Source organism: Haloplanus natans DSM 17983 (assembly GCF_000427685.1).
Classification (GTDB): domain Archaea; phylum Halobacteriota; class Halobacteria; order Halobacteriales; family Haloferacaceae; genus Haloplanus; species Haloplanus natans.
On the sequence record NZ_KE386573.1, the window covers coordinates 1,001,987 to 1,100,837 of the forward strand.

At 68.2% G+C, this 98,851-nt stretch carries 112 protein-coding genes, 1 tRNA gene and 1 pseudogene (1 of these 114 only partly in view); 53 read left to right on the plus strand and 61 right to left on the minus strand.

Annotation, left to right across the window (positions count from 1 at the left end; all coding sequences use genetic code 11):
- On the minus strand, positions 1-201 hold the beginning of the coding sequence (locus HALNA_RS07305; protein WP_049935735.1) for a ribonuclease H family protein. The gene continues 462 nt to the left of window position 1, outside the view; only the first 201 of its 663 coding nucleotides appear in the window; the start codon lies at positions 199-201; its stop codon lies off the left edge, out of view.
- Between the two features lie 73 nt (positions 202-274).
- Here HALNA_RS07305 and HALNA_RS07310 point away from each other — a divergent pair, with 73 nt between their 5' ends.
- Complete coding sequence (locus HALNA_RS07310; protein WP_049935736.1) at positions 275-868, plus strand: CBS domain-containing protein; 594 nt, start codon at positions 275-277, stop codon at positions 866-868.
- A gap of 25 nt (positions 869-893) precedes the next feature.
- Positions 894-1,820 carry a DMT family transporter gene (locus HALNA_RS07315; protein ID WP_049935737.1) on the plus strand — a complete coding sequence of 309 codons (927 nt, stop codon included), beginning with the start codon at positions 894-896 and terminating at the stop codon, positions 1,818-1,820.
- Here HALNA_RS07315 and cmk read toward each other — a convergent pair.
- Positions 1,817-2,500, minus strand: a complete 684-nt coding sequence (gene cmk, locus HALNA_RS07320) for a (d)CMP kinase (protein ID WP_049935738.1) — start codon at positions 2,498-2,500, stop codon at positions 1,817-1,819. The two genes, HALNA_RS07315 and cmk, sit on opposite strands and share 4 nt — an antisense overlap.
- A gap of 266 nt (positions 2,501-2,766) precedes the next feature.
- Here cmk and HALNA_RS07325 point away from each other — a divergent pair, with 266 nt between their 5' ends.
- Together HALNA_RS07325 and HALNA_RS07330 are read left to right on the plus strand one after the other, a co-directional pair.
- On the plus strand, positions 2,767-3,027 hold the full coding sequence (locus HALNA_RS07325) for a hypothetical protein (RefSeq protein ID WP_049938000.1): 261 nt from the start codon (positions 2,767-2,769) through the stop codon (positions 3,025-3,027).
- Positions 3,028-3,138: 111 nt separating this feature from the next.
- Entirely contained in the window at positions 3,139-3,324 is a 186-nt protein-coding gene (locus HALNA_RS07330; RefSeq protein ID WP_049935739.1) for a hypothetical protein, read from the plus strand.
- A gap of 7 nt (positions 3,325-3,331) precedes the next feature.
- Here the strand turns inward: HALNA_RS07330 and HALNA_RS07335 are convergent, their stop codons facing one another.
- The 4 genes from HALNA_RS07335 to HALNA_RS07350 form a co-directional block, all read right to left on the minus strand.
- Positions 3,332-3,667 carry a 2Fe-2S iron-sulfur cluster-binding protein gene (locus tag HALNA_RS07335; protein WP_049935740.1) on the minus strand — a complete coding sequence of 112 codons (336 nt, stop codon included), beginning with the start codon at positions 3,665-3,667 and terminating at the stop codon, positions 3,332-3,334.
- Positions 3,664-5,094 (minus strand): DASH family cryptochrome, encoded by a 1,431-nt coding sequence (locus tag HALNA_RS07340; protein ID WP_049935741.1) that lies wholly within the window; start codon positions 5,092-5,094, stop codon positions 3,664-3,666. The genes HALNA_RS07335 and HALNA_RS07340 overlap by 4 nt, the downstream gene beginning before the upstream one ends.
- 78 nt (positions 5,095-5,172) lie before the next feature.
- The gene (locus HALNA_RS07345; RefSeq protein WP_049935742.1) at positions 5,173-5,790 is read right to left on the minus strand and encodes a metal-dependent hydrolase; all 618 of its coding nucleotides are present in this window, start codon (positions 5,788-5,790) and stop codon (positions 5,173-5,175) included.
- A 43-nt stretch (positions 5,791-5,833) separates the two neighbouring features.
- On the minus strand, positions 5,834-6,616 hold the full coding sequence (locus HALNA_RS07350) for a 2-keto-4-pentenoate hydratase (protein WP_049935743.1): 783 nt from the start codon (positions 6,614-6,616) through the stop codon (positions 5,834-5,836).
- Positions 6,617-6,738: 122 nt separating this feature from the next.
- On the opposite strand from HALNA_RS07350, the gene HALNA_RS07355 reads away from it, so the two are divergent.
- A complete protein-coding gene (locus tag HALNA_RS07355) occupies positions 6,739-7,446 on the plus strand; it encodes a helix-turn-helix domain-containing protein (RefSeq protein ID WP_049935744.1) in 708 nt (235 codons plus the stop codon).
- On the opposite strand, the gene hmgB is transcribed toward HALNA_RS07355, so the two are convergent.
- Together hmgB and HALNA_RS07365 are read right to left on the minus strand one after the other, a co-directional pair.
- Entirely contained in the window at positions 7,443-8,780 is a 1,338-nt protein-coding gene (gene hmgB, locus HALNA_RS07360; RefSeq protein WP_049935745.1) for a hydroxymethylglutaryl-CoA synthase, read from the minus strand. The two genes, HALNA_RS07355 and hmgB, sit on opposite strands and share 4 nt — an antisense overlap.
- Before the next feature lie 49 nt (positions 8,781-8,829).
- Positions 8,830-9,309, minus strand: coding sequence for a type IV pilin (locus tag HALNA_RS07365; protein WP_049935746.1), 480 nt, complete (start codon positions 9,307-9,309; stop codon positions 8,830-8,832).
- Between the two features lie 101 nt (positions 9,310-9,410).
- Here HALNA_RS07365 and HALNA_RS07370 point away from each other — a divergent pair, with 101 nt between their 5' ends.
- The gene (locus HALNA_RS07370; RefSeq protein WP_049935747.1) at positions 9,411-11,102 is read left to right on the plus strand and encodes an Ig-like domain-containing protein; all 1,692 of its coding nucleotides are present in this window, start codon (positions 9,411-9,413) and stop codon (positions 11,100-11,102) included.
- A gap of 326 nt (positions 11,103-11,428) precedes the next feature.
- On the opposite strand, the gene HALNA_RS07375 is transcribed toward HALNA_RS07370, so the two are convergent.
- From HALNA_RS07375 to HALNA_RS07400, 6 genes are all read right to left on the minus strand, one after another.
- A complete protein-coding gene (locus tag HALNA_RS07375; protein WP_049935748.1) occupies positions 11,429-12,163 on the minus strand; it encodes an amino acid ABC transporter ATP-binding protein in 735 nt (244 codons plus the stop codon).
- On the minus strand, positions 12,160-12,987 hold the full coding sequence (locus tag HALNA_RS07380) for an amino acid ABC transporter permease (RefSeq protein ID WP_049935749.1): 828 nt from the start codon (positions 12,985-12,987) through the stop codon (positions 12,160-12,162). Before HALNA_RS07380 ends, HALNA_RS07375 begins: the two co-directional genes overlap by 4 nt.
- 54 nt (positions 12,988-13,041) lie before the next feature.
- On the minus strand, positions 13,042-13,938 hold the full coding sequence (locus tag HALNA_RS07385; protein ID WP_049935750.1) for a basic amino acid ABC transporter substrate-binding protein: 897 nt from the start codon (positions 13,936-13,938) through the stop codon (positions 13,042-13,044).
- A 291-nt stretch (positions 13,939-14,229) separates the two neighbouring features.
- A complete protein-coding gene (locus HALNA_RS07390) occupies positions 14,230-14,811 on the minus strand; it encodes a DUF2150 family protein (RefSeq protein WP_049935751.1) in 582 nt (193 codons plus the stop codon).
- A 36-nt stretch (positions 14,812-14,847) separates the two neighbouring features.
- Positions 14,848-15,723 (minus strand): TatD family hydrolase, encoded by an 876-nt coding sequence (locus HALNA_RS07395; protein ID WP_049935752.1) that lies wholly within the window; start codon positions 15,721-15,723, stop codon positions 14,848-14,850.
- A gap of 30 nt (positions 15,724-15,753) precedes the next feature.
- Positions 15,754-16,218: an NYN domain-containing protein gene (locus tag HALNA_RS07400; protein ID WP_049935753.1), complete on the minus strand. Its 465-nt coding sequence runs from the start codon at positions 16,216-16,218 to the stop codon at positions 15,754-15,756.
- A 111-nt stretch (positions 16,219-16,329) separates the two neighbouring features.
- On the opposite strand from HALNA_RS07400, the gene HALNA_RS07405 reads away from it, so the two are divergent.
- Positions 16,330-16,686 carry a hypothetical protein gene (locus tag HALNA_RS07405; RefSeq protein ID WP_049935754.1) on the plus strand — a complete coding sequence of 119 codons (357 nt, stop codon included), beginning with the start codon at positions 16,330-16,332 and terminating at the stop codon, positions 16,684-16,686.
- A gap of 139 nt (positions 16,687-16,825) precedes the next feature.
- On the opposite strand, the gene HALNA_RS21615 is transcribed toward HALNA_RS07405, so the two are convergent.
- The 3 genes from HALNA_RS21615 to HALNA_RS07420 all read right to left on the minus strand — a co-directional run bounded on the left by HALNA_RS21615 (position 16,826) and on the right by HALNA_RS07420 (position 17,912).
- Entirely contained in the window at positions 16,826-17,119 is a 294-nt protein-coding gene (locus tag HALNA_RS21615; protein WP_157573476.1) for a hypothetical protein, read from the minus strand.
- 65 nt (positions 17,120-17,184) lie between these two features.
- Entirely contained in the window at positions 17,185-17,430 is a 246-nt protein-coding gene (locus tag HALNA_RS21620) for a VOC family protein (RefSeq protein ID WP_049935756.1), read from the minus strand.
- Positions 17,431-17,486: 56 nt separating this feature from the next.
- A complete protein-coding gene (locus HALNA_RS07420) occupies positions 17,487-17,912 on the minus strand; it encodes a Tfx family DNA-binding protein (protein ID WP_049935757.1) in 426 nt (141 codons plus the stop codon).
- Positions 17,913-17,971: 59 nt separating this feature from the next.
- Between HALNA_RS07420 and HALNA_RS07425 the strand changes: the two genes are divergently transcribed.
- The 5 genes from HALNA_RS07425 to gcvH all read left to right on the plus strand — a co-directional run bounded on the left by HALNA_RS07425 (position 17,972) and on the right by gcvH (position 22,471).
- On the plus strand, positions 17,972-18,979 hold the full coding sequence (locus HALNA_RS07425) for an extracellular solute-binding protein (protein WP_049935758.1): 1,008 nt from the start codon (positions 17,972-17,974) through the stop codon (positions 18,977-18,979).
- Positions 18,979-19,785 (plus strand): ABC transporter permease subunit, encoded by an 807-nt coding sequence (locus HALNA_RS07430; RefSeq protein WP_049935759.1) that lies wholly within the window; start codon positions 18,979-18,981, stop codon positions 19,783-19,785. The genes HALNA_RS07425 and HALNA_RS07430 overlap by 1 nt, the downstream gene beginning before the upstream one ends.
- Positions 19,782-20,798: an ABC transporter ATP-binding protein gene (locus HALNA_RS07435; RefSeq protein WP_049938001.1), complete on the plus strand. Its 1,017-nt coding sequence runs from the start codon at positions 19,782-19,784 to the stop codon at positions 20,796-20,798. The genes HALNA_RS07430 and HALNA_RS07435 overlap by 4 nt, the downstream gene beginning before the upstream one ends.
- Positions 20,799-20,999: 201 nt before the next feature.
- A complete protein-coding gene (gene gcvT, locus HALNA_RS07440) occupies positions 21,000-22,091 on the plus strand; it encodes a glycine cleavage system aminomethyltransferase GcvT (protein ID WP_049935761.1) in 1,092 nt (363 codons plus the stop codon).
- Positions 22,088-22,471, plus strand: a complete 384-nt coding sequence (gene gcvH, locus HALNA_RS07445) for a glycine cleavage system protein GcvH (protein ID WP_049935762.1) — start codon at positions 22,088-22,090, stop codon at positions 22,469-22,471. Before gcvT ends, gcvH begins: the two co-directional genes overlap by 4 nt.
- 13 nt (positions 22,472-22,484) lie before the next feature.
- Here gcvH and HALNA_RS20560 read toward each other — a convergent pair whose 3' ends face one another.
- A complete protein-coding gene (locus HALNA_RS20560; protein ID WP_169719023.1) occupies positions 22,485-22,655 on the minus strand; it encodes a DUF7838 family putative zinc beta-ribbon protein in 171 nt (56 codons plus the stop codon).
- Positions 22,656-22,791: 136 nt separating this feature from the next.
- Here HALNA_RS20560 and HALNA_RS07450 point away from each other — a divergent pair, with 136 nt between their 5' ends.
- The 5 genes from HALNA_RS07450 to HALNA_RS07470 all read left to right on the plus strand — a co-directional run bounded on the left by HALNA_RS07450 (position 22,792) and on the right by HALNA_RS07470 (position 25,008).
- A complete protein-coding gene (locus HALNA_RS07450; protein WP_049935763.1) occupies positions 22,792-23,031 on the plus strand; it encodes a glutaredoxin family protein in 240 nt (79 codons plus the stop codon).
- A complete protein-coding gene (locus tag HALNA_RS07455) occupies positions 23,028-23,561 on the plus strand; it encodes a cob(I)yrinic acid a,c-diamide adenosyltransferase (RefSeq protein ID WP_049935764.1) in 534 nt (177 codons plus the stop codon). Before HALNA_RS07450 ends, HALNA_RS07455 begins: the two co-directional genes overlap by 4 nt.
- 8 nt (positions 23,562-23,569) lie before the next feature.
- Positions 23,570-24,496, plus strand: a complete 927-nt coding sequence (locus HALNA_RS07460; RefSeq protein WP_049935766.1) for a DUF7282 domain-containing protein — start codon at positions 23,570-23,572, stop codon at positions 24,494-24,496.
- 49 nt (positions 24,497-24,545) lie between these two features.
- Positions 24,546-24,812 (plus strand): DUF7553 family protein, encoded by a 267-nt coding sequence (locus HALNA_RS07465; protein WP_049935768.1) that lies wholly within the window; start codon positions 24,546-24,548, stop codon positions 24,810-24,812.
- Positions 24,813-24,933: 121 nt separating this feature from the next.
- Positions 24,934-25,008 (plus strand) — tRNA-Val (locus HALNA_RS07470).
- 661 nt (positions 25,009-25,669) lie between these two features.
- On the opposite strand, the gene HALNA_RS07475 is transcribed toward HALNA_RS07470, so the two are convergent.
- The 5 genes from HALNA_RS07475 to HALNA_RS07495 form a co-directional block, all read right to left on the minus strand.
- Positions 25,670-25,888, minus strand: coding sequence for a hypothetical protein (locus tag HALNA_RS07475; protein WP_049935769.1), 219 nt, complete (start codon positions 25,886-25,888; stop codon positions 25,670-25,672).
- A gap of 265 nt (positions 25,889-26,153) precedes the next feature.
- Positions 26,154-26,585, minus strand: coding sequence for an SRPBCC family protein (locus HALNA_RS07480; RefSeq protein WP_049938002.1), 432 nt, complete (start codon positions 26,583-26,585; stop codon positions 26,154-26,156).
- A gap of 431 nt (positions 26,586-27,016) precedes the next feature.
- Positions 27,017-27,628 (minus strand): hypothetical protein, encoded by a 612-nt coding sequence (locus tag HALNA_RS07485; protein ID WP_157573477.1) that lies wholly within the window; start codon positions 27,626-27,628, stop codon positions 27,017-27,019.
- Between the two features lie 34 nt (positions 27,629-27,662).
- Positions 27,663-28,892, minus strand: coding sequence for an outer membrane protein assembly factor BamB family protein (locus HALNA_RS07490; protein ID WP_049935771.1), 1,230 nt, complete (start codon positions 28,890-28,892; stop codon positions 27,663-27,665).
- Positions 28,893-28,946: 54 nt separating this feature from the next.
- Entirely contained in the window at positions 28,947-29,294 is a 348-nt protein-coding gene (locus tag HALNA_RS07495) for a hypothetical protein (protein WP_049935772.1), read from the minus strand.
- 173 nt (positions 29,295-29,467) lie between these two features.
- Here HALNA_RS07495 and HALNA_RS07500 point away from each other — a divergent pair, with 173 nt between their 5' ends.
- From HALNA_RS07500 to HALNA_RS07510, 3 genes are all read left to right on the plus strand, one after another.
- Positions 29,468-29,872, plus strand: a complete 405-nt coding sequence (locus tag HALNA_RS07500; protein ID WP_049935773.1) for a CBS domain-containing protein — start codon at positions 29,468-29,470, stop codon at positions 29,870-29,872.
- A 63-nt stretch (positions 29,873-29,935) separates the two neighbouring features.
- Positions 29,936-30,649: a DUF4013 domain-containing protein gene (locus HALNA_RS07505; RefSeq protein WP_049935774.1), complete on the plus strand. Its 714-nt coding sequence runs from the start codon at positions 29,936-29,938 to the stop codon at positions 30,647-30,649.
- A 70-nt stretch (positions 30,650-30,719) separates the two neighbouring features.
- The gene (locus tag HALNA_RS07510; RefSeq protein WP_049935775.1) at positions 30,720-31,853 is read left to right on the plus strand and encodes a DUF63 family protein; all 1,134 of its coding nucleotides are present in this window, start codon (positions 30,720-30,722) and stop codon (positions 31,851-31,853) included.
- Positions 31,854-31,861: 8 nt separating this feature from the next.
- On the opposite strand, the gene HALNA_RS07515 is transcribed toward HALNA_RS07510, so the two are convergent.
- The gene (locus HALNA_RS07515; RefSeq protein ID WP_049935776.1) at positions 31,862-33,559 is read right to left on the minus strand and encodes a YcaO-like family protein; all 1,698 of its coding nucleotides are present in this window, start codon (positions 33,557-33,559) and stop codon (positions 31,862-31,864) included.
- Positions 33,560-33,604: 45 nt separating this feature from the next.
- On the minus strand, positions 33,605-34,417 hold the full coding sequence (tbsP, locus tag HALNA_RS07520) for a transcriptional regulator TbsP (protein WP_049938003.1): 813 nt from the start codon (positions 34,415-34,417) through the stop codon (positions 33,605-33,607).
- A 158-nt stretch (positions 34,418-34,575) separates the two neighbouring features.
- Between tbsP and glyA the strand changes: the two genes are divergently transcribed.
- The 3 genes from glyA to HALNA_RS07535 all read left to right on the plus strand — a co-directional run bounded on the left by glyA (position 34,576) and on the right by HALNA_RS07535 (position 38,293).
- Positions 34,576-35,823, plus strand: coding sequence for a serine hydroxymethyltransferase (glyA, locus tag HALNA_RS07525; protein WP_049935777.1), 1,248 nt, complete (start codon positions 34,576-34,578; stop codon positions 35,821-35,823).
- A gap of 104 nt (positions 35,824-35,927) precedes the next feature.
- Entirely contained in the window at positions 35,928-37,109 is a 1,182-nt protein-coding gene (locus tag HALNA_RS07530) for a tubulin/FtsZ family protein (RefSeq protein WP_049935778.1), read from the plus strand.
- A gap of 44 nt (positions 37,110-37,153) precedes the next feature.
- Complete coding sequence (locus HALNA_RS07535) at positions 37,154-38,293, plus strand: tubulin/FtsZ family protein (RefSeq protein WP_049935779.1); 1,140 nt, start codon at positions 37,154-37,156, stop codon at positions 38,291-38,293.
- A gap of 91 nt (positions 38,294-38,384) precedes the next feature.
- Here HALNA_RS07535 and HALNA_RS07540 read toward each other — a convergent pair whose 3' ends face one another.
- Together HALNA_RS07540 and HALNA_RS07545 are read right to left on the minus strand one after the other, a co-directional pair.
- Positions 38,385-39,131, minus strand: a complete 747-nt coding sequence (locus tag HALNA_RS07540; RefSeq protein ID WP_157573478.1) for a hypothetical protein — start codon at positions 39,129-39,131, stop codon at positions 38,385-38,387.
- Positions 39,132-39,197: 66 nt separating this feature from the next.
- Entirely contained in the window at positions 39,198-39,644 is a 447-nt protein-coding gene (locus HALNA_RS07545) for a universal stress protein (RefSeq protein ID WP_049935780.1), read from the minus strand.
- Between the two features lie 192 nt (positions 39,645-39,836).
- On the opposite strand from HALNA_RS07545, the gene HALNA_RS07550 reads away from it, so the two are divergent.
- Positions 39,837-40,724 (plus strand): tetrahydrofolate dehydrogenase/cyclohydrolase catalytic domain-containing protein, encoded by an 888-nt coding sequence (locus HALNA_RS07550; RefSeq protein ID WP_049935781.1) that lies wholly within the window; start codon positions 39,837-39,839, stop codon positions 40,722-40,724.
- Between the two features lie 65 nt (positions 40,725-40,789).
- On the opposite strand, the gene HALNA_RS07555 is transcribed toward HALNA_RS07550, so the two are convergent.
- Positions 40,790-41,491, minus strand: a complete 702-nt coding sequence (locus tag HALNA_RS07555; RefSeq protein WP_049935782.1) for a DUF7117 family protein — start codon at positions 41,489-41,491, stop codon at positions 40,790-40,792.
- Positions 41,492-41,569: 78 nt separating this feature from the next.
- On the opposite strand from HALNA_RS07555, the gene HALNA_RS20565 reads away from it, so the two are divergent.
- Positions 41,570-41,716, plus strand: coding sequence for a hypothetical protein (locus tag HALNA_RS20565; protein WP_169719024.1), 147 nt, complete (start codon positions 41,570-41,572; stop codon positions 41,714-41,716).
- A 185-nt stretch (positions 41,717-41,901) separates the two neighbouring features.
- On the opposite strand, the gene HALNA_RS07560 is transcribed toward HALNA_RS20565, so the two are convergent.
- The 3 genes from HALNA_RS07560 to HALNA_RS07570 all read right to left on the minus strand — a co-directional run bounded on the left by HALNA_RS07560 (position 41,902) and on the right by HALNA_RS07570 (position 44,730).
- Entirely contained in the window at positions 41,902-43,068 is a 1,167-nt protein-coding gene (locus HALNA_RS07560) for an AI-2E family transporter (protein ID WP_049935783.1), read from the minus strand.
- A 75-nt stretch (positions 43,069-43,143) separates the two neighbouring features.
- Positions 43,144-44,124, minus strand: coding sequence for a flap endonuclease-1 (fen, locus tag HALNA_RS07565; protein WP_049935784.1), 981 nt, complete (start codon positions 44,122-44,124; stop codon positions 43,144-43,146).
- A gap of 27 nt (positions 44,125-44,151) precedes the next feature.
- On the minus strand, positions 44,152-44,730 hold the full coding sequence (locus HALNA_RS07570) for a GNAT family N-acetyltransferase (protein ID WP_049935785.1): 579 nt from the start codon (positions 44,728-44,730) through the stop codon (positions 44,152-44,154).
- A gap of 57 nt (positions 44,731-44,787) precedes the next feature.
- On the opposite strand from HALNA_RS07570, the gene HALNA_RS07575 reads away from it, so the two are divergent.
- Positions 44,788-45,390: a class I SAM-dependent methyltransferase gene (locus tag HALNA_RS07575; RefSeq protein ID WP_049935786.1), complete on the plus strand. Its 603-nt coding sequence runs from the start codon at positions 44,788-44,790 to the stop codon at positions 45,388-45,390.
- A 21-nt stretch (positions 45,391-45,411) separates the two neighbouring features.
- Positions 45,412-45,831, plus strand: coding sequence for a DUF3054 domain-containing protein (locus HALNA_RS07580; RefSeq protein WP_049935787.1), 420 nt, complete (start codon positions 45,412-45,414; stop codon positions 45,829-45,831).
- On the opposite strand, the gene HALNA_RS07585 is transcribed toward HALNA_RS07580, so the two are convergent.
- On the minus strand, positions 45,818-47,125 hold the full coding sequence (locus HALNA_RS07585; RefSeq protein ID WP_049935788.1) for an MFS transporter: 1,308 nt from the start codon (positions 47,123-47,125) through the stop codon (positions 45,818-45,820). The two genes, HALNA_RS07580 and HALNA_RS07585, sit on opposite strands and share 14 nt — an antisense overlap.
- Before the next feature lie 197 nt (positions 47,126-47,322).
- Between HALNA_RS07585 and HALNA_RS07590 the strand changes: the two genes are divergently transcribed.
- The 3 genes from HALNA_RS07590 to HALNA_RS07600 all read left to right on the plus strand — a co-directional run bounded on the left by HALNA_RS07590 (position 47,323) and on the right by HALNA_RS07600 (position 49,166).
- Complete coding sequence (locus tag HALNA_RS07590) at positions 47,323-47,565, plus strand: hypothetical protein (protein WP_049938005.1); 243 nt, start codon at positions 47,323-47,325, stop codon at positions 47,563-47,565.
- A 70-nt stretch (positions 47,566-47,635) separates the two neighbouring features.
- Complete coding sequence (locus HALNA_RS07595) at positions 47,636-48,088, plus strand: ribbon-helix-helix domain-containing protein (protein WP_245576014.1); 453 nt, start codon at positions 47,636-47,638, stop codon at positions 48,086-48,088.
- Positions 48,089-48,164: 76 nt separating this feature from the next.
- On the plus strand, positions 48,165-49,166 hold the full coding sequence (locus HALNA_RS07600; RefSeq protein WP_049935789.1) for an ornithine cyclodeaminase family protein: 1,002 nt from the start codon (positions 48,165-48,167) through the stop codon (positions 49,164-49,166).
- Between the two features lie 4 nt (positions 49,167-49,170).
- Here HALNA_RS07600 and HALNA_RS19885 read toward each other — a convergent pair whose 3' ends face one another.
- The 4 genes from HALNA_RS19885 to rqcH all read right to left on the minus strand — a co-directional run bounded on the left by HALNA_RS19885 (position 49,171) and on the right by rqcH (position 53,591).
- Positions 49,171-49,347, minus strand: coding sequence for a hypothetical protein (locus HALNA_RS19885; protein ID WP_157573479.1), 177 nt, complete (start codon positions 49,345-49,347; stop codon positions 49,171-49,173).
- A 70-nt stretch (positions 49,348-49,417) separates the two neighbouring features.
- Positions 49,418-50,485, minus strand: a complete 1,068-nt coding sequence (locus HALNA_RS07605) for an mRNA surveillance protein pelota (RefSeq protein WP_049935790.1) — start codon at positions 50,483-50,485, stop codon at positions 49,418-49,420.
- A gap of 133 nt (positions 50,486-50,618) precedes the next feature.
- On the minus strand, positions 50,619-51,323 hold the full coding sequence (locus HALNA_RS07610) for a DUF4013 domain-containing protein (protein WP_049935791.1): 705 nt from the start codon (positions 51,321-51,323) through the stop codon (positions 50,619-50,621).
- A gap of 168 nt (positions 51,324-51,491) precedes the next feature.
- Entirely contained in the window at positions 51,492-53,591 is a 2,100-nt protein-coding gene (gene rqcH, locus HALNA_RS07615; protein WP_049935792.1) for a ribosome rescue protein RqcH, read from the minus strand.
- A 121-nt stretch (positions 53,592-53,712) separates the two neighbouring features.
- Between rqcH and HALNA_RS07620 the strand changes: the two genes are divergently transcribed.
- From HALNA_RS07620 to thsA, 3 genes are all read left to right on the plus strand, one after another.
- A complete protein-coding gene (locus HALNA_RS07620; RefSeq protein WP_049935793.1) occupies positions 53,713-54,015 on the plus strand; it encodes a hypothetical protein in 303 nt (100 codons plus the stop codon).
- A gap of 145 nt (positions 54,016-54,160) precedes the next feature.
- Positions 54,161-55,063: a glycosyltransferase family 2 protein gene (locus HALNA_RS07625; RefSeq protein ID WP_049935794.1), complete on the plus strand. Its 903-nt coding sequence runs from the start codon at positions 54,161-54,163 to the stop codon at positions 55,061-55,063.
- Between the two features lie 82 nt (positions 55,064-55,145).
- Positions 55,146-56,699, plus strand: coding sequence for a thermosome subunit alpha (thsA, locus tag HALNA_RS07630; RefSeq protein WP_049938006.1), 1,554 nt, complete (start codon positions 55,146-55,148; stop codon positions 56,697-56,699).
- Positions 56,700-56,783: 84 nt separating this feature from the next.
- Here the strand turns inward: thsA and HALNA_RS07635 are convergent, their stop codons facing one another.
- Together HALNA_RS07635 and HALNA_RS07640 are read right to left on the minus strand one after the other, a co-directional pair.
- Positions 56,784-57,560 carry an SAM hydrolase/SAM-dependent halogenase family protein gene (locus tag HALNA_RS07635; protein WP_049935795.1) on the minus strand — a complete coding sequence of 259 codons (777 nt, stop codon included), beginning with the start codon at positions 57,558-57,560 and terminating at the stop codon, positions 56,784-56,786.
- Complete coding sequence (locus tag HALNA_RS07640; protein WP_049938007.1) at positions 57,557-58,072, minus strand: nicotinamide-nucleotide adenylyltransferase; 516 nt, start codon at positions 58,070-58,072, stop codon at positions 57,557-57,559. Before HALNA_RS07640 ends, HALNA_RS07635 begins: the two co-directional genes overlap by 4 nt.
- Positions 58,073-58,238: 166 nt before the next feature.
- Between HALNA_RS07640 and lonB the strand changes: the two genes are divergently transcribed.
- Both lonB and HALNA_RS07650 read left to right on the plus strand, forming a co-directional pair.
- The gene (gene lonB / locus HALNA_RS07645) at positions 58,239-60,356 is read left to right on the plus strand and encodes an ATP-dependent protease LonB (RefSeq protein ID WP_049935796.1); all 2,118 of its coding nucleotides are present in this window, start codon (positions 58,239-58,241) and stop codon (positions 60,354-60,356) included.
- A gap of 49 nt (positions 60,357-60,405) precedes the next feature.
- Entirely contained in the window at positions 60,406-61,164 is a 759-nt protein-coding gene (locus HALNA_RS07650; protein ID WP_049935797.1) for a CPBP family intramembrane glutamic endopeptidase, read from the plus strand.
- Here the strand turns inward: HALNA_RS07650 and HALNA_RS07655 are convergent.
- The gene (locus HALNA_RS07655) at positions 61,161-61,604 is read right to left on the minus strand and encodes an MGMT family protein (protein WP_049935798.1); all 444 of its coding nucleotides are present in this window, start codon (positions 61,602-61,604) and stop codon (positions 61,161-61,163) included. The genes HALNA_RS07650 and HALNA_RS07655 overlap by 4 nt on opposite strands.
- 75 nt (positions 61,605-61,679) lie before the next feature.
- Between HALNA_RS07655 and trpC the strand changes: the two genes are divergently transcribed.
- From trpC to HALNA_RS07695, 8 genes are all read left to right on the plus strand, one after another.
- Complete coding sequence (gene trpC / locus HALNA_RS07660; RefSeq protein WP_049935799.1) at positions 61,680-62,435, plus strand: indole-3-glycerol phosphate synthase; 756 nt, start codon at positions 61,680-61,682, stop codon at positions 62,433-62,435.
- Positions 62,432-63,679, plus strand: coding sequence for a tryptophan synthase subunit beta (trpB, locus tag HALNA_RS07665; RefSeq protein ID WP_049935801.1), 1,248 nt, complete (start codon positions 62,432-62,434; stop codon positions 63,677-63,679). Before trpC ends, trpB begins: the two co-directional genes overlap by 4 nt.
- Positions 63,679-64,527, plus strand: coding sequence for a tryptophan synthase subunit alpha (gene trpA / locus HALNA_RS07670; protein ID WP_049935802.1), 849 nt, complete (start codon positions 63,679-63,681; stop codon positions 64,525-64,527). The genes trpB and trpA overlap by 1 nt, the downstream gene beginning before the upstream one ends.
- Positions 64,528-64,550: 23 nt before the next feature.
- Positions 64,551-65,342: a 2-amino-3,7-dideoxy-D-threo-hept-6-ulosonate synthase gene (locus HALNA_RS07675; RefSeq protein ID WP_049935803.1), complete on the plus strand. Its 792-nt coding sequence runs from the start codon at positions 64,551-64,553 to the stop codon at positions 65,340-65,342.
- A gap of 50 nt (positions 65,343-65,392) precedes the next feature.
- On the plus strand, positions 65,393-66,568 hold the full coding sequence (locus HALNA_RS07680; protein ID WP_049935804.1) for a 3-dehydroquinate synthase II: 1,176 nt from the start codon (positions 65,393-65,395) through the stop codon (positions 66,566-66,568).
- Positions 66,565-67,356: an MBL fold metallo-hydrolase gene (locus HALNA_RS07685; RefSeq protein WP_049935805.1), complete on the plus strand. Its 792-nt coding sequence runs from the start codon at positions 66,565-66,567 to the stop codon at positions 67,354-67,356. Before HALNA_RS07680 ends, HALNA_RS07685 begins: the two co-directional genes overlap by 4 nt.
- A gap of 42 nt (positions 67,357-67,398) precedes the next feature.
- On the plus strand, positions 67,399-68,088 hold the full coding sequence (locus HALNA_RS07690) for a YkgJ family cysteine cluster protein (protein ID WP_049935806.1): 690 nt from the start codon (positions 67,399-67,401) through the stop codon (positions 68,086-68,088).
- A gap of 132 nt (positions 68,089-68,220) precedes the next feature.
- Positions 68,221-68,619: a TRAM domain-containing protein gene (locus HALNA_RS07695; protein ID WP_049938008.1), complete on the plus strand. Its 399-nt coding sequence runs from the start codon at positions 68,221-68,223 to the stop codon at positions 68,617-68,619.
- A 217-nt stretch (positions 68,620-68,836) separates the two neighbouring features.
- Here the strand turns inward: HALNA_RS07695 and HALNA_RS07700 are convergent, their stop codons facing one another.
- The gene (locus HALNA_RS07700) at positions 68,837-70,558 is read right to left on the minus strand and encodes a radical SAM protein (protein ID WP_049935807.1); all 1,722 of its coding nucleotides are present in this window, start codon (positions 70,556-70,558) and stop codon (positions 68,837-68,839) included.
- Positions 70,559-70,644: 86 nt separating this feature from the next.
- On the opposite strand from HALNA_RS07700, the gene HALNA_RS07705 reads away from it, so the two are divergent.
- From HALNA_RS07705 to HALNA_RS07710, 3 genes are all read left to right on the plus strand, one after another.
- Positions 70,645-71,979, plus strand: coding sequence for a cytochrome P450 (locus HALNA_RS07705; RefSeq protein ID WP_049935808.1), 1,335 nt, complete (start codon positions 70,645-70,647; stop codon positions 71,977-71,979).
- A gap of 152 nt (positions 71,980-72,131) precedes the next feature.
- Positions 72,132-72,290 (plus strand): DUF7559 family protein, encoded by a 159-nt coding sequence (locus HALNA_RS20570; protein WP_169719025.1) that lies wholly within the window; start codon positions 72,132-72,134, stop codon positions 72,288-72,290.
- Entirely contained in the window at positions 72,287-72,745 is a 459-nt protein-coding gene (locus tag HALNA_RS07710) for an Hsp20/alpha crystallin family protein (RefSeq protein WP_049935810.1), read from the plus strand. Before HALNA_RS20570 ends, HALNA_RS07710 begins: the two co-directional genes overlap by 4 nt.
- Positions 72,746-72,838: 93 nt before the next feature.
- Here HALNA_RS07710 and HALNA_RS07715 read toward each other — a convergent pair whose 3' ends face one another.
- The 3 genes from HALNA_RS07715 to HALNA_RS07725 form a co-directional block, all read right to left on the minus strand.
- A complete protein-coding gene (locus HALNA_RS07715; protein ID WP_049935811.1) occupies positions 72,839-73,438 on the minus strand; it encodes an NUDIX hydrolase in 600 nt (199 codons plus the stop codon).
- Positions 73,439-73,514: 76 nt separating this feature from the next.
- Positions 73,515-73,997 carry a DUF7109 family protein gene (locus tag HALNA_RS07720; RefSeq protein ID WP_049935812.1) on the minus strand — a complete coding sequence of 161 codons (483 nt, stop codon included), beginning with the start codon at positions 73,995-73,997 and terminating at the stop codon, positions 73,515-73,517.
- Positions 73,994-75,085, minus strand: a complete 1,092-nt coding sequence (locus tag HALNA_RS07725; RefSeq protein WP_049935813.1) for a glycosyltransferase family protein — start codon at positions 75,083-75,085, stop codon at positions 73,994-73,996. The genes HALNA_RS07720 and HALNA_RS07725 overlap by 4 nt, the downstream gene beginning before the upstream one ends.
- Before the next feature lie 83 nt (positions 75,086-75,168).
- On the opposite strand from HALNA_RS07725, the gene HALNA_RS20575 reads away from it, so the two are divergent.
- Positions 75,169-75,339 carry an HVO_0758 family zinc finger protein gene (locus HALNA_RS20575; RefSeq protein ID WP_169719026.1) on the plus strand — a complete coding sequence of 57 codons (171 nt, stop codon included), beginning with the start codon at positions 75,169-75,171 and terminating at the stop codon, positions 75,337-75,339.
- A 164-nt stretch (positions 75,340-75,503) separates the two neighbouring features.
- Here HALNA_RS20575 and HALNA_RS07730 read toward each other — a convergent pair whose 3' ends face one another.
- The 12 genes and pseudogenes from HALNA_RS07730 to HALNA_RS07785 form a co-directional block, all read right to left on the minus strand.
- Positions 75,504-76,592 (minus strand): aldo/keto reductase, encoded by a 1,089-nt coding sequence (locus HALNA_RS07730; protein ID WP_049935814.1) that lies wholly within the window; start codon positions 76,590-76,592, stop codon positions 75,504-75,506.
- A 30-nt stretch (positions 76,593-76,622) separates the two neighbouring features.
- Entirely contained in the window at positions 76,623-77,780 is a 1,158-nt protein-coding gene (locus tag HALNA_RS07735; RefSeq protein WP_049935815.1) for a DHH family phosphoesterase, read from the minus strand.
- Positions 77,781-77,854: 74 nt separating this feature from the next.
- Positions 77,855-78,724, minus strand: a complete 870-nt coding sequence (locus tag HALNA_RS07740) for an SDR family oxidoreductase (protein ID WP_049935816.1) — start codon at positions 78,722-78,724, stop codon at positions 77,855-77,857.
- A gap of 5 nt (positions 78,725-78,729) precedes the next feature.
- Positions 78,730-79,161: a DUF5791 family protein gene (locus tag HALNA_RS07745; protein WP_049935817.1), complete on the minus strand. Its 432-nt coding sequence runs from the start codon at positions 79,159-79,161 to the stop codon at positions 78,730-78,732.
- Positions 79,162-79,192: 31 nt separating this feature from the next.
- Entirely contained in the window at positions 79,193-82,261 is a 3,069-nt protein-coding gene (locus HALNA_RS07750) for a DUF7286 family protein (protein ID WP_157573480.1), read from the minus strand.
- Positions 82,258-83,124 (minus strand): DUF7284 family protein, encoded by an 867-nt coding sequence (locus HALNA_RS07755; protein ID WP_157573481.1) that lies wholly within the window; start codon positions 83,122-83,124, stop codon positions 82,258-82,260. The genes HALNA_RS07750 and HALNA_RS07755 overlap by 4 nt, the downstream gene beginning before the upstream one ends.
- Positions 83,121-83,516: a DUF7285 family protein gene (locus HALNA_RS07760; RefSeq protein WP_049935820.1), complete on the minus strand. Its 396-nt coding sequence runs from the start codon at positions 83,514-83,516 to the stop codon at positions 83,121-83,123. Before HALNA_RS07760 ends, HALNA_RS07755 begins: the two co-directional genes overlap by 4 nt.
- Entirely contained in the window at positions 83,497-83,964 is a 468-nt protein-coding gene (locus HALNA_RS07765; protein WP_049935821.1) for a DUF7283 family protein, read from the minus strand. Before HALNA_RS07765 ends, HALNA_RS07760 begins: the two co-directional genes overlap by 20 nt.
- Before the next feature lie 38 nt (positions 83,965-84,002).
- Positions 84,003-85,727, minus strand: a complete 1,725-nt coding sequence (locus tag HALNA_RS07770) for a hypothetical protein (RefSeq protein ID WP_049935822.1) — start codon at positions 85,725-85,727, stop codon at positions 84,003-84,005.
- Positions 85,724-87,651, minus strand: a pseudogene (locus tag HALNA_RS21125) (ATPase, T2SS/T4P/T4SS family). Before HALNA_RS21125 ends, HALNA_RS07770 begins: the two are co-directional and overlap by 4 nt.
- 38 nt (positions 87,652-87,689) lie before the next feature.
- Complete coding sequence (locus HALNA_RS07780) at positions 87,690-88,124, minus strand: DUF7311 family protein (protein WP_049935823.1); 435 nt, start codon at positions 88,122-88,124, stop codon at positions 87,690-87,692.
- Positions 88,121-88,798 (minus strand): DUF7310 family coiled-coil domain-containing protein, encoded by a 678-nt coding sequence (locus HALNA_RS07785; RefSeq protein ID WP_049935824.1) that lies wholly within the window; start codon positions 88,796-88,798, stop codon positions 88,121-88,123. The genes HALNA_RS07780 and HALNA_RS07785 overlap by 4 nt, the downstream gene beginning before the upstream one ends.
- 85 nt (positions 88,799-88,883) lie before the next feature.
- On the opposite strand from HALNA_RS07785, the gene HALNA_RS07790 reads away from it, so the two are divergent.
- The gene (locus tag HALNA_RS07790; RefSeq protein WP_049935825.1) at positions 88,884-89,969 is read left to right on the plus strand and encodes a tubulin/FtsZ family protein; all 1,086 of its coding nucleotides are present in this window, start codon (positions 88,884-88,886) and stop codon (positions 89,967-89,969) included.
- Between the two features lie 14 nt (positions 89,970-89,983).
- On the opposite strand, the gene HALNA_RS07795 is transcribed toward HALNA_RS07790, so the two are convergent.
- The gene (locus HALNA_RS07795) at positions 89,984-91,336 is read right to left on the minus strand and encodes an alkaline phosphatase family protein (RefSeq protein WP_049935826.1); all 1,353 of its coding nucleotides are present in this window, start codon (positions 91,334-91,336) and stop codon (positions 89,984-89,986) included.
- A gap of 273 nt (positions 91,337-91,609) precedes the next feature.
- Between HALNA_RS07795 and HALNA_RS07800 the strand changes: the two genes are divergently transcribed.
- Entirely contained in the window at positions 91,610-91,855 is a 246-nt protein-coding gene (locus tag HALNA_RS07800) for a DUF7123 family protein (protein ID WP_049935827.1), read from the plus strand.
- On the opposite strand, the gene HALNA_RS07805 is transcribed toward HALNA_RS07800, so the two are convergent.
- On the minus strand, positions 91,843-92,466 hold the full coding sequence (locus HALNA_RS07805; protein WP_049935828.1) for a winged helix-turn-helix transcriptional regulator: 624 nt from the start codon (positions 92,464-92,466) through the stop codon (positions 91,843-91,845). The genes HALNA_RS07800 and HALNA_RS07805 overlap by 13 nt on opposite strands.
- 46 nt (positions 92,467-92,512) lie before the next feature.
- Positions 92,513-93,655, minus strand: coding sequence for an SPFH domain-containing protein (locus HALNA_RS07810; protein ID WP_049935829.1), 1,143 nt, complete (start codon positions 93,653-93,655; stop codon positions 92,513-92,515).
- Positions 93,656-94,020: 365 nt separating this feature from the next.
- Between HALNA_RS07810 and HALNA_RS07815 the strand changes: the two genes are divergently transcribed.
- Positions 94,021-94,551 (plus strand): DUF7344 domain-containing protein, encoded by a 531-nt coding sequence (locus tag HALNA_RS07815; RefSeq protein WP_049935830.1) that lies wholly within the window; start codon positions 94,021-94,023, stop codon positions 94,549-94,551.
- A 6-nt stretch (positions 94,552-94,557) separates the two neighbouring features.
- Here HALNA_RS07815 and HALNA_RS07820 read toward each other — a convergent pair whose 3' ends face one another.
- Both HALNA_RS07820 and HALNA_RS07825 read right to left on the minus strand, forming a co-directional pair.
- Positions 94,558-95,217, minus strand: a complete 660-nt coding sequence (locus HALNA_RS07820; RefSeq protein WP_049935831.1) for a hypothetical protein — start codon at positions 95,215-95,217, stop codon at positions 94,558-94,560.
- Positions 95,217-95,885 (minus strand): hypothetical protein, encoded by a 669-nt coding sequence (locus HALNA_RS07825; RefSeq protein WP_049935832.1) that lies wholly within the window; start codon positions 95,883-95,885, stop codon positions 95,217-95,219. Before HALNA_RS07825 ends, HALNA_RS07820 begins: the two co-directional genes overlap by 1 nt.
- Positions 95,886-95,972: 87 nt before the next feature.
- Between HALNA_RS07825 and HALNA_RS07830 the strand changes: the two genes are divergently transcribed.
- Together HALNA_RS07830 and HALNA_RS07835 are read left to right on the plus strand one after the other, a co-directional pair.
- Positions 95,973-96,233 (plus strand): hypothetical protein, encoded by a 261-nt coding sequence (locus tag HALNA_RS07830; protein ID WP_049935833.1) that lies wholly within the window; start codon positions 95,973-95,975, stop codon positions 96,231-96,233.
- A gap of 12 nt (positions 96,234-96,245) precedes the next feature.
- A complete protein-coding gene (locus HALNA_RS07835) occupies positions 96,246-96,431 on the plus strand; it encodes a DUF1508 domain-containing protein (RefSeq protein ID WP_049935834.1) in 186 nt (61 codons plus the stop codon).
- Between the two features lie 83 nt (positions 96,432-96,514).
- Here HALNA_RS07835 and HALNA_RS07840 read toward each other — a convergent pair whose 3' ends face one another.
- Positions 96,515-97,246 carry an SDR family oxidoreductase gene (locus tag HALNA_RS07840; RefSeq protein WP_049935835.1) on the minus strand — a complete coding sequence of 244 codons (732 nt, stop codon included), beginning with the start codon at positions 97,244-97,246 and terminating at the stop codon, positions 96,515-96,517.
- A gap of 260 nt (positions 97,247-97,506) precedes the next feature.
- Here HALNA_RS07840 and HALNA_RS07845 point away from each other — a divergent pair, with 260 nt between their 5' ends.
- Entirely contained in the window at positions 97,507-98,652 is a 1,146-nt protein-coding gene (locus tag HALNA_RS07845; protein WP_049935836.1) for a tyrosine-type recombinase/integrase, read from the plus strand.
- Positions 98,653-98,851: the final 199 nt, after the last annotated feature.

Sequence of the window (98,851 nt, forward strand, 5' to 3'; positions counted from 1 at the left end):
TGTGTCGGGGAGCGCGAGTCTGGCGACCCGCGTTCCGTCGCGCGCCTCGATGACCGCCCCGAGCCCTCCGCCGTCGGCTCGATAGGAGCCGTCGGTAGCGACGTAGAAGTGTCGGTGGTGGGTGCGCGGCGGATGCGCGATGTGGGGGGTGGGCGAGTCGTCGAACAGATCCCGGAGCGTCGAACGGCCGTGAACGGCCATACCCCGTCTTTGCAGTCGGATTACTTAAGCCTCACCCGCAAGACCTACCTCGCCGACGAGCGTCCGCTTCCCCATGTCCCTGACCGCCCGTGATCTGATGGAGACGGACGTACAGACCGTCGCCCCCGACGACGAGGTGAGCGAGGTGCTCGGCCGGCTAGCGCGTGCCGACTTCAACGGGTTCCCCGTCGTCGACGGCGTGGAGCACGGCTCCACGGACGACCCGACGGGGGCCGGTGACGACGGCACCGTCGTCGGCATCGTCACCCAACACGATCTGGTCCACCTGTTCCAGACCGAGGATCGCACCCTGTGGCTTCCCATCGGCCTCCCGCCCTTTACCCAGACGCTCACCTACGCCATCGACGTGTCGTGGGACGACCTCGACCTCGGTGTCGACCTCGCGAAGAACGCCAACCGACCCATCAGCGAGGTGATGACGACCGACGTGGTGACGGTGACGCCCGACGCCGACCTCGACACCATTCTCGACTTGCTGGCCGACGACGACCGCGACATCAACCGACTGCCCGTGGTCGAGCGCGAGGAGCGTGGCTCCTCGGAGAGTCGGCCGGAGGCCGACGACGACGGCCGACTCGTCGGCATCGTCGCCCGACAGGACGTGTTGCGGGCGATCCGCGATCGACGGCGCGAATCGAAACGTTGAGTGCCGCGTCGGGCCGATAGTCGCCGTGTCCCGCTACCGCAACCTCGCCCTCTTTCTCGCCCTCGCGACCATCTGGGGCTCGGCGTTCATGGCGATCAAGGCCGGGCTGAACTACTTCCCGCCCGTCCTCTTCGCGGCCATCCGCTACGACGTGGCGGGCGTCCTGATGCTCGCCTACGCCGCGTGGGCCGTCGACGACCCACTCCCCCGAACCCGGGGCCAGTGGGCGCTCGTCGCCGTCGGCTCGACGCTCCTGATCGCCGGCTACCACGTCCTGCTCTTTCTCGGCGAGTCCGACCCTGCGGTGACCAGCGCGGCCGCCGCCGTCATCGTCAGCCTCAGCCCCGTGTTGACGACGGGCTTTGCCCGCGTCCTCCTCCCCGACGAGCGCCTGACCGTCGCCGGCGTCGTCGGCCTCGCGTTCGGCCTGCTCGGCGTCGTCGTCCTCGCTCGGCCCGACCCCGGCGCCGTCCTCACGGGCGGCGTCGTCGCGAAACTGCTCGTCTTCGGCGCCGCGACCGCCTTCGCCCTCGGCTCCGTGCTGACCCGCCGGATCGAGGCGGGCCTCCCCATCGAGACGATGGAGGCGTGGTCGATGCTTGGCGGGGCGCTCCTGATGCACGCCATCTCGCTCGCGCTCGGCGAGTCGTTCGCGGGCGTGACCGTCGCCGTTGAGGGCCTGCTCGCGCTCGCGTACCTCTCGCTCGCGGCCAGCGCTCTCGGCTTTCTCATCTACTTCGACCTGCTGGAGCGACTCGGCGCGGTCGAGATCAACCTCGTCTCCTACGTCGCGCCCGTCTTCGCGGCGCTCGCAGGATGGCTCTTCCTCCAGGAAGGACTCTCCGTCGCCACCGCCGCTGGCTTCTTGTTGATTTTCGTCGGCTTCCTGCTGGTCAAGCGGCGGGCGATCCGCGCCGAACTCCCGCGGCTTCGCCGAGCGATGGGCGATTAAAGAGTCACGTCGCGGGTGGTGAAGGCGCCCTCGTCCGTATCGGGGTCGTAGCCTTCGATGGCCGTGAGCACCATCTCGAGGACGGTGTCGGCGTCCCACCGGCCGGTGTTGATCGAGAGATCGTAGAAGGACTGATCCTCGACGTCGATGCCGTAGTAGCTCTTGTAGCGCCCGGCCTCGCTCACCTCGCGGACGCGCAGCAGCGGGCCGATCTCCTCCTCGTCGTCGAGGTGTTTGAGGCTCACGTCCTCGCGCTCGGCGGGCCGTTCGATCTCGTAGCTCACCTCGTAATCGCTGAGCCGCTCGATTCGGATCTCCTCCGGGGCGTCGAGCCAGACGCGCAGGTCGGCCCGGTTGCCCGCGAGCCAGCCGGCGAGCCGCGATTCGAGAACGAACGCCTTGTTCGCCGCACCCCACTGCTCGGCGATCCGGCGGAGCCGCTGATCGAGCGCCCGGTCGATCGTGTCGTCCTCCTCGGCCTTCGCGATGAGTTGCTGGAGGGAGAGGCCACGCTCCTCCGCGAGGTCCCGGAAGATGTCGCCACCGATGACGTAGCCGCAGTTCAGCGCGTCCGCCAGCCCCTCGGTGAGCGTCGTCGCGCCACATCCCGGTGGCCCGGAGACGGTGATGAACAGGTTGCTGTCGATTTGCCGCTCTGTGGTGGCGCTCGAATTCGACATGAACGTTCGTCATGACGTACGCGACACCGGCGTTAAGAGAACACCGGTTCACGGTCGGTAACGGTCCCGTACCGTCGCCGACATTGATTCTAGGTTAGAAATTTGAATAAAAAAGTGAACGAGCAGTATGAAAGGTTAGCGTCACGCAGCGGACGTCGTGAACTCACTCGCGTCGAACACGGCGTGCATGAAATCCCCCGAAACGACGGGAACGCTCGGCGGGGTATATGATGCCGGCCGTTCATTCCTCGGTCGAGGTGTCCCCGATGTCGAACTCGTCCCCCACCGCCCCCATCGACCGACTGCCCCGCCCACAGGAACTCGTCGACTCCCGGCTCGTCCGCCTGAGTCTCGCCGTCGTCGTCGCTCCCCTCCGCTTTCTGGCGTTCTGGGCCGCCGTCGCGTTGCCCTTCCTCTACTTGCCCCTCCTCGTCGGCGGCCTCGACGGCCAGCAGACCACGGCGTTTCTCGCCCTCCTTCTGGCGAACGTCGTCGCCCTCCTCCTCGGCCACGAGTACGGACAGTGATACTGCCGGCGGTTCGAGGCGCCGTCGTCACCGCGTCTCGCGACGATTCGGTGGCCCGCCACCCCGACCGAAAGCTAATCAATTATGTGACTGGGGCACGAGCGGTGTCGTATGTTCGGCTTTACGCAGCGTGGCATGATCGGTATCGTCCTGATGATCGTGGGAACGGTGGCGTTTTTCCCCGCCGTCTTTCCCGGGACGACCCGGATCGTCGGTATGCTCCCTCTCGTCGCGGCGGCGCTTCTGACCCTCGGCACGTACCTCGTCGGCACGGACATGGAGGGGCGCCCGGTCTGACCCCGCTCTACTCCGGGTCCCGATTCCCCCAGACCACTTTCTCCGCGAGACGCACCCGCACGTCCCCGTCCAGTCGCACCTGACACGAGAGCCGCGGATACCCCCATCGGTCGGCGAGGGCGTCGTGCCAGTGCTCGGGCGCCGGTCCCGCGTCGATCCGGACGCCACACGTCGCGCACAACCCCCGGCCGCCGCAGTTCAGTCGCTCGGTGACGCGGGTGTACGGCGAGAGTCCCGCGTCGAGAAGCACGTCGCGAAGGGTCGCCCCCGCCGGCGCGGTCAACAGGTGCTCCTCGCCGTCGTCGTCGACCCTGACGTACACCACGTCACAGCGGTCGCTCATCCGTCGCCGGACAGCGTCGCCGGATCGATCATCGGCGACGGGTAGTTCACCCGTGCCCGTTCCTCGTCAGGGAGCGTCCACGGCTCGTGGGCCACGTCGGGGGCCAGTCCGTCGAGTTCGGGGAGCCACCGCCGTACGTACGCGGCGTCGGCGTCGTATCGGTGGGCCTGCCACAGTACGTCGAACGCGCGGTTCCGGGAGTCGTTGCCGACGCCCGCGACGTACGCCCAGTTGCCGTAGTTCGACGCGGGGTCGTAGTCGATCAGCCGCGTCTCGAAGTACGCCGCGCCCTTTCGCCAGTCGATCCGCAGGTCGTTCGCCAGGAAGGAGGCGACGTTCTGGCGCGCGCGGTTCGACAGGTAACCCGTCGCGTTCAACTCCCGCATACCCGCGTCCACGAAGGGGATCCCCGTTTCGCCCCGTTTCCAGCGGCCGAACGCCGTCTCGTCGTCCCGCCACGCGATTTCTCGTCGGCGGATGCCTCCCGGCGTGAAGAACGTGCCGCCGTGTTTGGCGAACTGGAACTGGAAGAAGTCGCGCCAGATCAGTTCGAATCGGAGCCAGTACGTCGAGTCGTTTTCGACGCGACGCTCCTCGTACGCGTCTATCTCGGCGCTCACCCGGCGGGGCGAGAGACAGCCCTCGTTCAGCCACGGCGAGAACTTCGAGGAGTAGTCCCGCCCGACCAGTCCGTTCCGGGTCTGCTTGTACTCCCGGAGCGAATCCGTCTCCCAGAGATACGCGTCGAGGCGGTCGAGCGCGGCGGTCTCACCCCCCTCGAACGCCATCGCCGTCCGGTCGTCGACCGGTTCGGAGTCGACGCCGAGATCGGTCGTGGTGGGTATCTCGCCGGGATCGACCGCCGGCCGATCGGGAATCGTCGGCACCGGCGCCGGCGCCCGCACCGACGCCGACGACTCCACCGACTTCCGGAACGGCGTGTACGTGTCGTCGATCCCCGATACGTCGCTCGGGAGGTCGTCCGGGTGATACAGCGTGTGTCCCCAGTGGCGGACGAGCGGGGCCGACAGGGCCCCAGCGACGCGTTCCTCGACCGCCCGCTCCTCCGGCGTCGGCCGCGTGTGGACGTGGACGGCGTCGGCGTCCACCCGATCTACGAGGTCCGAAAGGACCGAGGCGGGGTCGCCCCGCCGAACGACGAGGTCGCTGCCGCGGTCCCGCAAGCGGGTACGCAGGTCGTCGAGGGCGTCGAGTCGGAACCGCGTCCGGTGACTCCCCGTCTTCTCGTAGGTGAACGATCGGGGACCGCCGAAGTCGGCGGGGCCGTAGCCCGCCGGGTCGACGACGGAGACGGGCAACAGGCGGTCGGCGTCGGCGGCGGCGGCGAGGGCCGGATTGTCGTGGCAACGGAGGTCACGGCGGAGCCACAGGAGCGTGGTCCCGCCGGCGTCGGCGTCGGGAGCCATCGCGAGTCGTAATGGCTGGAGTCACATGAAAGCGCGGCGTCCGTCGCGTCGGTGTCGGCGGGGTCGGCCGCCGCCCGCCTATCGCTCCTCCCAGAACCGCGCCCCGAGCGTGAACGCGCCGAGGACGATCACGAGCAACTGGAAGCCCGAGCGGACGACGGGGAAGATCCGCTCGACGTTCGTCGGTTCCTCGCCCCGCGTCGGATCGACGCCCGTCCAGTAGTGGGTGTTCTCCGTCGTCCGCTCGGGCTGGGCCGACAGATCGACGAACGTCTGCACGACGCCCCGCTGGTTCGACAGCAGGAGTTCGCCGTCGACGGTGAGAAACCGGTCGTAGAAGGGGTAGAAGGCGTTGACGCCGTTGGTCATCAGATCGGGGAGGATGCCGCCGATCAGGAGGCCCGCGAGCGCGACCCACGCCACCCGAACGCCGCGTGGGCCCCAGCGGCCGTGGAGCCGGGAGACGGGTCGTATTCGGGTGTCGTAGGCCAGGATGGTGCCAGCGGCGACGGGTAACACAAGCGTGTGCAACAGTGCCCGATGGGCGCCCTCCATGTAGAGGCCGGCGAAGGTGTCGACATCGGGGACCGCGGTGGCGGCGAGGACGACGGCGACGGCGCGGCGATCGAACTCGTCGCCCAGGAGCGCGGCGGCGACGACGGCGCCGACGCCGAGGTGGACGACCGTCGATGGCATAGTGGTCCGTCGGCCCGTGATCGGCTTGAGGCTGTCGCCCGGGTCACGCCCGCGACGCAGTCACCGAGCCGAGCGAGGCGAAACGCACCTCGATGGTGTCGCCCGGTTCGAACGGGATCAGCTCGGTGAGCGAGCCGGTCGAGACGAGGTCGCCCGCACCGAGCCGTTCTCCCCGGTCGGCGAGCGCCGCCGCTAGCCACGCAACGACGCGGGCGGGCGAGCCGAGTACGTCCGCGCCGACGCCCGTCGCGACCCGTTCGCCGTTACGGCGCACTTCGGCGCCTTCGAGCGCGAGGTCGAGCGCCGACGGATCGGTGATCCGGCTGCCGTGGATCACCCGCGCCCCGAGGGCGTCGTCCGCGACGGCGCTCCCGGCCGTCACCTCCCACCCCTCGACCCGCGAGTCGACGACTTCGATGACGGGAACGACGGCGCCGATGGCCGCCAGTGCGTCGACCGCCGTCGCTGGCGGGTCGAGCGGGGCCGATAGCTTGACCGCGATCTCCGGCTCGATCCGCGGATCGATCAGGTCGCCGGCGTCGACCCGCCCCTCCGGGCGGACGGTGTCCGCGAGGACGCGCCCGTAGGCGGGTTCGTCGACGCCCAGTTCGGACCGGATCGCCGCCGAGGTGAAGCCGACCTTGTAGCCGACGACCGCCCCCTCGTCGTCGACGCGGCGGTCGGTCACGGCGTCTTGGATCGCGTAGCCGTCGGTGACGGTGAGGTCGGGAAGCGTCGCCGGATCGAGGGGCGTCCCCCGTCGGTAGGCGTCGTACAGTCGGGCGCCGAGTTCGTCGACCGTCGCGTCGTCGATCGTCCGGGTCATTCTTGCCTCCGTCTGCGTCGTCGGTCGACTAAAGTGAGTCGCCGTCCCCCGAGTCGGTAGCCTTTTGCGCTCACCGCCCAGCCATCCGGTATGGTGTGGTCCCAGGGCCGGTGGCACGGCCGATGAGCGACGACCTCCGCGACGACCTCGCCCGACGTATCGCCGGTGAGATCACGCTCAGCTCGAACCCCGGCGCGACGCTCCGGAAGTGGCGAACCGACTTCGACGTGTCACAGACGGAGCTCGCCGAACGGCTCGACGTCTCCTCCTCGGTCATCTCGGATTACGAGAGCGGACGCCGGGAGAGCCCCGGTATCGGCGTCGTCAGCCGTATCGTCCGCGCGCTACTCGACATCGACGAGTCCCGCGGCGGCGGACGTATCCGCCAGTACGCGCGCGTCATCTCCGCCGGCTTCGAGAGCGACATCGTCCAGGACCTCCGCGAGTATCCGACCTCGATCCCCCTCGAACGCTTCTACGAGGCGATGGACGCGACGGAAGTCGTCGCCGGCGACCGTGACACCGTCAGCGGGCACACGGTCATCAACAGCATCGAGGCGATCAAACGCCTGCCGAGCGAGGAGTTCTACCGCCTCTACGGCCAGAGTACGAACCGCGCGCTCGTCTTCACCGACGTGACCCGCGGCGAGTCGCCGCTGGTCGCCCTTCGGGTGGTGAATCCCACGCCCAACGCCGTCGTCCTGCACGGACTGGAAGAAGAGGACCTCTGGGAACACGCGCCAGGGCTCGCACGGGTCGACGGCTTCGCACTCGCCGTCTCGACCTGTGATCTGGACGCGGCGCTCGCGAAACTCCGTGATCTCCCCTAGTCGACGTACTCGTACTTGCGCTCGTTCATCCGACCCCAGCCGGTGAAGACGAACTCGCCGCTCGGCACCGTGAACTCCTCCAGTTCCCGCTCTTTCTCGTGGTTGTGGGCGTCGTGGACGCGGCCGTACTCCTCGAAGCTCAGGTCGTAGCGCCGCGAGAGCTGTTCGTCGACGTCGAACGCCTCGACTTCCTCGCGCCAGCCGTCCATGATGGTCTCGGAGTGGATTTCGGCCTGCGCGCCGGAGCCGTAGGAGCCGACGAGGAGTTTCTCGCCCGAGAGCGCCCGGCCCGTCTCGGCCGCGGTCTTGAGCGCACTCGCGCGCGCGACGTGGACGGAGCCGGTGTACCAGTTGCCGACCCGGCGTGCGAGCGTGAGCGTCGGGTCGATGGCCCGCGCGTACCAGTCGTTGTACGTCTCCGTCCCCTTCAGCGCGTCCATGTACTCCCGGATGGCGTCCTCGTAGGCGTCCCAGTCGTCGTACTCCTCTTCGCGTGGCTGGCGGCCGATTTCGGTCGCGAGTCCGTCCTCGATTTCCGTATCCCGGGTCATGTGCCGGAAGCCGAGGAGGGCGGCCTTACGGACCATGCCCGGGAACGGCGTGTGGAACGGGAAGTACGCGTAGTCGTCGGGGTGGGTGCGGCCGGCGACCGATTCGAAGTCCGTCAGCGCCTCGCGCATTCGCGCCAGATACACCTGGACGGATCGCTTGCCGTCGACGCTCGGGAACTGCTGGTTGGGCTTCAGGAAGTCCGTCTCGTCGGCGCTGCCGTAGCCCTGATGGGTCGAGAGTTCGACGACGCTCGGATCCTCGGAGACGAGCATGGCAACGGCGCCCGCGCCCTGCGTGGCCTCGCCGGGGTCGCCCCGGGCGTAGAGTGCGGTGTCGGTGGCGATAACGAGCGCCGACCGGCCCCGGTTTCGCCCCGCTTTGATCCAGTTGTACGCGTCGTCGATGCTCTGGGTGCCGGCGACACACGCAAATTTGCGCTCGCCCTTGTTTGCGTGGTGGAAGTCGCCGTCGTACACCTCCTCCAGACAGCCGGCGATGTACGTGGAGACGGGCTTGGAGTTGTCGAACGCGCTCTCGGTGGCCACGTCGATGCGGCCGATGTCGTCGGGCGTGAGGCCCTTGCGGTCGATCAGCCGTTTGGCGGCGTTTGCCCCCATCGTCACGATGTCCTCGTAGGTGTCGGGGAACGACGAGGCTTCGAGCCCTAACCCCTTCGTGTACTTCTCCGGGGCCTCGTCTTTGGCCGGCGCGAACGTCTCGGCCAGGTCGAGTTTGAGCTTCCCCGTTCGGATTTCGATGGCGTCGATGCCGACGGAAGTCATACACGCCCCTTCAGCGAGACGGCATATGGGTTTGTCGATGCTAGGTACGTCAGCTGTCGAATGACGGTTCGTCTCGGCGGGTCGGGGCCGCGGGCGGTGCCGGTGTCGCCGTCGCCGTCGGCGTGGCGGCGACTTTTCGTCCGCGGAACAGCACCGTGTTGGATGGGCCGTGGAGGAGGAGTACGTCGACCCGGTCGCCGGGGGCGTACGGAATCGGTTCGTCGAGGTGCCACTCCTCCCCGGGGCCGAAGGTGCCGTCTGCGCCGTAGCGTCCGTCCGTCGCGAAGTCGTAGCGCTGCTCGCTTCCGCCGTAGCGGAGGACGACGGTCAGGTCGTCGCCGGGAAGTCCCTCGCCGCTCCGGTGGGTGAGCGTCACGCCGCTGTCGGTCACCGTCGCCGCCACCTCGACCGTCGGCGTGTCGTCGGGGCCGATAGTCCCCAGGACGACGTAGCCGACGGTGCTCACGAGGAGCACAACGAGCGCGAGAAGCAACACGGTGGCGACGGCTTCCGACTGGGCCCGAGACACGCCCGGACGAGGGCGCCCACACTCATTAATCGCTCCGGCTTGCTATTGTTGGTGAGATTTTGGCGACAAGGCTTTTCTACCCGCTCGACTGCGTTTCCACAATGGGTTTTCGCGACGCGAACCGCGCCCAGGCCATCCAGGTCGGGGCGATTCTACTCTTCGGTATCCTGATCCTCGGCATCTCCATCTATCAGGCCACGGTCGTCCCCCAGCAGAACGCCCGCGTCGAGTTCAACGCGTATCAGGAAGCGACCGACGACATGGTGTCGGTCCGAAACGACGTGGTCGCGGCGGGCACCGAGGGCACGTCCGCGTCGACGACGGTTGCGACCGGTGCGACCTACCCCGCCCGATCCATCTTCATCAACCCCGGCGCGCCGGCGGGGACGATTTCGACCGAGGGGGCCCCGAACGTCAGCGTCGACGGCGTGCGCGCCGTCGAGAGCGAGGCCGAAAACACGCAGACGTTCTGGAACGCCACGAGCGGCACGTACGCGACCAACCGGGTGACGTTCACGCCGTCGTACAACGAGTTCGACGGCTCGCCGGTCACCGTCGCGGGGCAGGGCGTCTACCGACTCCCGGACGACCGTGTGCTCCCCATCTCGGCCGGGTCGTCGATCCGCGGGAACCGCATCACGCTGGTGACGGTCCGTGGTGACCTCGGCGCCGCCGGAGGGTCCGTCCCGGTGACGGCCGATCCGGTCTCCACGGCGACGCGGACCGTCGTCGTCACCGGGACGGGGGCGACGTTCGACGTGACCGTGCCGACCCCGATTCCCGCGTCGGCGTGGAACGACACCGTCGCACCCGACGTGGTGGCGAACCCGAACGTCGTGACGACGACGCCCGTCGGCGACGAGAGCGTTCGCATCACGTTCAACGGGAGCCGGCAGTACGAACTCCGGTTGGCCGCCGTGGAACTGCGGGCGCAGTCGGATTCGAGCACCGTCGAGCGACCCGGTGGATCGTATCTGATCGGCCTCACCGGGAACGAGACGGTCGCGACGGGCCGTGCCCGGCCGGTCGTCGCCGAGGTCCGTGACCGCTACAACAACCCGGTCAGCGGGGAAGAGGTGACGTTCGAAGTCGTCGCCGGTGGCGGCTCCTTCGCCAACGGCGGCACGCAACGTACCGTCACCACCGACGGCAACGGCCGCGCGCCCGTCGCCCTTCGCCCCGATAGCTCCGGAACGATCACCGTCGAAGCGCGGAGCGATCTGAACGGGAACGGGAATATCGAACCCTACGAGCGCACACGCTTCGGGTTCACCGCGACGGCCGGGTCGACCGACGACGGCGGGGCCGAGGAGATCAACCCGTCGGGGGATGGTGACGTGGTGCTCGTCAAGGGCGTCGCGAAGAAAGACGGCGATATCGATCTCTATTTCAACAACACGGCCGGCTCCGACCGGACGGTCAGCGAGGCTCGTGTGTCGTTCTACTACACGACGAGTCCCAGTAATGGACAAGGAAACACTCGCCAACCACCGGAGAAACTCATTTTTGGGAACACTAAGTTTCAGGTACCAGGTCAACTTAAGCCGCTCGACAGTCCGGTGACGATCCCGCAAAACTCGCCCGACGCCATCGCCTTCTCCCTGGAAACGCCCGATAGTGGTACGCAAGCAAAACCCGAAGACTTCCTAGTTCTCACCCTCAAATTCCAGGAAACCGGCGAGAGGAGTACCTACTTCATCACGCTCGAAGGGAACGATAACAACGGCAACCCGGGCGGCGGCAACGGTGGTGGTCGAGGGCCAAGTGGGAACGGTCCGCCGGGACAGAACTGAGCCCTCGATCCGAGTCAGCCCCCGTCTTCCTCCACCACTTCGGGATCGCTCATCGCGCTCCGCAAACCGTCGAGTCCGTTGACTCATAGTGTTTGTTGTAAGTCATTACCGGTGGGTCGCCGGACCGCCTTGGCGACTCACCGGTAACCAGTTACAATAAACACTATCACTCCGACACCAGCGCGATGTCGCGTTCGTCGCCGTCGACGAGTGCCCGTTCAGACGGGAGGGGCCAGCGCGGAGCGATCCGAACGTAGGTCAATCCTCGACAGGATCGAAACGCCAATCGCGGGACGGATGATGTTCCGAGACGCGCCCACACGATGTCAGAGGAGCCGGGAGAGGAAGGCCCGTCCGCGCTCGGTCTCGGGGTTCTCAAAGAACGACTCGGGGTGGCCCTGTTCGACCACCTCACCCTCGGCCATGAGGACCACCCGGTCACAGACTTCGCGGGCGAACCCCATCTCGTGGGTGACGACGAGCATAGTCATCCCCTCGGCGGCGAGGTCGCCGATGACGCCGAGGACGTCGCCGACGAGTTCGGGGTCGAGCGCGCTCGTCACCTCGTCGAACAGCATCACCTCGGGCTTCATGGCCAGCGCACGGGCGATGGCCACCCGCTGTTGTTGCCCGCCGGACAGTTCCCCGGGGTACGACTCGGTCTGGTCGGCCAGGCCGACGCGGTCGAGGAGCGTCCGCGCCCGTTCGTCCGCCTCGTCGCCGGGGATGCCACGGACCTTTCGTGGCGCGACGGCGACGTTCTCCAGTGCGGTCATGTGCGGGAACAGATTAAACGACTGGAACACCATCCCGACGCGCTGTCGGACGGCGTTGACATCCATCTCGGAGACGGCCTGCCCCCCGATACGAATCTCCCCGGCCTGAATTTCTTCCAGTCGGTTGACACAGCGCAGGAGCGTCGATTTTCCCGACCCGGACGGGCCGATCACGACCACTACCTCCCGTTCGCCGACGCTCAGGTCGACGTCCCGCAACACCTGTGTCTCGCCGAAGTATTTATTTACCCCGTCGAACTCGATCAGCGGGCGACCGCCGCTCACGCGCTCTCACCCGCGGGGTCGGCACGCGCCTCTAAGTAGCGCACGAACTTCCCGAGCGGAATCGTGATCGTGAGGTAGAGAATCGCCGCCCAGAGGATCGGCGTCCAGATGTCGAACGTCGCGCTGTTGATGTTCTGGACCGTACTGATGATCTCGGGTACCGCGAGCACCGACAGGAGCGAGGTGTCTTTCACGAGGATCACTTGGTCGTTACCGATGGCTGCGAGGGCGTTGCGCCACGCCTGTGGCAACACCACTTCCCGCATCGACTGGGCGTAGGACATTCCGAGCGACCGCGCGGCCTCCATTTGGCCGTCCGGGACGGCTTCGACGCCGCCACGGATCGCCTCGCCGATGTAGGCGGCGTGGTTCAGCGTCAGCCCGATGATCGCCGCGGGAATGGAGAAGTTCGCGATGGGAAACTCGCCGGCGGCCCAGAACGCCGGGATACCGGAGTAGATGACGATGAGTTGGAAGAGAAGCGGTGTTCCGCGGAAGAATTCGATGTAGCCTTTCGCGATCCCGCGTGTCATCGTCGTCTCCGAGATCCGTCCGAGTCCGACGGCGAACCCGCTGACGACCGAGAGGACGCTACTGACGACGACGATCCTGACGACGACGAGAAATGCATCGACGAACTGTGGATGGAGGATCTCGACGAACAGCGAGGGATCGACCTGTCGCCAGAGGATCAGCCCCAAGAACGCGGCGACGACGAGGGTGAACGCCCCCGACGCAGCCATCCCGACGTACTTGAGCGTCCGGTCGTCGAACGTCGGACTCGCCGCGGTCTCGTCGGCGTCTCGACTCCCCGTGTCCGTCATGGGCGTTCCGAAGCGGCGGTGTCTACTTGAATCCGCGTCCTATGCACGGGTCGATTACCCCGAGAAGTATTGGCCGTAGATTTCGTCGTAGGTGCCGTCCTCGCGGATCGCCGCGAGCGCTTCGTTCACCCGTTGACGGAACTCGTCGTCGTCCTGCCGGAATGCGATCCCGTACTCTTCGATCGTAAGGGTGAGGTACGGCGGTGCGTTCTTGCCCGCGTCGGCGGCGGCGCCCTCGCCCTCGACGAACCGGACGGCGTCGTTCTGATCCGCGAACTCGCCGTTGACCGTGTTGTCGTTGATCACCGCGACGACTTGATTGTTGATCAGCGCGTCGAACGCCGCCGGAATCTGGTCGTAGCGCTTGATCGCCAGGTCGCCGCCGAACTCCGATTTCAGTTCCTCGGCCGCGTTCGCGCCGGTCGTCCCCTTCTGGACCCCGACGGTCTTGCCCTTGAGGTCGGTCCGTGCGGTAATGTCGCTGTCTTTCAGGACGAGGATCGTCTGGTAGGCGGTGAAATACGGGTCGGAGAAATCGACCTGCTGGTCCCGCGTCTCGTTGATCGTCATCGCGCTCATCACGACCCGGAAGTTGCCGTTGTTGAGCGACGAGATGATGGTGTCGAAACTCGTGTCGGTGAAGTTCGGGGTGATCCCGAGTTGGTCCTCGAAAACGGCCTGCGCGATACTCACGTCGAATCCCTTGAGTTCGCCATCGGTGGTCTTGTACTCGAACGGGCGGTAGGGGATGTCTGACCCGATGTCGACCGAGTCGGGGAGCGTCGAACCCGACTCCATTCCCGAACCGGTTTCGGTTCCAGCCTCGTCCGTGTCCGACTCGGACCCGCTCGTGTCGGCCCCGCTACCGGCACAGCCGGCCAGCGCGGCGAGCCCCCCGACGCCAACGGTGGTGAGGTACGCTCGCCGATCGATGTTCGGTTCGTCACTCATAGACTCATATACCCTATATCAGGGTATTCAAACTTTCGAACCCAAGAAATGTGGCGCTTCGTAATACAAACGTCCACCATCTACGCCGTTGACATCCTCCGAAGGGATAGCGACGACGTGACCCACCTCCGCGTTCAACCGATCGGCGACGGTTCATAAGACACCGTTCGTACTCCGATATTCGCTCCACGGCGACGGCCTCACGGACCGAGGTCGATAGCTATCTGTGAGAGATCGTCGGGGATGCAGAGCCGACGAGAGGAGGGTGACTCGATCGGACGACGGCGACCGCTAATCCTCGTCCTCTTCGACCACTTCCGGATCGCTCATCGCGCTCTGGAGACTATCGAGCCCGTTGACCCACTCCGACACCAGGCCGTACTCCAGGTCCTCGACCAAGGCGATGTCGAGTTCGTCGCCGTCGACGATACGCGTGCCCGCCTGGACGAGATAGCCCAGCGCGGCGTCTAAGTCCTCGTTGGCCTCGGCGTCGGCCGCGGCGTGGACGTACTCCTCGATGGTCCCGTCCTCGGTGGGGCCGGCGGCGATGTACTCCTCGGCGGCGTAGAAGACACAGACCAGACTGGTCTGGACGCCGTCGACCAGCATCCGTTTCTCCTCGTCGTCCAGATCCACGTCGTCGAGGACGATATCCCGGACGCCGGCCAGTTCCTCGACGGCGGCCTCCTCGTCGAGGCGGCCGTCCTCGTAGGCGTTGATGATCTTCGCGACGGCGATGGCGGCGTCGTCCTGCAGGTTGAGCAGGAGACGCGCCGAATCCTCGTTTTCGGGGTCCAGTTCCTCCTCGGCTACCCGCCCGATCCAGTTCTGCCAGCGGTCTTCCGTGTAGAACGTGTCCTCCACGTCGGTCATACCCTGAAGGAACGTTCGTGGACTCAAAGACCTTTCCTATGCGTCCCCGAGCGCCCCGTCTCGGGCGGTAAGCGTCGCCTCGGTGTCGATGTCGTACACCCGCGCGGGCGTCTCGACGTGCGCCCGCCGAACGGCGTCGTCGTAGCCCTCGTCGAGCAACAGTCGAACGCGTCGGGGCACGGTCTTGGGCCCCATCACCGCCCCCGGCCGGTCGGGGTCGTCTACGAAATCCGTCTCCATCAGGAACGGCACCCCGCTCTCGGCGGCCTCGCGGAGCCACTCCTTTCGACACATGACACTCGGTGTCGGGCCGGCGAGCGTCGGTCCCGCGTAATGTTTGACGACCCGGTGGGCCGGGAGCCCGCGCGCCTCGGCCCAGTCGGCGATATCGGTGAGGTCCTCGCTGGCCTCGGTGTGGAGTTGGACCGCGCAGTCGGCCGCCGCGCCCAGCGCCAACCCGTATTTCAGGACCGCGTTCGAGGCGTCCCACACCGCGTCGGTCGTGTCGTAGTGGGGCCGCCCGGTCTTGAGCGCGAGCGCGCGCCCGTCGCGGACGTACTCGGCGGCGGTATCGAGACCGGCCTGCATCAGGTCCCGGGCGTCCTCGGGCGCGAACCCCCGTTCGTCGACGAGCCTGGAGACGAGGCCGGGGTGGACGCCGAGGACGGGCCACGCCCGGCCGGGGAGCAGGTCGTCCGCGTCGGCGACGACGTCGAGGGTGCGGTCGAAGACGGCCCGGAAATCGTCGCCGGTGTCGGCTTCGACCCCGAGGTGCCACGAGGGTTTGTTGACGACGAGGAGATGCGTCCCGCCGAGGCGGCGGAAGTCGCGTACGGCGTCGAGCCCGCGGCCGGCGTCCGGGTCGAGGTGGAGGTGGTCGTCGAGGACGGGCGCGTCGAGGTCGCTAGTCACGGGAGATCGTCGGCACGCGCGGGTAAAAAATTAGCCGTCCACGTCGCCGTCGAGCGTGACGCTCCCCCCGGCTGCGTTGCGGAGGGCGTCCGAGCGGCCGTGTTCGCCGGGCGCGATGGCGAGCGTCCGGAGACCGCAGGCGTTGGCCGCCTCGATGGCGGGTTTGAAGTCCGTATCCCGCGAGGCGACGGCGATAACGTCCGCCCGTCCTTCGACGGCGAAGCGGGTGAGGTCGACGGCGAGTTTCACGTCCACGTCGCCACTGGTGACGACCACCTCGAACCCGCGGGCCTCGGCCGCCTGGATGAGCTCCGGCGTCGCGTGTTCGTCGACGTAGAGCCGAGTGGTCGCCGGTCGACCCGCCGCGGCGGCGGCCCCGCGCACGTCGTCCAGGTCGACGTCGAACTCCCCGCGGAGCACGTTGGGACCGTCGACGAACAGCGCCACGCGGGGGGCGCTCCCGTCGTCGTCCGAGCGCCGACCGAACAGATCCATGGGGCTCGTACCCTTTTCGCGGACATATACGTCCCGGTCTCGTCCGGGCGCAGTTCCGTCGCTGATAATCGAGGGCGTACCGTTATCACCCGCTCCCCCCTGTCTCGTGGTATGCTCTCCGTGGCCGCCCTTTCGCTGGACGGGACGCCCTTCGATTCGACCGAGTTCTCCCGACTCTGGTTTCTCGCGGCGCTCACCTACGGCGTCGGCGACATCGTCACCACCGTTTCCCTCGTCGGGTTCAGCGACTCGGTGAACGAGGGCAACGCCCTCCTCCGGGCGGCCATCGAAGGGTTCGGCCTGTGGGGTCTGATCGGCCTGAAACTGGCCGCGTTCCTGATCTGTCTGGGCGTCAGCCTCTACGGCGCCCGCGACGCCGACACCGCGCTCTACTACGGCCCCCCGGCGATGCTCGCCGTCGTCGGCGCGTTCACCACCGCGTACAATCTCCGCCTCCTGATCGGGTAGGCTGTCTACCCCCGTTCGAGACGGATCGTGAGTCCGTCCGGTTCCGTGCGCCCCTTCCAGACGTTGCAGCCGACGTGGTGGTGGTCGTCGAGGGCGAGAAAGAGCGCCGAGGGCATCGACTGCCGGACATTGATACTGTTTATTGTAACTGGTTACCGGTGGGTCGCCGGACCGGCTTGGCGACCCACCGATAATCACTATGAGACCGAGGCCGTCGACGTATGAACGACTGTGCGCCCGACAGCGACGAGACTTCGAGGTGGACGTGGCTCAGGTCGGTCCCCGACGGGAGCCGATCCGCGCCGGTCGACGCCTCGCGGGGCGGATCGAGAGATAGCGGGAGCGTGTCCATCGCCACGGTCCCGTCGTCGGTCACCGGCCACGGCGGCCGGTCGCGATACAGTTCCATCCCGTTGGCCTCCGGATCGGACAAGTAAAGCGCCTCGCTGACGTGGTGGTCCGACGGGCCGTCGAGGCGCCATCCCTCCTCGATCCGGGTCAGGGCGTCGCCGAGCGCAGACCGCGGGGGGACCCGAAACGCCGCGTGAAAGGGTCCCGCCTCGTCCGGCCGCCGGGGGGCCGGTCGGGCGCCGCGAGAGGGACCAGAAGGGGGTCGTCGACGCCGAGGACGGCCCGGTCGGCGTCTCGGGCGAGCGTATCCAGTCCGATCACGTCCGCGTAGAACTCGACCATCCGATCGAGGTCGGCCACTCGGAGCGCGACTCGTTCGGCGTGTCCGGCCATAGGCGTGCTACGCGACCCGATCACTTCGCCCTGCCGGGGTCACGCCGACGGGCGGCTCACTCGCCGTCGACGAACACCTTCACCTCGCCGCCGCGAGTCAGGCCGACTTCTATCTCGGCGTCGAGCCGGTTCCGTGTCGTGTGCGCTTCGAGCCGTCCGAACAGATGGGCGTACAGCTCCGGGCGGCAGTACGCGATTTTCACGCCGGCCTCGTCGCCCCGCTCGTACACCGCATCGACCAGCCCGTCGAAACTGGTGCCGGCCTCGACGGTCAGGCGGACGGGCGACCGGACGGTCCGAATCAACTCCAGTGTCCGGCGGGCCTGCTCGACGTTTCGCTCCGCCGCCCGCTCGACGGCGCTCACGTTCGACCCCGTCGTACCCAGCCGATCCGCGACCGCCTGCTGGGTGAGCCCCTGCTCCCTGAGTTCGAGCACCTCCACCTGTCGTTCGGTCAGGATCGTCGAATCGGCCGAAACCATACGACTAAAACAAAACCATTTGAGATAAGCTTTTTTTCCAATCGTTTCTACCCCACTCCATGCACGAGACGGACGGACACACCCGCCGTGGATTCCTGCTGACGGTGGGTGCGACCGGGTCGGTCGGGTTGGCCGGCTGCACCGGCACCTGGATGGGAGCGGGGCCGGAGGGCGAGGCGGCGGCCGACGACGGCGAGTCGCCGGCGGCCACGATACTCGCCGCCGGCAGCCTCCAACACGCACTGGAGACGGGGCTCGCGCCCGCCGTCGACGTGCCGATCCGGGTCGAGGCCCACGGCTCCGCGACCGTCGCTCGCCTGATCGCCGAGGGACAGCGCGACCCCGACATCGTCACCGTGGCCGACACCGCGCTGTTCGAGGCACCCCTCTCGCCGCCGTGGTACGCGACGTTTACGAGCAACGCGGTCGTCCTCGCGTACAACCCCGACACCGAGGGCGGGCGACGTGTCGCGGACGCCGACCGATGGTACGAACCGCTGGTCGACGGCGACGTGCGACTCGGCCGCACGGACCCCGATCGAGACCCGCTCGGCTATCGGACGCTCTTTACGCTCGAACTCGCGGCGCGTCACTACGCCGACGCGCCGGCGTTGCGCGAGGCGATTCCACGCCGGCGACAGATCTACCCGGAGACGGCGCTGATCGGCGGCTTCGAAACCGGATCGATCGACGCCGCCTTCGCCTACCGCAACATGGCCGTCGAGCGCGGATACGACTACGTCGACCTCCCCGACCGGATCGACCTGAGCGACCCGGCACACGCCGACCGGTACTCGACCGTCTCGTATACGCTCCCGAGCGGGCAGGAGATCCGGGGCAGCCCCATCAGCTACGGCTCGACCGTTCGCCACCGGAGCGACGCCGCGCTGTCGGTGTTCGCCGCCCACACGACCGGCGACTACCTCGCCGACGCCGGCTTCCTGCTCCGCGAGGAGTTCCCGCACTACGAGGGCGCGGTGCCGGACGCAGTGAGACGGGCGACGACCACCGACCGGGAGGCCTCGGCGCTCGTGGAGGCGATTTCGGCTCTCACGGTCCGCCACTGATGTCGGCACACTCGACTTGGCGGAGGCACGTCCCCCGCCCCGACTGGCTCACTCTCGCGCTCGCTCTGGGCGGCCTTCTCCTGCTTTATTACGTCGCCCCGCTGGTCTCGCTGTTCCTCTCTGCCCCGCCGGGTGCGGTCGCCGCCAGCCTGGGCAACGCGACGGTCATCGACGCGGCGACGACCTCGATCCTCGCCGCGACCCTCAGCACCCTCCTCGGAACCGCCCTCGGGCTGCCGCTCGCGTACTGGCTGGCCCGGGCCGACACGCGGTGGACCGACGCCGCCCTCGCGGTCGTCGTCCTCCCACTCGTCCTCCCGCCGACGGTGGGTGGGGTGGTCCTGCTGACGGTCGTCGGCCCGAACACGCTCCTCGGCGGCGTCGCCGCCACGGCCGGCGTCCCGCTCACCCGGTCGCTCGCGGGCGTGGTGCTCGCCCAGACGTTCGTCGCGTCGCCCTTCGTCGTCGTCACGGCGAAGGCGGCCTTCGAGGGGGTCGACCGGACGTTCGAACACGCCTCCCGGTCGCTCGGCAAGGGACGGCTGACGACCGCCCGGCGCGTTACGCTCCCGCTTGCCGGCCCGGGCATCCTGGCCGGCGTAACGCTTGCGTTCGCCCGTGCGATGGGCGAGTTCGGCGCGACGATGATGCTCGCGTACTACCCGCGGACGATGCCCGTCCAGATCTGGGTGTCGTTCATCTCGCTCGGTCTCGACGCCGCCTACCCGGTCGCCATCGTTCTCGTCGTCGTCTCGGTACTGGCGTTGCTCGTCCTGAACACCGTCGCGTCGAACCCGTGGCGATGACCGGACTACACCTCGACGGGGTCACGAAGCGGTACGCGGGGTTCGAACTCGGTCCCGTCGACCTCGCCGTCGCGGACGAGGTGCTCGCCGTCCTCGGCCCGTCGGGCTGTGGCAAGACGACGCTCCTCTCGCTCGTCGCCGGCCTCACCCGACCCGACGCCGGCACCGTCACCCTCGACGGGCGGGCACTCGACGGCCGACCGCCGGAGGATCGGGGCGTCGGCCTCGTCTTTCAGGACGGCGCGCTCTTCCCCCACCTGACCGCACGGGAGAACGTCGCGTACGCGGCGACCGAGGAGCGTGTCGACGACCTCGCCGCCACCTTTGAGATTCGGGACCTCCTCGACCGGCGCCCGCCGGCACTCTCGGGGGGCGAACGCCAGCGTGTCGCCTTGGCCCGGACGCTCGCGGCCGATCCGGATGCCCTGTTGCTCGACGAACCCTTGTCGAGTCTGGACGCGCCAATCCGTCGCCGACTCCGCGACGAACTCCACGACCTGCTCGGCGCCCTCGACGTGCCGGTCGTCTACGTCACGCACGACCAGCGCTCGGCGACGGTGCTCGGCGACCGGGTCGCGGTCCTGCGGGACGGCGCCGTCGAACAGGTCGGGACGCCCGACGCCGTCCTCGACCGGCCCGAAAGCGAGTTCGTCGCCCGGTTCACCGGCTGTGAGAACGTCTTCGAGGGGACGGTCGTCGAGTGCGGCGTTCGGGTCGACGGCGTCGTCCTGCCGGTCGAAACGACGCGGTCGATCGGCGCGCCCGTCACGGTCTGCGTGCGCCCGTCACGCGTTCGGCTCGATCCGGCCGACGCCGACGCCGGCCTCGTCGGCACGGTCCGCCGGCGACTCAACGAGGGGGACGACTACCGGATCGTGGTCGACCTCGGCGGTCCGGATCTGGTGGCGACGGTGCCGCCACGGGTCGGGCGTGGGCTCGTGCCCGGCGACTGCGTCCGGGCGTCGCTCGACGACGTGCATCTGCTCTCGGACGCCGGGGTCGAGGGGCCGTGATGGCCGATTCGGCCCACGTGTCCTCATCCCGGCGGCTCGGCGTCGGTCAGCGTCACGTGAAAATCGCTCTCAGGACGACCACGATGCCGTTCGCGGTGCCCCGGGTCGCTGACCCCACCACCCCATTTCGTATCGCGACATACGATTTACGCCCTCGCACCCGGACAAAACCATTAGGTCACGAGGCGCCGAGGGGGGCGTATGGGCCTACGAAAGCCACCCTTGCACGCGACCCACGCCGACCGGGACGCGTCGTTCACCGAGTTCGGTGGCTGGGAGATGCCGGTCGAGTTCGACTCCATCCGGACCGAACACGCCGCCGTTCGCGAATCGGCGGGGATCTTCGACGTCTCCCACATGGGCGAAATCGTGGTGACCGGCCCCGACGCGACGGCGCTGATGGGCCGGCTGACCACGAACGACGTAACCGAACTCGATCCGGGCGACACGCAGTACGCGTGTATCACCGACGAGGATGGGATCATCCTCGACGACACGATGGTGTTCAGACTCCCCGACGAGGACGGACAGTCGCATTACCTGTTCATTCCGAACGCGGGCCACGACGACGAAATGTACGCGCGGTGGACCGAGTACCGCGACGAGTGGGGCCTCGACGCGACGGTGCGAGACGCCACCGAGGAGTGGGCGATGCTGGCACTCCAAGGGCCGGACGCGCCGGAGCTAGCGAGCGAGGCGACCGACGGTGCAACCACCGACATCGATCGGTTCAAGGCGGCGTTCTGTGACGTGGCCGGCGTGCGTGCGTTCGCCTCGCGGACGGGTTACACCGGCGAGGACGGCTTCGAGTTCCTCGTTCCGTGGGACGAGGCCGAGACGGTGTGGTCGGCGTTCGACTGCCAGCCCTGTGGGCTGGGCGCCCGCGACACCCTCCGTCTGGAGATGGGGTTTCTGCTCTCCGGCCAGGACTTCGATCCGGAAGCCGAACCCCGCAATCCCTACGAGGCGGGCGTCGACTGGACGGTCGACCTCGACACGGAGTTCGTGGGGCGTGACGCCCTCGAAGCCGTCGAGCGCGAGGGTGTCGACGAGCGCTTCCGGGGCGTGGTCCTCCAGCAACGTGGCGTTCCCCGCCACGGCTACGAGGTGGTCGACGCCGACGGCGAGCATCTCGGCCACCTCACCAGCGGGACGATGAGTCCGACGCTGGGCGAACCCATCGGCCTCGGTTACCTCTCCGACCAGGCACCTCCGGGCACCCGCGTACGGGTGGTCGTCCGGGGCGAACCGAAGCAAGCAAACGTAGTGACGCCCCCCTTCATCGATACATGAGTTTCGACGTACCCGCGGACCGACGGTATCTGGAATCGCACGAGTGGACGACGACCGACCACGAGACGGTCAGAGTCGGCATCACCGACTTCGCACAGGACGAACTGGGTGACGTGGTGTTCGTCGAACTCCCCGCCGAGGGCGACGAGGTGACCAAGGACGCCGAGTTCGGCGTCGTCGAGAGCATCAAGGCCGTCTCGGACCTCCTCTCGCCGGTGTCGGGCACCGTGGTCGCCGTCAACGAGGCGCTGTTCGACGCGCCGGAACTCGTCAACGAGGACCCCTACGGCGAGGGCTGGATGATCGAAGTCGAGCCGAGTTCGGACGGCGAGTTCGACGCTCTGCTCTCCGCCGACGACTACCGCGATTCAATCGAGTAGGCCGCGCCGGCGGCTAGAAGCCGACGTGTTCGGAGCTGTCGATGCCGTCGATGCGGACGAGTCCGTAATCGCAGTCGGTACACACCCACTTCGTTTTCTCCCCCAGGTGAAGCGTCGTGCTTGCCGTCCGCCAGAACGTGTCGTTCGAACACTCCGGGCAGTCGTGGTCCATCTCCAGGCTCATAGCTGTGTTTCGGCCGCCGATTCAATTGAAGATACTGGTTCCCGAACCGAGGGATAAATTGTATATCGCGATACGAAGTTGTGCCGCCGACTGCGACGGGCCAAGCTACTTGCCCGACGCGTCCCAACGGAGGGGTATGTCGATCACGCTCTACGCGCTCGACGGCTGTCCGTACTGTGAGACGGTTCACGACGCTCTGCAGGACCACGATATCGACTACGAAACGGTCTGGACCGAGGCGCTTCACTCGAAGCGCAACGAGGTGAAACGCGTCAGCGGCCAACGTGCCGTGCCCGTCCTCGTCGACGACGAACACGGCGTTACGATGGCCGAGAGCGTCAACATCCTCGACTACGTCGAACGAACGCTCGCATGAAGATCTACACCGGCCGTGGCGACGAAGGTATGACCGACCTCCGGGACATGTCCCGCGTCTCGAAGACGAGTCCCCGAATCGAGGCCTACGGCACCGTCGACGAGGCCAACGCGCTAGTCGGGACGATCCGGCCGACGGGATACGACGACGTAGACGAGTATCTCGAACGGGTTCAGAACCACCTCCACGTCGTGCAGGCGGATTTCGCCAACCCGGATCCCGACGAGGACGACCCGGTCGTCCGCGAGGAACACACCGAACAGTTGGAGGCGTGGATCGACGCGGCCGACGAGGAACTCGATCCGCTCGAATCGTTCGTCCTCCCGACCGGAAGCGAGGCCGGTGCGGCCCTCCATCACGCCCGGACGGTCGTCCGTCGGGCCGAACGGCGGGCGGTCGACCTCGCCGGCACCGATCCCGTCAACGCCGAGGCCATCGCCTACCTGAATCGCCTCTCGGACGCCCTGTTCACCTTCGCGCGCCTCGTCAACGAGCGTGACGGCGTCCGCGAGGACCGACCGACGTACTGACACGGACGATGCACACTCACGCGTACGTCCTCGCGTCCGCCCTCGTGTTGTCGACAGTCGCGTTCGCCGTCGTCGGAAGCGCCGGGGCCGTGTCCCCACCGTGTGTCGGCGACGCCGGGGCCGGCATCGGCGCCGATCCACCTCGGTCCGTCGCCATCGTCGACGTCGTATCCGACGACCGCTCGAACCGCTCCGGGGTCCATCCCGTCGAGGCCGGATCAACCCTGCTCGTCCGCGGGACGACCAACCGTCGCCCCGACGACACCGCCATCGACGTCTCGGTGACCGACGGTCCCGACGCCGACCGCTTCGGGTTCGCAGTCGTCGAGTCGTGGGGGTACGACGGTGTCTGGACCGCCCGCCTCGCCGTGCCCGCGAACGCCACCCCGGGGACGTACACTCTCGAAGTGCAACTCGACGGCGACAGCGACGTGCAGCGATTCGAGGTGGTCGAGCGCCGACCCGCGGCGCTGGGGCGCGCCTCGCTGAGCGACGCCGGCCGCGTCGCCATCGAAAACGTAACACTCCCCGACGGCGGCTACCTCGAGGTTCGCGACGGGGACGCCCTCCTCGGACGCTCGCCTTACCTCGGTCCCGGAACGAGTTCCGTCGTCACCCTCGCCGTCGAGGGCGTCGACGCCGGGAGTAACCTCCGGGCTGTCGCCGTCCGTGGGACGCCCGACAGCGTCGGCGACCCGTATCGCCGGAACGGAACGCCCGTCGCCGTCTCAGTGTCGCTCCCGCCGGCCGGCCTCGAACCGACAGCGTCGGCGACGGCGACGCCCACACCCTCGGCGACAGCGACGGCGACGCCGACATCCTCACCCACCTCCACCGCCCCGCCCGGGACGACACCCGGATCGGGTCCCGGGTTCGGCGTCGTGGCCACCGTCGTTGCCCTGCTCTTCGGGTCCCGTATCGTCGGCCGATTCTGACCCTCTCCTCGCCACAAGAGATATATTTGTCGTCGACGTTTGGTCATATATGAACAAGCATTTCGAAGATGCACTGTACTACATGGGTCGAGCGGGCGAGCACGCGAAGGAAGGGGTCATGGAGGAACTCGACCCGCTGGAAGAGCGGTTCCGCGAGTTGACCGGCAAGGAGGAGGAGCCGGAGCCGTCGCGACTGGAGAAACTGCAGGGCGAACTGAAGGAGTTGGAGTCCCGCGCCGAGGGCGAGGCGAAGACGGCCATCCAGGACGCCCAAGAGCGGATTCGTCGCTATCGTAGCGGCGAGTCGGCGGAGTGATACTGCCCGTCGTCGGTCACCCGAGTGGTTCGCCACGCGGGGCGGCGAACCCCCCGAAATAGCCACAGCCGTAGGTATAAGACAATCCTTAAGTCGGCGTCACCAGTATCGACGTACGCGAGGGTTGGTGGTCTAGTCCGGTTATGACGGCTCCTTCACACGGAGCAGGTCGGCAGTTCGAATCTGCCCCAACCCATTCGTCGTTTTCGCGACACTGTCACACGGAGCAGGTCGGCATTCCCGCCGAGCGGAGCGAGGCGGGAGCCAGCGGACGACCGGCGGGAGTCCGCGTGGTTCGAATCTGCCCCAACCCATTCGTCGTTTTCGCGACACTGTCACACGGAGCAGGTCGGCATTCCCGCCGAGCGGAGCGAGGCGGGAGCCAGCGGACGACCGGCGGGAGTCCGCGTGGTTCGAATCTGCCCCAACCCATTCGTCGTTTTCGCGACACTGTCACACGGAGCAGGTCGGCATTCCCGCCGAGCGGAGCGAGGCGGGAGCCAGCGGACGACCGGCGGGAGTCCGCGTGGTTCGAATCTGCCCCAACCCATTCGTCGTTTTCGCGACACTGTCACACGGAGCAGGTCGGCATTCCCGCCGAGCGGAGCGAGGCGGGAGCCAGCGGACGACCGGCGGGAGTCCGCGTGGTTCGAATCTGCCCCAACCCATTCGTCGTTTTCGCGACACTGTCACACGGAGCAGGTCGGCATTCCCGCCGAGCGGAGCGAGCGGTTCGTGTCGTCGGGACGAGAACGGTGTGATTCGAATCTGGCTTCATAGTGATTATCGTAACTGTGTACCGGTGGTTCGCCAGAACGGGTCGGCGACCTACCGGTACTGACTTACAGTGATCACTATCAGTCGAACACCTGATCGTCCGTCGGCGTCAGCCGCCGTTTCTGATGGAGGTAGTAGGTGAAAAAGCCCGAGAACCCACCCATGTACGGCGTGACGATGGCGAGTTGGCTGAACGCGCCGACCGGCACGTCGAGGACGGCGCCGCCGACACCGATGGAGAAGACGGCGATGGCGGCGACGAGCAACCCCGCGGACCCGAGTTCGCCGAGAAGCGTCATAGTGTTTATTGTAAGTCAGTACCGGTGGGTAGCCAAGACGGTCCAGCGATCCACCGGTACCCAGTTACAACAAACACTATCAGACGCCGATCGTAGCCGGCGGGCTGGTAGCCACGGATCGGACACCGCGTCCGGCCGGTCGGGATGGGTTCCTCGCAACAGCCACAGCGGGCAGTCGCCGCAGTCCGGGGGTCGGCGCCAGCGCTCCTCCGGTTCGTCACCGCCGTCGGCGCGTCGCCACCGTCGGCCCGCGCCCCGTCTTCCGTCAAACCTCCAGTCGCGTCTTCAGGTTCCGGAGCGTCGTCGCCAGTTCGCGCTCGTTGTACTTGCGGACGAACGGCGCCGCCAGCCGGTCGAGCACGGGGATCGGGAGGTCGTACTCGGCCGCGTAGCCGACCCGGACGCCGTCGCCCTCGGGGGAGAACGTCCACTCGATGGTGCCGTCGATGCCGCCGGTCATCTCGAAGACGATCCGTTCCGGGGGGTCGTAGGCGACCGCTTTCACCTCGCCGTCGAGCGGAACGCCGCCCATCCGGTAGGTGTAGGTGGCGCGCTTGCCGCCGGTGGGGAGGGTTTCGACCGTCTCGACGGCCGACAGGCTGGGCGAAATCTCGGCCTGGTGTTCCGGCACGTCCATGTACTCGAACGCCGTCTCCCGATCGACGTCGACGTAGATGTCGTCCTCGACTCGGAGCATGATGAGTTCGGTTCGGCCCGGCGACTGAAGTACGCTCCGCCGGATGCGGCCGGACCACGCGGTTCGCGCGCTCGGCGGCGCGTCCACCCCACGCCCCGGTGAATCGCCCTCCGTCGATGTCGCGGACGACGGCGCGGATCGGTGTGTTCGGTGGCTGTACGAGTCGATTCCCGGTTGCCATAGTCGTGAACCCGACATAGTCGATAGTTATAAATATATTGGTTTTTACACCACTTGAGTGTTGGTGAAAAAACGTGTGGCCACGAATCGACGAGGAGGTTCGGTCCCGACAACTCCGATCGCCGTCCGGCTTGCCGGTCCCGCCACGACAACAACCACCGAGAGCGCGACGACCAGCGCCCCGACCGTGAGCGAAGGCGGGCGTGCATACGCGTCCCCCGGCCGCGGGGAGCAACGGTCTGTGGTCGTGGTCAGGCGCTCGCGTCGCCGCCGGCCCGGTCCCACAGATCGTATCCGACGACCACGATAGCCAGCGCGAACGGCAGAACGACCGGCAGGGAGCCCACGGGTCCGAACTCGACGCCGCCAGCGACGTTCACGGCCAGTATCAGGAGGGCAACGACGGGGCCGCCGGCGAGTGCGACACCGAGGCGGGGGCGCCCGGCCCGCAGGTAGCCGCTCCCCCACGCCACCAGACCCGGCAGGAGAAGCAGGAGCGCGAGGAGCGCGAGGCCGGCACCGAGCAGGGCGTTCAGCGCGCCGGTCGGGTCCGCGGTTCCCTTCGGACCGACCGAGACGAGGAGCATCGTCGCCAGCGTGCCGACGGCCGCGCCCACCACGCTCACGACGGCGAACCAGCGCTGCCAGCGCGCCATCCACTCCCGGTCGCGCCGAAACAGGGCAAGCAGCCCGGCCAGCAGCAGGACTGCGGCGACGACGGCGACGACGGGCACGACCGTTCGCTCGATCCAGAGCGCGCTGAACCGCGGCGGATCGAAGACGTAGGAGTCGTCCGGCACCGGCCCGAACCAGCGCGTCGGCACGCCAGCGACGAGCGCGAGAAGGCCTCCGAGAAGGGTCACACCACCGGCGTGGCGGTTCGATGGCGTCCACATCTCAGGCACCTTCGACGGCGGCGACGGTTCCGCGATCGGTGACGCTCACGACGCCGCCGTCGAGAATCGCCGGCGGGACGGGCCGGTCCGCGGCCGCGTACCCCCACGCCGCCTCGCCGAAGCGTTCGGTGAACGCCACCACGCGCGGGCCGCCGAACCCCGACTGGAGCGCGAACGCGTGGTCCCCCGTCGCGGCCGTGACCGACCCCTCGCCGACGTACGAACACCACCGTGGCTCCGGCGCCCCGCCGTCGGTCCGGTTGAGGGCGAACGTCGCGTCGGGTGCTTCGCTCGGGCGCTCGACCGTATACACCGTCTCGGGCGCGACGACGGGTGCGGCGAAGGTCCGGCCGCCGCCGCGGTCGACCGCCCACCGCTCCCGGCCGTCGTCGAGGGCGACGCCGACGAGGCGGCCGTACGTCCCGAGATACACCGTTCCGTCGGTGACGACCGGATAGAGCTCGGCCCTGTCCGACACCGACCACTCGCGGTCGCCGGTGGCGGCGTCGAGTGCGACCGTCTCCTCGCCGCCCGCGATGACTGTGCCGTCCGCGACGGCGGGCATGGTCGCGTCCACGTCGGCGCGCCACCGTCGAGTCCCGTCGCGGGCGTCGCGGGCGACCAAGCCGTCGGCCGTCGGGACGACCACCCCGCCGTCGACGACCGTCGGCACGCCCGTCGCCGCCGCGTCCGTCGCGCGCCACGCGGGCGTCCCGTCGTCGGCGTGGAGGGCAACGACACCGTCCATCGTCGCCAGATACACCCGGCCGTCGGCGACGATGGGTGGGGCGAGTTCGTCGTCGTAGCCGACCGTCGGGCCGGTTGTCGCCGGCGTCGTTCCGTGTCGCCAGCGTTCGGTCCCGTCGCGAAGCGAGAGCGCGAACGCCCCCGCGCCGGTCGTCACGTACACCCTGCCGCCGGCGATCGTCGGCGAACTCGCGTCGGCGGCGCCGTCGACGCGCGGCGTACGGAGGGTGGTTCGCCAGCGGACCGCGAGCGAGTCCGTCGGCGGGTCGACGGGCGCGTACCCCGTGTTGCCGGCGTCGAAACGGGGCGACGGCCACGAACCACTGGGGAGCGTTTCGAACGCGCCGTCCGCGTCGGCCGTGTCGACTACGACCGACGGTTCCGGCGCGTCGCCGTCCGGGCAGGAGGACGAACAGCCGGCGACGCCGACGGTCGCGCCGACCGCGAGCGTTCCGAGGAGCGACCTGCGGGTGATGGAGGGCATCGACCGACGTGTTGTGACACCATCTTGAAATTTCTCCCGGTTCGTGTGGACGGATCACGGCGCGACGAACCGTTCGCCGAAGACGGGCATCGACAAGAAAACGAGGACGCCGACGGCAGCGAACACGCGCCGCCGGTCGGCGCCGAACAGACAGAGGCCGGCGCCGAGGGCGGGGAATCCCGTGACGACGGCGAGAACCGCCACCCCGTCGGTCCACCGACCGGGGGGCCAGACGGCGACGGCCCCGGCGACTGCCGTCGCGAGGGCCGCACCGATCCCGATCCGACGGAGGCGGTCGTTCCGGCGGAGCGTCGCGGCCGCCGGCAGGCAACAGGCCAGAAGGCCGTTGACCGTCGAGGCGAGGCTCAGATAGTATAGTAGCGTTTGGAACTGTTTGCACACCTGATCGCACGCAGTCCTGCGATCAGGTGTGCTCTGACTTACAAAGGCTACTATAGAGGAGTGGGTCACGGGCCATCGGACGTGGGGTAGTCACCCGGGAACGAGGACAGACGCTTCGGTACCGTGCCCCGTCACGACGGTTTTTTGTGGTTCCGAACGGGCCGTGTGAACGTATGGCGGACACGCTCGTAAGCGACGCGATGACAACGCCGATGCTCACACTCGATGCGGACACGCCGGTCGACGAGGCGGCCGACGGGATGTTGGAGGCCGGAATCAAGTCGGTCGTCGTCGTCGGCGAGGCGTGCCGACCGGAGGGGATTTTCACCTCCACGGACGCCGTGCGCGTGGCCGCCGACGCGACGCCCGCCGACGAGACGACCGTCGGGGCGTACATGTCGACCGACCTGGAGACGGTCGGGCCGGACGACCCCCTTCCCGTCGCCGCTCGCCGGATGCTCGACGCCGGCATCAGCCACGCCCCCGTGACCGACGCCGAGGGCAACGGCGTCGGAATCCTCACCACGACGGATCTGGCCGCCGCCCTGTCGGGGGTCGACGCCCCGTCTCCGGAGTAGCGGGAATCCGTGGGAACGGGTGACCGCCGACAGTATTAGGTTTCAGCGTAGAGATACGTCGCCATGGCGATAGATATCGAACGGGTCGTCACGTATCCGACGAACTCCGACGACTGGATCAAGACCGTCCTGATCGGCGGGGTGTTGACGCTCCTGTCGGTGTTGATCGTGCCCGCGTTTTTCGTGTACGGCTACGTGGTCCGCGCGCTGCGGGCGGGAATCGACGACGCGGAGGAAGTGCCCGTCTTCGACGACTGGGGGACACTCCTGAAAGAGGGCGTGATCGCGTTCGTCATCGTCATCGTCTACCAACTGGTCCCACTGTTCGTCTTCGCCGTCACCGTCGGCGGATCGCTCGCCGCCATCGGGACGGGATCGGATGCGGGGACGGGCGCCGGCATCGTCGGCCTGCTGGGTGGGCTGGCGCTGTTTACCGTCCTCGCGCTGGTGTTTGGCTACGTCACCCTGATCGGTCTGGCCAACTACGCCCACCTCGGCACGTTCGGCTCGGCGTTCGACGTCGGCGTGATCCGGTCGGTCGCGACGGATGGCGCGTACGCCATCCCGTGGCTCTACGGAGTCGGGATTCTGATCGCGGCCGCCGTCGTCGCGGGCCTGCTCAACATCGTTCCGGTCCTCGGTGCCATCGTCGGCGTGTTCGTCACCTTCTACGGGCAGGTCGCTGCGGCGTGGGTCTGGGGACGGGGGTTCGGCGACGCTATGGGTCTCGACGGCGACGCGGACGCGGACGCAGGCGTCGATCCGGCCATCGCGTAACCTCGCGCTTGGGTGCGCTTCGACTGCCCACAACCACAACCCTGAAACGGACCGGTGCCGGCGTTTGGGTATGGCAACCGTCGCGGAACGCCTCGACGTCGAACCGGAGCGGCTCTGGGCCGGCTCCGTCCTCGCCCTCCTCGCCGCCCTGATCGGCGGCTCGCTCCTGTTCCCACGGACCGTCTACGACGGCTTCGTCTGGCACTACTTCTGGGGGCCGGTGCAAGCCGACGCCAACGCCGCCATCTGTGCTGTCCGGGAGGGTGGTGCCACCCGATATCTCTACGAGTCGGCGGCGTGTTCGGCCGCGCCCGAACCCGTCGCGTTCCCGGGCTATACACTCGTCTCGGAGGTCGGGTACGTCGTCATCCTGCTGATCGCTCTCTCGGGGCTGGTCTTTCTGCTCGACCGACTCGACATCGGCTCCGACCGCGACCTCTTTTTCGCACTCTTACCGTTCGTCTTCTTCGGCGGTGCGCTCCGGGTCGTCGAGGACGTGACCGACGCCGCCGCCGGCTCCCCCATCGGCTATCCGCTGAACACGCTCATCATCAGTCCAGTGATCTACTTCACCGTCTTCGCGGTCACCCTCCTCGCCGTCGTCGCCAGCGTCGCGCTCGCCCGCCGGGGCGTCGTCGAGCGCTACACTCGCCCGCTCTTCGGTTCCGGCGTCGTCGTCCTCGGCACCACCCTGCTCTACTTGCTCTGGAGCGGCGTTGCCCCCGACGGCCCGGGCACGTTCTACCCGCAGGTGATCGTCGTCATCCTGCTCGGCTCGACGCTCGCCGCCGGCGGCACGTGGTGGCTGATCGAGCGCTACGCGCCCGCGATCAACGCCGGCACCGGCCGCATGGGCTTCGTCGTCATCTGGGGGCACGCCGTCGACGGCGTCGCCAACGTCGTCGGCCTCGACTGGATGGTCGCACTCGGCGCCGGACCGAACCTCGTTCCCAAACATCCGGTCAACCAGGCCGTCGTCGACATCACGGCCGCGACCCTTCCCGCCTCCGCTCTCGCGATCACCGGCGACACCTGGCCGTTTCTCGTCGTGAAACTCGTCGCCGCCACGCTGGTCGTCTGGCTGTTCGACGCACAAATATTCGAGGACAGCCCGCGCTACGCCGTTCTCCTCATGATCGCCATCCTCGCGGTGGGGCTGGGGCCGGGCACCCGCGATATGTTGCGGGCGACCATCGGCGTGTAGCGGTCGGGCTACGGGAAGGGGTGAAACGCCCGGTTCGGCTGGGGCTCGTATCCCAGTTCCGGCGGCACGGTCGCCGCCCGGTCGCCGAAGTACGGTTCGTCGACGAACAGTGGCTGGGCGGCCGGCGAGCAGACGCGGACCGCCTCGAACCCCAGGTCGGCCACGTCCGGCGTGGTGATCCGGGCGGCGTAGGCGTCGAGGCCGGCGTCGGTCAGTCGGCTGACGACGGCGTCGAGTTCGTCGGTTCCCGACGGGATCGGATCGGGACCGACGCCCGTCGCCGGCACGTCGCCGTCGGCGTTCACGAACGCCCGTGTCTCGGCCGGGAAGTCGGCGTAGCGGCCGATGGCGCCTTCCTCCGCCCGCGACTGCTCCGGCCCCATCGCCCGCAGTTCCATCCAGTTCTGGAGCGCCTCCGCGAGCGCCGACCGCGCCGCGGCCGCGGCGTCGAGATTCGCCCCCGAGCCGACGGCGAAGCGGGGCCACTCCCCCTCGCGGTGGACGGCGACGGCGACGACCGGCACGTCCACGTCCGCCGTGACGAGCAGCGGCGTCACCGATAGTCGCTCGGCGCGGGCGCGGTCGACGAGCGCGGAAAAGCCCTCGTCGTCGACGGACAGCCCCAGCGGCTCGTACGTCGAGTACCAGGCGAGCATCGTCGCGTCACGCTCGATCACCTCGTAACAGCCCGAGAGGAGGGCCTCGACGCCCGAACTCCCCAGTCCCAGCCCCGTCGTGATCGGCGGCCGGTGGCGTTCGACCGGCGCTGGGTAGTGGACGAACTCCCCGGGGAGGGCAACGGCGTCGCCGGTCGCCAGGTTCTCGCCGGGTACCCACGGAATCGGGCCGCCCTCGCCGCCGTCCCAGTCGTCCGGGCGGACAAAGGCCGTCGGCGGGACGGGTCGGCGCCCGTCCACGTCGTCGGCGTCGGCCGGTGCCGTCGTGAACTCCCTGTCCCGGTAGACGCCGGCACAGTAGCGTTCCAGCCCCTCGCCGAGCGCCTTCATGAACGCGCGATCCCAGTCGTCGTCGACGCCGGCCGTGAGCGCGGCGGCCCGCGCGTCGCTGAAGACGCTCGTATCCGACGTGGCCGCCAGATAGTACGGCGCCGGGAACGACTCGCGTTCCCCGACCCGTGTCAGGAGACCGATCCGGTCGTCGACGGCGCGTTCGGCGCGGGCAACGGCGTCGTCGAGGGTGGCGTCGCGGTGGGTTCGTCGCACGTCGCGGTCGCGGTCCGCCGTCCGCGGCACCGCGAACACCCGTCGCTCGCCGCCGGGAACCTCGACGACGGTGCCGGCCACGTCCGCGCCGGAGAGCAAGGAAGCGAGGCGGTTGCCGGCGACGGCGCCGGCGAGGCGGACGGCGCTTCGACCCCCGGTCGGATCGCCCTCGCCATCGAGTTCCGCGGCGGCGACGCGCTCCCTGAGGTCTCGATAACCCACGCCGTCCGCGAAGACCGTCACCGCCGCGTCGAGGTCGGGGATCGAGACGCCGCCCAGACCGCCGATTTCGACGGCGAGCCAGCGCGTCGCCGCCGCGTCGGCCGCCTCGAAGGCCGGCGCTCCTGTCGGGGCGATCACGACGCCGGCGGGATAGGAGCCGAGGCCGTCCGGCGTCGTCGCCGCCGCCGTCGCGTCCACGTCGTCGAGCGCGGCACGGACCGAATCGGCCGCCGGCCCGCTCCCCGCGATACCGATCTGCATGGCTCGGTCGACGCGGTCCGGCAGGAAAAGTGATCTGGAGTCCGGCTAGCCGTGGTTGAGCGTCACCGCAGCGAGTTCGGCCGGCGTCGCCTCCTCGAAGCGTTCCTCGTTGAGCTTCAGGCGGAGCCGTGGCCGCCCCACGTCGATCGGCACCTTCTCCGTGCGGATGAGGCCCTCCTCTTCGAGCGTGGTCTTGGTCCGTGAGAACGTGGCCTTGCTCGCGATGCCCACGTCCTCGCCCCACTTGCTGATGTCGTACAGGAGCACGTCGTTGCGGGCGGCGACGAGGAGTGTGAGCGCCACCTCGTCGAACTCGCCCGTGGCCTCGCGGGCGGACTGGAGGGCATCGAGCGTGGCGTCGAAGTCGGCGCGGGTGTTCTGGCCGATCTCCTCGCCCAGCGTCTCGCGGACCCGCGACAGCGGGGGGGTTCGGAGATCGAACGATGCCGCGCGGTCCCACTGGCTCTCGTAGGCTGCACCCACCGCCTCGACGAACGTGTCGTCGTCGCCGCCCAGCGCGGCGACTCGGTCCCCCACGCCGACCAAAGACCACACCGACTCCTCGGTGATCACGAGGGCGTTGGCGGCACCGATCCCCGTCCGTACCGTGAGCGTCCCCGACGCCACGTGGTCGGCGGCGTTGCTCGCCACGACGAAGTCGTCCATCACGTCTTTCACGACCGCCGTCTCTGCCAGCAGCCGGATCGACGGCGGCGTCTCGGCCGCGGACGTGACGGTCGTGAGTGCCTCGATCGTCTCCCCCGTCGGGTCGACCAACAGCAGCGAGTCGGCCGACTCGAACGCCGCCTCCAGTATCTCCTCGAAGCTCTCGCCGTGCAGATTCGCCCCGTCGGTCATGAACTGAATATCGCGGTATTCGTATTTAATTTTAACGACCTCCACTGTCTGTAACAGAGTATTTTTCGCTTATATCGGGGCAGGCAATTTGTACCGTGACGGGCACCGACGACCCGACGGAGAGACAGGTTTATACCTTGGTTCCCACGCGGATACGCATGGACTACAGTCACGTTCGTGCGACCGATCCGGCGGTTGCCGATGCGATTACCGGCGAGACCGACCGCCAGCGAACGACACTCTCGATGATCGCCTCGGAGAACCACGCGAGTCGGGCCGTCATCGAGGCCCAGGGGAGCTCTCTCACCAACAAGTACGCCGAGGGCTACCCCGGCGAGCGCTACTACGCCGGCTGTCGGTACGCCGACGCCGTCGAGGAACTCGCCATCGAACGCGCCACGGAACTCTGGGGCGCCGAGCACGTCAACGTCCAGCCCCACAGCGGGTCGCAGGCGAACATGGCCGTCTACTTCGCCACCCTGGACCCCGGCGACAAGATTCTCTCGCTCGAACTCGAAGACGGCGGCCACCTCAGCCACGGTCACCCCGCGAACTTCGCCGGCCAACTGTACGAGGTCGAACAGTACCGCGTCGACCCCGAGACGGGGTATCTCGACTACGAGGGGCTGGCCGAACTCGCGGATAGATTCGACCCCGACGCCATCGTCTCCGGCTTCTCCGCCTACCCCCGGCAGGTCGACTGGGAACGCATTGACGCCGTCGCCGACGCCGTCGACGCCTACCACGTCGCCGACATCGCCCACATCACCGGCCTCGTCGCCGCGGGCGTTCACCCCTCTCCGGTCGGCATCGCGGACTTCGTCACCGGCAGCACGCACAAGACCATCCGCGCCGGCCGCGGCGGCATCGTCATGTGCGGCGAGGAACACGCCGACGACATCGACGACGCCGTCTTCCCCGGCGTGCAGGGCGGCCCGCTGATGCACAACGTCGCGGGCAAGGCGGTCGGGTTCGGCGAAGCGCTCGACGACTCCTTTACCGACTACGCCGAGCAGGTGGTCGCGAACGCCCGCGCCCTGGCCGAGCGATTCGCAGAGCGCGGCCTCGCGCCCGTCTCCGGGGGGACCGACACCCATCTCGTCCTGGTCGACCTGCGGGAGTCGCATCCGGACCTCTCCGGGGGCGACGCGGAGGCCGCCCTCGATTCGACGGGTATCGTCCTCAACGGCAACACGGTGCCGGGCGAGACCCGGTCGCCGTTCGACCCCAGCGGGATTCGGGCGGGGACCGCCGCGCTCACCACTCGCGGCTTCGAGGAAGACGCCATCCGCGAGGTGGGTGACCTGATCGCCCGCGTCCTCGATGCGCCCGAAGACGACGGCGTCCTCGCCGACGTGAGCGACCGGGTGGACGAACTGTGTGGGGCGCACCCGCTATACGAGTAGTCGGCCATCTACTGTCAAGCGGATCGCCCGTCCGCTCGATCGGAACGTATCAGTGCTGAACCAAATTAACTATACCTCTCGATACAGTCATCGGAATCGACGGTATGAAACTCGCTACAATCGGTGTCGGCAACGCCGGAAGCAAGCTTGTGGATCGGATGGTCGAGTTCGAATCCGAGACCAACCGGAACCTCTGTCGACACGTCCACGCGATCAACACCGCACGAACGGACCTCGCTAAGCCCGAATACATCCCCGAGGAGCGGCGGGTTCTGGTCGGTGACACGAACCAGAAGTCGAAGGGACACGGCGTCGGCGGCGATGTCGAAATCGGTGCCGAGGTCATGTCCGCGGATATCGACGAACTCCGTCGAGCGTTCGACGACATCGAAATCCACAACGTCGACGCGATTCTCGTCGCGGCCGGCCTCGGTGGCGGTACCGGAAGCGGTGGTGGCCCCGTCGTTATCGACGCTCTCCAAGAGATGTACGACGAACCGGTGTACGCCCTCGGCGTCCTCCCCGGCGAGTACGAGGGTGGCCGCCCGGCGCTGAACGCCGCTCGGTCCCTCCAGTCTTTCGTCAACAAGACGGACAATTTCATCGGCTTCGACAACGACGCCTGGCGCGCCCGGGACCAGACGATCGAGGAAGGCTACGAGGAGATGAATCGAGAGTTGGCCGCCCGGATCGTGACGCTGCTGGCAGCCGGCGAAACCGACGACTCGGAGGTCGCGGAGAACGCGATGGACTCCAGTGACATCATCCGCACGCTCAACACCGACGGGGTCTCCTCGATCGGCTACGCCGCCACTGCGGTCGACGCGGGCCCCCAGGGTCTCCTCGACAAGTGGGGCGGCGGCGGCACGGACGAGGACTCCCTCGACGACGCCAGCCAGGCGACGAAGATCAAGGCGCTCGTCCGCCGCGCGACCAACTCCCGGCTGACGCTACCCTGTGAGGTTTCCAGCGCCGAACGGGTTCTCGTCGTCCTCTCCGGGCCGCCGGGCGAGTTCTCCCGGAAGGGCATCGAGAGTGCCCGCCAGTGGCTCGAACAGGAAGCCCAGACCGTCGAGGTGCTCGTCGGTGACGATCCGCGCGAACGGTCGTCGCAACTCGCCGCGGCGGTCCTTCTCTCGAACGTCTCGGACGCCCCGCGGATCGATGCGATCCAGAACCAGGCCGTCGACGCCCAGGAACAGATCGCTCAGCAGCGGGCCGAACGAGAGGACAAGATCAACGATCTGATCACCGACGAAAACGACGACCTCGACCCCGTCGTCTGAACCGTGCCCCGAACCGAACGCACTCCGGTCGGACGAGGGACGCGATGAAACTCGCGCTCGTCGGCATCGGCGGTGCCGGCTGTCGCCTCGTCGACGCGATTCGCGGCGTCGAGACGGCGGGCGATCGAAAGCTCTGCTACGGGCATCTGCTGACGGTCGACATCTCCCGGACGGTCGACGACGACTTCGATCACGTCCCGTCGGAGAACCACGTGACCATCGGCGACACACACCGCGAGGTCGATTCGGGCGTCGACGGCGATCAGGACCTCGCCGTCGAGATCATCCGCACCGACTTCCCCGAGATACACCGCACGCTCGACTCGGTCCCCCTGCGCAAACTCGACGGCGTGTTGGTCGTCGCGGGTCTGGGCGGCGGCACCGGGAGCGGCGCCGGGGCCGTCCTCGTCGAGCGACTGCAGGACATGTACGACAAGCCGGTGTACGTCCTCGGCGTCCTCCCCGGCGAATCCGAGGGTGGCCGCCCGGCGCTAAACGCCGCACGGTCGCTCCGGTCGCTCGTCCCGGCGGCCGACAGCGTCGTGTTGTTCGACAACGACCGGTGGGTCAGTGGCGACGACGCCGACAGGTACGAACGGGCGAACCGCGAACTGGCGTCCCGAATCGTGACGCTGTTCGCCAGGGAGGACACCGACCCCGACGCCATCGGGGCGAACACGATGGATTCGAGCGACCTCATCCGCACGCTCTCCCCGGGCGGGGTCGCCTCCGTCGGCTACGCGGCGACCGACCTCGACGACGGCGGCGGGTTCCTATCGTGGCTCCGCTCGATTCTCCCCGGCGGTGGCGACGACGAGTCGGACGAACCGACGGATGCGGTGAAGATTCAGAGTCTCGTTCGACAGGCGCTCAACTCCCGGCTGACGCTGCCGTGTGAGGTGTCGAGCGCCGAGCGAGCGCTCGTCGTGCTATCCGGTCCGCCGGAGGAACTCTCCCGGCGCGGCTTCGAAAGCGCCCGCCAGTGGCTCGAAGAGGAGACGGAGACTGTCGAGGTGCTCGCTGGCGACGACCCGCGGGCCGGATCGTCGACCGTCTCGGCGGTCGTGTTGCTCTCGAACGTCACCGAGGTTCCTCGGATCGACTCGCTGCAACGGCGGGCCGTCGAGTACGAAGGCGGGACCGGACACGCCGAGACCGTACCGGCGACCGACGAGTCCGACTGATAGGGAGTATCGGAAGTCATCAGCGACCCTCGCCGGGACGGTCCGGCGAGACTCTATGGACAGGTACGACAACCCTATCCTCTCCCCCACCCTACCGCCGCCGATCCCCGTCGGCACGCGGGCGGACCGCGTTCGCAAACGTCACGAGCAGGCCAAGCACCCAGCCGATGGGGACGGCGAGGCCGGCCCACATCCCCACGAACGCGGCGCCGGACAGGTTGAACTGCTGTCGGATGACGGTGTTGAGATCGCCGACGGCGAGGACGTTGTCGAGGAGCCACGCGGCCAGCGACGTACTCCGCGGAAGGATGACCTCGCCCAGGGTGGGCGAGAAGAGCGCGGCAGTCACAGGGGGGAGAAAGATGGCCGCGACGGCGAACGGATACGCGGCGACGAGTGTCAGTCGCCGTCCGCCGGCGCGAGTGGTGCCCCACGCGAGCGCGGTGGATATCGTCGCGGCCACGCTCGCCGTGAGGACGGCGGCGAATCCCGAGGCCGGAAGCTGCCCCCAGGCGAGCACGGTCAACGTGCCCCAGACGACGCCCACGACGGCGACGATGGCGATCAGCCCCAGACCGGTCGCGATACGGTTGAGCCGTCGGGTGAAGTACCTGGCCCAGAACCCGGCTACCGCGAACGGGTACGCGGCGGCGATCAGCACAGCCCCCAGTCCACTCCACGCCCAGAACGCCAGGCGATCCCGAGTCGTCTCGGGTTGCCAGCGATTCCGGGCCGGATGACTGTGCGACTCCATCGAGAACAACAGCTTTCGCCACGCAGTCAGCAACCCGATAAGATCGGCTTTGATCGCGGTGACGAGTTGGGAGTCCGTCGACATCGGTCGACGGTACTCGACACGGGGCGTTAACAGTTTTCGCTCGGCCGCCGCTCGACGCCGGCCGGGCTACGCCACGTCCGTCTTCACGACCGTCACCGGCTCGTCGGCCATGCGGACCACGCGGTCCGTGACGCTCCCGAGGAGGTTCCGATACGCCTCGGGGTGGCGCCGGGTGCCGAGGACGATCAGGTCGATGTCCTCCTCGTCCGCGTAGTCGACGATTTCCTCGTGCGGGCGGCCGTGCCTGAGCGTCTCGATCACCTCGACGTCGCGTTCGGCCGCGCGCTTTCGCACCGCCGCGAGCGCCTCCTCGCCGACCTCTTCGAGGCCGTGTTCCGGCCCCTCCCGTTCGTCGACGTACTCGTCGCCGCTGTAGGCGGAGTAGACGTCGCTGTCGACGATGTACAGGGCGTGGAGCATGGCGCCGTGGAGGTCGGCCAGCCCGATGGTGTGCCGTGTCGCGTTCTCGGAGGCGACCGTTCCGTCGGTGGCGAGCAGGATGTTCTCGTACATACCCTCCGATTCGGCGCCGTGTGTGAAAAATTACGCCGTCGATTCCCGCCCCCCGACACCGTGTCGACCACCCGCTCCAGGCGGCTCGTCGTACCGGCGTCCCGGCCGTCGCCGACGAGGGTGGCGACGGCCCGGATCACAACAATCCGTCGAACCAGTGCGTTGAAGGCCGTCCCCCGCACCTCTGATGACATGACGAACGTCATCGACGGCAACGCCGTCGCCGCCGACGTACGCGACGGCCTCGGAGACGCCATCGACACGCTCGACGACGCGGGCGTCACGCCCACGCTCGCCACCGTCCTCATGAGCGACGACCCCGCGAGCCAGACGTACGTCTCGATGAAACAACAGGACTGCGAGGAGGTGGGAATCGAAGCTCTCGACGTGGAGATCGATCCCGACGCGCCCGCCGAGGAGCTGTTCGACACCGTTTCGGACCTGAACGCCGACCCCGAGGTAAACGGCATTCTCGTCCAGATGCCCGTCCCCGACCACATCGAGGATCGCGACGTGATCCGCGCCATCGACCCCGCGAAGGACGTGGACGGCTTCCACCCGGAGAACGTGGGGCGCCTCGTCGCGGGCGACCCCGTCTACAAACCGTGTACGCCCCACGGCGTCCTCAAACTCCTCGCTGCCGCCGACGTAGAGACCGAGGGCGCCGACGTGACGATCGTCGGCCGCTCGAACATCGTCGGCAAACCGCTCGCGAACCTCCTGATCGGGAAGGCCGACTACGGCAACGCGACGGTGACGGTCTGTCACTCCCGGACCGACGATCTCGCGGAGAAGACTCGCCGCGCCGACGTGGTGATCGCCGCAGTCGGCGTCCCCGAACTCGTCGATGGCTCGATGATCTCCGACGGATCGGTCGTCGTCGACGTGGGCGTCAACCGGGTCGAGCGCGACGGCGAGTCGACGCTCGTCGGCGACGTGGACTTCGAGAGCGCGAAATCGAAGGCGCGCGCCATCACGCCCGTCCCCGGCGGCGTCGGCCCGATGACCCGCGCGATGCTCCTCTACAACACGGTGAAAGCGGCGAGCCGGCAGGAAGACGTGCCGGTCTCGTTGGAGTAGGGGTCGCTCACGCCAGCCGTTCGTGGGCGGCCGCCACGTGCCCGGCACTGCCGGCCGCGCGACGCTCACGCCAGCCGTTCGTGGGCGGCCGCCAGTGCCGATTCCTCCCCCTCCATCAGATATCGCCCCACCTCCCGGGCCGCCCGCACCAGCGATTCGGCCTCCGTCGGCGACACGTCCCCCTGAAGCGCCCGCACCCGCTTGACGCGTTCGTGGACGGTGCCGAGCGTCCGCCGTGCCTCGGGGTCGGGGTGGTCGTCCAGCCACTGGTTCACGTCGCGGCGGTAGTCGTCGACGGCGTTCGCGTACGCGAGTCCGCGGGCCTCGGTCCACGCGGGCGAGACGGCTTCCGGCGCCGGTCGCTCGCCCTCGTCGACCCCGCGAAGCAGGGCGAGCAGATAGCGCTCGTCGTCGTCGCTCGGGTTGCGCGCCCGGCCGTACAGATCCATCACCTGCAGGAGTTCGTGGGCGGCGAGGAACGCGTCATCGATGGGCCGGAGCGACCCGCCGTCGACGAAGCCCCGCTTGCGGACGTACTCGCGGAGGTCGGACTTGCAGTCGTCGGCCGCGTCGGCCAGTCGGTCCTCGGCCCACGCCGTCCGGTAGGGTGACAGATCGAGCGTCGCGGGCGAGTCCGTGTGGAGGCGACGCTCGTCGACGCCGACGCTCCGGAGGCTCTCGCAGGCCGGACACGCCACGCTCCCCGTCTCGTAGTACGACCACCGGTGACCACACGACTGACACTCCCGCTGGCCGCGAATCTTCATACCCGCCGTTGGTCCGGTGACGACAAAAGACCGACGCTCCGGGGAAGATACAGGGGCCTGGACCTCTCAGATCCGCCCATGCGCGACGAATCCGAGGTCCGTGAGCAGTACGAGTTCCTCAGCGAGCAACTCGCCGACGAGGAAATGCGCCACGAGGGCGTCAGACAGTTGTTCACGCACTACAAGCGGGCGCTCGGCTGGGTGTTGGAAGAGGAACATATGTAGCGTCGAGGCGATATCTTTATCACGTATCATACTCCAGTAGTCGATGACGCTTCGCTTGGAGGGCCGAAGCGTCAGCGGGGACCAATTCAGGGCGGCAAGCATCCACGCGATTTTCGCGTGGCTTGCTTCCTTTTGCACCGAACGTCCGAGTGGCGATACGGCTGTTCTATCGGCGTCAGTAACGGCTACGATTCGGGTTCGGCTCCCGCTCTCTCGTCGGCGTCGACGCGGTCCTCGGCCGGATCGAGTGATCCGGGATCGACCGCGTACGGCCGGATCGGCTCCCCGTTCAGGAGTTCGGGAAGCACCAGGCGCACGAAGTGGACGATCAACACGAGGAGCATGGGTGCGAGGAAGATGCCGTACCAGCCAAAGAGGAGGGGGCCGAAGGTGTAGGCGATCATCAGACTCCCGACGTGGAGTCGCCCCCCGGAGACGTACGGTCGGAGCACGAGGTCCGGGATGGTGTCGACGACGACGAAGGAGACGGCGGCGAAGACGACGACGAACCACAGGGCCGCCGGATCGTTCAGCGCGCCGAGAACGGCCAGATAGAGCGCCACCGGGACGTAGACGAGTTTCATGCCGACGATGGGGATGAGACTCGCCACGCCGGCGAATAGACCCACCAGCGGCGCCGCGGGAATCGCCAGCCCCGGCGGCGCGTAGACGTTCAGGATGGAGTACGCGAGGACGCCGATGCTCCCCGTCAACACCGCGTTGAGGATGTTGCCGAAGAAGATGGTTTTGAAGTCGCGGTCGACGGCGCGGCTGTACGTTTCCAACACGCCGCGTTCGTCGCCGAACTTCCGGACCGTCCACCGCGAGAGTCGGTCCCCGTCGCGAAGCAGATAGAACGCGAGCGCGAGCATCACGAACAGGTGGACGGCACCGATGCCGAGAAACGCGACCGTATCGACCGCCGACCCCAGCGAGGAGAGGAGCGAACGGACCCCCTCGGCCGTGAGATACCGCTCGGGATCGAGTCGGAGGAGCGCGGCCGGGTCGGCGATGCTGTCGAGCAGTTCCTGATCGACGAGCGGCCACCGCGACGGGTCGAGCATCCCGCCGTTGACGTACTGCAGGAGTTCGCCGAGGGCGATGCTCAGCGCGTAGGCGACGAGGGCAAGAGCGGGCAGGGCAAGCGCGAACAGCGAGACGGCGGCGGCGAGACTCGCCGGCCGGATCACCCGCCGCAACCGGCGGTAGATCGGCCGCGTGGCGTAGTAGATGAACACCCCGAAGACGAACGTCCCGACGAATCGGTAGACGACGTAGGCCAACGCGGCCCCGAGCGCCAGCCCGAGACTCCACCAGCCGATCCGAAACCGGGCGAGTCCGAAGGAGGGCATCGTGACGACAGAGAACGGCCGGGGGAAAAAAACTGCCGTGCGGGCCTCGGTCGTCGACTGCGCCGACCGATGCGGCTACGTCCAGCGATCCAGCCCCGTCTGGACCAGCGACTCCTCGATTCGCTCGAACCCGCGAGCCACCTCGTCGGCGTCGACCTCCCACTGCTCGATCACGAACTCCCGGGCCGCGGCCACGTCCGGGTCGATGTCGGTGTCGACGGTGTAGTCGTCGGTCACCGGCGGGTCCCGGAAGAGGTCACGAACCCGGTCGGCGTTGGGCACCTGCCACCCTTCCGCCTCGATGGCGCCCCAGAGGTCGCCGTGGTCGGTGATCGCCCGCAGCGCCGTCTTCGGCCCCACGCCGTCGACGCCGGGGTTGAAGTCGGTGCCACAGAGGATCGCCACGTCGATCAGTCCCTCCAGACTGATCCCGTGGCGGTCGAGCGTCGCGTCGAGGTCCATCAGTTCCGGCGTCCCCTTGCTCGTCAGTTGACGGAGGGTATGCGGCGCGCCAAAGAGCAGGGTGTCGTAGTCCTCGCTCCCGGCGTAGTCGGCGTCGCCCCGGCGGGCCATGTACGCCGCCTGTGCCTCCCCTTCGGCGGGCGCGTCGACGACCGGCACGTCGAGGATAGCGAGGAGGTCACGCGTCGTCCCCAGGATGGTGTCGGTCAGGCGCTGGGTGCGGGCTTCGAGGCGCGCGGCTTCGATGGCGTCGCCGCGTTCCTCGGCCTCGGCTCGCCGTTTTTCGGCGCGTTCGCGCTTCGCGCGTCGCTCCGACACCTCCGCCTCTTTCAACTCGGTGACGCCGCCGTCGAAGACGAAGACGGGCATCAGGTCGTGTTCGAAGAACTTGGGGAGGCCCTGGACGACGCCGACGAGGTTCGCTACCTCCGCGCCCTCGCTCGTCGTGTACACCGCGTCGTTCGTCCACTTGACCGTCGTCGTCAGGTATCTGTACAGCCAGTTGTGCGCGTCGACGGCGACGACGCTGTCGGCCACCTCGTCCCACGTCACGTCGGAGAGCGCGGCGAGTTGCCGGAGGTCTGCGTTGCCCATTGGCCGTCGATAGGGCGTGCCCGACTTTCAATCTCCGGATTCGACGCCCTCCGGTGTCTCGACGACCGACGGCGGCCCGGCCGCGTACTTCTCGTCGAGGCGGGCCACCGCGTCGGGAGCGAGGTCGCGTTCGCGGTAGCGGTCGAGTCCCGACCGGTAGGTGTCGGGGTCGATGGGTGCCGGGCGGTCGGCGGGTCGCTCACAGACGAGTTCGGCCAGTCCCGTCTCGCGGCCGGTGAAGGCGAAGCCGGCGCGGTGGGCGGCGACGTAGGCGGCGGGGTTGTTGACCGCGATGCGCACGCGGTCGTATCGGTCGGCAGCGCGGGCGGCGACGAAGGCGAGCAGGCGGGCGCCGAGGCCCTCGCCCTGCCGGTCGTCGCGGACGGTCACGTAGCGGACGACGAGGCAGTCGCCGTCGGTGCGGTCGGGACTGAACGACGCGGCCGCGAGCACGTGGTCGTCGTACTCGCCGGTTCCGCGGCCGCCGTCCTCGACGACGGCTTTCCCCGTCGACCCGAGGACGAACTTGCCGGCGTAGGCGAAGCGGCGGTAGTCAACTCGGAGCGTCGGGCCGTCCGGCGGCCACCCGAGGAGGGCGAACTCCATGCGCGATCCACGCCGCCGACCGCAAAACCGTTGACGCTCGGCCACCCATCCACCGCCATGCACGGTCCCGGCGACGTACACTTTTTCGACCGCGTCGCGCGCCTCTACGACCGATTCGCACCGCCGACCGACCCCGAACCGCTCTGGGGCGGACTGGCGCGAGCCGACCGCCCCGTCGAGCGGGTACTGGACCTTGCGGGGGGGACGGGACGGGCCGCGCGGGCGGTCGCAGCGCCGGTCGGTCGCGCCCGTCCCCCTGAGGCACTCGTCGTCGACGCCTCGCGGGCGATGCTCGACCACGCCGCCGGGCGCGGCACGCCGGCGATACGGGGCGACGCCGGTCGACTCCCGCTTCGGGACGGGAGCGTGGACGCCGTCGTCGTCCTCGACGCCCTCCACCACCTGCCCGAACGGAACGTGGCGCTCGCCGAGGCGGCGCGGGTCCTGCGGTCGGGCGGCGTCCTCGTGATCCGTGAGTTCGACCCGCGGACGCTCCGGGGCCGGGCGCTGGTCGCGGCCGAACGGGCCGTGGGCTTCCGGTCGACGTTTCGCGGGCCGGACGAGTGGGCCGCAGCCTGCGAGCGAGCGGGGCTGTCGGCGTCCGTCCTCGACCGCGGCTTCGTGATCACGGTCGTCGGGAAAAAGCGGGAGAGCCATTAGGCCCCGGGGGCAAGCGCGGCTATGGCCAACGCAGTCGCGAACTTCTTCGACCGTCGCCTCGACGGACGAGCGACGCCGCTTGCGGTCGGTGATCTGCTCGTCGTCGCCGTCCTGTTTAGCTGGGGGACGGTCCACCACAACGGCCTCGGCTTCGTCGTGTCGAACCCCGGATATCTCGCCGGCACTATCGCCCCGTTCGTGATCGGATGGGTGATCGCCGCCCCACTGCTCGGCGCGTACTCCCCCGGGGCCGCGGAGTCGGCGAAAGCCGCCGTCCCGCTCGCACTCCGGTCGTGGCTCCTCGCCGACGCCATCGCGCTCGGGATTCGGGCGACGCCGTTCGTCGACGGCGGCGTCCAGGTGACGTTCGTCGCCGTCTCGCTCGTGGTCGGCGCCGTCGGTCTCGCCCTGTGGCGAACGCTCTTTTTCAAGCTTCGGTAGCGTCGCCGGCCCGGCGCTCCCGATGGATCAGGACGACCGCGAACGCCGACGCGACGAGGGCGATGCCCGCGAGCGTCGCAAAAAGGGTACCGGCGTCGGCGTAGGTGAGGATGGCGCCCGCGAGCGCCCCGCCGAGCGCACCGACGCCGAAGCCGCCGAGGTAGGTGTAGCCGTAGGAGAGTCCCCGGGTCTCGGCGGGCGTGTGGTCGGCGACGGCCGCCTGATAGAGCGGCTGGGGGGTAAAGAGCGTCACGCCGAACAGTGCGCCGAAGACGAGCAGCGGGCCGATGCCGAGGGCGGCGACGGGGAGAAAAGCGAGCGCGAGAACGGCGAGGGTAGCGAAGGTGGCGGCGATGCCGTACTCCGGCGGCAGGCGATCGGTGAGTTTACCGCCGACGTACTGGCCGGCGACGCCGACGAGCAACAGACCGGCGTAGAAGTAGCGCTCGGGGTTGAGCGTCCCGCCGCCGTCGAGACCCGGCGCAATGGCAGAGAGCGCGATGGGCTCGAAGCCGGGGAGGCCCTCCAGCAGGTTCGGGAGGAACGTCAAGACGCCGCGGTAAAAGAGGCCGTTGGCCATGACGATGACGAAGACGACGGCGAAGGCGCCGACGAAGAGGTGTCGGGACGCCGCGGCGAACTCGCCGAACGAGTCGACGCCGGTCCCCGCTTCGGAGCCGCCGCCGTCCGCGGCGACGTTCTCCACGCCCGCCGTCTCGTCGAACTCCGCGCGCAGGGCGTACAGGCCGGCGACGCCGGCCGGGACCGCGAGCACCAGTGCGACCGTCGTCCAATCGAGTACGAGGAGCAACGTCGCGGTGACGAGCTGACCGAGGCCGATACCGAGGTTGCCGGCGATGCCGTGGTACGCGAAGCCGGTGCCCCGCTCCGTGACGCCCTTGCTGATGAGCGTCAGCCCCGCGGGGTGGTAGACGCTAGCCGCCGCGCCCCACGCGAGCAACGCGACTGCCACCGCGAGGAGGTTCTGTGCGACACCGAGCAGGAGGAAGGCACCGCCCATCCCGAACAGACAGGCGGCGATGAGCCGACGGGAGCCGACGCGGTCGACGACGATGCCGCCGGGCAACGCGCCGATTCCGAACAGTGCGTAGCCCGCGGTGACGATCACGCCGAGTGTCGCTTGCGTGACGGCCACCTCCATGCCCGCGAGTTGGAGGGTGTCGAACTCGGCCAGCCAGATGGACACGAAAATCGGGATGGATAGCTCGTATGTGTGAACCATCCCGTGGGCGAGCGTGACGAGCCCGACGATCGATCGATCGTTGCCGTTCATACTCCGATCCACGACGCCAGCAAATTTAATTCCTTTCACTAGGAGTCGAAATATAATCATCTTACGTGGCGGTCGCTGACTCCACTCGGCGCTCAAAAACTTATGAAATGGTTTTCGAGATGCATCCAAGGAGATTTGTGACGCCTACGGGAAAGAATTATATGACCGTCGCGAAAACTATCTTGCGAGTGATACGCATGACCGACTACTACGACTACGTGCTCGGTTTCGTTCCCCTCGCCCTCGTCGGACTCACCGGCGTTCTGGGCGCGGCTGGCGTCGATTTTCCCCTCGCCGTCCTCGTGGGGGCAGTGACGGCCAGTCTCGCCGTCGGGCACGCCCTGTTCGTCAACGGCCCGGTTCAGGAACGGATCGCCGTCGAGGAGGCTCCTATCCACTCGTCGACGGCGACCGATCGCCCGTCGATCAACGCCGACTGATTCGGCGACCTTCGACTCGGAAGAAACGTCTGACAAAGGTATAATATCCTTCAGGCAATCGTGTTAGGGCATGGTAAAGAGCACCGTCCGGTTTCCCGAATCCGTCGTCGGTGAAATCGAGTCGCTGGTCGAGGACGGCCGCTTCGAGAGCAAGTCCGAGTTCTATCGCTTCTCGACGGACTACGTCCTGAATCAGGTGCTCGACGACTACGAACCGGAGACGATCGACTACCGCGACATCAAAGCCGAGGTGATGCCGGAGCGCGAACGGACGCTCGGAACGGCCGACGACGACGATGGCCCGCCGTTTCTGGAGTCGGTGTCGTTCGTCCGGAAACTCGCGCTTCGCGGGAAGTTCAACGACGCGGAGGATTTTATCGACCACCAGTACGCCGCCGGCGACCGACACGCCATCCTCCTCGAGGAGATTCTGCGCCTGTATCGCTCCGACCGCCGGCGCCGGACCGCCCCCGTCGAGCGAGAACGGAAGCGCGAGCGACCGGAACTCGACGACCGGCCCTGAGACGGGTCGCGGTGCCGACGAGCGATCCCCCCAACGACGGGACATAGTATAACTACCAGCCGCTCCGAGTGACCCTATGACCGATACCCTGTTTCTGACCAGCGACGACGTTGCCGGGTTGGCGACGCCCGCGGAGTACGTCGACGCCGTGCGCGAGGGCTACCGACAGCACGGCGAGGGCGCCCCCGCGGAACCCCGGACCGCACTCTACAACGAGGACCCGCCGGGGCTGTTTACCTCCTACGCCGCCGTCCTCCCCGACACCGGCGTCATGGGCGGGTATATGTACGCCGCGGGCTTCGGTGAGCGCGACGCGTGGTTCGTCACGCCGCTGTTCGACGCCGAGTCGGGCGAACCCCTCGCCCTCGTCGACGGCGCGAGCATGAACCCGTTCAAGACGGGGGCGGCGGGCGCCGTCGGGGCCGACGCTCTCGCCCGCCCCGACGCCTCGGCCGTCGCCGTCTTCGGGGCCGGCGCACAGGCCCGCGGCCAACTCCGCGCCGTCGCCACCGTCCGCGACGTGGAGACCGTGTGGGTGTACTCGCCGACCAAATCGAGCCGTGAGGCCTTCGCCGGCGAGATGGACCGTCGCCTCGACGCCAGCGTCGCCGCCGTCTCCTCCAGCGCCGCCGCCGTCGAGGGAGCGGACGTGGTGATCACCGCCACCGACTCGTCGTCGCCCGTCTTCGACGGCGACCTGCTCGAACCCGGGACACACGTCACCGCGATGGGGCAGTACCACCCCGAGAAGCGGGAACTCGACGACACGGCGGTCGCCCGGTCGACGTACGTGATCGACCTCCGCGGCCGACTGGAGGAAGACGCCGGCGCCTACATACACGCCGTCGAATCCGGCGCGGTCGATTCGGATCACTGTCACGCCGAACTCGGGGAGGTGGTCGCGGGCGCGGTCGACGGCCGAACCGGTCCCGACGAGATAACCGTCTTCGACAGCGGCGGAACGGGCATCGAGACGACGGCCGGTGCCGCTCTGGTCTACGAGAAGGCCCGCGAGGCGGGGCTGGGACAGCCCATCGACTTCGCGCCCGCGAGCGACGCGCTGACCGGGCGGGAGTAGCCGGTCACGCGCCCGCGCGAGAGAGGATGCCCCCACCGACGAGACAGCACAGCGCCGCCCCGGCGTACGGCACTGTCTCGGCGGGCGAGAGTGCGCCGCCGACCATCCCGGCTGCGCTCCCGAGAAAGAGGAGACAGGCGAGGGCGAGAAACGCCTGGCCGACGAGCCGGCTGCGTCGCATCAGACGGCCCCCCGTCCGTCCGCTCCGGCCGGCGCCGTCCTCGGGTCCGACGACGAGATGACCAGTCGCCTCATTCGAGCCGATACCGCAACAGGGCGGCGATACCGCCGAGGTTCTTCAGGCGCTGCCCGGGTTCGAACTCGCCGGAGAAGACGACCACGTCGCCGCCCTGTCGCTCGACGGAGGTGATTATCTCGTCGGCGTCGACACCCCACTCGCCTTCGCCCTGGCGCTCCTCGCGGAGTCGGTCGTCGAGGACGAGCAGGGTTTCGACGGCGCCGAACTCCGCCGCCTCCGCGACGGCCTCGGGGCCGTAGGTCGCCTTCGCGCCCGTCGCCATCTCCTCGGTCAGGTCGTCGATGAGTTCCGCCTCGCGTGCGATGCGTGTCTCGGTCTGTACGTCCTCGAGGGCGCCCCGTTTCAGCACCTCGTGGACGCCCCGGTCGCCGACGCCCGCGGTGTCGACCGTCGTCGTCTTCGACGCGATGTCGGGGAACTCGTCTTCGATGTAGTCCAGTGCGTCCCCCTTCGTGAACCCCGGTCCCGCCAGAATCACCGCGTCGGCGTCGAGGTGGGAAAGCGCCTCGCCCAGTTCCGCGAAGAGCTCCGACCGCGGGCGGGCGTACTCGCCCTTGCCCGTCGGGCGGGTGAAGGAGGCGTACTCCTCGGTACCGTACTGGGCAACGGTGTGGATGTGTGCTTCACCCTCTTCGACCGTCGCGATGGCGACGTCCGGATTTTCGGCCGCCGCTTCGGCCTCCTCGATGCGCTCCATCTGGTCCGGTTTGAAGAACTTCTCGATGGTGATCTCGTCGTGTTCCTCGACGTTGAGGGTGTGGTGGTGCCCCAGTTGGTCCTCGCGGGAACAGCCGACGATGACGCCGCCGATCCGGAGGCGGTTGGCGAAGCGGGCGAATTCGACGGTTTCGACTTCGACGGTGACGTGGATGTGTTCGCGCTCGCCGCCGGTGTCGCGCATCTGATCGTCGTCGCGCTGGATGCGGCGGCTGGTGTCGCCATCCACGTCGTCGCCGGGTTCGAGGACGTACGATAGGTGCCAGAGGTCGTCGACGTTCTCGGGGACGACCGTCAGCCGGGTGCGTCCCTCCTCGCCGCGACCACGGCTCTGGATTCGCATACTGGAGGGTCGCGGTCCGGGGACTCATGCCTTGTCATTCGACGTGCCACAAAATCGTCGGGGTTCGTCCGGGCCGCTGTACGTCAGTACCGGCCACCCGACGACGGCGGGTGACCAGTCACACCGATCCGTATTAGACCACCGGCCGCTCCGCACCCATCTCGCCCTCGTCGTCGTGGAGTTCGAGTCCCCGGAGGTCGCCCCACGCGTGCCCCACGATGTAGTACGCCGCGGTGATGGCGTAGAAGCTCACGAACGCCCCCACGACCGTCCCGAGCAGCGGAACGACGTTGAGGACGGCGGTGACCATCCCGGCGACGAGGATGACCGCAAAGCCCATCACCCACGCAGTCGCGTACGTCCCCGAGGTGAGGACGGGGCGGAGGTCGTCGACCGCGAAGCCCGCCCGGAACGAGTCCTGCTCGGCGTAGTTGGCCACGGCCGCGGGCACGATATACGCCGCCAGCAGGCCAAACGCGAGTGCGAGGAGACCACCGACGACCGTCACGGCGCCGACGACGAGTCCGGATCGAGGGCCCGGCCCCGCGACTGCGGCCGCGAGGCCAGCCGTCACGGCGACCAGAAGTACGGGCACGAGGCCGTACACGACGGCGATGGCGAACGCACGGATTCCGTCGCCGGCCAGGTCGCCCCAGTCGTCGAAACGCGGCGCGTCGTCGTCGCCGTGCATCGTTCCGCGCAGGACGCGGACCAGATAGCCCGCGACCAGTACCGTCGGCACCACGAGGAAGCCGAGGAGCGTCAGGAGTCCGCCGATTACGACCGTCTTGACCCACCCGTCGCTCTCGCGAAGGTAGGTGAGGGAGTCGGTGATCATGGTAGTGTGAGCCAACGGGCTGGTCCAAGTTGCTCGGACCTAGGACGACGGCTACGCTATTAAAGATATGCTGGCTGACACTCTCTCGTACGGGTCGTCGGCCGTCGGCGCCGGTGGGTTGCCGTACCGTCTAAGCGACCCGCCGGGACACGGTTACGACAGTCCCTATCAGTCGTCGACGATGTCGCTCCCGCCGGGCGGCAGGAACTCCTGAATTCTGTCCGGGCTGGCGATCTTCCGGACGAACGACTCGTCGACGAACCGCTCCTTGAAACGGCGATAACACAGCTTCGCGGCGTCGTTCTGGGCGTACTTCCCGGGTTCGAGGCGGAGGGTCGTCTCCGCCTCCGGTTCGATTGCCGACGGCGGCCCGCCGATCACGCGCGTCTCCGGGTCGCACTGGATCCCCACCGTCACGCTCGCGCTCACGTCGCGGAAGTAGGTGCGGTCGCCACGGATGACGAACCCTCCTTTCTCGATGTACTCGCCGCTCTCGGGCGTCTTCGACACCTGGTCCGGTTCGACCATGTACGCGTCGCCAGCGAACCGGCCGTCCTTCCAGACCGAGGAGTAGGCAACGGCGAACTGCGCGGCCTCTTCGAGGCTCGACTCGGGGAAATCCACCGCACGCGCCTTCTCGCTCGGCCCCGTCGCCTTCAGGAGCGTCACCGGTCCCCCGTGGGCCTGCGCGTGGAAGAAGCGGTCGTTGCCCTCCATGTACTTTTTGACCAGTGCCTCGTTTTCGTCGGCGTTCCGCCCGCCGACGACGAGGAAGCCGTCGCTCGTGTGGAACCAGCGGAACTCCTCGTACCAGTGTTCGGGTTGTTTGATCGGCACCGACGACATCGAGAGCCAGTCCCGGTCTTTCGGCTCCTCGTCTACCGGTTCCGCCTCGTCGCCGTCGTCGGCCTCCCACTCCTCGCGCCGCCGCTTCACCGCCTCGAGTTCCTCGCGCGTGTTTTCGATCGCCGCCAGTGCCCCCTCCTTTTTCTCCTCGACCCGCTTTGCCTCCGTGTACCGTTCGTCCGCGTTCTTTTCGACGCCCATCGAGGGGTCGACCGGCACCCGCGTCCCGTCGAGGTCGACCGTCACCGTCCCCTCCTTGGCGTTCAGGTCGACGACCGCCTCGGCGGCCGGAATGCCGCGTTCCGCGCCCTCGGCGAGCGTCTCCTCTATCTCGTCCCAGCCGCGACCCTCCTCGCGCGCGCCCCGGACCGTCGAGATGATGTCGTCGACGAGGTCGTAGTTGGCATAGAGCGCCTCGGCGCGCTCCCGTTCGGCCTGGGCGTCCTCGTCGAACCCTTCGATCGCCCCCTCTTGCTGCTCGATGATGCGTTCCTGTTTCGCGATTTCGGCCTCGAAATCCGGGCGTTCCCGCCCCGTCGACGTCTCCTCTTCGGGTTCGCGCTCGAGGCGGTAGAAGTAGTCGTCGACGGCGGTGTTGAAGGAGTCGTACACCTCCGCGTCCAGCCCCTCGCGCTCTTTCAGAGGGAACGGCGTCACGTCGACGACCCGGTCGTCGTCGAGATAGACGCGGGGGTCGATGTCACCCTCCCGGAGTCGCTCGGCCAGACGGTCGATGGCGTCGTAGAGGTCGTGGTACACGTCGTCGTCGGCGTCGGCGATGTCGAGGGCCTTCTCGACGCCCGCCCGGGAACAGAGTTCCTCGCCGTAGAGGCCGCCGAAGTTGAGCTGGGTGGCGAGCGTGCGCACCACGTCCGTATCGGACTCCTCCATCCGCCGGACGAAGGCGTCGTAGTCCATCGTCAGCGGGTGGATGCGGGACTCGGGAAAGCCGTACTGCGACCCCGGCGCGACCGTCCGCGATTTCAGGCGGACGGTCTCTAAACTCCGGATCACCTCTCCCGACTCGTCCAACACCGCGACGTTTCCCTGTCCGAACAGTTCGGCGACGATGCGGGTGTTCGCGTCCTCGCGTTCGAACTCGAAGACGAGGATGCGGTCGAACTCGTACTGCTCCACGCCGACGAAATCGGCGCCGCTCAGGCGGTTCCGGAGCATCATCGCGAAGTTCGGCGGGCGTCCCGGTGCGTCCGCGACGTGGTCCGGGTCGGCGACGTGGGCGCGTTTCACCTCGCCAACCTCGATCAGCAGTTCGACGCGGCCGCGGTCGAAATCCCGCATCCGAAACCGGAGGAGGTCGTCGTCGTAGAGGTAGGCCTTGTCGACTTTCGCGCCCTCGTACCGGTTGAGTTCGGTGCGGAGAGCGGCGAGGTCGACGCTCGTCAGTTCCCGCTTCGCGTCCATATTCGACTTTCTCGGCCCGGCCGAAAAGGCGTGTCGTTGTGGCCCTAGGGTATCGCTCCGCGCGTCAGTACGAAGACGTTCGCGGACACTCCTTTTGATGACGAGGAGCAACCATCGGCGGATGACCGATCGGGAGGCCGAACTTCGTCAACTGGTAGCCGAACTCCGGAAACACGAGGCCGTCGACGACGCGTTTCTCGCGAAGAGCTTCACCGACCGTCTCGTTATCGTCGACATCGGCGACGGCGAGGCGGTTCCGGCGGCGGTGAGGGATCGACTCGCGGACCACGACGTACGCGACGCCGACGAAACGTACGGGATCGGCGCCGGCGGGTCGTTCACCGGCGACGTGGGCGATGCCGCGCGACACCACTTCGTCGACCTCCGGACCCGCGGCTCGCACCAGTCCTACGTCGTGGACTGATCGTGTTCATTGCACCGGCGTGTTGCCGCCCCCGTTCGGCAACACACTGGTACTGAGTTCCAATACTCAGCACGAGGGGCGCGAGCGCGCCCCTCGTGGGCCGGCAGTGCGAACCGTTATGGTCGCCGAGTCGGTGTGGTCGGATATGGACCTCTCGGTAGTGGTACCGACCCTCGACGGCCGGGATCAACTCGCTGCGGGGCTAGACGCCCTGACGGCCCACGTCCCGGACGCCGAGGTGGTCGTCGTCAACGGTCCGTCGACCGATGGCACTACCGGGATGATTCGCGACCGAGACGACGTGGCCGTGCTGGTCGAGGTGTCGACCCGGACCGAGAACGTCGCTCGAAACGCCGGCCTCGAAGCCGTGACTGGCGACGTGGTCGCGATTCTCCGACACGACTTCGTGATCGAACCCTCGTGGTTCGATGGTCTCGAAGATGGCCTCGACGAGGCGCCGGTCGTCACCGGCCCGACCCACCGGACGCTCGACGGCGGCATGACGACCGAGGAGTCCGAAACCAAACGGATCGGCTCCCGCGAAGTGACCTACTTCAACGAGGGCAACGTCGCTTTCCGACGCCCCGTACTCGACGCCCTCGACGGGTTCGACGAGTATCTGGAGACCGGCGGCGACCAGGACGCCGCCCACCGCCTCGCCGGCCTCGACTACGCCGTGGCGTGGCGCCCCGCCATGTGCGTCCGGCAGGAGTACTCCGCCGACGGCGGCGTTACGACGGGCGACCGCGGCGCCGAGTTCCGGGCGCTCGCCTACCGCCTCGTGAAGAACTACGGCGTCCGACCCGCCGCGGCCACGGGGACGACCCGGCGAGCCCTGCGTGACGCCCTCGGCGCCGGCCGCGAGGTGCTCCGTGGCGACCTGCCACCCACCGAGTGGTTCGCGAGCGGACGGGCCGTCGTCACCGGCACCGCCCGCGGGGCCGTCGACGGCCTCGTCGCCCGCGCCAGGGATCGGTCGCCGGCGCGAAACCCCCACGGCGTCTCCGACCGCTCCGACCGCGCAGTCGCGCTGTACGACTGGCGCTGATGGTCGTGTTCCGTGCTAGCCCGACTCCGACAACGCATATATAGAACTGCAAGCGTCCCTTTCTGTGACCATGAGTACCCGTATGCAGCAACCGCTGTACATTCTCACCGAGGACACGCAGCGGACCCAGGGCCGATCGGCTCAGGAGTCCAACATTCGCGCGGGGAAAGCCGTCGCGAACGCCGTCCGAACCACGCTCGGGCCACGAGGCATGGACAAGATGCTCGTCGACGCCTCCGGAACCGTCGTCGTCACGAACGACGGCGCGACCATCCTCGGTGAGATGGACATCGAACACCCGGCGGCGAAGATGATCGTCGAAGCCGCCGAAACACAGGAGGAGGCCGTCGGCGACGGCACCACGACGGCGGCCGTCCTCGCGGGTGAACTCCTCGTACGCGCCGAGGACCTTCTCGACGCCGACCTCCACCCAACGGTCGTCGTCGAGGGGTACGACGAGGCCGCCGGCATCGCGTTGGCCGCCATCGACGAGGTGACGCTTCAGGAGGCGCTCGACGACGACTTGCTCGTCCGCGTCGCCGAGTCGAGCATGACCGGGAAGGGGACGGGCGACGTCTCCGCCGAGACGCTCGCGGACCGCGTCGTCGCGGCCGTCCGGCACGTCACCGACGGCGACATCGACCGCGAGAGCATTCACGTCACCACACACACGGGCGCGAGTTCGAGCGCGACTCGTCTGATCGAGGGGGTCGTCGTCGACAAGGAGCCCCTGTCCGACGCCATGCCCCGGTCGATCCCCGACGCGACCGTTGCGGTCGTGGACGTGAAACTCGACGTACGCAAGGGGGCGGTCGACACCGAGTACTCGATCACGAGCGTCGACCAGTTGGACGCCGCACTCGACGCCGAGGAGACGGAGCTCCGCGGTTACGCGTCGGCGCTCGCCGACGCCGGTGTCGACGTCCTCTTCTGTACGAAGAAGATCGACGACCGCGTCGCCAGCCACCTCACCCGCGCCGGCATCCTCGCGTTCGGCAACGTGTCGGGGAGCGACGCCACCGCCATCGCCCGCGCGGTCGGCGCGCGCCGACTCGGCACGGTGGTGGATATCGACCCCGACGACCTCGGCCACGCCGACGCGGTCGACATCGAGCGCTTCGGCGGCGACGACCTCGTCGTCGTCGAGGGTGGTGTGGCCGCGGCGGCCGTGACCCTCCTTCTCCGGGGCGGCACCGAACACGTCGTCGACGAACTCGAACGCGCGGTGACGGACGCCGTCGACGGCGTCGTCGCCGCGGTCGAATCCGGCGGGGTGGTCCCCGGCGCCGGCGCGACCGAAATCGCGGTCGCGAGCCGCGTCCGCGAGGCAGCCTCGCGGATCGCCGGCCGCAAACAGCTCGCGGTCGAGGCCTTCGCCGACGCGGTGGAGGCCATCCCGCGCACGCTCGCCGAGAACACCGGCATGGACCCCATCGACGCGCTGGTCGATCTGCGCACCCACCACGAACGCGAGGGGCGCGCGGGCATCATCGCCAGCGGGCGTAGCGGGGTCGTCGGCGACCCGGTCGAGCACGGTATCCTCGACCCCGCGGCGGTGAAACGCGAGGCGATCGGGTCCGCCGCCGAAGCCGCGACGATGATCCTCCGCATCGACGATGTGATCGCGGCGCGCTGATCGGGAGTTTCGGAAGTCGTCGTCGATTCTCGCCGGGACGATCCGACGGGAATCCACGGACAGGTACGGCGGCCCCTCCGTGAATCATTCAGTGCCGTCGATTTCCACCGCGTTGCCGGGCGAGAGACCGAACCACTCGTCGCCGCGGCCGTCGTTCACGTCGCACTCGACGTAGCCGTGGCTGCCGACGACGACCAGCGGGTTCCCGGGATCGACCGCCCCGAACGTCTCCCCGACGGGCACCTCCTCGCCGTTCACCCGCACCACGTCCCGCCCGCCGAGGAAGTCGCCGGGGACGTTCGTGATCACGTTCCCGAAGCCGTCGACGGCGACGACGAACCCCTCGGCGCCGTCGCCCTCGACCGTCGCTTCGGGGAGCTGACAGTCGACCGGCTCGGCGGGCGTCAGGCGGTCGAGGCTGTCGAGGGCGTCGACGCCCCCGCTCGTGACCATCTCGTGAATCTCCGCCGCCAGCGGCGCGAACACGTCGCGGCCGTGGAAGGTGGTCGAATCCGGGTCCCCGGGGTCGGCGTGGAACCAGTCCACGCCGGCGTCGGCGTCGGCCCCGATCCGTCGAGCCGCGGGGACGAGGAGGCCGTTGTCCGGGCCGACGAGGGTGTGATCGCCGGCGCGGGCGACGAGAACGGCGCGGTCGGTGCCGACGCCGGGGTCGACGACGGCGAGGTGGGTCGCCGGGGGGAAGGTGGGGAGGACTTCGCGGAGCCAGAACGCCGACGCGCGGATCGCCCCCCGCGGCAGGTCGTGGCTCACGTCGACGAGTCGGGCGTCGCTTCGCTGCAGGACGACGCCTTTCATCGCGGCCGGATACGGGGAGCCGAAGTCGGAGGCGAGCGTGATCATGGCCCGTTGGTGTCGGTTTCGCTCACCCGCTGAATGCGCCGGATGCCGCCGACTTCGTCGATTACCTCGACGACCGGATCGGGGACGAGATGTTGCCACTCGCCGCCCTCGATCATCCGGTCGCGAAGCTCCGACCCCTCCAGTACGTCGCGGTTGAACATGGGCGATTGGCGCACCTCGACGCCCGCCTCCTCGAACAGCTGGATGACGAGCGGGTTGTTGGAGTAGCCCACGTCGAAGGAAGGCGACATGCTCTGGACGTGACTCACCCAGACCGAGTTGCGGTCCAGATCCTCGATGGGGACGACGTACGTCGTACAGTCGAACTCCGCGACGGATTTGGTGACCATCATCACCCGCTCGCCCGCGGTGAACGGGTCACGCGTCGTGTGGGAGTGACCGGCACTGCCGATACCGAGAACGAGTTCGTCGACCTCGGAGACGATTTCGGCAACCATCCGGTGGTGGCCGTCGTGATACGGCTGGAACCGGCCGATGTAGAACCCCCGCATGATGTCGACGTACACGCCCGTGTTCATAAAATCGACGAGTTCCGGTGTCGTCCGAATTCGGGCGGAAGACGGGTTCAAAACGGCGGCTCTCGCCATCATAAACGATACTCAGGGGGAGAAAGTATATCAGTCGCTAACCCTTCAGTTCGACCAACGATACCGTTCTATGAACGACGACACGAACACGGACAAGCGCCCGGCCGACGGCGCGGAACGGGTCGACGACGACCCGGCCCGTGACGACGCTGGCGGGGCCGACGAATGGGAAGACGACGTCCCTGTCCCGTCCGGACCGGAACCCGGTGACCAACCGGGTGACGGCGCGGACGAGGGGTCCATCGAGGACCTCGGCAGCGACGTCCAGATCGACGCCGAAATCGACGAGGACGCGGAGGACGGCCTCCTCGGTGGGCTCCAGATCGAGTCGACCGCCGAGATTCAGGTCCCCGACCGTCTGGTCGATCAGGTGATCGGACAGGAACACGCCCGCGACGTCGTGATGAAGGCGGCCAAACAGCGCCGACACGTCATGATGATCGGCTCGCCCGGGACGGGCAAGTCGATGCTCGCGAAGGCGATGAGCGAACTCCTCCCCAAGGAGGAACTCCAAGACGTTCTCGTCTACCACAACCCCGACGACGGCAACGAACCGAAGGTTCGGACCGTGCCCTCGGGGAAGGGCGATCAGATCGTCGAGGCCCACAAGGAAGAGGCCCGCAAGCGCAACCAGATGCGCTCCTTTTTGATGTGGATCATCATCGCCATCGTGCTGGGCTACTCGCTGATCATCGCCGGGAACATCCTGCTCGGCATCCTCGCGGCCGGGATCATCTACCTCGCGTTCCGCTACGGCTCCCGTGGCTCCGACGCGATGATTCCGAACCTGATCGTGAACACCGCGGATCAGCAGACGGCGCCGTTCGAGGACGCCACGGGCGCCCACGCCGGCGCGCTGCTGGGCGACGTGCGCCACGACCCGTTCCAGTCCGGTGGCATGGAGACGCCCTCGCATGACCGCGTCGAACCGGGTGCCATCCACAAGGCCAACAAGGGCGTGCTGTTCATCGACGAGATCAACACGCTCGACGTGCGCTCCCAGCAGCACCTGATGACGGCGATTCAGGAGGGCGAGTTCGGCATCACCGGCCAGTCCGAGCGCTCCTCGGGCGCGATGGTCCAGACCGAACCCGTCCCCTGTGATTTCGTCATGATCGCCGCCGGGAACCTCGACGCCATGGAGAACATGCACCCCGCGCTCCGCTCGCGGATCAAGGGCTACGGCTACGAGGTGTACATGGACGACACCATCGAGGACACCCCGGAGATGCGCCGGAAGTACGCCCGGTTCATCGCCCAGGAAGTTGAAAAGGACGGCCGCCTGCCCCACTTCACCGACAAGGCCATCGAGGAGGTCATCCTCGAGGCCCGCCGACGCGCCGGCCGGAAAGGCCACCTGACCCTCGAACTCCGGAACCTCGGTGGTCTGGTCCGTGTCGCGGGCGACATCGCCCGCGCCGAAGACGCGGAGTACACCACCCGGGACCACATCCTGCAGGCGAAGGGCCGCTCCCGGAGTATCGAACAGCAGCTCGCGGACGACTACATCCAGCGCCGCAAGGACTACGAACTGCAGGTCAGCGAGGGGTACGTCGTCGGCCGCGTCAACGGACTCGCCGTGATGGGCGAGGACTCCGGTATCGTCCTCCCCGTGATGGCCGAGGTGACGCCCTCGCAGGGTCCCGGCGAGGTCATCGCCACGGGCCAACTGAAGGAGATGGCTCAGGAAGCGGTGTCGAACGTCTCCGCCATCATCAAGAAGTTCTCGGACGAGGACATCACCCAGAAGGACATCCACATCCAGTTCGTGCAGGCGGGCGAGGGCGGCGTCGACGGCGACTCCGCCTCCATCACCGTCGCCACGGCGGTCATCAGCGCGTTGGAGGGCGTCGGCGTCGATCAGTCGCTCGCGATGACCGGCTCGCTCTCGGTCCGGGGTGACGTGCTCCCCGTCGGCGGCGTCACGCACAAGATCGAGGCCGCCGCCAAGACCGGCTGTGATCGGGTCATCATCCCCGAGGCCAACATGCAGGACGTGATGATCGAGGACGAGTACGAGGACATGATCGAGATCATCCCCGTCAGCCACATCAGCGAGGTGCTGGACGTGGCCCTCGAAGGCGAACCCGAGAAGGACTCGCTGGTCGACCGGCTCAAGACGATCACCGGCTCGGCGCTCGACAAACAGAGCGTCAACCAGGGCCCGAGCAGCCCCAGTCCGCAGTAGGGATTCGCGCCCGTCGACTTCCTGTTTCGACTCCGATGGGAGTTCGCTAATGTCCGAGTGGACGGCCTTCGCCGGATTCGTCGGCGTCGTCCTCGTGGGGCTGTTGCTTCTCGCGCGTGCCTCGGCGACCGCACTTACACCGTCGGAACCACCGGTCCCGGAGACGCCGACGGCGACGGAGTATCCCGCCACGCTCGACGCCCGCGTCGTCGACGACGGTCGATCCAGTCCCCCGAACCTCTCGACGGCGACGCTCCTCCTCAACGTCGTCGTCTCGCAGGGGCTGTTCGCCTCGCTGCTCCTCGTGGGGATGTGGGTCGCGTCGATTCCGCCGGCATCGCTCGGACTCGGCGCCGACTCGCTCGCGTTGTACCCCCTCGCCGTCGGTGTCGGCCTCGGTGTTACGCTCCACGGCGCCAACACCGTCGGTTCGCGCCTGAGCGATCGGTTCGGCTTCGGCGACGCGACGGCGCTTCGGGAGGCGATGGCGCCCGACTCCGTCCCCGGGTGGGCGGCCCTGTTACTGGTCGTGCTCCCCCTCGTCGCCGGATTCGAGGAACTCCTCTTTCGGGGCGTGCTGATCGGCGCGTTCGCGACGGGCTTTGACCTCTCGCCGTGGCTCCTCGCTGCGTTCTCCTCCGTTGCCTTCGCCCTCGGGCACGGCGCGCAGGGCCGGGCCGGCGTCGTCGTCACCGGAACGTTGGGGTTCGTCCTCGCGGCGGCGTTCGTCCTCACGGGGAGTCTGGCCGCGGTGATCGTGGCCCACTATCTGGTGAATGCGCTGGAGTTCGTGGTCCACGAGCGCTAGCGTTCCAACTCGCGCAGCCGCTCGGCGACGGCCGGCGGCGTCGCGCCCGGCCCCGAGACGCGGTGGTCCGGGATGAAAAGCGCCACCGGGTTCGCTCGGAGCGCCCCACGCACGGTGTCTAGGTCGTCCGCGTCCTCGTCGTCGAGGCCGGCGAGGCGCGCCACGCGCGCCACGTCGACCGTCTCGCCGTACGGGACGTTCCGAACGGCTTCGAGCACGGTCCGTTGCTCGGTCGGGACGGTAAGCGCGACGGTCACGTCGTCGAAGTGGTCGTCGGCGCCGTCGAGGTAGTCGAAGATCCGATCCAAGAGCGGATGCTCGGGGTCGGCGTCTGCCGGCGCCGTCTCGGGAAAGGAGACGCTGATGACCCGGTCGCCGGCCACGCCGATCTGGACCGCCCGACCGAGGACCGGCGCGTCGCGTGCGTAGATGCCCTCCATGCGTGAGCAACGTGCCGGTCTCCACAAAAGTGGGACGCAAGGCTTATGTGCAAATCAGTCCGTTAGTGTACAATGATGGACGCTAATGGTGAAGAACTGGCGCCGACGGTGCGATCGATCCTGGCCGCCGCCCACGACCGGGCCGGCGGCGAGGAGCGCCTCTCGGTCGACGCCCGCTCGTTCCCGGCAGCCCTCGCGGCGGCCGAAGACGAGGGACGGGTGCCGGTGATCGCGGAAGTGAAACCGACCAGTCCGACGACCGAGGGACGACGCGACGACGACCCCGCCGACCTCGCGCGAGCGATGGTCGCGGGCGGGGCGACGGCGATTTCGGTGTTGACCGAACCGGAACATTTCGGCGGGTCGACCGACGCGCTCGAACGCGTCCGGTCGGCGGTCGACGTGCCCGTTCTGCGCAAGGACTTTATCGTCGAGGAGTCCCAACTCGACCTCGTGGCGTCGGATCTAACCTTGTTGATCGCGCGGTTCGTCGACGACCTGCCCGGTCTCCTCGCCGCAGCCGAGGAGCGGGGCTTCCAGCCGCTGGTCGAGGTCCACACGCGCGCTGAACTCGATCGGGCGCTCGACGCGGGGGCGGCCCTGATCGGCGTCAACAACCGTGATCTGGCCAAACTCGAAGTCGACCTCGACACCTTCGAGTCCATCGCGCCCCACGTCCCCGACGACGTGACGCTGATCGCGGAGAGCGGGATCGGATCTGTCGACGACGTGCGGCGGATGCGGTCGGCGGGTGCCGACGCCCTGCTGATCGGCAGCGCGATCATGGACGGCGAAGTGACCGACAACGTGCGACGATTTACCACAGCATGAGTTCTCACACAGGCAAGTTCGGCGAGTACGGCGGACAGTACGTTCCCGAGGCGTTGATGCCCGCCATCGAGGAACTGGACGACGCGTACGAACGGTACGTGCTGGAAAACGAGGACGGCTTCATGGACGACTTCCGGGAGCGCCTGGCCGACTTCGGCGGCCGACCGACGCCGCTCCAGAAGGCCCACCGCCTCTCGGACCGGTACGACCGCGACGTGTATCTCAAACGCGAGGACCTCCTTCACGGCGGTGCCCACAAACTGAACAACGCGCTCGGGCAGGTGCTCTTGGCGAAGTACATGGGCAAGGATCGCATTATCGCGGAGACGGGCGCCGGACAGCACGGCACCGCGACGGCCATGGCGTGTGCGCATCTCGGGATGCCCTGCGAGGTGTACATGGGGCGGCGGGACATCAACCGCCAGCGCCCCAACGTGTTCCGGATGCGGCTCAACGGCGCGGCGATCACCCCCGTGACCGTCGGCCGCGGCACGCTGAAAGAGGCCATCAGCGAGACGATGCGAGACTGGGCGACAAACGTCGAGGACACCCACTACGTCATCGGGAGCGTCGTCGGCCCCCACCCGTTCCCGTCGATGGTGCGTGACTTCCAGCGCGTCATCTCCGAGGAGGCCCGCGAGCAGATGATCGAGAAGGCCGGTCGCCTCCCCGACTCCGTGCTCACCTGTGCCGGCGGCGGCTCGAACACGATGGGCCTGTTCGCGGAGTTCGTCCCCGACGAGGACGTGGACCTCTACGCCGTCGAGGCCGGTGGCAGCAGTCTGGAGGTCGACGAGGCGGAAGGCGTCGCGCCCAACTCCGCGACGCTCTCGACCGGCACCGAGGGCGTCCTCCACGGCTCCCGGACGCGTGTCCTCCAGGACCGCGACGGGCAGATCATGGAGTCCCACAGCGTTTCCTCCGGGCTCGACTACGCCGGCGTCGGCCCCGAACTCGCCGACCTAGTCGACCGCGGGCGCGTCACGGCGGTCAACGTCGCCGACGACCCGGCGCTGGAGGGGTTCCACCGCCTCTCACAGCTAGAGGGGATCATCCCCGCGCTCGAATCTGCCCACGCCGTCGCCTACGTCGAGGAGAACCACGAGGATCTGGGCGAGGTCATCCTGCTCAACATCTCCGGGCGCGGCGACAAGGACCTCGAAACCGTCCTCGAGGAGACCCACGACCGCGACATCGAGAACGCACCGGAGATGGAAACCTTCGCCGAGACGGGGGGGTTCTGATGAGCCGAATCTCCGACGCCTTCGCCGACGGCCCCGCCTTCGTCCCCTACCTCGCCGCGGGCGACCCGAACTACGAGGCGTCGCTGTCGTACGTCGAGGCGCTCGAACGCGGCGGTGCGGACATCATCGAACTCGGCCTGCCCTTCTCCGAACCCATCGCCGAGGGGCCGACCATCCAGAGCGCAATCGTCCGCTCGCTCGAGGGCGGGATGACGCCACCCCGTTTTTTCGAGTTCGTCGCTGACCTCGACGTGGACGTGCCCCTGGTCTGTATGACCTACTACAACCTCATCTACCAGTTCGGCGAGGGCACGGAGCGGGGACCGGAGGCGTTCGTCCGCCGCGCGGCCGAGGTCGGCATCGAGGGGTTCGTCGTGCCCGACCTGCCCGCGGAGGAGGCCGCGCCCTTGCGCGAGGCGTGTGACGCCCACGACTGCGAACTCGTCTTCATCGTCGCGCCGACGACGAAAGGGGAGCGCCTGGAGCGGATCATGTCGCAGGTGTCGGGCTACGTCTACGTGCAGGCCCGACTGGGGACGACCGGCGCGCGGACCGACCTCTCGGATCGGACCGAGGAGAGCCTGGCACGCATCGCGGAGTGGGACGTACCCAAGGCCGTCGGCTTCGGTATCTCGTCGGGCGACCACGCCCAGCGGGTGATCGAAGCCGGCGCCGACGGCGTCATCGTCGGCTCCGCCTTGGTCGACATCATCGCCCAGGGCGTCGAGCGCGGCGATCCGCCCGTGACCGTGGCGAACCGCCTCGAATCGAAGGCGCGAGAACTGAAGCAAGGGGCGCTCCGCGGGGCGCCGCCGTCGAACGAACAGCCGCATCCGGAACGTACATAAGCGCCACTGGTACAGGGTAACACATGAATACGGGAACACGGGCGCGCCTCCGGCGCATCTCCACAGACGACCGCTACCTGATCGTCCCGATGGACCACGGTGTCACCATGGGGCCGGTGAAGGGGCTGGTGGATATCGAAGCCACCATCGACGCCATCACCGACGGCGGCGCCGACGCCGTCCTCACGCAGAAAGGGATCGCGCCACGCGTCCACGACTCGAAAAACGGGGCGGGCTACATCGTCCATCTCAACGGGTCGACGAACATCGGCCCGGACGAAGACGACAAGCGCCGGACGGGCACGGTCGAAGCCGCGCTTCGGGCCGGCGCCGACGCCGTCTCCTTCCACATCAACGTCGGCTCCGAGTACGAACCCGAACAGATGACCGACCTCGCCGAGGTGACCCAGCGCGCCGAGGAACTCGGCGTCCCGACCCTCGCGATGGCGTACGCCCGCGGTCCGGCCATCGCGGAGGACGACCCCGAAGCCCTCGGCCACGCCGTCCGCCTCGCGGAGGAACTCGGGGCGGACGTGGTAAAGACGGGGTACAGCGGCGACGGCGACAGCTTCGCCCCCGTCTGCGAGGCGACGCGCCTGCCCGTCGTCATCGCGGGTGGCAGTCGCGGCACCGACCGCCAGACCGTCCGAATGGTTCGTGGCGCGATGGACGGCGGCGCCGCCGGCGTCTCGATGGGGCGTTCCATCTTTCAGCACGACGACCCCGGCGCCATCACGCGTGCCATCTCGGCGGTCATCCACGACGACGCCGGCGTCGACGAGGCGCTTCGACGGAGCGGGCTGCTCGAAGCCTAACCGTACCGCTATCCGCCACGTTCAAGCCACGCCCTCCCGAGTTGCCGATAATGACACGGAGCGTGTGGCTGAAAGCCGACGGGACAGTCGGCGACTGGGAGTCGCGGAAAGAGCGCATCACGGCCGGTCTGGAAGCCGGCGTCGACTGGGTGCTGGTCGACGAAGCCGACGTAGCACAGGTGCGTGAACTCGGTGACGTGAAGGTGGCGGCGTTCCGGACCGACGCGGACCTGGTCGAGGACGCCGAGCCGGACCGGCCCGAAGCGGACGCGTACGTCGTCGGCAAGAACGGCGAGGGGGACGGGACGGTCGATCTTCCCCCCGATTTCTCCGGGTCGGCCGACCTCTCGACGCTCCGCCGCGACGACGACCGGGCACAGGGCGCCTACGTCCGCATCTTCGACGAGGAGTACGAGGCCTTCGCCGAAGAAGCGGCGACCGAAGCCGAGTACACCATCGTCGTCGGCGAGGACTGGACGATCATCCCCCTGGAAAACCTCATCGCCCGCATCGGCGACGAGACGGATTTGATCGCCGGCGTCACGACGGCCGAGGAGGCGGGAACGGCCTTCGAGACGCTGGAGATCGGGTCCGACGGCGTCTTGCTGGACTCCGGCGACCCCGACGAGATTCGCCGCACCTGCGAGGTTCGGGACGCCGCCGAGCGCGAACATCTCGATCTACAGTATGCCGAAGTGACGACGGTCGAGCGGACGGGCATGGCCGACCGGGTCTGTGTCGACACCGGGTCGCTCATGGAGGGCAACGAGGGGATGCTCGTCGGATCGATGTCCCGCGGGCTCTTTTTCGTCCACGCCGAGACGGCCGAATCCCCGTACGTCGCCTCCCGCCCCTTCCGGGTGAACGCGGGCGCCGTCCACGCCTACGTTCGCTCGCCCGGCGGCGGCACGCAGTATCTCGCCGAACTCGGGAGCGGCGACGAGGTACAGATCGTCGATACGGATGGCAACACCCGCGAAACCGTGGTCGGCCGCGTCAAAATCGAGAAACGCCCCATGTTCCGCGTGCAGGCCGAAGTCGAGACCGAGGAGGGCGTCGACCGCATCGAGACGCTCCTCCAGAACGCCGAGACGATCAAGGTCCACACCCGCGAGGGACGGACGGCCGTCACCGACCTCGAAGCCGGCGACGAGATGCTCGTCTACTACGAGGACGTGGCCCGACACTTCGGCGAAGCCGTCGAGGAGAGCATCATCGAAAAGTGAAACGCGTCCCCGTCCCGACGGCGACGACCGCCGGCGGGGAGACGAACGCCTATCTCGTCGACGAGCCGGCGGGCTCGCTTCCCGTCGACGAGCCGGCAGGCTCGCTGCTCGTCGACCCAGGTGCCCGCACCGACGCCCTCGACGCCGCCGTCGCCGCGCGCGACGTGACCGGCATCGCCGTCACGCACACACACCCCGACCACGTCGGCGGCGTCGCCGCCTACGCCGCCGAGACGGGCGCGACGGTGTGGGCACGTCGCGGGCGCGAGGCGCGATTCGAGGCCGCGACCGGCGTCGTCCCGGATCGTACGTTCGCCGACGGGGAGCGAGTCGGCGGCCTGACGGTTCTCGACACGCCCGGCCACGCCCCGGATCACGTCGCCCTCGGGACGGGAGACGGCGTCCTCGTCGGTGACCTCGCTCGCGCGTCGGGGAGCGTCGCCGTCGTGGCCCCGGAGGGCGACATGCGCGCGTATCTGGTCGCGCTCCGTCGCCTCCTCGCCCGCGACGCCACGCGCCTGTATCCGGGACACGGCCCGGTGATCGACGACCCCGACGCGACGATTCGTCGCCTCTATCACCACCGTCTGGATCGGGAGCGACGGATCGAGAGGGCGGTCCGATCGGGCGCCGACTCGGTGGATGCCGTCCTCGATGCGGCGTACGACCGTGACCTCTCGGGCGTCCGTGACCTCGCGGCGGCGACGGTACGCGCCCACCTCGACAAACTCGCCGTCGAGCGGCGGGTGCGCTTCGACGCCGCGACGGGACGGGTCGGGCCGCGATAGTCGGGGCGACGGCCTTTTGAACGTCCTCCGCCCACGCCCGGTATGGAGTCGCTCGAAGCCGAACTCGCTCGCGCACGGGACTTGGACGTGAGCGACCTCGCCGACGCCATCGAGTCCATCGGCTTCGAGTGTACGCGGTGTGGGGCGTGTTGTAAGGCGAACGAGGACTCGGAGGGCCCTCGGGGAGACGGCGAGGCCGTCGGGGGAGACCCGCATACGGCGACGGTGTTCCCCGACGAGGTGCGCGAGTTGCAGGCCACCGGCGACTACGACTGGCGAGACGTGGCGCGGCCGATGCCCTACGGCCTCTCCGAGGGCCCGGACGGGCCGGAGGGTGAGACGTTCGAGTGGGCGCTGCAAACCGACGCCTGCGGCGACTGTACGTTCTACGAGGAGAGCGAGGGCGACGGTCGGTGCACCGTCCACGACGACCGGCCGCTGATCTGTGCAACCTACCCCTTCAGCGTCGCTCTCGGCGGGACGAGCCAGCCGATGGGCGAGGCGGTCGACGAGGCGGGGATGGTCCGTGCCCACGAATGCGAGGGGCTCGGGCGCGACATTTCACGCGCGGACGCCGAGGATCTGGCGCGGGCGCTCAAAGAACGGGCGATCCGCGAACTGGCGGAGGCCATCGGCGTCCGCGACAACTACGAGCCGGTCGAGACGGGGTCGGACGAGGTAGTGGTGTACGACTCGGAGGGGGCGAAAACGCCCGACGGCGCCTCTCGCTGAGACGGACGGTCGTGGCGACCCGCCGGAACTGACGGACGATTCCCCGTCCCACCGTTTCCGGCGTCCAACGAGGCGTACGACGGCGATACACATTTAACGGTCCCGACACAGGTTGACATGGAGGTTTACACTGTGGAGATCTCAGATAACCTGTTGTGTCTGTTCAGCGCGAGTGTGCGGTCGGAGGACGGATCGTACGTGATCGAGGTACCCCAGCGCGAAATCGAGACGGGGTCGGTCGACCCCGACGAAACCTACCGGGTGGCGCTTATCTCTCGGGACCGGGCCGAATCGGAGGCGGTCTCCGAATCCGACTCCCCCACCTCGGAGCCACAGCCACCCGTCGAGATCGGCGAGATCCGGTACGTCGAAATCGAGGATATCGGCAAGCAGGGCGACGGCATCGCCCGCGTCGAACGCGGCTACGTCATCATCGTGCCCGGCGCCGAAATCGGCGAACGCGTCAAAATCGAGGTCAGCGAGGTCAAATCCAACTTCGCCGTCGGCGAAATCATCGACGAGGACTTCTAACGCCGATCCTCGATCCGGGTCGACTATACCAGCGGGTGTTCGAACCCCCGCGGTGCATCGTCGTGCCCTCCTTTCGGCCGGCCTGACCGTCGCCACCGCCGGCTGTTTCGGTTTCGGTAGCGGTTTTCCCGGAGCGCCACGCTCGATCCCTCCGCGGTGAGCAACGCCGATGCGCCGACACCACGTACGTCGCCGTCGACCTCTACGAGGCCGTCGCCTAGTCGGCCGCCTCGGGCGCACCGACCGCCGCGAACTCCGACAGGTCGGCGTCGATGTCGACCTCGCCGAGCGAGGCGTACGGCCGATTGACGACGATATCGCCCGCCGTCGACCGACCCACGCCCGGGAGCGCCGTGAGTTCGTCCATCGACGCCGTGTTGGGGTCGAGCGGATGTGGGACGCCCGTCACCGATCGGTAGCCGTGGTCGACGAGCGCCACGTCCATCGTCGTCCCCAGTTCGTGTTCCCCCGGCACGGCGACGAGAAGCGGGTAGGTTCCCAACTGCCGGCCGAACGTCTTCCCGCCCTCGTGGTACTCCGTGTGCACGTCGGGGAGAACGGTCCCCGCCGGCGCGACCCGGCGGAGCATGGGCTGATCTATCTCCTCGCGCACCTCGCGTTTGTACGTCTTGAACTGTTTTTTGTGGTCGCGGGCGATGTCGGCGCCGGTGTCGCTCATCTCCGTCCCCGCGAAGGCCATCACCTGCCGGATGTTGATCCGGCGGAGCATCAGCCCCTCGTCGTACACCCGCTGGAGGAAGCGTTTGTTATGATTGAAAGTCGCCGCGCGCTCGCCCGCGAGGCCGTGGACGAGGTTGATTCCCGGCAGGAGCTTCGGGAGGCGGTTCGCGGCGCTATCGCCGGTCGTCGGCGCGGCTGAGGGGTCGTCGCCGGGGCGCCACCCCGCCTCCTCGTTGACGACGCGTACCGCTTCGAGACACTCGTCGGCGGTGACGAGCAGGTTGTTCTCCTCCTGGACGACTGGATCGGCGGATTCGAGGCCGAACGCGGCGGTGTCGCCGGCGGTGTTGTGTTCGGCGATGATCCGGATGGCCTCCCGCGAGCGCTCCGGGTAGTCGACGATGGTGACGGGGTTCATGTTGTCGAGGTGGAGCGTCTCTAGCTCCGGCGCCACCTCGCGGATGCCGGCGTACAGGCGACGGATCGCGTCTGGGTTGGGCGCCTCGCCGTCGCCGCCGAACGCGAGGATGTCGGCCTGGCGGCCCAGGCGGAAGTGGCGGACGCCCCGGTCGTAGAGTGCTTCGACTTCGCGGACGACCGAATCGGCCGAGCGGAACGCGGGGTCGCCGTACAGCGGTTCGGTGCAAAAGGAACACCGGTAGGCACAGCCCCGCGAGGTTTCGAGTTCGGCGATCAGGTAGTTGGGGTGGTTGGGGTGGTCCTCGACGACGAACGCACCCATCGCGGCCCAGCGGTCGAGGTCGGCGTTGTCGCGCATGCGGTCGCCAAAGCCCTCTAGCCCACTCGCCACGAGATCGTGGGCCGCCGCCTCCACGTCGCCTTTGGCTACGAAGTCGTAGTCGAGATCCTTGCGCTCCATATCCTGTGCGCCGGCGTTCTCCTCGCCGACGCCGAAGCGGACGGGGCCACCCATGAGCGTCGTCCCGTCGGCGGCCCACGCCAGTTCACGCACCTCGTCGGGTTCGGCGGGCGTCCCCCCGACGTACTTGCCGGGGACGGTCATACCACCGAGGTAGATCATGAGGTCGGCGTCGGCCACGTCGCGCCACTTCGAGCGGTCGTCGCGGAGTTCGTCGATGGTGTGGTACGCAATCTCCGATTCCGGAACGCCGGCGTCGACGAGTGCACCGGCGGTGAAACGGGGGTACGTCGAGACGTACGGTGGGACCCCGAAGTGGGCGGGTTCGTCGACGTAGCCGTCGACGATCGTGACCGTCGGATCGGCGGGGTCAGTCATAGGGGGCGGTTGGCGGTCGACGCGTAAAACCGTGTTCGTGCGGCCCTACCCCAAAGGCACAAGTCGACCTACCCCTACCTCCGGGTATGCCGAAGGCGCTCCCGAACCCGCCCCAAGCCGGTCTCCTGAACGCCGTTCGATTCGGCCGGGACACGTTTCGATTTCTGGAGACGATGCAGTCCCGCTACCGCGACGGCGTGGCCGTTCCGATTCCGGGCCGTGCGCCGCTCGTGGTGTTGACGAACCCCGAACTCGTCCACGACGCCCTCTCCCGCCCCGAGACGTTCGAGCGCGTCCCCGCCCAGGAGTCGGCGGCGCTCATCGCCGAGGGCGGTCTCGTCCAGAGCGAGGGCCCCCTCTGGCGCCAGCAGCGGTCGATCATGAACCCCGCGTTCGACAGCCGGCAGGTGCGGGCCTACGCGAACAGCGTCGGCGAGCGCGTCGAATCCATCGCCGACGACTGGACCGACCGCGGCCGGTTCGACACCAACCTCCACCGCGAGATGACGCGGCTGACCGTTCGTGTCGCCTCCGAGGTGTTGCTCGGCGAGGATATCGGCGCCGACCGCGCCGAGCAGTTTCACGAGTGGATGCAGACCGCCGGCACGGAGTTCGAGTTCGACCTCGCCAGCGTCGGCCCGGCGTGGCTCCCGACGCGTATCTCCCCCGCGTTCCGCGAGGCCGCCGAGGGCATCCGCGACCTGAGCGAAGGCATCATCGAGCGCCAGCGCCGCCGGATCGACGAGGGCAATGCAGGGCGAAACATGGTGACCATGCTCGTCCAGGCCGAGGACGACTCCGCGGTCGACTATCCCGAGAACCAGATCCGCGACGAGGTGTCGACCTTTCTCATCGCCGGCCACGAGACGACGGCGCTGAGTCTCACCTACACGACGGCACTGCTCTCGTGGTATCCCGACGTTCGCGAACGGGTCCGCGAGGAAGCCGAGGCGGTCCTCGGGTCCGGCCCGGCGACCCACGGCGACGTTCGTGACCTCGCCTACACGATGCGAGTGTATCGTGAAGCCCTGCGGCTTTACCCGCCCGCGTGGGCGGTGTTCCGTCGGGCCGGTCGGAAAGCCCGTCTCGGCGACTACCGCGTCGACGAGGGCGCGGCGGTCATCATGCCCCAGTGGTCCATCCACCGCTCCGACCGCTACTTCGACGCCCCCGACACCTTCGACCCGGGCCGCTGGGAGCGGCGAAACCCCAACAACGTGCCGGCGTACTTTCCCTTCTCGTCCGGCCCACACGCCTGTGTCGGCAAGCAGTTCGCCCTCTCGGGGGCGACGCTGACGCTCGCGCGTCTAGTGCGCGATTTCGATATCGACGTGCCACAGGACGCCCTCGACGACCTGCGAGTCACGCCGACGCTCCGGCCGGGCGATGGCGTCCCCGCGGAGATACGGCCCGCCGAATGACCGCCGGCGCCGTCGAGACGCTCTCGACCGGTCACTCCTCCGGTTCGCCGCGGACGCCGAGTTCACCGTCCACGCGGGCCGCCGCGTCGGGGGCGAGTGACGCACTCCCACGAAGGCTAATGTTGATTAGTCGCGCACCCTAACCCCAACCTATGCCTGCAACGAAGGAGATCAAATGTACGAGCGCCGACTGCGAGCTCGATATGTTCGAGAATCACTATACGTACGATATCGCCGACGATCACACCGTCTCCGACCTCTCCTGTCCGCTCTGTGGCGGCACCGACTGCCTCGAAGAGATCGAACTATGACCGGGTTCAAGGAGTTCGGCAAGTCGGCGGCCAACGCCGTTCTGGAACGGGTCGGCCGCGGCGTCGGGAAAGTCCAGGAGCGCAAGCCCCTCTCGTACGACGTGCTGGAGTCCGACGACGCCTATCTCGTGGTGTTCGACGCCCCCGGAGTTACCCGGAGCGACGTGCAGGTGCGCTACGTCGAGGGCGAGGTGCAGATCCGTCTCGACCGCTTCCGTGACTTCCACGAGGGCTTCGAGATGCGGTTCCCCGGCCGCGGCCTCTCGCTCGACGGCCGGGCACGCCTCCCCCCGGACGCCGACGTGGACGCGGGCGAGGCGTCGGCCACCCTGAGCGGTAACGGAACGCTCCGTATCGAAGTGCCGAAACACGCCGACGGGACGGACGTGGCGGTCGTGGAGGAAGCGAACGAGGACGGAGACGAAAACGAGAGCGGCGACGAAGGCGACGAGTAACGCTCCGGACGACTCCACCACGCCCCTTCAGACGGGAAAATCGGCGTCCGGGTCGACCGACCCGGACGCCACGGACGACTCCACCACGCCCCTTCAGACGGGAAAATCGGCGTCCGGGTCGACCACACGGTCGACCTCCGGCGGCATCTCCCAGTCGGTCGTCAGTTCGAGCAATTGGACGAGCATCCGCCCGGTCGCCCCCCAGACGGTGTAGCCGCCGACGCGGAAGAAATGAAGCCTGATCTCCCCGTAGTATGGGTGGTCGCGGTGTTCCGAATCGTAGTTGTCGAGGTCGATCAACTCGTCGACCGGGAGGACGGCGATTTCGGCCACTTCGCGCTCGTCGGGGACGTACTCCCTGTCGGGGACCCGCGAGACGAACGGGCGCACGCTGTAGTCGCTGACGGTCGGAATGTCGTCCAGACGGCCGATCATCTCGATTTCGTCCGAACGGAGCCCGATCTCCTCGTTGGCTTCGCGACGTGCCGTCGCCTCCAGATCCTCGTCGCTGGGTTCGCGGCCGCCACCCGGGAAACTCATCTGTCCCGGATGCTGGCCGAGGTGGTCCGCGCGCTTGGTAAAGAGGAGTGCATCGCCCTCGGGGCGCCCGACGACGGGCGCGACGACCGCGGCTTCACGCTCGGCGTCGTCGATGCTTCGTGGCGTGTGACGGCCGAGCGCGGACAGATCCATGCGCATAGTGTGGTGGGTGACCCCCTGTCGGTTTCGGTCGTGGCAGTCGTCCCCGTTTACGCCACCGGGGGTCGTTTCAGTTGTGGTTCTCGAGGGCGTCGTCGAGCCGACTCCGCACGCCGCTCACGTCGGTCGAGCCCCACGTTTCGAGGTCGTAGCTCACGTCGAGCAGCCGTTCGATCCGCTCGGCGGCGTCGGCGTCGACGGCCCGCGCCGCGTCGGCACGGAGCCGTCGTTCCGCCGCCTCGGCCAAGACGCCGCGGTCGACCGTCCGCGTCGGCACGTCGAGAATGTGCGGGAGGTCCTCGGCGTCCTCGGGGAGCGTCGGGAACGCCACCGGGCCGGGCGCGAGGAGCGTCGTCCCGTCGCGGTCGACGGCGACGAGGTAGTAGCCCTCGATGGCGTCGTCGACGGCGGCCTCGACGGCCGCCTCGTCGACCTCTTCGCCGCGCTTGAAGGCGAGTTCGCCGAGCGCATCGCCGAGTTCCTCGCGGGTCACCGCGCCGAAGAGGTCGACGACGCCCGCGAGTTCGTCCCCCGTCGCGGTCGGGACGCTCACCGTACCGCCTCCAGATCCGCGGCGGCGGCCTCGGCGATTCGCTCGGGCGACACCGGTGTCTCGGTCCACGCCGGCAAGCGGCGGTCCGTCCCCGGCGGTTCGATGGCGTCGGCGTACGTCTCGATCTGGTCGAGTTCGTCCCCGCGGTCGTAGGTCAGCCCGTTGAACGCCGCGTCGAGTTCGTAGCTCCGGACGAGCGAGCGCGCCGCCCCGCGGTAGCGCTCGGGCAGGCTACCGTACTCCGGGTCGACGCCACCCTCCTCGACGACGCGGAGGAGCGCGGCGCCGACGTGCCGGCTCATATCGGAGAGGCCGGTCGGCCCGCTCACCGCGCGGTGGTCGTGTTCGTACGTCCCCAGATCGACCTGTGCGCTCCCCTCGAAGCCGGCGTGGTCGAAGGCGTCGCCGAGGGTGCCGACTTCCAGCCCCCACGACCGCTGGGGGCGGAGCCGTTCGACGAGGTCGGTCGTCGCCGCGAACTCGCCCGCGAGTGCATACCGAAAGGTGTCGAGATAGCGGAGTATCGGGGCGTCACGCTCCTCGCCCAGCGCGCGGACCAGCGGGACGAAAAACAGCCGAAAGAGTCGGCCGTAGAGGCGGTCGTTCTCGACACGGGCGTAGTACCCCTTCGCGAAGTCGTAGCCGTGGGCGAGGGGAAAGAGGAGTCGCGTCACGTCCGCCCGCGAGTAGCTCTTGGTGTCCGCGTCGTGGACGACGACGAATTCGCGATCGAGCGCCTGGCCGAGGCCGAGCCACACGTCACGACCCTTCCCGAACTCGCCGTCGAGGCCGTAGTCGTCGAGCAAGTCCTCCAGCCGCGGCCCGTTACACCAGAGCACCGAGAGTGACAGATCGAAGTCGGCGAGCCAGTCGTGGAAGTCGCCGACGCGGTCCGCCGGCGCTCGAAGCGGGACGACGACCTGCCCCGGATCGAGCCGTTCGAGTTCCGAGAGGACGCGATCCGGCGCCAGCCCGGCGTACTCCCGTTCGGTCATGGGGACGACGACCGTCGCCCGGTCGGTCGGCGCCGTGGGCGTCGGATCGGTCAGGTCGTGGAGCGTCGTCACGCGTTCTTGGACGTACTCCATCACACGCGTCTGGGGACGGCGCGGACAAAAGCCCGCCGCATCGGCCGGTCCGTTTTTTAAACAGGGGCGCCCAAGATGAGGGCATGAAATCGACCCGGAAGGGACTCCGTGACGGCGAACTCGTCAAGGACACCTACGAGCGGCTCACGTGCGCGGAGTGTGAGAAGGTGCTAAAAAAACGGGACGACCCGGACGAGGTGTTCTCGGTTCGGACCTGTCCCGAATGCGGCCGCGAGTGGAAGGACCTCCGGTAGTGATTATTGTAAGTCATTACCGGTAGTTTGCCGACCCGTTCTGGCAAACCACCGGTACACAGTTACAATAAACAGTATAGTAGCGTTCGTAAGTCATTGCACAGCCGATCGGACGCAGTCTTGCGATCGGCTGTGCAAACAGTTCCAAACGCTACTATAGGTAGCTACTCGAACACCAAGTCGAACGCCCGCGCCCCCAACGGGTCGAAGGTCCCCGCGGCGACGTTCTCCGTGACGTGGTCGGGATCGCTCGTGCCAACGAGCGCGCAGGTGACCGCCGGTGCGCTCCGGGCGAAGTTGATTGCTCGCTGGGCGGCCGTATCGCCCGTCAGTTCGGCGTCGACGGCCGGCGGCAAGCCATCGGCGAGCTCTCCCTGCCCGAGGCTTGCGCTGACGAACACGTCCAGACCGAGTTCGTGCGCGACCGACAGCGCCGACCGGCGATCACCCTCGAACTCGTGGCTCCGGGCGGTGAAAGCGTCGGCCATGTGAATGTTAAATGGGAGTTGAATCGCCTCGAATCCGGTTTCGGCGCGGCCGACCGTCTCCGCGGCCGCCCGTGCGCGTTCGACCACCTCGGGCAGTGAGAGGTGGTTGTCGGCCTCGGGCGGGACGCGAAACGCCTCCCACGTCGCCACGCCGTACCGCCCGATGTCGCCGGCTGCCACCCGCCGTTCGAGTCGTTCGAAGGTGGCTTCGAGCTGGTCGTACACCGTCTCCCGGGAGCGGACGCGAAGCTGTGTCTCCGGGTTGTGGACGTAGTAGCAGTCGATCGTCCCTAGCCCCAGCGCGTCGAGCGAGCGGTCGAGGAGCGCCTCGATGGCGTCGGGGGCGATGCAGTGATAGCCAGCGGCGAGATCCGCGAGGTCGACGGGGCCGCCCTCGACGAACGTCTCGCGGACGTAGCCGGCGGGGTCCGCGGGCCGCTCGCCGTCGAACGGCAGGAAGCCACCCTTGGTGGCGACGACGACGGCGTCGCGGTCCACGTCGGCGCGCTCCAACGCCGCCCCGACGACTCGCTCGCTCCGGCCACAGCGGTAGTTGACGGCCGTGTCGACGACGTTACACCCGCCGTCGAGACCGGCGATCAGCGCCTGCTCGTAGTCGTCGTCGACGGCGTCGGTCGGGTCGCCGAGGTAGGTGCCGAGGCCGACGCTGGAGACGACGCCGGAACCGAACCGCCTGAAGTACGTCCGGCCGAAGCCGTCGCCGAAGCGGTCCCGGTACGCCCACGTGGCACGAGTGGTCACCATGCGGGGTGCTACGGTGGGTGCAAATAAAACCTACAGGTCGCCTTCCAGCGCCCGCCAGAGCCGGTCAGTGAGCGTGTCTCGCCGTGCGGGCCAGACGAACTCCTCCTCGTCGATGGTGATCTGGCCGCCGCCCATCCGGGCGTGTCCGCCGCCGTTCGCTCCCGGAATGTCCGCTAGCGCGGCTTCGATCGCTCGTCCCATGTGAACCCGGTCGTCGCGGGAGCGCCCCGAGAGGTAGAGTACGCCGTTCCGGGCGCCGTAGACCACCGCGGCGGTGACGCCTTCGAGCAGGATGAGTTCGTCCGACGCCTGTGGGATGGCGTCGACGTTCGAGACGTTGCCCACGTCGCTGATGGCGAACGCGCCCTCCACCTGTCGCTCGCGAATCGCCGTCGCCTTGATCTCCAGGGTCTCGGCGCTCACCTGTGGGTTGGCGATGCGGTCGAGTGCGCTCTCGTCGACGCCCGCCGAGAGATAGCCGCTCGCCGTGAAATCGGCCGAATTGATCCCCGACGTGAGGCGGTTCGTATCGGTGAGGATGCCGAAAAAGAGCCCCGTCGCGACGCGGGACGGGACGACGTACGTCGCCTCGACTTCGCTCTCGTGGGTGTCCGGCGGCACCGGCGTGGCGTCGAGGTCCTGAAAATACTCGGCGATCACGCTCGAACAGGCGCCGTACTCGGTGCGAACGTCGGTGAAGGCTTCGCCGCGGCCCTCTCCCGGATGGTGGTCGACGACGGCGACCGGGTGGACACGCTCGGAGTTCGAGAACCCTCGTGGCTCGTTGTGATCGACCAGAACCACCGACTCGGAGGATAGATCCGCCGCCCGTTCGATGCAGTCGAGTTCGACTTCCAGAACGTTCCGGAACGCACGGTTTTCCTGATGGCGGATCTTGCCCGGAAACTGGATGGTCGACTCCGTCTCGACCTGTTCGGCCAGCGAGGCAACGCCCATCGCCGCCGCCATCGCGTCCGGATCGGGGTTCGGATGCGTCAGCACCGTGATCCGGTCGTGTTCGGCGATCATCGACGCGAACCGGACGCCGGCCGGGCGTGTGAGCCGGTTGAGGACGTATCCGCCCCCGACGACGACGACCAGACTGACGAGTATTGCCGCCAGTAACTCCGGATGCGACTGTGCGAACACCACCGCCCGCCGGACGACTCCCTCGGCGGCGACGGACATACCCACTCCGACTCGGTCGAAGGGCAAGAGTATTCTCCTATTATGTCGTCACGAATCCGATCTAATCGCCGCAGTCAGGCGTCTCGAAACGCGTCGATGGCCGGCTGGTAGCCGTCCCACACCGTTGGATACCGGAGTTCGTAGCCGAGTTCGTGGAGGTGATCGTTGGCACACCGCTTGTTCGCTCGGACGCGGCGGCTGACCTCGCCCGCCGCGGCTCGCTCCTCGACGGTCCGTTTCGGCGGCCGCGGACGGTCACACTCGTCGGCCAGCCAGTCGGCGAACGCCCACTTCGAGACGGGTTCGTCGTCGACGGCGAGCACCACTTCGCCGCGCGCACGGTCGGATTCGAGGAGGTGTGCCACGACGCCGGCGGCGTCGTCGCGGTGGATCGAGTTGAGATACCCTTCCGTCACCGGGCCATCGAGATAGTAGTCCAGGCGGTAGCGATCCGGACCGTAGAGGCCGCCGAAGCGAACGACTGTCCCGTCGAGTCGATCCGCTTCCAGTGCGATACCCTCCGCTTCCAGCAGGATGCGCTGGCGCTCCGTCGCAGGGTCGGGGGTCGACGACTCGTCGACCCAGGCACCGTCGTGGTCGCCGTAGATGCCCGTACTCGACGTGTAGACGAGCCGATCGGGCGGCGACGCCCGCTCGCCGAACGTCTCGACGACGGTCCGCAGGCCGTCGACGTACGCCGCCCGTGCCGCGTCGACGCCACGGCCCCCGGCACTGGCCGCGTATACGAGCCAGTCGGCGTCCGGGACGGCCGACAGCGACGCCGCGTCCGTCAGATCGGCGCGGACGGCGTCGAATCCCACTGCCTCGATAGCGTCGAGTCCGGCGTCCGATCGGCGGACGCCGACCACCTCGTGTCCGTCGTCGGTCAGTTGCCGCCCGAGTTCGAGGCCGACGTACCCACAGCCGAGGATGGCGACCCGCACGGTGATCAGCGGGCGTTTCGGCCCGCAATGTAGTTGTGGATGGCGGCGAGTTCCGCGAGCGTCATCCGAACCCGACCCTCGATCGCCTGCTGAATTTCCTGTCCCGAGAGGTCGAGGTCGACGCTCGAGGCGATGGTGTCGACGTCGACGACGCCCGTCGCCATCGCCATCAACAGATGATCGCGGACCTCCTGTACGATGGTCTCGGCGTCCCGTCCGTCCCCGTCCACGGCGAGGATCGCGGCTGCCTCCGACAGCGTCAGCGACGGTGACTCACCGTCGAGGAGGGCCTCGATCGTCTCGGCCGAGACGCCGGCCTCGCTGGCGACGGTGTCGACCCCGTGTGCGTCGATCACCGAGCGCAGTTCCATCTCGTACGCGGCGTGGAGTTGTCGTGGTGATAGCGTCCCCGGTTCGTCGGCGGCGTCGTAGAGCATACGTTGGATGGGCGCCCCGCCAACAAAAGTCTCACTCCGAATCGGGGCAGGCGGTCCCGTTCCACGACGTACAGCCCGGCCGCGGCCAGGCCCCCGAGCGCTCGTCCGCGTTCCCGCCCACGTCACCGACGCCACCACGACCAGCCGGGACGGCGACGGCGACGACCGTCCCCGTCTCGAAGGCGACGCGCTCGTCGCGGCCCAGCCGCTCCCCCGTCCCGTCGCCGTCCACGTCGAGACGAACCGTGGAGCCGTCGCGGACGTACCGGATGGTCCCGCCGGGCGTCGTGGGCGGCGCCCCGCGTCGCGTTCGGAGGCTGAACCGGGCGTACGCTCCCCGGACGGTTACGTCCCAGACGTTCACCGTCGCGTACCAGTAGCCCGGAACCGGCGCGACCGGTAACCCGGCGGCGACCTCCCCGAGTGACCCGTTCACGTATCTCGATTTGAGACGGCTGCCAGCCTCGGCTGCCGCCCGCTTCGCCGCCCACGTTCGAACCCGCGTCAGCGTCTCGTTGACCGGTGTCTCCGGAACGGTCACCGCCGACGTTCGCCGGGCGGTCACGATGGCGGTTTCGAGACGCTGCTCCAGCCGTGCCCGCCGTCCCGGGTCGGGATCGGCCGATCGCTCATCCGCCGCCGTGGCGATGGCTCTGGCGAGCGATCCGTTCGTGGCCGCGAGCGCCCGACGGCCCACGCCGTCCCAGTGGGCGAACCCCTCGGCGACGGCGGCACGCGCCTCCGACCGCGTGAGTCGCGTCTCGTTCCGGACGACGCGTCGCGTTCGCGTTCGGACGACACCCACCGAGTCGGACACCGCCGCCCGGAGATTCCGCCGTGGCTCGCGAACCGAAACCGATCCCGTGGATTCGGTGGCGACCAGGGTTCGGGCCGCCGTCCGGAGTCGGGTCCGCCGCGTCCGATCCGATACCGCCCCGGACACCACGTCCACCGCGTCGCCGTACGGCGCGGCGAAGACGTTCAGATTCTTCGCCGCGAGCGGGTGGTACGGCCGTGACGGCGGGACCGCCGCTGCACGGTCGTGGCCCACCGATGCGACTGTGAGGTACGCGGGCGAGCCATCCGGAACGACACCGACGGGGCCACCTGGGGGCGATCCGGACAGGTTCGCTCGCCGTGTCGGCGTCGGTGCCGACCGCAGCCGGAGTATCCGGTGGAGCGTCCGCGTCGACCCGACGCCGACCCGATCGAGCGCCGCGTCGAACGTCCGGCGCGTCTCGTTGTGGTTCGCTGCCCGCCGCTCCAGTCGTCGGATCGTCCCGTCGATCAGCGCCGCTCGGGCACCGACGCGCGCCCTGTCGGCGGCGCCCCGATACTGGCTCGGCGCCGCCACCAGTTTCGATCGCTTCCGACGGAGCGTGGCCGCCAACTGCTCGGGCGGGTTCGCCGTGTACGTCGCTACACGGCCCGCATCCACGGAGACGGTGACGTTCGCCAACTCCTCGCGGAGGTCCCGCAAGTCCCGGTCCGTCCACGAGCGGAGGTCAGCCGATCGGTTGCCGTAGACGACCCGGTCGCGCACGCCGAGACTCCCGTTCGCAACCGCTACGGCCACCGCGTCCTGACCGCCCTGCGCCGCCACGAGCGCCCGTTCGGCCTTCGCGGGCACGTCGGCGAGGTTCGGCCCCTCAAGCGCCCCGCCGCGCTCGAACCGTGGCCGAGTCGCTCGATCCGGTGCCATCCCGTTCGGCGCGTACGTCCCGGCCACCGTCACACCGACCCGGTATCGCTCCGTCCACTCGCCCGTTGTCGTCCTCGTGTCGTTGCCGCGCTCCCAGGTCCACGTCACCTCCCGTTCGAGTTCGACGACGCGGGAGAAGCCGCCGAAACGACGCTCGTCGGCCTCGACTGTGGGAGACGAGGCGACGCTTGCCCCCACCTCCGAATTCAGAGTCACCGTCGTCTCCGCGAGCGACCACTCGTCGTCCGGCTTTTTCGGCTCCGGCCTCGGCTCCGCGTAGGTCTGCTGTCGCGACGTTCGAAGCGCAGTCTCGACGCGGTATGCGGCACGGAGGACGCCGCTGAGCGACCGGTTCGACTGCACGGTGTCGGTGCGGAGCCCGTTCAGGCTTCGACGGGCGAGTGGTTCGACGTCGACGTCGATCGATCGAGCCGGCGACGGTCCCGCTTTCCCTCGCCGGCGGCCGAGCGCGACCGTCCCGTTCTCGCTCGGGGGCGACCGCGGCAGCACGCGCTTTGCCCACGAACCGTCGACGGATGTTGCCGCGGTGAAGTCCTTCACGCCGAGTTCGAGGGTCGCGCGATGTAGCCCGCGCCGTCCCGCGGGGTCGCTCCGACCGAACACCGCCTGCTGGGTTTCGAGGACGGCGCCGTTGGTCGCCGTCTCGACGTGACGCGTCGCGACGACGTTGGCGATGGGCACCGCGTCGTAATATTGGGCGTAGCCACGCGTCCACGCGATGGGATAAAGTCGCGCGGTCAACCGACGCCCCAGCCCTGGACCGTCAAGCGGTCCCCGGTTCAGTCGGGTTTCGAAGGTCGTCGCACGGTCGTGGAGCGCGAGCACCGGCGTCGAGACGGTCACCGTCCGATCCCGCCTTTCGCTCGCGACGACCCGACCCGACTCGCTAGCCGTCACGGTCAGGTTTCGCACTGTCACCCGAAGTGCGGTGCCGTTCTCGACGCCCCGAACCGCGATGCGCTCCATCCTCCGGCGGAGTTCGGCGGGCGTCGTCGCCTCGGGCAGCGACGCGACGGCCGTCACGTCGCCACGGCGGTACCGGGTGACGGACAGACGATCCCGGAGCGTCAGGTAGATCCGAAGCCGGAGTGCGTCCCGGAACGGCGTGGCGTCGCTCAGGAGCCGACCGTACGGCGTCTCGGCGGGGGTCGTCACCGGCTCCGTCGCCGCCTCGCGCGCCGCCGCACCGACCGCCGACCGTAGCGCGATCGTCGTCTCGGCCGACGCCCGCTCCATAGCTACGGCGGCGTCGCGGTCGATCCGGTCCGGCCCGCGCGTCGACAGGGCTGCCCCGAACGTCGACGCGCCGACCAGCAACAGGACGCCGACGAGGGCGAACGGGACGCGCCCGCGCCGATCCTCGACAAACCGGGTCACGGCCACGTCCTCACGACGATTCGGACGCGTCCGAGTCGGACGCCCTCGGCGGCCGCCGCCACAGACCTGTTCGAAGCGCGCAGGTCTCGACGGACTCGCTCGGCCACCGCCGCTTCGAGATGATCGTTGGCGTCGGCGACGCCCCCGTCGGCGAGCGTCGGCCGTGGCGACCGGGTCACGTTTAGCCGGTTGGCCAGTCGGCGGTGGCGATGCCGAACCAGTGTCGACTCCGACGACCCACCGCCCGCGACGATACGGGTTCGCGTCGGTGGGAACTGCCCGTCGACGAATCCTTCGGCCACGGCGTCGGCGACGCCGTCGATTCCGCGCGAATGTGCGGCGCGGCGGGCCGCCTCGCCCGTCGTCGGGAAGCCACTCGGCGCAACGACCGCCGCCGCGTGGATCGGCCGATCCGGCGGCGGGCGGCTTCCGATGGTGATTCGTCCCCCGATCGAAGATTCGGGATACGGCTGCCAGACGGCGGTGATCAGGGTGTGGTTGGATCGTACGGCCCCTCGGACGGCTCCGACGACCGCGCGACTGTAGCCGTCTCTCGCGTGAGAGAGGCGCTCGTCACCGACCTCGGCCCGAGCGACGGCCGCATGTGCCAGCAACTGGGCCAGCGTTCCGTGAGCGGTTCGATCGAACGCGCCGCTCGTTCGCCCCGGAAACTCGACGCCCGTCGTCCCGTTCCGGGGGGTGAGCGTGTAGTTCACGGACGCGGTTGTCGTCGCGAGTGTCGAGGCCACGTCACCGGCACGCCCTTCACCGGTCGGTTCCCGGGGCGTCGCGGTCGTCACCGTCACGACTGCGGCGCTGATAAACAGGAGACAGAGCACGCCGTCGAGAACGGTGCTCGTCACGACCACACCTCCACACGGACGCGGCCGGGACGAACCCGACCGGGCGCGATTCGAACGCCGACCGAACGCGCCGCAGTGTCGGTGTCGGCCAGGCGTCCCGGCGGCGATGGCCCCGCGTACCAGCGCCGACCCGCCGCCGCAATCGTGACGTTGAGCCGGTAGCCCGTCGGCCCCGACCGCCGTGCTCGCGCCCGCCGACGCGGGTCGGCGACGCCGCCGACGGCGAGTCGACCGACGACGCGGTCGAGTGTCGGCGACGCGACGTTCCGCTCCGATTCGTACCCCGCACCGTTCAGGGCGACCGCGTACGTAGAGACGGCCGCACACACCGCCAGGAGGACGACGAGCGCGGCGGTCGGCTCGACCTGCCCCCTAGCCGACGAGCGTGACATCACACCCCTCCCAGACGACGTGTCGGACGATCAGCGGACCGTCGACCGGTCGCCACTCCGGAGCTCCCTGCCTCGCGGCGTGCCCCGCGTCACAGAGCGCCTCGCCCGAGGCGAAGCGTGACTCGGGGGGCGCGCCGCGCAAGACGGCCCGTAGCGCCCTCGACGCCACCGCGGGCGTCACCGGGCCGAACGCGAACGCCGCATGCGTCGTACCCGCGTCGTTTCGAAGGCCGATCCGTCTCGGTCCGATGCGGATCGACCGCGCGTCGAGCGGATGCTCCGCCGTCGTCGGATGAGCCGTCGCCGCCGTCCGGTCGACCGTGTCGGCGGCGTCACCGGCGGCGGGTGGCGGTGCCGTCGGGAGTGTCGCCCCGACGCCAACCAGCGCGACGCTCGCGAGCGACAGTCCGAGCCAGACGTACCACGCATCGACTGGAACACCGAGCATGGGGCCGGATGGCCCCGTCACCGTACTTGAAGCTCCGGTCAGAGAAACAGGCCGGCGCCGATGAACGCCGCGAGATAACAGACGGTGGCGAGACACGTGGCGACCCCGACGCGATAGCCGACGAGCGTCCGATCGAGTCCGTGTGTCAACCCGGTCGAGAGGGCCGTAAGCGCCACGGCGAGCCAGAGGACGTACGCCCCGACCGCGATCCCCAGTTCGGCCGTCGGGAGAGGGGGAGCCCCGAACCCCGCCGTCGTCCCCGTGCGCGCGACGCGAGCCGACAGCGCGACGGTCGCCCCGCCGACGACCGGTCCGAACACGGCCGCAGTGTTTGACAGCGTGTCGGTCACCTGTGTGAGCTCCCGGCGGGCGTCCCGCTCGATCCGGCCGAGTGCCTCGACGTGTTCGGCCGTCGCGACCAGCGCCTCACCCGCTGGCCGTCCCTCGGTCGCCGCGAGGGAGAACAGGGTCGCCGCTTCGCGTGCCCGGCGGCTCGGGAGCGCCGCGAGGGCTCCGTGTTCGCCGTCGAACGCCTCGCCGACCGTGAGTCCCAGGCGACGCTGCCGACTCGCCGCGTCCGCGAGCAGCGTGCCGGTCGTGCCGGCGATCCGGTCCGCCGCCTCGGCGAGTGCCGTCTCGACGGCTTCCCCCGCCGCGACCCGCCGGCCGACGAGATAGCAGGCGTCGTCGAGGTCGGCCTCGACGGCGCGGACGCGCTCGTGGACGCGCTTCGCTGGCCGGGCGTCGACGACGAGTGCCACGCCGGCACCGAACCCGACCGCCGCTACCGGCGCCGTCCACGGTGCCACCAGTCGCGCGGCGGTGTACCCGCCGACCGCCGCTGCGGCGACGCCGCCCCCCAACGCGCGCAGATGACCGTCCGGCGTGTCCGGGTGGTCGCGGCCGATCCGCGGCGGCGGGAAGGCGACGGGGCGACGGACGAGAATCCACACGCCCGCCGCGACTACGGCGAGCGGTAACACCACGTCGTACAGCGCGACGACGGCCGGCAGCGAGAGCCGGACGCCCGTCGCGCGTGCCGCCGGAAGTACCCCGACCAGTGCCAGCGGCAGGAGGATGCCGAAGGCGTACAGCCCGGTAACCGCGCCCCTGATCTCCCCCGTGAACGCGGCCAGTTCCTCCTGCACACCGTCGAGTGACGCCTCGACGGCACGGTCGAGATGCCGGTCGCGCTCAGCCGCCGGTGCCGACGCGGCGGCGTCCAGCCGCGTCACTGCGCGTTCGAGCGCCGGAAACCGATCGTGCCACTCCTCGGCGAACGCGTCGATCCCGCTCCGTGGCGTCCCCGCGGCTCGCTCGATGTGCGCGCCGAGACTCCGGGAGAGCGGCCCACGGCCCGTACTGGCGGCGAAGGCGGCCGCCCGCTCGACCGTCGGATCGATTCGCAGACGGAGGGCCGCCCGTCCGACGAGCGAGGCGGCCGACCCGAGCGCACGCGTCCGCGCGAGCGTCGCCAGAAACGCCGGCCCCCGGTTCGCGACGAGCGCAACGGCGAGGCCGACGGCGGTTCCCGCGGCCGCGACGGCGACGCCGAGCCGAAGGGTGGTGAACCGACCGAGCGCCACGCCGCCGACGACGGCGACTGCGACGATCAGGGTCGTCACGACGCGCGCCGCCCCGAGGAGCGTCTCCGTGTCGACGGCGACGTCGAGGTACGCGAGGGCGCGTTCGGTCTCCGAATCCGGATCGACACGTCCCGGCCACCAGCCACCGAGGCGTTCGACGACCGATCGAACCGTCATTCCACCACCCGCCGTCGGTGTGCCGCGTCGACTTCGGTGGCGCCCGTGCGTTCGGTGTCGGCAAGCTCCGACAGCAGCGCCTCGCGTTCGTCGAGCGCGTCCAACACGTCCGCGTACGACTCGTCGGGCCGGGCCAGCGACGCGACGAGGTGACTGTTTCCACGTTCGACCACGCCCGTCGGCTCCGTGCCGTCGGCATCCGGTTCGAACAGCGACTCGAAGCCCACCTCGCCGCCGGCGTGGCGGACCTCCTCGATGGTCGCGACTCGTCGCCGTTCACCCGCCGAAAGAGTGACCAGCAGGTCGGTCGCCGCGAACGACGACGCCGGAACGCCCAGATCGGTCACGACGCGTTCGATCACCGACTCGGCGCCGTCGCCGTGGATCGTCCCGAGAACGGCGCTCGACGCCGCACCGACGCGCATCGCCTCGTAGAGTGTCGCCGCTTCCTCGCCCCTGACCTCGCCGAGGACGAGCGCGCCGTCTCCGAGTCGGAGCGCGGTTCGCAACGCCTCGGTCGCCGAGAGCGCCGGGCCGTCGTCGGCCGCGGTTCGGACGGCCTGTACGTCGCGGCCGGCATCACGGAGCGCCGACACCGGGAGTTCGGGCGTGTCCTCGACGACGACGGTCCGGGTCGACGGCGGGAGTTCCCACAGGAGTGCCGAACAGAGCGTCGTCTTCCCCGCGCCGCGTGGCCCGGCGACCAGCCCTGCGGCGGCCCGTTCGATGGCCACCGAGCAGAGGGCCGCCGCCCGGGCAGGAAGCGTCCCGTTCGCCACGAGCGCCGGGAGCGTCCACGCGTCCGTGCGGTGAGAGCGAAAGACGAAGCCGTAGCCGTCGCTGGCTGGATCGGTGACGCCCGCGACGCGGATACGGCCGCCGAACGGGCCGTCCGTCGTCGCGTCGAGCGTCGGCGTCGCGCGCGAGAACCCCCGTCCGCTCTCACGTCGGAAGCGCGAGGCGAGCGCTGCCACGCCCTCACGCGTCAGGTGGACGTTCGTCGGCAGTCGATCGCCGTCGATCGACACCTGAACCGGGCCGTCGCTCACGGGTGCCGACACCACCACCTCCGATACCGCTGGGTCGGCGAAGAGGTCGTCGAGGACGCCGTGGCCGCGCGTGTGTTTCCGAAGGACGCGCTCGATCGACTCGATCGACATTTCGGTGTCGTCGGTCGCGTCCGCGACCGCTCGGACGGCGCGGGGAATCGCTCGTCCCTCGTTCCAACCGCTCGACGCTAGCCGGTCGTAGGCGGCCGACAGGGAACGCATCTCCGCCCCGTCAAGCCGCGAGTCGAGGGGTTCGAGCAGGTAGTAGTCGCCCCGATTGCCCCGATAGCGGCGTACCGTCGCCCCGGTGTCGAGTTCCCGTCGAGCCAGCAGCGTCGCCTCGTCTGGTGGTCGCTCGACCAGCCGTGAGTTCGACACCGTCGGCCCGACGGTGGACGAGAGTGCGGTTTCGTAGTCGTCGACGCGGTCGGACCGGCGGCCAGTCCCGAGGTGGCCGCCAGATTCGCCACCGCGCCAGCGCGGCCGGTCGCTTCGTGGGCCGCCCCGAGCGGATCACGACGCGCCCGTGCCGCGAGTGTCTCGTCGTGGACGGCGGCGCGCGCGGCGAACTGCCCGGCTGCCACCAGCAACCCGACGGCACCGTCGTCGTAGACACGCTCGCGCCCGTCGTACCGGACGCGGACGGCGTCGGCGTCGCGGTCCGTGAGGGCCCCGACCACCGTCGCACGACAGGCCGGTTCGGCGGCGAGGTCGCCTGCCTCCGGACAGTCGTCGGCGTCGACGACGAGGGTCGGTTTCCCGTCGACATCGGTTCCTGCCGGCGTCTGAAACGACGGAACGCACCCACACTCGGTCGTCGTGGCACCGTCGTCGGTCGGTCGGTCGCTGCCACGCAGTCGATCCAGGAGTCGCATAGGACGGGTGGCCCTGGCATCGCTTTTGAACCTCGGCTTCAGCCACGTGTGACGACGACGCCGACCCCCTCCGACCGGACGAGCGAGAGGACGAGTCGGTACCGTGACGAGCCGTCGAAGACGACACGCCCATCGGGCGTTCTGAGATCGATCCCACGGAGTCGCGTCCGGTGGGTGCGCTGGCCGTCCAACCGGTAGCCGACGACGTCGGCGTCGCCGTCGATCCACAGGCTGGCGCCGACGGCGGTCCACGACCGCTGGGGTAGCCGGAAACGGACGATCCGGCGTGCGCTCGCCACGGGCGGTCGCGTCGGGTCCTCGTGTGCCCGGAGCGACCAAGCCGCGCGGTCGATCCGGTCGACCACGCGGTCGAGGTGGATCGCCGTCCGGGTCTCGCGCCCCTCGTCGACGGCGGGGGTGACCGCCGCCAGCAACGCGACCGTCAGACAGACGGCGAGGACGGCCCGGATCACAGGAGCCGTCGGAGGCGCTCGGCGAAGGTGTGGCCGTCGTCCGTCTCTGTACTCTCGGGCTCGTCGGCCATCGCGGCCGCCTCCGCGAGGGCGGCGTCGGTGCGGGCGGCCACGGCGGACTGCTGGACTCCCTTCTCGCCGTTCACCGACCCCGAGCCGTCGGCTGCCGACCACGAGGAACGGCGGTCGGCGGTCGGCGAGCCATCGCGGTCACGCTCGTGATCCGTCCCGTACTGGTCGGGGCCGGCGTGGCCGTTCTCGTATCGGGTGGAGTCGGGGCGCCCGTTTCCGCGTCCGCCGCGGTGGGGCGCCGTGTGGCTCCCGTCCTCGCGGTCGTCTCCGACGGCAGTCGCGTCGGCCGCGTCCCCGGCGCCGTCGCGTAGCTCCGCTCGAACCGCCTCTAGGTCGGCTTCGAGGCGGTCGACTCGCGCGACGGCGGCGTCCGCCCGCCGCTCGACCGCCTCGTCGACCGCCTTGACGCCACCGACGAAGCCGCGAAGCGCCTGCACGGCCGCGTCCAGTTCGGTCAGCCGGTCGTCGAGGTCCGCCACGGTCGTTTCGAGGTCGTCGAGGCGCGACTCCATCCGTGCTGCGTCGGGGAGGCCGTCGGTCGCGTGACCGTCGGTGATCGTTCGTTCGAGGGCAGCGACGCGTTCTTCCAGTCGGTCGGCCATAGGGGCGGTGGCCCCGCTCTCGTACCTAAAGTCTCGGCTGCACTCAACGGTGCGTTGAAGGGGACGCAAGACACACGTCTGACGTATGAAATCCGTCCTGATTGGCGTCGGGCAGGCCGGCGGGAAGGTAACCGCCGCGCTGTCCGACTTCGACGCGCGCAACGGCTTCGGTGCCGTCGTCGGGTCGCTCGCGGTCAACAGCGCCCGCTCCGACCTCCAGTCGCTCCCCTTCGACACCGTCCTCATCGGCGGCGCCGAGGTGAACGGCCACGGCGTCGGTGGCGACAACGAACTCGGCACGCGAGTGATGCAAAACGACCTGCAGGAGGTGATGGGCGCCATCGACGGCCGGACGACGGCCGAAGCGGAGGCGATATTCGTCGTCGCGGGTCTCGGCGGCGGGACGGGCAGCGGCGGCGCGCCCCTTCTCGTCCGCGAACTCTCCGAAATTTACGACATCCCCGTCTACGGGCTCGGCGTCCTCCCCGGCCGCGACGAGGGATCGCTCTATCAGGTGAACGCCGGCCGGTCGCTGAAGACCCTGCTCCGCGAAGCCGACGCGACGCTGCTTGTCGACAACGACGCCTGGCGCTCCTCGGGCGAGAGCCTCGAATCCGGCTACGAGGCCATCAACGAGCGCATCGCCCAGCGGGTCGGCCTCCTCCTCGCTGCCGGCGAAGCCACGCAGGGCGTCGGCGAATCCGTCGTCGACAGCTCCGAAGTCATCAACACCCTCCGCGGGGGTGGCGTGGCGACCCTCGGATTCGCCTCGGCCGACGCCTCCTCCGACGCGGCCGCGAACGTCAACGTCGTCACGAGCACGACCCGTCGGGCGGTGCGGTCGGGGATGAGCCTCCCCGAGACGACGAGCGCGGAACGGGGACTGCTGGTCGTCGCCGGTCGACCCGACGCTATCTCGCGAAAGGGTGTCGAGCGCGCCCGCTCGTGGCTGGAGACGGAAATAGAGACGATGGAGGTTCGCGGCGGCGACTTCCCGACGCGGGACGACCGCCTCGCCGCCCTCGTTCTCCTCGGCGGCGTGGCTCACTCCGACCGTCTGGAGGGCTTTCTCGAGCGGGCACGACAGGCCGCTCGCGAGGAGAAAGAACGCGAAGACGCGGCCGACGACGCGGCGGGACTCACGGACGACCGGATCGACGGACTGCTGTAATCGGCGCGGTCGCCTTACTTCGACGTGATCAGACTGCCGCCATCGAAGTCGGTGCGGCCGTAGTCGACATCCATCAGGTCGAGGATGGTGGGTGCGATGTCGAACAGGTCCGCATCGGTGATGGAGACGCCGGGATCGTCGACGAACAGCGTCGCGTTGTCGAAGCTGTGCATCCCGTTGCGCGGCCCCACGTCGAACACCTCGTCGTGGCCCTTGAATCCGGATTTGAGGTCGAAGCCGTGGTTCGGGATGGCGACCAGATCCGGCGCGATGTCGTCGTGGGCGCCCCGGAACGCGTCCTCCTTCTCGACGACGCGCGCACACACCTTCTTTCCGTCCGGTCCTTCGAGGGCTTCGAGCGCCGCCTTCAGTTCGTCCCGCACCGTGGCGTACTCGTCTTCGGACACCGACCCACGCGGCTCGCGGCCCTCCAGGTTGATGTAGAATCGGCCGGGGATGAGCGAGTAGGCGCGGGACTCCTCGGCGATGTCGGTCAGGTCGTCGTGATCGTCGTCCTCGAAGGAGAGCCAGCCCTCTTCTTCGAGCCACGCGTTGCAGTGGACCTCGTAGTCGAGCGAGGTGAAGCCGTGGTCGCTGGCGACGACGAGGGTCACGTCGTCCGGAAGCATCTCCCGAATCCGTCCGACGTAGTCGTCGACGGAGCGGTAGAAATCCATGAACGCCTCCTTGTTCGGGCCGTCGCGTTCGTAATCCTTGAACAGGAAGTGGTTGACACGGTCGGTCGTCATGAAGACGCCGAAAAATAGGTCCCAGTCGTCCTTCTGGAGGTAGTGAGAGAAGGCCTCGAACCGGGTGTCGAGGGTCTCGTGGGCGTCCTCGACGAAGTCGCCTTTGTCCTCCTTGTGACCCAGCTTGGCGTTTACGTCGATGGCGTAGTCGATCGACTGCAGATAGTCGCGGAGTTCGTCGGGGTGGGCGGCCTTGTCGACGCCGGGTGAGAGGAAGCCGGACACCATCCGCTGGACGTTCCGCTGGGGCGGGAACGTGACGGGGACGTTCATCACCGTCGCCTCTCGACCCGCCTCGTCGAGGCGGTCCCAGATGCGCGGCGCCTGCACGTCCTGACCCATCGGTACGTACGTGTCGTACGATCCGACTTCGCGGTCCTGGAACCCGTACACCCCCGTCTCACCGGGATTGACTCCGGTCGTGAGCGCCGGCCAGCAGGCACTCGACTCCGGCGGGACGATGCTGTCGATGGCGCCCGCACCTCCCTCCTCGGCGAGTGTCGCGAAGTTGGGAAACTCCTCGGGATGCTCTTCGAGAAGGCTAAACGGCACCCCGTCGATGCCGACGAACGCGACGCGAGGGTGGTCCGCACCACGCAGTCGATCGAACAGACCCATACCACCGCATACCCGTGACGCCAATAAGTATCTTCGTTTCCGGCGGAATCCAGTTGGTAGCTGTGCCAGCCGCCGACATCGCCACTGCCTCGACGCCCGTCCACCGACGTGGATCGGTCGTCATCGCCGCCGCTGCCGGCTGTTAGGCGACCGTACCCCCCGGCCCGTCTTCTGGTGCGATTACGCGTCGTCGAGGCGGTAAAATCGACAGACGGAGCCGTGTTAACTGCACGTACCAAACTCCCTATTACCGATTCGATCTATCTCACTCGTATGAGCACGACCACCGCGGGCACCGACCTCAACGAGAAACAGCGCCGAATCCTCGGCTATCTCCGCGAACACGCGGCGACGAAGACGTACTTCAAATCGCGACTCATCGCGGGGGAACTCGGGATGACGGCGAAAGAGGTCGGCGCAAATATGACCGCGATCCGAACCGGCGACTTCGACGTGGATGTCGAGAAGTGGGGCTACTCGTCGGGGACGACCTGGAAAGTCGATCTTCAGGGGTCGTAACGCACGAGCGAGTCGGCGTCGGCCGCGAACGCACGCGTCTCGGCGTCGAAGGAGTCGGCGTAGCGGACGAGCAGCGTGATGACCGTCTCCGGCCGCGAGACGACGTACCCGTCCGTCCGATCCAGGAGGCCGGCGTCGTCGAGTTGCGAGACGTACGTGCTCACCGTCGCCCGCGACACGTCCAGCGCGCTCGCTATCTCGCTTCCGGTCGCGTCCGGGCGTCGCAGGAGCGTCAACACCATTCCGCGCGGCGTCTCGCGCCGCAGGTAGCCCAGTGCCACCTGTTCGAACGTCGAGAAGCGGTCGGCGAGGAAAAAGCGGCGGTAGTCGCCGTCGCGCCGCGAGACAAGCGCCCCTTCGTCCAGCAGGTGGCGGAGGTGGTGTTGGGTTTCGCCGGTCCCGAGTTTCAGATCGTCGCGGAGCTTCGAGAAGTGGGCGCCGGGGGTCGTGCTCACGTAGCCGAGGATGGCGTCGCGGGCGTCGTTCCCGTCCGTCGCCGCCCGTGCTTCGCCCGCGCTCAGGCCGGCCAGCGGCGCCGCGGCTCCCAGTGCGGCGAATCGTCGTAACGTCGCCCGCTTCTCGGCGTCGACCCCCCGGTCCCCACTCGGCATCTACTCACACAGTCGTCACCGGCCGACTAAAACGTGTCGCCCCCGCCTACTCCGTCTCGGCTTCCGGTTCCTCGTCCGTGAACGTCGCTCCCTCGTCGGTGTCCTGTACGACCTCGTCCGCACTTTTGATGTCCGTCCCGGCACCCGACTTGATCGCTTCGGCCTCCTGTTCGAGTTCCTCGATGTCCATCTCGGCCGCTTCGTCGATCTGTCCGAGGATCTCCTCGATGTCGTCGAGACCGATCAGTTCGCGGGTCTCGGCGTCGAACTCCAGGGAGTCGAGCGCCTGCGAGTCCTGCACGTCGCTGCCGGTCAACTGCTTGCCGTACCGGCCGATCAGGGACGTGAGTTCCTGCGGGAGGACGAACGTCGTCGACTCGCCCTGGCCGATGCGTTCGAGCGTCTCCATCCCCTTGTCGATGACGGCGCGTTCGCCCATCGACTCGGCGGATTTCGCGCGCAACACCGTGGAGATCGCGTCACCCTGTGCCTCTAGAATCTGACTCTGCTTTTCACCCTGTGCGCGGATGATGTTCGACTGCTTTTCGCCCTGGGCCGTCTCGACGGCGCTCCGTCGCTCACCCTGGGCTTCGAGGATCATCGCCCGACGGCGACGCTCGGCGGAGGTCTGTTGCTCCATCGCTTGCTGGACGTCCTTCGAGGGGTTCACTTCCCGGACTTCGACCGATTCGACGCGGACACCCCACTCGTCGGTCGGTTCGTCGAGTTCCTTCCGGATGCGGGCGTTGATCTCCTGGCGCTTGTTCAGCGTGTCGTCGAGTTCCATGTCGCCGAGGACGGCCCGCAGGGTCGTCTGTGCGAGATTCGACACGGCCATCTTGTAGTTGTCCACCTCGAGAAACGCCTTTCGGGCGTCCATCACCTTGATGTAGACGACGGCGTCGGCCGTCACCGGCGAGTTGTCGCGGGTGATCGCCTCCTGGCGCGGTACGTCCAGCGTCTGTGTCCGCATGTCGAAGGCGTACGTTCGGGAGACGAACGGTGGGATGAACGTGATGCCCGGTTCGAGCAGCCGACGGTACTCGCCGAAGACGGTGAGGGCCTTCTTCTCGTATGCGTCGACGATTTCGACCATCTGGTAGACGGTGACGATGGCGAGAAGCAAGACGAGCAGTCCGACGAACAGCGGGCCGATGCTCGGGAGTATCTGCAGTACAACGGGGGCCATGATGTGGTCTTGGGCTGTGGTCGGCAAAAGGGTTCGCACGGTCCCGTGAGAGTCGCGCTATCGTCGAGGCCATCCAGCGCGGGCGGCGGCCACAACATATAACCGGATGTTGGCGGAAGTGTACCGAGTGTACCGTCCACCACACTCCGGGGTCGACATCGAGGGGGACGCCGGATCGGATGGACGGATCACGTCGAACGGGAGCGTGGAACCCGAACGGAGTCGGGGGGTAGTGGTATGATCGCCGAATCCGTCCCTCGGCTGGCCTGCTCGCCGACCGGCTGGCGCAACGTAGTAGAGGGGAGCGAACGGTATCGGCGGTTCGAACCGGGACGATCCGGCGTGACTCCACGCACAGTTACGACATGATGTCGCAACTCAGCCAGCCGGGACGGGACGACCTGACCCGCGACGACCTGTTTTCGATGCTGCGAAACGAGCGGCGTCGGGAAGTCATTCACTACCTTCGCGAACACGAAGGGCCGGTCGATCTCCGCGATCTGAGCGAGTACATCGCCGCGATGGAGAACGACTGCACGCCCGAGGAAGTGACCTACAAACAGCGAAAGCGGGTCCAGACCGCCCTCTATCAGATGCATCTGCCAAAACTCGCCGACCGGCGGATCGTCGAGTACGACCGACGCGCCGGGCGGGTAGAACTCGCCGCCGGCGCCGACGACTGTCTCCCCTATCTCGTTGCGGACGCCGCTCAGCCTCACCGTCGGTGGTGGCGGTGGTATCTTCTCGTCGCCGGCGTGGTCGCCGTTCCCGTCGTTCTGGCGGCGGCCGGTCTCGAGCCGTTCGCGTCGGTCTCCGGTCTGGGCTACGCGGTCGTCGCGTGCGCAGCGTTCGTCGTCATCTCCGTCGCGCAGGTCGTCCAGGAGCGCGGCGACTGATCGCCACTACGCCTCGTGGCGGTCGAACCGGTTCGCGATGGCGCCGACCAGATCCGTCAGATGCGCCGTTCCCCACACCGCGACCACGACGCCGCCGAGCGTATCGAAGAGGAGGTCGAGCATCGTATCCGTCAGCCCGTACTGCGTGAGGACACTCTGCGTGCCGAAGCGGGCGGCGGCGCCGGCGACGGCGAACTCGATGACCTCCCAGAAGACGCCGAACGCGAGGACGAACAGGAGGATGAACACGAACATGAATCGGTCGGGAAGGGAGACGGCGTCCGAGTGGAGTTCGACCGCACGGGCCGTCGCGTAGCCCGCCGCGGCGACGATAGAGGACGAGAGCGTGTGCGTCAGGTGGTCCCACCACCAGATGCTCCGGTAGAAGTTGGTCGACGAGCCGGGGAGGCCGGCGGTCCCCAGGGCGTGAAAGAAGACGGCGGCGGCGATCCAGAGCGCCAGGGCGGGGTCCATCCCGATGTGGTGGTCGCGTTCGAGCACGGCGGGAAGCTGGGTCACGCCGAGGCCGATGGTCGCGTTGACCACGATGCCCAGATTTCCGCGTTCGAGTCCGAGGCCGATCAACACGAGGAGCGACACCTGTAGCGCCCGCGTGAGTTGACGCTGTCGGCGGTCGGAGAGGCCGATCCAGTCGCGCAGCCGCATCACGTGTCACCTCCCTCGCGTTTGCCGCCGGGATCGACCGGATACCGTGGCGTGGTGTCGGCGTACCGGCGGAAGTAGAACTCGAAGCACACGCCGGCGATGACGCCCGCTACCGTCGCGGCCACGAAGTCCCACATGAGCGCCTCCTCGATTACGTGTTCGGGACGCCCGTCGAGCAGGAAGCCCGTCCCCAAGAGCACGTCGGAGAGCCACCGCATCTCGGCCCACAGTCCCGCGGCGGCGACGGTGGCGATGGCGACGAAGGCCACCGCGAAGGAGTCGCTCAGCCGCACGGGCGTGAACACGTCGAGTTCGACCACGAGGATGAGCGCCGCGGCCGCGACGGCGACGTACGTGGTGATGCGGCCGGTGAGCGTCACGCCGCCGACGGTCTGTCCGACGACGAGGAGTCGTCCGAGTGAGGGGATCGACGCGAGCGCCAGCACTCCCCACGGCACCATCGCGTCGACTTGGCGGAACGCCACCGCCGGAACGACGGCGAGGGTGACGAGCGTCAGGGTGAACCCCGCCCAGAGCGGGCGGCCGTTGACCACCGCGCCGACGCCGATCAGACAGAGCACGACGACGAACGCCCACCCGAGGACCGCGTTGAGCCGGCGCCGTTCGACCAACCGCCGGAGCCCGACGCCGGTTTCGGAGGTCGGCATACTCCAACGTCAGCGTACGCCCTGAAAACGCTTCGCACGGACGGCGCGGGCGAAGATACAAGCCAGTGTCGTTACTTGGTTCACGTGATGTCGAACGATCCGTCCCCCCGTCCCGTCGAAGGGCAGACGTGGCTGGATGTCGTCGACGACGTCCTCGACACGGCTATCGACAGCGAGGAAGATTTGGAGTGTACGTTCGAGGAGGTGACCGTGGACGTGCCCCTGCGGATGGATTCGGAGTCCGAGTTCGCCCGGTGGCAACTCGACGGTACCGTCCGCGTCCACGTCGAAGGGATGCGCGGCCCGCTCTCCGACTGGCTCCGGTGGTGGTCCCAGCAGCTCTCCTGATCGGGTCGAGACATGACAGACGCGACGTTTCGAGTCGTCGAACTCGCGGATGGCGCCTTCCAGTGGCGCCTCCGGACCGACGACGGCACCGTCCTCGCGACGAGCGACCGCACCCACGGGACGAAGGTGGCGGCGATGCGCGAGGTGCAACGGCTCAAGCGGGTCGCCGCCGGCGCCGGCGTCGAGTCGGTCGACTGATACGAATCGCTGTGACTGTATCCCGGTGGGTCACCGACCTGTCCCGGCGAACCGCCGGTACTGACGTACCGCAACCCGTCTGATTACCATCCCTCGAACTTGTCGCGGCGGTAGACATCGATCTCGTGGACGGTCGAGTGATCCTGCGCGGCCGCGAAGCCGATGGCGTCCGCAATCTCTTCCGGTTCGCTCACCTCCCCCGGTTCGAATCGCTCGGCGAAGGAGTCGCCGTCCGACCCCCCGAACTCCGTCCGCACTTCCGTCGGGTTGACGACGGTGACGCCGACCCCTTCGGGGCCGGACTGGCCCTCGACGCTGTGGGCGAAGCCACGGACCCACCACTTGGTCGCCGCGTAAACCGGATTGCCCGGCCGGGGGTACTGGCCCGCGAAACTTCCGACGAAGATCAGGTTCCCGTCCGAGGCTTCCAGGTGGGGTAGTGCCGCCCGCGTCGCGAAGAAGACGCCGTCGACGTTCGTGTCCATCATCGCCCGGTAGTCCTCGGTCGAGAGGTCGGCCACGTCACCGCCGCGACCCAGGCCGGCGTTGTTGACGAGGACATCGAGGCCGCCGAACGCGTCGACCGTGGTGGCCACGAGGTCCTCGACCGCCGCCTCGTCGCGCACGTCCGTCGGTACCACCAGCGTCTCCGTACCGTACTGCGCTTCGAGGTCGGCCGCGATGGCGGCCAGTCGGTCCTCGCTCCGCGCCGCGAGGGCGACGCGTGCTCCCCGACTCGCGAACTCGTGTGCCGTCGCTTCACCGATGCCGGAACTCGCGCCCGTGACGAGGGTCGCGCTGTCGTCGAGACTCATGATCGTCCGGGTCGACGGGCCGGAGGCCCTTCATACCATAGCCACCGACGACCGCGTGCACCCGTCCCACGGACGACCGAGATAGTTGCGTTTAAATATCGCTATCCCTTCCGTCCTAATGCGACGAGGGCGCTCCGATAGTGTAGTCCGGCCAATCATATTGCCCTCTCACGTCGCGCCGCCGGCGCGAGAATCGGCAAACACCGGACTCGAAACCTCACGCGCCCTTCTACGGGGGTTCCACGAATGGAATCCCAACTATGTCCGAAGGCAATACGACCGACCGTACCGAACAACTTAAAGACCAATACCCTGTCCTAACCCGGCCTACTCGCCAGATATTAGGCGATAAGCAGTTAGACGACTACGAGCAATTCCGACTTGAGTTCATCAACTGGCTTGACCGCGAAGGGAAGACTCCCGAGGTTCGAGGAGAAAACGGGTACGCCGAAGGTGTCGTCTCCAACACCGCCCATCGAATCGACTACTGGTTCCGCTACGTGTGGGAACAGGAAGGGAGCTATACGCTCAACATTACCCACGACCACGCGGAGATGTATATGGACCATCTCGCCTACGAACAACAGGCGAGCAAATCTCACGGGAAGACCACGGAAATAGCCGTTAAACGGTACTTCAAATGGCGACACCACGAGCGGGGCGGCGAAGAGTGGTCGCCCTCCAAGCCCTACCCCGGACCGAAGACGATTACCAAGCCCGCCGACTATCTCACCGCCGACGAACGGCCCAAGATCAGAGAAGCCGCCCTTGAATACGGCGAGACGCCACACTACAAGACTCTTGATCCCGAGGAGCGCGACAAGTGGAAAGCATACCTCGCCCAAGTAATCGGGAAACCCAAATCCGAGGTGACGCCGAGAGACTTCGCAGAATCGAACGGATGGAAAGTACCCTCGCTTGCAGGGGTCAGTCTTGACGCTGGCCTACGACCCAAAGAGGTCGCCCGCGCTACGGTCGAATGGGTCGACGTTCGGAATGAGCAATTACGTATCCCCCGAGAGGAATCCACTAAGAACGAGAACAATTGGAAACCCGCACTCACTTCCCGCACGGCCCGCTGGCTTGCCAATTGGATCAAAGAGCGAGAGAACTACCCGAAGTACGACGACACCGACGCGCTGTGGCTCACCCGAGAGGGGAACGAGTACAGCAGTCAAAGTCTTCGCTACCTGCTTCACAAGTTGTGCGACGAGGCGGGTATTCCCTACGAACACCGCAAAATGAGTTGGTATTCGCTTCGTCATTCTGTTGGCACGTATATGACAGAACACCGTGACCTGAAAGCGGCACAATCCCAACTCAGACACAACTCCCCGAGAACGACTATGCAATACGACGGGGTTTCGACCGAACAGCGGAGGGATGCTCTCGACAAGATGGGCTAAATAAAATCGGGACAGTCAAGGCTTTCACAGAAAACCCGCGCCGACCGACTATTCGAACCGCACCAGCACCGTGAACAGTTGGATGGGTCAATTGTCCCACGGATCGAATCTAAATGGTGCCGACACTCGCTCGTAGAGTTCCGACGTAGCAGGGACAAAATTCCGAGAATCGCCCTGTAAGTCGGCGGCTTAGTTTCTA

Bases quoted from the DNA above. Each gene is read 5' to 3' on its own strand.
- HALNA_RS07310 (WP_049935736.1), top strand. From the start codon at position 275: ATGTCCCTGACCGCCCGTGATCTGATGGAGACGGACGTACAGACCGTC.
- cmk (WP_049935738.1), bottom strand. From the start codon at position 2,500: ATGTCGAATTCGAGCGCCACCACAGAGCGGCAAATCGACAGCAACCTG.
- HALNA_RS07325 (WP_049938000.1), top strand. From the start codon at position 2,767: ATGTCGAACTCGTCCCCCACCGCCCCCATCGACCGACTGCCCCGCCCA.
- HALNA_RS07330 (WP_049935739.1), top strand. From the start codon at position 3,139: ATGTTCGGCTTTACGCAGCGTGGCATGATCGGTATCGTCCTGATGATC.
- HALNA_RS07335 (WP_049935740.1), bottom strand. From the start codon at position 3,667: ATGAGCGACCGCTGTGACGTGGTGTACGTCAGGGTCGACGACGACGGC.
- HALNA_RS07340 (WP_049935741.1), bottom strand. From the start codon at position 5,094: ATGGCTCCCGACGCCGACGCCGGCGGGACCACGCTCCTGTGGCTCCGC.
- HALNA_RS07345 (WP_049935742.1), bottom strand. From the start codon at position 5,790: ATGCCATCGACGGTCGTCCACCTCGGCGTCGGCGCCGTCGTCGCCGCC.
- HALNA_RS07350 (WP_049935743.1), bottom strand. From the start codon at position 6,616: ATGACCCGGACGATCGACGACGCGACGGTCGACGAACTCGGCGCCCGA.
- HALNA_RS07355 (WP_049935744.1), top strand. From the start codon at position 6,739: ATGAGCGACGACCTCCGCGACGACCTCGCCCGACGTATCGCCGGTGAG.
- hmgB (WP_049935745.1), bottom strand. From the start codon at position 8,780: ATGACTTCCGTCGGCATCGACGCCATCGAAATCCGAACGGGGAAGCTC.
- HALNA_RS07370 (WP_049935747.1), top strand. From the start codon at position 9,411: ATGGGTTTTCGCGACGCGAACCGCGCCCAGGCCATCCAGGTCGGGGCG.
- HALNA_RS07380 (WP_049935749.1), bottom strand. From the start codon at position 12,987: ATGACGGACACGGGGAGTCGAGACGCCGACGAGACCGCGGCGAGTCCG.
- HALNA_RS07385 (WP_049935750.1), bottom strand. From the start codon at position 13,938: ATGAGTGACGAACCGAACATCGATCGGCGAGCGTACCTCACCACCGTT.
- HALNA_RS07390 (WP_049935751.1), bottom strand. From the start codon at position 14,811: ATGACCGACGTGGAGGACACGTTCTACACGGAAGACCGCTGGCAGAAC.
- HALNA_RS07400 (WP_049935753.1), bottom strand. From the start codon at position 16,218: ATGGATCTGTTCGGTCGGCGCTCGGACGACGACGGGAGCGCCCCCCGC.
- HALNA_RS07405 (WP_049935754.1), top strand. From the start codon at position 16,330: ATGCTCTCCGTGGCCGCCCTTTCGCTGGACGGGACGCCCTTCGATTCG.
- HALNA_RS21620 (WP_049935756.1), bottom strand. From the start codon at position 17,430: ATGGCCGGACACGCCGAACGAGTCGCGCTCCGAGTGGCCGACCTCGAT.
- HALNA_RS07420 (WP_049935757.1), bottom strand. From the start codon at position 17,912: ATGGTTTCGGCCGATTCGACGATCCTGACCGAACGACAGGTGGAGGTG.
- HALNA_RS07425 (WP_049935758.1), top strand. From the start codon at position 17,972: ATGCACGAGACGGACGGACACACCCGCCGTGGATTCCTGCTGACGGTG.
- HALNA_RS07430 (WP_049935759.1), top strand. From the start codon at position 18,979: ATGTCGGCACACTCGACTTGGCGGAGGCACGTCCCCCGCCCCGACTGG.
- HALNA_RS07435 (WP_049938001.1), top strand. From the start codon at position 19,782: ATGACCGGACTACACCTCGACGGGGTCACGAAGCGGTACGCGGGGTTC.
- gcvT (WP_049935761.1), top strand. From the start codon at position 21,000: ATGGGCCTACGAAAGCCACCCTTGCACGCGACCCACGCCGACCGGGAC.
- gcvH (WP_049935762.1), top strand. From the start codon at position 22,088: ATGAGTTTCGACGTACCCGCGGACCGACGGTATCTGGAATCGCACGAG.
- HALNA_RS20560 (WP_169719023.1), bottom strand. From the start codon at position 22,655: ATGAGCCTGGAGATGGACCACGACTGCCCGGAGTGTTCGAACGACACG.
- HALNA_RS07450 (WP_049935763.1), top strand. From the start codon at position 22,792: ATGTCGATCACGCTCTACGCGCTCGACGGCTGTCCGTACTGTGAGACG.
- HALNA_RS07455 (WP_049935764.1), top strand. From the start codon at position 23,028: ATGAAGATCTACACCGGCCGTGGCGACGAAGGTATGACCGACCTCCGG.
- HALNA_RS07460 (WP_049935766.1), top strand. From the start codon at position 23,570: ATGCACACTCACGCGTACGTCCTCGCGTCCGCCCTCGTGTTGTCGACA.
- HALNA_RS07465 (WP_049935768.1), top strand. From the start codon at position 24,546: ATGAACAAGCATTTCGAAGATGCACTGTACTACATGGGTCGAGCGGGC.
- HALNA_RS07475 (WP_049935769.1), bottom strand. From the start codon at position 25,888: ATGACGCTTCTCGGCGAACTCGGGTCCGCGGGGTTGCTCGTCGCCGCC.
- HALNA_RS07480 (WP_049938002.1), bottom strand. From the start codon at position 26,585: ATGCTCCGAGTCGAGGACGACATCTACGTCGACGTCGATCGGGAGACG.
- HALNA_RS07490 (WP_049935771.1), bottom strand. From the start codon at position 28,892: ATGCCCTCCATCACCCGCAGGTCGCTCCTCGGAACGCTCGCGGTCGGC.
- HALNA_RS07500 (WP_049935773.1), top strand. From the start codon at position 29,468: ATGGCGGACACGCTCGTAAGCGACGCGATGACAACGCCGATGCTCACA.
- HALNA_RS07505 (WP_049935774.1), top strand. From the start codon at position 29,936: ATGGCGATAGATATCGAACGGGTCGTCACGTATCCGACGAACTCCGAC.
- HALNA_RS07510 (WP_049935775.1), top strand. From the start codon at position 30,720: ATGGCAACCGTCGCGGAACGCCTCGACGTCGAACCGGAGCGGCTCTGG.
- HALNA_RS07515 (WP_049935776.1), bottom strand. From the start codon at position 33,559: ATGCAGATCGGTATCGCGGGGAGCGGGCCGGCGGCCGATTCGGTCCGT.
- tbsP (WP_049938003.1), bottom strand. From the start codon at position 34,417: ATGACCGACGGGGCGAATCTGCACGGCGAGAGCTTCGAGGAGATACTG.
- glyA (WP_049935777.1), top strand. From the start codon at position 34,576: ATGGACTACAGTCACGTTCGTGCGACCGATCCGGCGGTTGCCGATGCG.
- HALNA_RS07530 (WP_049935778.1), top strand. From the start codon at position 35,928: ATGAAACTCGCTACAATCGGTGTCGGCAACGCCGGAAGCAAGCTTGTG.
- HALNA_RS07535 (WP_049935779.1), top strand. From the start codon at position 37,154: ATGAAACTCGCGCTCGTCGGCATCGGCGGTGCCGGCTGTCGCCTCGTC.
- HALNA_RS07540 (WP_157573478.1), bottom strand. From the start codon at position 39,131: ATGTCGACGGACTCCCAACTCGTCACCGCGATCAAAGCCGATCTTATC.
- HALNA_RS07545 (WP_049935780.1), bottom strand. From the start codon at position 39,644: ATGTACGAGAACATCCTGCTCGCCACCGACGGAACGGTCGCCTCCGAG.
- HALNA_RS07550 (WP_049935781.1), top strand. From the start codon at position 39,837: ATGACGAACGTCATCGACGGCAACGCCGTCGCCGCCGACGTACGCGAC.
- HALNA_RS07555 (WP_049935782.1), bottom strand. From the start codon at position 41,491: ATGAAGATTCGCGGCCAGCGGGAGTGTCAGTCGTGTGGTCACCGGTGG.
- HALNA_RS20565 (WP_169719024.1), top strand. From the start codon at position 41,570: ATGCGCGACGAATCCGAGGTCCGTGAGCAGTACGAGTTCCTCAGCGAG.
- HALNA_RS07560 (WP_049935783.1), bottom strand. From the start codon at position 43,068: ATGCCCTCCTTCGGACTCGCCCGGTTTCGGATCGGCTGGTGGAGTCTC.
- fen (WP_049935784.1), bottom strand. From the start codon at position 44,124: ATGGGCAACGCAGACCTCCGGCAACTCGCCGCGCTCTCCGACGTGACG.
- HALNA_RS07570 (WP_049935785.1), bottom strand. From the start codon at position 44,730: ATGGAGTTCGCCCTCCTCGGGTGGCCGCCGGACGGCCCGACGCTCCGA.
- HALNA_RS07575 (WP_049935786.1), top strand. From the start codon at position 44,788: ATGCACGGTCCCGGCGACGTACACTTTTTCGACCGCGTCGCGCGCCTC.
- HALNA_RS07580 (WP_049935787.1), top strand. From the start codon at position 45,412: ATGGCCAACGCAGTCGCGAACTTCTTCGACCGTCGCCTCGACGGACGA.
- HALNA_RS07585 (WP_049935788.1), bottom strand. From the start codon at position 47,125: ATGAACGGCAACGATCGATCGATCGTCGGGCTCGTCACGCTCGCCCAC.
- HALNA_RS07590 (WP_049938005.1), top strand. From the start codon at position 47,323: ATGACCGACTACTACGACTACGTGCTCGGTTTCGTTCCCCTCGCCCTC.
- HALNA_RS07595 (WP_245576014.1), top strand. From the start codon at position 47,636: ATGGTAAAGAGCACCGTCCGGTTTCCCGAATCCGTCGTCGGTGAAATC.
- HALNA_RS07600 (WP_049935789.1), top strand. From the start codon at position 48,165: ATGACCGATACCCTGTTTCTGACCAGCGACGACGTTGCCGGGTTGGCG.
- HALNA_RS19885 (WP_157573479.1), bottom strand. From the start codon at position 49,347: ATGCGACGCAGCCGGCTCGTCGGCCAGGCGTTTCTCGCCCTCGCCTGT.
- HALNA_RS07605 (WP_049935790.1), bottom strand. From the start codon at position 50,485: ATGCGAATCCAGAGCCGTGGTCGCGGCGAGGAGGGACGCACCCGGCTG.
- HALNA_RS07610 (WP_049935791.1), bottom strand. From the start codon at position 51,323: ATGATCACCGACTCCCTCACCTACCTTCGCGAGAGCGACGGGTGGGTC.
- rqcH (WP_049935792.1), bottom strand. From the start codon at position 53,591: ATGGACGCGAAGCGGGAACTGACGAGCGTCGACCTCGCCGCTCTCCGC.
- HALNA_RS07620 (WP_049935793.1), top strand. From the start codon at position 53,713: ATGACCGATCGGGAGGCCGAACTTCGTCAACTGGTAGCCGAACTCCGG.
- HALNA_RS07625 (WP_049935794.1), top strand. From the start codon at position 54,161: ATGGACCTCTCGGTAGTGGTACCGACCCTCGACGGCCGGGATCAACTC.
- thsA (WP_049938006.1), top strand. From the start codon at position 55,146: ATGCAGCAACCGCTGTACATTCTCACCGAGGACACGCAGCGGACCCAG.
- HALNA_RS07635 (WP_049935795.1), bottom strand. From the start codon at position 57,560: ATGATCACGCTCGCCTCCGACTTCGGCTCCCCGTATCCGGCCGCGATG.
- HALNA_RS07640 (WP_049938007.1), bottom strand. From the start codon at position 58,072: ATGCGGGGGTTCTACATCGGCCGGTTCCAGCCGTATCACGACGGCCAC.
- lonB (WP_049935796.1), top strand. From the start codon at position 58,239: ATGAACGACGACACGAACACGGACAAGCGCCCGGCCGACGGCGCGGAA.
- HALNA_RS07650 (WP_049935797.1), top strand. From the start codon at position 60,406: ATGTCCGAGTGGACGGCCTTCGCCGGATTCGTCGGCGTCGTCCTCGTG.
- HALNA_RS07655 (WP_049935798.1), bottom strand. From the start codon at position 61,604: ATGGAGGGCATCTACGCACGCGACGCGCCGGTCCTCGGTCGGGCGGTC.
- trpC (WP_049935799.1), top strand. From the start codon at position 61,680: ATGGACGCTAATGGTGAAGAACTGGCGCCGACGGTGCGATCGATCCTG.
- trpB (WP_049935801.1), top strand. From the start codon at position 62,432: ATGAGTTCTCACACAGGCAAGTTCGGCGAGTACGGCGGACAGTACGTT.
- trpA (WP_049935802.1), top strand. From the start codon at position 63,679: ATGAGCCGAATCTCCGACGCCTTCGCCGACGGCCCCGCCTTCGTCCCC.
- HALNA_RS07675 (WP_049935803.1), top strand. From the start codon at position 64,551: ATGAATACGGGAACACGGGCGCGCCTCCGGCGCATCTCCACAGACGAC.
- HALNA_RS07680 (WP_049935804.1), top strand. From the start codon at position 65,393: ATGACACGGAGCGTGTGGCTGAAAGCCGACGGGACAGTCGGCGACTGG.
- HALNA_RS07690 (WP_049935806.1), top strand. From the start codon at position 67,399: ATGGAGTCGCTCGAAGCCGAACTCGCTCGCGCACGGGACTTGGACGTG.
- HALNA_RS07700 (WP_049935807.1), bottom strand. From the start codon at position 70,558: ATGACTGACCCCGCCGATCCGACGGTCACGATCGTCGACGGCTACGTC.
- HALNA_RS07705 (WP_049935808.1), top strand. From the start codon at position 70,645: ATGCCGAAGGCGCTCCCGAACCCGCCCCAAGCCGGTCTCCTGAACGCC.
- HALNA_RS20570 (WP_169719025.1), top strand. From the start codon at position 72,132: ATGCCTGCAACGAAGGAGATCAAATGTACGAGCGCCGACTGCGAGCTC.
- HALNA_RS07710 (WP_049935810.1), top strand. From the start codon at position 72,287: ATGACCGGGTTCAAGGAGTTCGGCAAGTCGGCGGCCAACGCCGTTCTG.
- HALNA_RS07715 (WP_049935811.1), bottom strand. From the start codon at position 73,438: ATGGATCTGTCCGCGCTCGGCCGTCACACGCCACGAAGCATCGACGAC.
- HALNA_RS07725 (WP_049935813.1), bottom strand. From the start codon at position 75,085: ATGGAGTACGTCCAAGAACGCGTGACGACGCTCCACGACCTGACCGAT.
- HALNA_RS20575 (WP_169719026.1), top strand. From the start codon at position 75,169: ATGAAATCGACCCGGAAGGGACTCCGTGACGGCGAACTCGTCAAGGAC.
- HALNA_RS07730 (WP_049935814.1), bottom strand. From the start codon at position 76,592: ATGGTGACCACTCGTGCCACGTGGGCGTACCGGGACCGCTTCGGCGAC.
- HALNA_RS07735 (WP_049935815.1), bottom strand. From the start codon at position 77,780: ATGTCCGTCGCCGCCGAGGGAGTCGTCCGGCGGGCGGTGGTGTTCGCA.
- HALNA_RS07745 (WP_049935817.1), bottom strand. From the start codon at position 79,161: ATGCTCTACGACGCCGCCGACGAACCGGGGACGCTATCACCACGACAA.
- HALNA_RS07760 (WP_049935820.1), bottom strand. From the start codon at position 83,516: ATGTCACGCTCGTCGGCTAGGGGGCAGGTCGAGCCGACCGCCGCGCTC.
- HALNA_RS07765 (WP_049935821.1), bottom strand. From the start codon at position 83,964: ATGCTCGGTGTTCCAGTCGATGCGTGGTACGTCTGGCTCGGACTGTCG.
- HALNA_RS07770 (WP_049935822.1), bottom strand. From the start codon at position 85,727: ATGACGGTTCGATCGGTCGTCGAACGCCTCGGTGGCTGGTGGCCGGGA.
- HALNA_RS07785 (WP_049935824.1), bottom strand. From the start codon at position 88,798: ATGGCCGACCGACTGGAAGAACGCGTCGCTGCCCTCGAACGAACGATC.
- HALNA_RS07790 (WP_049935825.1), top strand. From the start codon at position 88,884: ATGAAATCCGTCCTGATTGGCGTCGGGCAGGCCGGCGGGAAGGTAACC.
- HALNA_RS07795 (WP_049935826.1), bottom strand. From the start codon at position 91,336: ATGGGTCTGTTCGATCGACTGCGTGGTGCGGACCACCCTCGCGTCGCG.
- HALNA_RS07800 (WP_049935827.1), top strand. From the start codon at position 91,610: ATGAGCACGACCACCGCGGGCACCGACCTCAACGAGAAACAGCGCCGA.
- HALNA_RS07805 (WP_049935828.1), bottom strand. From the start codon at position 92,466: ATGCCGAGTGGGGACCGGGGGGTCGACGCCGAGAAGCGGGCGACGTTA.
- HALNA_RS07810 (WP_049935829.1), bottom strand. From the start codon at position 93,655: ATGGCCCCCGTTGTACTGCAGATACTCCCGAGCATCGGCCCGCTGTTC.
- HALNA_RS07815 (WP_049935830.1), top strand. From the start codon at position 94,021: ATGATGTCGCAACTCAGCCAGCCGGGACGGGACGACCTGACCCGCGAC.
- HALNA_RS07820 (WP_049935831.1), bottom strand. From the start codon at position 95,217: ATGCGGCTGCGCGACTGGATCGGCCTCTCCGACCGCCGACAGCGTCAA.
- HALNA_RS07825 (WP_049935832.1), bottom strand. From the start codon at position 95,885: ATGCCGACCTCCGAAACCGGCGTCGGGCTCCGGCGGTTGGTCGAACGG.
- HALNA_RS07830 (WP_049935833.1), top strand. From the start codon at position 95,973: ATGTCGAACGATCCGTCCCCCCGTCCCGTCGAAGGGCAGACGTGGCTG.
- HALNA_RS07835 (WP_049935834.1), top strand. From the start codon at position 96,246: ATGACAGACGCGACGTTTCGAGTCGTCGAACTCGCGGATGGCGCCTTC.
- HALNA_RS07840 (WP_049935835.1), bottom strand. From the start codon at position 97,246: ATGAGTCTCGACGACAGCGCGACCCTCGTCACGGGCGCGAGTTCCGGC.
- HALNA_RS07845 (WP_049935836.1), top strand. From the start codon at position 97,507: ATGTCCGAAGGCAATACGACCGACCGTACCGAACAACTTAAAGACCAA.